Genomic DNA, 95,494 nt, shown 5'->3' with positions numbered 1-95,494 from the left:
ACAGCCCCCGCTGTCACGGGCCCTGGCGGTACAGCGCCCGTCGTCGCGGACGCCGCCGACACAGTCCCCGCCGGCACGGACGCCGCCGGCACAGCCCCCGCCGTCGCGGACGCCGGCGATACGGAGGCCGTGTGATGGCGACGATCAGCGCGGCCTCCGCCCGCCGTCCCGCCCTGCCCGCCGTGCTGAGACATCCCGCCGTCCGCAAGCTGGCGGTGCTCGCGGTCCTCGCCGCCGTGCTCGGCCCCCTCGCCCACGCCCGCTGGGCCGGGGCGGCCTGGCCGCACGCGCTGACGGTCGACCTCACCGGCCCCCTCACCCGCGCCAGCGGGTGGATCATCGACCACCGCGACACCCACCCGCTGTTCCTGTACTTCTTCGGCTACGTCAGCAACGCCGTCGTCCTGTGCGTACGCGCCGTGTACCTGTTCCTGCTGGCCGCCGGCTGGGCCGGGGTCACCGCGCTCGGCACGGCCGTCGCCTGGCGGCTGGCCGGAGTCCGCCTCGCGCTCGGCACGGCGGCGGCGTTCCTCGCGTGCGGCCTGCTCGGCATGTGGGTGCCCACCATGCAGACGCTCGCCCTGATGACGGTCGCGGTGCTCGCCTCGGTCGCCGTCGGCTTCCTGCTGGGCCTGGCCGCGGGCCTGTCCGAACGCACCGACCGCGCCCTGCGCCCGGTGCTGGACACCATGCAGGTGCTCCCGGCCTTCGCCTACCTGCTGCCCGTCGTCCTGGTGTTCGGCATCGGCGTCCCCGCCGCCGTCCTCGCCACGGTCGTCTACGCCGCCCCGCCCATGGCCCGCCTCACCGCGCTCGGCCTGCGCGGCGCCGACGCCGAGGTGCTGGAGGCGGTCGACTCCCTGGGCGCCACCGGCCGCCAGCGCCTGCTGACCGCCCGCCTCCCGCTGGCCCGCAAGGAACTCCTCCTCGGCCTCAACCAGACGATCATGATGGCGCTGTCCATGGCCGTCATCGCCTCGGTCATCGGCGCCGGCGGCCTCGGTGACCGCGTCTACCAGGCGCTCGCCTCCGTCGACGTGGGCGCCGCGCTGGCGGCCGGCATCCCGATCGTGCTGCTGGCCGTCGTCCTGGACCGCGTCACCGGCGCGGCGGGAACCGGCGGCCCGGACCGCGGCCGGGACAGCGGCGAGCCCGGCGCCCGCCCCCGGCTCCGTACCGCCGTGGCCGCCGCGGCCGCCGTGGCCGTCGCCCTGGCCGCCCGCCTGGCCGGCCGGCTCGACTGGCCCGCCGGCTGGAACGTCGCCATCGCCGAACCGGTGGACCGCGCCGTCGACTGGATGACCGCCCACCTGTACACCGGCGTCCCCTACCTGGGCGGCACCGCCGACTGGGCGGCCCACTTCACCACCTGGGTCCTCGACCCCGTGCGCTCCGGGCTGCAAGGGCTGCCCTGGTGGTCGGTGCTGCTGATCGTGGCCGCCCTGGCCTGGCTGATCGGCACCTGGCGCACCGCGCTGACCGCCACCGGCGCCATGGCCGCCATCGGCGTGCTCGGCGTGTGGCAGCCCTCCCTGGACACCCTCTCCCAGGTGCTCGCCGCCCTCGCCGTCACCCTCGTCCTCGGCTTCGCGACCGGCATCGCCGCTGCCCGCAGCGACCGCTTCGAACGGCTGCTGCGCCCGGTCCTGGACGTCTTCCAGACGATGCCGCAGTTCGTGTACCTGATCCCGGTCGTCGCGCTGTTCGGCGTGGGCCGCGCCCCGGCCGCCGCCGCGGCCGTCGTCTACGCCCTGCCCGCCGTCGTCCGGATCACCGCGCAGGGCCTGCGCCAGGTCGACCCGGCCGCCCTGGAGTCGGCCCGCTCGCTCGGCGCGACCAGCGCGCAGCAACTGCGCCAGGTGCAACTGCCGCTGGCCCGCCCGGCGCTGCTGCTCGCGGTCAACCAGGGTGTGGTCCTCGTCCTCGCGGTCGTCATCATCGGCGGCCTGGTCGGCAGCGGCGCCCTCGGCTATCAGGTCGTCTTCGGCCTGGCCCAGGGCGACCTGGCCACCGGCCTGGTCGCGGGCGCCGCCATCGTCTGCCTCGGCCTGATGCTGGACCGGGTGACCCAGCCGACCGGCCGCCGCGCCAAGAAGGGAGCCTGACATGGGCCGCCGTACCACGCTGACGGCCGCCGTGGCCGTCCTCGCGCTGACCTGCGGCTGCGGCGCCGCCGACATGACCCGCCAGGCGTCGCCGTTCGCCAACGCGCACGGTTCCAAGACCCTGACCCTGTCCGTGCAGTCCTGGGTCGGCGCCCAGGCCAACGTGGCCGTGGCGCAGTACCTGCTGGAGCACGAACTCGGCTACCGCGTCGACACCGTGCAGGTCGACGAGGTGCCCGCCTGGGACGCGCTCAGCCAGGGCCGGGTCGACGCCATCCTGGAGGACTGGGGACACCCCGACCAGGAGAAGCGGTACGTCCAGGACAAGCGGACCATCGCGCCCGGCGGCGACCTCGGGGTGACCGGGCACATCGGCTGGTTCGTCCCCACCTACCTGGCCCGCCGGCACCCGGACATCACCGACTGGCACAACCTGAACAAGTACGCCTCCCTCTTCCGCACCGCGGAGAGCGGCGGCAAGGGCCAGCTCCTGGACGGCTCCCCGTCCTACGTCACCAACGACAAGGCCCTGGTCAGCAATCTGAAGCTCGGCTATCAGGTGGTCTTCGCCGGTTCCGAGGCGGCGCAGATCACCCAGATCAAGCAGTTCGCCAAGGAGAAGAAGCCCTTCCTGACGTACTGGTACGCGCCGCAGTGGCTGTTCGAGAAGGTCCCCATGACCGAGGTGAAGCTGCCGCCGTACAAGGACGGCTGCGACGCGGACGCGGCGAAGGTCGCCTGCGCCTATCCGCGCACCCCGCTCAAGAAGTACCTCAACGCGGACTTCGCGAAGTCGGGCGGCAAGGCGGCGGCCTTCCTGAAGAAGTTCCGGTGGACCACCGAGGACCAGAACGAGGTCTCCCTGATGATCGCCGAGCAGAAGCTCAGCCCGCAGGAGGCCGCGAAGAAGTGGGTGGACAGCCACCCCGGCGAGTGGAAGAAGTGGCTGTCCTGAACCCGTTCCTCTTCCTCAGCCGGCGGCCCGCCCGGCACCGGCGAGGCCGTCGGCGATCTCCCGCAGCGCCGCGGCGGCCTTGCGCTGGAGGCCGGGGCCGAACGTGATCCGGGTGGCCCCGAGCGCGCCCCACTCGGCGGGCGAGGGGCCCTCGGCGGGGCCCTCGCCGGCCGGGCGGGCCAGTACGTTCAACGGGCCCTTGATCCCGGCCCGCAGCACCGGCAGCACGTCCGCCGGGGCGCCGATCGGATACACGCAGTCGGCGCCCGCGGCGATGTACAGCGCGGCCCGCTCCACGGCCCGCGCGGGCTCCGCGACCCCCCGGATGAACGTGTCCACGCGGGCGTTGACGAACAGCAGGCCGCCCGCCGCCGCGCACACCTCGGCCAGCCGGTCGGCGTGCCGGTGCGGGTCCTGGAGGACGCCGTCGCCGGAGTCCTCCAGGTTGCAGCCCACGGCGCCGGCCTCCAGGAGCCGTTCCACCAGCTCCGCCGGGGCCAGCCCGTAGCCGTCCTCGACGTCCGCCGACACGGGGACGTCCACCGCCCGGGTCACCCGGGCCACCGCGGCGAACATCTCGTCGGCCGGGACCGCGCCGTCCGCGTACCCGAGCGCGGCGGCGATGCCCGCGCTGGGCGTGGCCAGCGCCGGGAACCCGGCCTCGGCGAACACCCGGGCGCTGGCCGCGTCCCAGGGACCGGGCAGGACCAGGGGATCGCCCGGGGCGCGGTCGTGGTGCAGGGCGCGGAACGCCTCCACCGGGCTGCCCTCGGCGGGCGTTTCCACCGGGCTGCTCGTAGCGGGTGTTTCCACCGGGCTGTTCATGACGGGTGGCCTCCCGGCGGGGTGCGGCGGCTGACCATGAGGCGGTTCCAGCCGTTGATGGCGGTGATCAGGGCGACGAGATGGGCGAGTTGGGACTCGGTGAAGTGCCGGGCGGCCCGCTCGTACACCGCGTCCGGCACGAAACCGCCGGTGAGGACGGTGACCGCCTCGGCCAGGGCGAGCGCGGCCCGTTCGCGCTCGGTGTAGAGGTCCTCGGTCTCCTCCCAGGCGGCCAGGAGCTGGAGGCGGTCCTCGCGCTCGCCGTGCTCGCGGGCCACCCGCAGATGCATGTCCAGGCAGAACGCGCAGTGGTTGAGCTGCGAGGCGCGGATCACGACCAGTTCGGCGAGGAGCGGGTCGCCCAGCCCCTGCTTGGCGGCCGCGCTCAGCGCGGACATCGCCCGGGAGACCCGCGGGTCGAGGAGCTGGGTACGGCTCACTTGTGCTGCCCCGGCTGGTAGTGGCCGGGCGTCATCCGGGTGGTCACGCCGAACCGGTTCCACGCGTTGATCACCGCGATCGCGGCGATCAGCTGGGCGAGTTCGGCCTCCTCGAAGTGCTGGGCGGCCCGCTCGTACACCGCGTCCGGGACGAAGCCGTCGGTCAGCACGGTGACCGCCTCGGTCAGCTCGATCGCGGCGAGTTCCTGCTCCGTGTAGAAGTGCCGCGACTCCTCCCACGCGCTGAGCTGCACGATCCGCTCGACGCTCTCGCCCGCCGCGAGGGCGTCCTTGGTGTGCATGTCCAGGCAGAACGCGCAGTGGTTGAGCTGCGAGGCGCGGATCTTCACCAGCTCGCACAGCCGGGGGTCCAGCCCCTGCCGGGCGGCGGTGTCCAGCCGGATCATCGCCTTGTACACCTCGGGGGCGTGCTGGGCCCAGCGCATCCGGGGCGCGTGCTCGGTGGCGTACTGGTCGTCCTCGTTCCCGTGGTGGTGCTCGTGGCGGTGCTCGTGCTCGGCGGGTCCCTGTTCCGTTTCCGTACTCATGTCCTCGACCCTAGGCGCGAAGCGTCCCAGGGGTATGGTCCATTTCCATGGCGAGAACATGGGCCACTCTGGGCATCGACCTGCATCTGGAACCGGCAGGACCGGGCGTGCGGCGCGGGCTGACCGACGCCCTGCGCGAGGCCGTCCGCACCGGCCGGCTGACCCCTGGCACCCGGCTGCCCTCCTCCCGCAGCCTCGCCGCCGACCTGGGCATCGCCCGCAACACCGTCGCCGACGCCTACGCCGATCTGGTCGCCGAGGGCTGGCTCACCGCCCGCCAGGGCTCGGGCACGCACGTCGCCGACCGCGCGCCTTCGGCCCCGCCCACCGGTCCGGCCCGCCCGCCCCGCGCCCGCGCACGCCCCCTGCACGACCTCCGCCCCGGCGCCCCGGACCTGGCCTCCTTCCCGCGCGCCGCCTGGCTCAAGGCCGCCCGCCGCGCACTGACGGCCGCCCCCAACGACGTACTCGGCTACGGCGATCCGCGCGGCCGCCCCGAACTGCGCGCCGCTCTCGCCGGCTACCTCGCCCGGGTGCGCGGGGTGCGCGCCGACCCCGGGCACATCCTGGTGTGCGCGGGCTTCCCGCACGCCCTGCGCATCCTCGGCGAGGTGCTGCGGGGGCGCGGCGCGCGCACGGTGGCCGTCGAGTCGTACGGCCTCGACGTGCACTGGGACGTACTGGCCCGGGCGGGCCTTGGCACCCGCCCGCTGCCGTTCGACGCACGCGGCACGGTCACCGAGGCGGCGGCGGACGCCGACGCGGTCCTGCTCACCCCCTCGCACCAGTTCCCGATGGGCGTGGCCCTGCCGCCGGACCGGCGGGCCGCCGTCACCGGCCGGGCGCGGCGCACCGGCGGCCTGATCCTGGAGGACGACTACGACGGCGAGTTCCGCTACGACCGCCAGCCGGTCGGCGCCCTCCAGGGCCTGGACCCCGACCACGTCGTCTACCTGGGCACCGCGAGCAAGTCCCTGGCCCCCGGGCTGCGCCTGGCCTGGATGGTCCTGCCGCCGTCCCTGGCCGAGGAGGCCGCCGCCGCCAAGGGCCCCATGGAGACCTGCGGGGTCCTCGACCAGCTGACCCTCGCGGAGTTCATCACCTCCGGCGCCTACGACCGGCACGTGCGCGCCGCCCGGCTGCGCTACCGGCGCCGCCGGGACGCCCTGCTCGCCGCCCTCGCCGCGCACGCCCCCGGCGTCCGCCCCACCGGCATCGCCGCCGGCCTGCACGCGGTCCTGCGGCTGCCGCCGGGCACCGAGGCCACCGTGGTCCAGGCGGCGGCCTGGCAGAACCTCGCCCTCTACGGCCTCGCCCGCTTCCGCCACGACCACTCCACGACCACCCCCCTGGACGCCCTGGTCGTCGGCTACGCCACCCCACCCGACCACGCCTGGCCGTCGGCCCTGGACGCCCTGTGCCGCGTACTGCCGTGAGGACCGCCGGGCGGGGGTACGGCGACGCCTGCACGGGACGCGGTGCGGAGGCGGCCCGTGAGGGCGATCCCGGCACCGCGGCCGCCTCCCGGGGCCGGTCCGCGCGGCGGCACGACCGCGAGGGCGGCGGAACCGCCGTGGCCGAACGGCCGGAAGGAGAGCCGCAGGACCTCATGACCGCCTCCCGGCAGGTCTGTCCGGCGCCGCCATCGCGCTGGCGGCCGGGTGGCGTGACGGCTCGCGCCAGGGGGGGCGGCGGGCTCGCCGGGGCGGCATCGGGCAGTGCGCGTCCGCCGCGTCTCGGTGAGATCCGTGCGGGGCGGCGGCACGACCGCGACGGCGGCGGGACGCGCGACGGCAGGTGCCGTGGTGGCGGCGCCCTCGCCGGGTGGTCCGCGTCCGCGCTCCCGGGAGGCCTGTGCGGCGGTACGCCCCGGGCTCCGGCTGAGCCGCGTGTCGGCAGTACCGCGCTCCCGAGAGGCCCGTGTGGTGGTGCGGGTGGGGTTCCGGCCGGGCCGGGTGTTGGCCAGTACCGTGCTTCCGGGAGATCTGTGTGGTGGTGCGGGTGGGGTTCCGGCCGGGCCGGGTGTCGGCAGTACCGCGCTTCTGGGAGGTCCGTGTGGTGGTGCGGGTGGGGTTCCGGCCGGGCCGGGTGTTGGCCAGTACCGCGCTCCCGGGAGGTCCGTGTGGTGGTGCGGATCGGGTTCCGGCCGGGCCGCGTGTCGGCAGTACCGCGCTCCCGGGAGGCCCGTGCGGCGGTACGACCGGGGCCCCGGCCGAGCCCCGCGCCGACAGCACCGCGAGCCCGGCGAGCCGCGCGGCGCCCCGGGCCGCGACAACACCCGCGGTGCGGTCGTCCGGTGCGGGCCCAGGGCCGACCGCCGGTCGCCGTCCCACACCCGCCCGCGCACTGCGGCGGCGCCCGCAGGGCCCCCGCGCGGTCGCGGGACCGCCATGGCCGAGCGGCCCGCGGCCCGCGGCCCGCAGCCCGAGGCCCGAGGCCCGCAGCCCGCGGCCCGCAGCCCGAGGCCCGAGGCCTGCGGCCCGCAGCCCGAGGGGGGAGCCGCGGGCTCAGGCGTCCGCCGAGGCCGTCTCCTCCGCCGGGGCCTCGCCGAAGCGGGCCAGTGCCAGCGCCGCGGCCACCGCCACCGCGAAGCCCAGCACCGCGAGCCAGCCCAGCCCCTCGCGGGTGCGGTCGCCCAGCCACACCACGCCGATGGCCGCCGGGCCGAGCGTCTCGCCGAGGACCATGCCGGCGGTGGCCGTCGTCACCGAGCCGCGCTGGAGGGCCGAGGTGAGCAGCAGGAAGGCCGCGCCGCCGCCCAGGACCAGGCCGTACGCCGCCGGGTTGGTGAACAGCGACGCCGGGGCGAGCGAGTCGACCAGCCGCACGGTCACCTCCACCACGCCGAAGCCGCACCCCGCGCCCAGCCCGAGCACCAGCGCCCGCCCGCGCTCCGGCAGCCGCCCGGCGACCACGCCGAGCGCGAGCACCGCGAGCCCGGCACCGAGCATCGCCCACTTCAGCGCCGTCGAACCGGCCCGGTCGCCCTCCGCCCCCGACGCCAGGCCCAGCATGGCCAGCCCCGCGCAGACCACGGCCACCGCACCCCACTCCGTGCCGCTCAGCCGCACCCCCAGCAGCCGCGCCGCGGCCACCGCCGTCACGGCGAGACTCGCGGCCAGCGCCGCCCCGACCACGTAGATCGGCAGCGACCGCAGCGCCACGATCTGCAGCACGAAACCGAGCCCGTCCAGCGCCAGGCCCAGCAGATACCGCCACTGCCGCAGCGCCCGCAGCAGCAGCGCCGCCGCCCCGCCCGGACCCGGGCCCCCCTCCGCGTCCGCCGCGGACCGGGCGGCGACCGCCTGGAACACCGTCGCCGTACCGAAACACACCGCCGCGCCGAGCGCGCACACCATTCCCAAGAGCACGCTGTGACTCTAGGCGTTGTCCTGACTTTCCCGTCCCCCCGCCCAACTTTCCCGTCCCCCGCCCACCGCGAGGGCGGCCGGAAGCCGGGGTGCCCTGGAGTCCGTTCTTACCTTTCTCTAGGCTGGCCGTCGAAATCCGGCCGCGCGCACCGGGCCGATGGCCGAAGGCAACGGGGAGAACCAGACATGGCGGACACACGCCGGAGACTTCGCTCGGGCACGGTCGTCCTCGGTGGGGTGGGGCTGCTGGCCGCCGCGCTCACCTCCTGCTCGTCCGCGCCGGACAAGCGGTGCGTCGACCGCGGCAGCTACAACGCCGCCAAGGGCTACAAGGTCGTCGCCGACAAGAACTGCAAGTCCACGAAGACGACCGGCAACGGAGCCTGGTACTACGGCGGCAAGAAGAAGAGCGGCTGGGTCGACGGCGGCTCCTTCACCGCCCCCCGCAAGGGCTCCTCCTCCAGCAGCCACAGCAGCCACCACAGCGGCTCGTACGGCGGCGGCTCCGGCGGAGTCGACCGCGGCGGCTTCGGCGGCGGCCACGGCAGCTCCGGCGGCTGAGCCCGGCATGGAACGCCGTACGATCACCCCCCGCCCCGGCTGGCAGCAGACCGTCGAGGCCCAGGGCCTGATCTACCCGCTCACCCGCCACCCCGACGACTCCCTGCGCCCCTACTGGGACGAGAGCGCCTACTACGCCTTCACCCTGCCCGAGGTGGAGGCGCTGGAGGAGACCGTCGAGGAACTGCACACCATGTGCCTGGCCGCCGCCGGCCACATCGTCACCGCCGGTCGCTTCGCCGACCTCGGCATCACCGACCCGCGGGTCGCCGGGGCCGTCGCCGAGTCCTGGCAGCGGCGCGCCGAACTCCCCTCCGTCTACGGCCGTTTCGACCTCCGCTACGACGGCACCGGCCCGGCCAGGATGCTGGAGTACAACGCCGACACGCCCACCTCCCTGGTCGAGGCCGCCTCACCGCAGTGGTTCTGGATGCAGGACCGTTTCCCCGGCGCTGACCAGTGGAACTCCCTGCACGAACGGCTCGTCGACGCCTGGCGCGCCCAGGCCCGCCTGCTCCCGCCGGGCAGCCCGCTGCACTTCGCGCACTCCGCCGAGGACGAACTCGGCGAGGACCTGATGACGGTCGCCTACCTCAAGGAGACCGCCGAGCAGGCGGGCCTGGCCACCGACTGGATATCCATGGAGGAGATCGGCTGGGACCCGCTGTCGGGCCGGTTCGTCGACAACGGCCTGCGCTTCATCCGCGGCATCTTCAAGCTCTACCCCTGGGAATGGCTCACCACCGACCGCTTCGCCGGGCACGTCCTGGACACCCTCGACAACGGCGGCGGCACCGGCTCCACCCTGTGGATCGAGCCCGCCTGGAAGATGCTGCTCAGCAACAAGGCGCTGCTGGCGATCCTCTGGGAGCTGTACCCGGGCCACCCCAACCTGCTCCCCGCCTATCTGGACGGCCCCCGCGAACTGGCCGCCACCACCGGCTACGTCGCCAAGCCGCTGCTCGGCCGCGAGGGCGCCGGAGTGACCGTGCACGAACCAGGCTCCTTTGCCCCCGCCCCGCGCGACGAGCCCTGCTGCTACCAGGCGCTCGCCCCGCTGCCCGCCTTCGACGGCAACCATGTGGTGCTGGGCGCCTGGGTCGTCGCGGACGAGTCCGCCGGGCTCGGCATCCGCGAGTCGTCCGGCCTGATCACCGACGAGTACGCCCGCTTCCTCCCGCACGTCATCCTCTGAACCCCGTCCGCGTCCTCTGAGCCCTGTCTGCCCTTTTGAGACTTCCGGTGCCTTCTGCGCGGCCGTACCAGCCGGACCGGAACCCCAGGTCTCAACCGGCGGCTCAATGAAACAATGGAGGTCACAGGCCCCGACCCCGCCCGATGGGAGACGACGGACGTGAAGTTCCTGCTGGAGGTCACCGTGGACGACGCGCAGCCGGCCGAGCAGAAGGCCCGCGAGCTGGGCCGCATCCTGCGCTACTGGGGCGGCAACCTGCACCACTACGCCCTGGAACCCGGCGACGGCTCGGCGATCCACGACTCCGCCCACCGGGAGGTCGGCGCCTGGCGGCTGGCCGCGGACGCCTGACGCGCTCCCGGGGCCGCTCGGACTGCTCGGGCCGCGCGGACTGCTCGGCCGCGCGGGCCGCTCGCATGGTGGACGCCGCAGCGTCCACCCACGGCCCGGCCGGTAGGCTGACGCACGGGCCGTGACTGGCGCGCTGGGATGGGACGGACCATCGGGGAGCGGCCCGAGCGGGAAACTGTGCCGTGCGCCTGGGCCGCACCGTGAACGCCGAACGCCCCCGTCCGGAGGTCCCCGAAGATGTCTGCGCCCCTGTCCAACGAGTCCACCGCCTTCCGCGCCGCCCTCGACGTGGTCCGCGCCGTCGAGCCGCGCGTCGCCGACGCCATCGGCCAGGAGGTCGCCGACCAGCGCGAGATGCTCAAGCTGATCGCCTCCGAGAACTACGCCTCCCCGGCCACCCTGCTGGCCATGGGCAACTGGTTCAGCGACAAGTACGCCGAGGGCACCGTCGGCCGCCGCTTCTACGCCGGCTGCCGCAACGTCGACACCGTCGAGTCGCTCGCCGCCGAGCACGCCCGCGAACTCTTCGGCGCCCGCCACGCCTACGTCCAGCCGCACTCCGGCATCGACGCCAACCTCGTCGCCTTCTGGGCGGTCCTCGCCCAGCGCGTCGAGCTGCCCGCCCTGGAGAAGGCGGGCGCCCGCCAGGTCAACGACCTCTCCGCGCAGGACTGGGCCGAACTGCGCCGCGCCTTCGGCAACCAGCGCATGCTCGGCATGTCCCTGGACGCCGGCGGCCACCTCACCCACGGCTTCCGCCCCAACATCTCCGGCAAGATGTTCGACCAGCGCTCCTACGGCACCGACCCGGCCACCGGCCTGATCGACTACGAGGCCCTGCGCGCCTCCGCCCGCGAGTTCAAGCCGCTGATCATCGTCGCCGGCTACTCCGCCTACCCCCGCCTGGTGAACTTCCGGATCATGCGCGAGATCGCCGACGAGGTCGGCGCCACCCTCCTGGTGGACATGGCGCACTTCGCGGGCCTGGTCGCGGGCAAGGTCCTCACCGGCGACTTCGACCCGGTGCCGCACGCGCAGATCGTCACCACCACCACCCACAAGTCGCTGCGCGGCCCGCGCGGCGGCATGGTGCTGTGCGACGACTCCCTCAAGGACCAGGTCGACCGCGGCTGCCCGATGGTCCTGGGCGGTCCGCTGCCGCACGTCATGGCCGCCAAGGCGGTCGCCCTGGCCGAGGCCCGCAGGACCTCCTTCCAGGACTACGCGCAGCGCATCGTGGACAACGCCCGCGCCCTCGCCGAGGGCCTGCTGCGGCGCGGCGCGACCCTGGTGACCGGCGGCACCGACAACCACCTGAACCTGATCGACGTCGCCTCCTCCTACGGCCTCACCGGCCGCCAGGCCGAGGCCGCGCTCCTCGACTCCGGCATCGTCACCAACCGCAACGCGATCCCGGCCGACCCCAACGGCGCCTGGTACACCTCCGGCATCCGCGTCGGCACCCCCGCCCTGACCACCCGCGGCCTGGGCACCGCCGAGATGGACGAGGTGGCCGGCCTGATCGACCGCGTGCTGACCGCCGCCGAGCCCGGCACCACCGGCAAGGGCACCCCCTCCAAGGCGCAGCACGTGCTCGACGCGAAGATCTCCGACGAGATCTCCCGGCGGGCCACGGATCTGGTGGCCGGCTTCCCGCTCTACCCCGAGATCGACCTGGGCTGACGGCTCCGGAACGGGGCGCGGGGAACCGCGCGGGCGGCCACGGCGGCCCGCGCGTCCCCGCGCCCCGCGCCACCCCCGCCGCGCGGCCCGATCCCGCCCCGGCCGATGAGAGAATGGGCCCCATGGCCTCCGTCGACCGCCCCCGCGTACTTTCCGGAATCCAGCCCACCGCAGGCTCGTTCCACCTCGGCAACTACCTCGGCGCCGTCCGCCAGTGGGTGGAGCTGCAGGAGTCCCACGACGCGTTCTACATGGTCGTCGACCTGCACGCGATCACCGTGCCGCAGGACCCGGCCGAACTGCGCGCCAACACCCGGCTGGCCGCCGCCCAGCTGCTGGCCGCCGGTCTCGACGCGGAGCGCTGCACCCTCTTCGTGCAGAGCCATGTGCCCGAGCACGCCCAGCTCGCCTGGGTGATGAACTGCCTCACCGGCTTCGGCGAGGCGTCCCGGATGACCCAGTTCAAGGACAAGTCCGCCCGCCAGGGCGCCGACCGGGCCTCCGTCGGCCTGTTCACGTACCCGGTCCTCCAGGTCGCCGACATCCTGCTCTACCAGGCCCAACAGGTCCCGGTCGGCGAGGACCAGCGCCAGCACGTCGAGCTGACCCGCGACCTCGCCGAGCGGTTCAACGGCCGCTACGGCGAGACCTTCACCGTCCCCTCCGCCTACATCCTCAAGGAGACGGCGAAGATCTACGATCTTCAGGACCCGGCGATCAAGATGAGCAAGTCGGCGTCCACGCCCAAGGGCCTGGTCAACCTGCTGGACGACCCGAAGACCACCGCGAAGAAGGTCAAGAGCGCGGTCACCGACACCGACACGGTGATCCGCTTCGACCGGGCGACCAAGCCCGGCGTGAGCAACCTGCTCTCCATCTACTCGACCCTCACCGGCGCCGCCGTCGACGCACTGGAACAGAAGTACGAGGGCAAGGGGTACGGGGCGCTCAAGACGGACCTCGCCGAGATCGTGGTCGACTTCGTGACGCCGTTCCGCGAGCAGACCCAGCAGTACCTGGACGACCCGGAGACGCTGGACTCCCTGCTGGCCAAGGGCGCGGAGAAGGCCCGCGCGGTCGCCGCGGAGACCCTCTCGCAGGCGTACGAGCGGGTGGGCTTCCTGCCCGCCAAGCACTGACGGCGCACCACGGCTCACCGCCGCCCGGGGCAGAGCGCTGCACATCACTGTGCCCGCGCCTGCCCGCGGGCCGTCCGTGGCCGTACAGTCGATAGCCGGACGGCCGGGACGAAACGGCCGGCGACGCGACAGGAGCCGAAGACGCCCGGCACGACGGCCACGACAGCGCAGACCACCGGCACGACGACAGGAGACGACGTGGGGACCGTAACGATCGGCGTGTCGATCGCGGTCCCGGAGCCTCACGGCAGCCTGCTCCAGCAGCGGCGCGCGGGCTTCGGCGACACCGCGGCGCACGGTATCCCCACGCACGTCACGCTGCTGCCGCCCACCGAGGTGGAGGCCGCCGCGCTGCCGGCCGTGGAGGCCCATCTGTCCGAGGTGGCCGCGGCCGGGCGCCCGTTCCGGATGCGCCTGAACGGCACGGACACCTTCCGGCCGCTGTCGCCGGTGGTGTACGTCCGGGTGGTCCAGGGCGCCGAGGCGTGCGCCCGGCTCCAGGCGCGGGTCCGCGACGCGTCCGGGCCGGTGCCGCGCGAACTCCAGTTCCCGTACCACCCGCATGTCACGGTGGCGCACGGCATCGACGAGGCGGCGATGGACCGCGCCCACGAGGAGCTGGCCGGGTACGCGGCGCAGTGGACCTGCACCGGTTTCGCCCTGCACCAGCAGGACCCCGACGGCACCTGGCACAAACTGCGCGACTTCCCCTTCAGCGGCCCCCCCACCGTGCCCCCCCAGGCAGCCCCCACCCAACACGACACGCTGCCCACCCGCTAGCCCTGGCCGCCCCGCCGGTCCGCCGACCCCCGAGGTCCGGGCCCGCCGCGAGCCGGCCCCGGCCCGCCACCCGCCGACCCTGGCCCGCTGCCCGCTGGCCCTGGCCAGCCGCCAGTCGGCTCCGACCCACTGCCCGCCACCCGCTGCCAGCCGGTCTCGGCCCGTTGGCCCCCGGCCCGCCGCGTGCCGACCCTGGCCTGCCGCCAGCCGGTCCAGGCCCGCCGCCCGCTGACCCTGGCTCACTGTCTGTCGGTCCCGGCCCGCCAACTGCCGCCTACGGCCCGCCGGGCCCGCTGGCTCCGCCCGGCCGGCCCGGTCGACCCGCTGCCCCCGGCCCACCGGTCCGGGCCCGCCCAACACGACACGCTGCCCACCCGCTAGCCCTGGCCGCCCCGCCGGTCCGCCGACCCCGAGGTCCGGGCCCGCCGCGAGCCGGCCCCGGCCCGCCACCCGCCGACCCTGGCCCTGGCCAGCCGCCAGTCGGCTCCGACCTACTGCCCGCCACCCGCTGCCAGCCGGTCTCGGCCCGTTGGCCCTCGGCCCGCCGCCTGCCGACCCTGGCCTGCCGCCAGCCGGTCCAGGCCCGCCGCCTGCCGACCCTGGCTCACTGTCTGTCGGTCCCGGCCCGCCAACCGCCGCCTACGGCCCGCCGGGCCCGCTGGCTCCGCCCGGCCGGCCCGGTCGACCCGCTGCCCCCGGCCCACCGGTCCGGGCCCGCCCCTCCCACCGCCCACGGCCCAGCGGGGCTGCCGGCTCCGCCCGGCCGACCGGCCGGCCTCGACCGGTCGGTGCCCGGCCGACCCGCTGGCCCCGGCCCACCGCCCACCGGTCCGGGCCCACCGCCCACGGCCCAGCGGGCCCGCCAGCTCCGCCCGGCCGGTCCCGGCCCGCCGCCCATCGACCCCGGACCACCGCCCCCAGCCCGGCGGGTCTCCTACAGCGGTAGTCGTCGATACACCGCGCGTGGCAGGTGGCGCAGGGCCGAGGTGACCAGTCGCAGGGCCCCGGGCACCCACACGATCTCCGAGCGCCGGCGCAGGCCCAGTTCGACGGCGGTGGCGATCTCCTCGGGTGTGCTGGTGTACGCGGGGGCCCGGCGGGCGGCCGCCGGGCCGGGGCGGACGGACCCGGGGCGTACGACCATGACGTGCACGCCGGTGCCGTACAGCGCGTCACCCAGGCCCTGCGCGAAGGCGTCCAGGCCGGCCTTGGCGGAGCCGAAGACGAAGTCGGCGCGCCGGGCCCGCTCGCCGGCCGCCGCGGAGAGCACGACCAGCGAGCCGTGCCCCTGGTTCTGCAGCTCCCGCCCGGCCACCAGCGCCGCCGACACCGCCCCGGTGTAGTCGGTCTGCGCGACCCGCACCGCCTCCAGCGGCTCCCGCTCGGCGTACGCCTGGTCGCCCGCCACCCCGAAGGCGAGCAGCACCATGTCGACGCCGCCCTCCGCGAAGACCTTGCCCAGCGCGGTCGCGTGCGACCCGGGATCGAGCGCGTCGAAGTCCACGGTGCGCACCTCGGCGCCGAGCGCGCGCAGGTGCGCCGCGGCCTCCTGGAGCGCGGGCGAGGGGCGGCCGGCCAGCCACACCGTGCGGGTGCGGCGCGCGATGAGCCGCCGTGCGGTGGCCAGCGCGATCCGCGACGTGCCGCCGAGGACGAGCAGGGACCGGGGGAGGTCGGACAGCCGCAGCAGAGCGGTGGGACCGGTGGCTTCCTTCACGGCAGACGACTGTATCGTCCGGTTATGGGCGGTTCGCCGCAGAAACGCGGTGTTGGCGCGCCCCCGGAGCGGGCACAGTCGGATCATGGACTGGCTGAAGAACCTCCCCGTCGTCGGCCCGTGGCTGACCCGGCTGATGCGCACGCACGCGTGGCGGTCGTACGAGCGTCTGGACCGGGTGAAGTGGACCCGGCTGGCCGCGGCGATGACGTTCGTCAGCTTCGTGGCGCTCTTCCCGCTGCTCACGGTGGGCGCGGCCATCGGCGCCGCCACCCTCAGCACCCACCAGCAGCACACGCTCCAGGACAAGATCGCCCAGCAGTTCCCGGGCCTGGGCGGCGAGTTGGACATCAACACCCTGGCGCAGAACGCCGGCGCGGTCGGCGTCATCGCGGGCGCCGCCCTGCTGTTCACCGGCGTCGGCTGGGTCGGCCAGATGCGCGACTGCCTGCGCGCAGTGTGGGAACTGGCCGACCCCGACGAGAACCCGCTGCTGAACAAGGTGAAGGACGCGGGCATCCTGGTCGGCTTCGGCGGCGCGGTGGTCGTCACCCTCGCCGTCTCCACCATCGCCTCGGCCGCCGTCGGCGACCTCGCGCGCCACATCGGCCTGGACGAACACGGCTGGGGCAGCCTGGTGCTGCGCGTCGTGGCGTTCGTGGTCGCCGTGCTCGCCGACTTCCTGGTGCTGCTGTACGTGCTGACCCTGCTGCCCGGCGCCGAGCCGACGCGCCACCGGCTGCTGGTCGCGGCACTGCTCGGCGCGGTCGGCTTCGAGCTGCTGAAGCTGCTGCTCAGCGGCTATATCCAGGGCGTGGCGGCGAAGAGCATGTACGGCGCGTTCGGCGTCCCCGTCGCCCTGCTGCTGTGGATCAACTTCACCTCCAAGCTGGTGCTGTACTGCGCCGCCTGGACGGCGACGCCCAGCAAGGAGGAGGACCCGGGCCCGGCGGACGGCGCCCCGCTCAGGGGCGGGACCGGCGGCGCATCAGGTCCGGCAGCGGCCAGCGCCGGTTGACCAGGAAGGCGGCGGCGGCCAGCACGGCCAGCGCGCCCGCGGCGATGCCCAGCGCGATCCCCATGCCGGTGGAGCCGCCCCCGCCGGTGCTCGCGGCCTGCGCCGCGCCCCCCTTGCCGGCCGGCGCCGTCGCCCCCGGCTCGCCGCCCGCCGGCCCGGCGCCGCGCGGCGCGGCCAGCTCACCCACCGGACGCACCTTGCCGGCCGCCTGGAAGCCCCAGTCGAACAGCCGGGAGGTCTCCTTGTAGACCTCGTCGCGCTCGGTGTTCTGCGGGTTCATCACCGTCACGAGCAGTACCCGGCCGCCGCGTTCGGCGACGCCGGTGAAGGTGTTGCCCGCGTGGGTGGTGTAGCCGTTCTTCACGCCCGCGATGCCCGGGTAGACGGGCAGGCCCGCGTCCCCGCTCAGCAGCCGGTCGGTGTTCTGGATCTCGAAGGAACCCCGGGTGGCCTTCCCCTTCTTGTCCTTCTTGGTCTCGCCGGGGAACTGGGCCCGCACGGTCGAGCAGTACTCGCGGAAGTCCTTCTTCTGCAGCCCCGAGCGCGCGAACAGGGTCAGGTCGTAGGCGGAGGAGACCTGGCCGGGCGCGTCGTAGCCGTCCGGGCTCACCACGTGCGTGTCCAGCGCCTGGAGGTCCTGGGCGTGCGCGTTCATGTCCTTGACGGTCTGGGCGACGCCGCCGTTCATCGCGGACAGGACGTGCACGGCGTCGTTGCCGGAGCGCAGGAAGACACCGAGCCACAGGTCGTGGACCGAGTAGGTCTCGTTCTCCTTGACCCCGACCTGGCTGGAGCCGTCGCCCATGCCGGCCAGGTCGGCGGGTGCGACCTTGTGCGTCCGGGTCTTCGGGAGCTTGGGCAGGACGGTGTCGGCGAACAGCATCTTGAGGGTGCTGGCCGGGGGCAGCTGCCAGTGCGCGTTGTGGGCGGCGAGCACGTCGCCGGACTCGGCGTCGGCCACGATCCAGGAACGCCCGGTCAGCTCCTTGGGCAGCACGGGCGCGCCGCCGGCCAGCTCGACCTGCGTGCCCGGCTGCCCGAGCCGGGCGCCGCCCACGGTGGACATACGGGCCGGGGGAGCGACGGTCGGAGACGTTCTCGGCGTCGGCGCGGCGAGGGCGGCGGGCCCGGTCAGCGCCGCGGACAGCAGGGCGGCGGAGGCGACCAGCAGGGTGCGCCGGGCGGTCCCGGCGGTCCGTGACGTGTCCCCACCCCGGCCACGCAGCCCGGTGCCCGGCAGCGATACTGAGGGTATGAAGCTCAGCCGCCCCGTCTCCTGGTTCCTGCTCGCCTTCGGGGTGTGGAGCTGGATCATCTGGGTCACTTTCGTCAAGAATCTCGTCAAGGACAGCAGTGGGCTCGCCTTCGACGACGGGCACCCCACGGCGTACTTCTGGGTGCACCTCACGCTGGCCGTCGTCTCCTTCGTATGGGGGACGGTCATCGGGGGCCTCGGGTTGCGCGGACTGCGCGCACTGCGCCGGACGTCATAGCCCCAGGCCAGGACGGCGCAACGGAAAAAAACCGACAAAAGGGATATTCAGCGCAATGCTGAGGACCGGCTGAGAATATCCTGTGAAACAAACCGACAACACTTCTTCATAACGTCTTTTCATCCCCTCCCAGATCCTCTTCCCGGGGCTCGGAGACGTGTGATTAGGTGGCGGCGCCACTGAGTGCCGTGGCATATGCACAGCGGCCCGTGAGGGGCCTGGGGAGGGCATCACCGATGCGGTCGGTTCGCATGCGGATTCTGTTGACGCTGCTGGTACTGGCGGTCGTGGGCGTGGGTGGCTGGCAACTGCTGCCGTCGCAGGGTGACAAGAACAAGACGATCAAGGTCGGCACCACCGACGCCGTCACGGCGCTCGACCCGGCCGGCGCCTACGACGCCGGCTCCTGGGCCCTGTACAGCAACGTCTTCCAGTCCCTGCTCTCCTACGCGCCCGACGGCACCTCGCCGGTGCCGGACGCCGCCAAGGAGTGCGGCTTCCTCAAGGGCGGACTGCGCACCTACCGCTGCGAGCTGCGTGACGGACTCACGTTCCCGAGCGGCCGGACCATGACCGCCGAGGACGTGAAGTACTCCTTCGACCGGGTCAAGAAGATCAACTCCAAGGTCGGCCCGGCCTCCCTGTTCTCCACCCTCGGCTCGGTGGACGCGGACGGCATGACCGTCACCTTCCACCTGTCCAGCCCGGACGCCACCTTCCCGTTCAAGGTCGCCACCGGCGCCGGTTCCATCGTCGACCACACCCGCTACGCGCTGGACGCGGTGCGCACCGGCACCGAGGCCGACGGCACCGGCCCGTACCGCCTGAGCGGGTACGCCAAGGACAAGAGCGCCGACCTCAAGCCCAACGGCTCCTACGAGGGCGCCAACAGCGGCTCCGGCCGCCCGGTCCAGATGCTCTACTACACCGAGGGCAGCGCGCTCGACAAGGCGTGGCAGGACAAGCAGGTCGACGTCGCCACCCGCACGCTCCCCCCGAAGGTGCTCGCCGCCCTCAACCCGAGCGACCCCAGGCAGCGCGTCTCCGAGTCCGACAGCTCCGAGACCCGCAACCTGTACTTCAACACCCGCGCCTCCTCGCCGCTGCACGACACCGACGTCCGCCGCGCCATCGCCTGGCTGATCGACCGTCAGGCGCTCGCCTCCACTGTCTACGACGGCACCGTCGACCCGCTGTACTCGCTGGTCCCGGCCGGCATCACCGGCCACACCACGGCGTACTTCGACGCCTACCCGGCGCAGAGCGCCGACCAGGCCCGCAAGCTCCTGAGGGAAGCCGGCGTGTCCACCCCGGTGCGCTTCACCTACGGGTACGGCGCCGGGCGCGGCGCGGGCGCCGAGGAGGCCGCGGAGATCAAGCGGCAGCTGGAGGCGAGCGGCCTGTTCAAGGTCGACGTCAAGCCGTACGAGTGGACGGACTTCCAGAAGCAGTACACGGCCGGGAAGATCGACGCGTGGGCGGTCGGCTGGGTCGCCGACTACCCGGACCCGGACACCTTCGGCAGCCCGCTGGTCGGCACCGGCTCCAGCCTGAACACCGGCTACAGCAACAAGACCGTCGACCACCTCATCGCCGACAGCCAGCAGTACGCCGACCGCAGCCGCGTCTCCGACGACTTCCGCGACCTGCAGGACCAGGTGGCCAAGGACGTCCCGCTGATCCCGCTGTGGCAGCAGAAGGAGTACGTCGTCACCACCGAGGACATCGGCGGCGGCCAGTACCTCTCGGACGCCACCGGCGTGTTCCGCCTGTGGAAGCTCAGCTGGATCTGACGGTCAGCCCGGCCTGGAGGATCCCGGTCACATCGAGGGTGACCTCGGCACCGATGCTCTTGGGCAGGGTGACGGACTCACCCGGCGAGTAGGGGCGGTGGTGGTCGTAGTCCGCCCCCGCCGGGTCCGTCAGGACGTGCAGACGCTGGTGCTCACGGTCCACGATGACGTAGATCGGGACCTTGGCACTGGCGTACGCCCTGACCTTGTCCCGCAGATCCGTCTTCCAGTTGCTGGAGGTGACCTCCAGGACGAGACGGAAGCAGGCGGGATCGTAGCTGTTGCTCTCGACGAGGTGGTCGTCGATGTCGGCGTCCACGACGGCCAGATCGGGAATCGCGAAGTCCTCCTTCCCGGTCGGCAGCCAGAGTCCGACCCCTTCGAAGACCTCGGTCTCCCCGCCGTCCAGTCCGGCGGCAGCGAAGAGGCGCCTCAGCCTGGACAGAGCGCGGGCATGAGGCGCGTTGGGGGGCGGGGACACGAGGATCTGGCCTCCGATGATCTCGACACGATTCCCCGGGTTGTGCTCCATGAGCCGGTTGGCCTCAGCGGTCAGCGGACGGTCTCCGTGCGGCTGCTCGACGGCTGCAGCGGACATCAGGTGCCTCCCGTGGGCTGGTGTCGAGAACATCATGGTAGGCAGCGCAGCCCGCCCGTGTCCCCTTCGCCTCGCGTCACCCGAAAGTGATCACGCGCCCCCGCGCCGCTCGGCCGCCGGATCCGGCAGCGCCTTCGTCATGCCCGGCAGGAAGTCCGTGAACAGCTCGTGCACCTCCAGCACGAGCGGGCGCAGGACCCGGAACCGGGCCAGTGCCACGCCCCGCGCGGTCAGCCGCGCCCCCCGCTCGGCCAGCCGGTAGCTGCGCTCGCGGCCCTCGGTGCGGTCGAACACCCAGTACAGGACCAGACCCATCTGGGCGAGCCACATCAGCTCGGGCAGCGCCTCGCGCAACTCCGCCGGGACCTTGGTCCGCGCCCCGCGCAGCACGTCCTTGTGGACGCTGACCGCCTCCGCGCGGGCGTGCTCGGACTCGGGGGAGAAGGGGCTGAGCGGGCTGTCCGGGTCGGCGGCGTTCTTGAAGAACTGCACGGCGAACTCGTGGTACGGCGTGGCGATGTCCAGCCAGGTCCGCAGCACGCCGGCGAGCCGCGCCTCCAGGCCGGTCTCCCGCGCCAGGACCTCCCGGACCGCCTCCTGGTGCTCGGTGGCGATCCGGTCGTAGAAGCCCTGGATCAGGTGCTCCTTGCCCGCGAAGTAGTAGTAGGCGTTGCCGACGGAGACCCCGGCCTCCTGGGCGATGGCCCGCATGGTCGTCTTGTCGTAGCCGCGTTCCTGGAACAGCCGCATGGCCGTCTCCAGGATGAGGGCGCGGGTCTGCTCGGATTTGCTGGGGTTCTCGGGCACGTCCAGAGCCTAGTCAGTGGCCCCGGGAACCCCACCGGGCGGTGGCTCAGGGGCGGCGGCCCAGCTCCGGGCGCTTGGTGTAGTCGGTGAGGCCGAGGACGTTGCCCCAGGGGTCGGCGATCTCCACGGCCCAGCCGGTCGCCACCGCGGACGGCTCGTCGAGCGGGGTGATCCCGGCCGCCGCCAGCGCCCGGGCCGCCGCGCGGGCGTCGGGGACCTCAAGCCACAGCCGCGGGGTGTGCCACGGCGGCGGACGGTGCCCGAGGGCCTCCTCCTTGCGCAGCAGGATCCCCGGTGTCTCGCCGCCCACCTTCAGCAGCGCGATGCCCGCCTCGTCCAGCCGGAACGCCACCGCGAACCCGGCCCGCTCGTAGAAGCGGACCGCCTCGCCGAGATCGCCCACGGCCAGCAGCACGTTGTCGAACCCGAGCAGCTCGTACGACTCGTCATCTGACATGCGATCAGATTAGGTACGGCCGGGCCGGGCGGCCGGGGCGGGCGGCAGCGACCGACCGTGAGGTCACCTGTCCGGACGCCGCACGCCGCACGCCGGAGGGCCCCGCTCCTCACGGGAGCGGGGCCCTCGGACACGTACCGGCGGACCGGACGGGTCGGATGTCAGAAGCGCCGGGTGATCAGCGCCCGCTTGACCTCCGCGATCGCCTTCGTGACCTCGATGCCGCGCGGGCAGGCGTCGGTGCAGTTGAAGGTGGTGCGGCAGCGCCAGACGCCGTCCTTGTCGTTCAGGATCTCCAGCCGCTGCTCACCGGCCTCGTCACGGCTGTCGAAGATGAAGCGGTGGGCGTTGACGATGGCGGCCGGACCGAAGTACTGGCCGTCGTTCCAGAACACCGGGCAGGAGGAGGTGCAGGCCGCGCACAGGATGCACTTCGTCGTGTCGTCGAAGCGCGCCCGGTCCTCGGCCGACTGCAGCCGCTCACGCGTCGGCTCGTTGGTGTCCTTCGTGATCAGGAAGGGCATCACGTCCCGGTACGCCTGGAAGAACGGCTCCATGTCGACGACCAGGTCCTTGAGGACCGTCAGGCCCTTGATGGGCTCGACCGTGATCGGCTTGTCCGGGTTGATGTCCTTGATCAGCGTCTTGCAGGCCAGCCGGTTCTTGCCGTTGATCCGCATGGCGTCCGAGCCGCAGATGCCGTGCGCGCAGGAACGGCGGAAGGTGAGCGTGCCGTCCAGGTCCCACTTGATCTTGTGCAGACCGTCGAGGACGCGCTCCTTGGGGTCGATCTCCAGCTGGAAGTCTTCCCAGACCGACTCCGCCGAGACCTCCGGGTTGAACCGGCGGACGCGGAACGTGACGGTGACGTAGGGGGAGTCGGCGAAACCCGGCTCGGGCTGCCCGGCCGCTTCCGCCTTGTCCAGAACAGGGGTTGCCATCAGTACTTACGCTCCATCGGCTGGTAGCGGGTCTGGACGACCGGCTTGTAGTCGAGACGGATGGATTCGGACCCGTCGGCGCCGACCTCGCGGTACGCCATGGTGTGGCGCATGAAGTTGACGTCGTCGCGGTTCGGGTAGTCCTCGCGGTAGTGACCGCCGCGGGACTCCTTGCGGGCCAGGGCGGAGACCGCCATGACCTCGGCCAGGTCCAGCAGGTTGCCCAGCTCGACGGCCTCCAGGAGGTCGGTGTTGAACCGCTTGCCCTTGTCCTGGATCGCCACGTTCCGGTAGCGCTCGCGCAGCTCGGCGATCTTCTCGACCGCGGTCTTGATCGTCTGCTCGGTGCGGAACACCATGACGTTGGCGTCCATGGTCTCCTGCAGCTCGCGGCGCAGCTCCGCCACCCGCTCGGTGCCCGTGGCGGACCGCAGGCGCTCGATCTGCCCGACGACGAGCGAGGCCGGGTCCTCCGGCAGCTCGACGAAGTCCGCCGTGTGCGCGTACTCGGCGGCGGCGATGCCGGCCCGCTTGCCGAAGACGTTGATGTCCAGCAGCGAGTTGGTGCCCAGGCGGTTGGCGCCGTGCACGGACACGCAGGCGACCTCGCCGGCCGCGTACAGGCCCGGCACGACGGTGGTGTTGTCCGCCAGGACCTCACCCTCGACGTTGGTCGGGATGCCGCCCATGGCGTAGTGCGCGGTGGGCTGGATCGGGATCGGGTCCGTGTAGGGCTCGATGCCGAGGTAGGTGCGCGCGAACTCGGTGATGTCGGGCAGCTTGGCGTCCAGCTGCTCCGGCGGGAGGTGCGTGAGGTCGAGGTAGACGTGGTCGCCCTCGGGACCGCAGCCGCGGCCCTCGCGGATCTCCGTGTAGATCGAGCGGGACACGACGTCACGGGACGCCAGATCCTTCATGACGGGAGCGTACTTCTCCATGAAGCGCTCGCCGTCCTTGTTGCGCAGGATGCCGCCCTCGCCGCGGGCGCCCTCGGTGAGCAGGATGCCCATGCGCCAGATGCCGGTCGGGTGGAACTGGAAGAACTCCATGTCCTCCAGCGGCAGCCCGCGCCGGTACACGGCCGCCTGGCCGTCGCCGGTCAGCGTGTGCGCGTTGGAGGTCACCTTGAAGAACTTGCCGGTGCCGCCGGAGGCGTAGATCACGGACTTCGCCTGGAAGACGTGGATCTCGCCGGTCGCCAGCTCGTACGCCACGACACCGGCCGAGCACCGGACGCCGTCGACCTCGGTGATCAGCTGGTCCAGGACGTAGAACTCGTTGAAGAACTCCACGCCCTCCTTGACGCAGTTCTGGTACAGCGTCTGGAGGATCATGTGGCCGGTGCGGTCGGCCGCGTAGCAGGACCGGCGGACCGGGGCCTCGCCGTGGTTGCGCGAGTGACCGCCGAAGCGGCGCTGGTCGATCGTGCCGTTCGGGGTCCGGTTGAACGGCAGGCCCATCTTCTCCAGGTCGAGGACCGAGTCGATGGCCTCCTTCGCCAGGATCTCGGCGGCGTCCTGGTCGACCAGGTAGTCACCGCCCTTGACCGTGTCGAAGGTGTGCCACTCCCAGTTGTCCTCCTCCACGTTGGCCAGCGCGGCGGCCATGCCGCCCTGCGCGGCGCCCGTGTGGGAGCGGGTGGGGTAGAGCTTGGTCAGGACCGCGGTGCGGCTGCGCTTGGTCGCCTCGATGGCGGCACGCATACCGGCACCGCCGGCGCCGACGATGACGGTGTCGTACTTGTGGATCTTCATCAGGATTTACCTCGGTCCCGTGGCCTAGCGGATGTTCGGGTCGAAGGTGAAGATCACCAGCGTGCCCAGCAGGATGGTCCACACCGTGGCGGTGTAGAGCAGCGCCTTCAGCCACAGTCGGGTGTTCGCGCGCTCCGCGTAGTCGTTGATGACCGTGCGCAGGCCGTTGCAGCCGTGCAGCATCGCCAGCCACAGCATCAGCAGGTCCCAGACCTGCCACCAGGGCGAGGCCCAGCGGCCCGCGACGAACGCGAAGCCGACCTTGGAGACACCGCCGTCCAGCACGAGCTGGATCAGCAGGTGGCCGATGACCAGGACGACGAGCACGACGCCGGACAGCCGCATGAACAGCCAGCCGTACAGCTCGAAGTTGCCCCGGGTCGAGCGCGGGGTCTTCTTGGTGCGCTTGCGCGGGGCCTCGATGAACGGCGCCGGGTTGTCGACGTTGTAGGAGGCGCCCTCGACCGGGCCGACGCCGGAAGCGGGGGATTCAGTGGTGGACATGCGCGTCAGCTCCCGAAGACGACACGAGCGGCGTGGCCGAGGACGGGGTAGATCGCCCCGAGCATGAGCACGACCCAGACGCCGACGACGGTCCAGAGCATCTGCTTCTGGTAGCGGGCGCCCTTGGCCCAGAAGTCGACGGCGATGACACGCAGGCCGTTGAGCGCGTGGAAGAGGATGGCGGCGACGAGGCCGTACTCCAGGCACGCGACGATCGGGGTCTTGTAGGTGGCTACGACCTTGTCGTAGTCCTCGGGTGACACGCGGACGAGTGCGGTGTCCAGCACGTGAACGAACAGGAAGAAGAAGATGAGGACGCCGGTGACTCGATGAGCCACCCAGGACCACATTCCTTCCCGGCCGCGGTACAGCGTTCCAGCCGGCACGGAAGAACCCTCCGGGAGCGGGGACTAGGGCCGCGCCGGCTTCGGTGTCGGTCGGGCCCGGCCGGGTACGGTCCACCGGCCCCCAGCATCGTAGCGATGCGCTGCCGCGAGCTTCGCAGGGGGCCTGCCGGTGTGATCAAACTGGCACTCAAACGTGCACGGACGGATGAGCGGGGGCGGCCACGTGGAGGGGCCCTTCTGCCGCCGGCCGGGTGCGGGCCGACGGTGGCTGGTCGCGCCCCGCGGCGGAGCCGCCGGTGGACGCGGCCCCGCGCCCCTTGGTGGCTTGCAGGAGCCGTTGCCTCGCCAGGCGCCGCAGCTCTTCGCGGGCCACCACGCGTTCGTCCTCCGGATCGTTCGTCAATCGTGATCGGATGGCGGCCAGCAGGTGGTCGAGGGCCTCGGGGCAGGGGAGGCCGCCGAGGCAGATGACGAACGTGTGTCCGAATCTTGACTCGTAGGCGGCGTACGCGGCGCTCAGGGCGGTGGAGGCGGCGACGTAGGTGCCGGCGGGGAGGGCCGGGAGGGGCTCCCGGGTCAGCGCTTCGGCGAGATCGGCCGGGCCGAGGTCGTAGGCCGCCTCGTCCGCCGCCGCCAGCAGGGCCGGCAGGTCGGGGTAGGGGCGATGGGCGGCGACGCGCCGGGCCCAGCGCGGGCTGCGCAGACAGGCCAGGAGGGTGCGGCGGGCCTCGTCGGGCGGGGCGGTGTTGAAGTGCTCCAGGGTCTGCGCGGGCAGCGTGGGTCCTCGGCGTGGGAGTCGGCAGGGGGAGTCGTGAACTGCGCGGCCACGCTATCGGGAGTGGTCATGACGTGTACGGCCGATGGTCGATTTTCACTCGGACGGGAGAGTTTGAGGACGTCTGGTGGACACCTTCCGCGCCCACAGGTCGTACGTTGGCAGAGTGAGTCAGCACAAGCGGCGCCGGAATCCGGCGCGGAAGCTGCAGCACAGGCCGGTCCTGGCCGGCGGCGCGTTCGCCGTGACGGTCGCCCTCGGCGTCGGCCTCGGTGTGTGGGCCTCCGGCGGCGACAGTTCCCCGGCGGGCTCGGCGCGGCGCGCGCCGGACACCCCCTCCACCACGTCCTCCGCGGCCTCGGCGAGCGCCAGTGCCAGCCCGCGCCCGACCCGGTCCTTTCCGCTGTCCAAGGCGCCGGGCACGATCCCCGCGGTGCGCTCCTTCACCGCCGCCCGCGGGCCCGGCTGGCGCCCGGCCCACGGCGAGCGGGTCGTGGTGGGCGATCCGTCGCTGGCCGACGAGGGCCGGCTGATCGCCGGTGAGCTGGGGCTGGCGTACGCGGGCCAGGCCGGCGACACGCGCCCCGGCGACGTGCGCCTGGCGCTGGGCGGGAACGGCAACCCGGAGTCGTACGCCATGACCGTGCGCGACGGCGGGGTCACCATCAGCGGGCCGGCCGACGCGGGCGTCTTCTACGGCACCCGCACCCTCAAGCAGGAGGTGCGCGGCGGCGGCGCCGCCCCCGAGGGCGTCGTGAACGACACGCCCGCCAAGCCGCGCCGCGGCTTCATGCTGGACATCGCCCGCAAGCCGTTCACGGCCGGCTGGATCGAGGACCGAATACGTGAGCTGGGCGACCTCAAGTACAACGAGCTGGGCCTGCACTTCTCCGACGACCAGTCCTTCCGGCTGGCGTCCGACTCGCACCCGGAGATCGTCTCCAAGGACCACCTGACCAAGGCGCAGATCAAGCAGATCGTCGACCTCGCCACCAGCCGGCACATCACCGTCGTGCCGGAGATCGACTCGCCCGGCCACCTGGGCGCCGTCATCGCCGCCCACCCCGACCTGCAACTGCGCGACGCGCAGGGCACGGCGACCAAGGGCGCGATCGACATCTCCAAGCCGCAGTCCGCGAAGATCGTCGACGACCTCCTCAACGAGTACGCGGGCGTCTTCCCCGGCGGCTTCTGGCATCTGGGCGGTGACGAGTACCAGGCGCTGACCGTGCGCGACCCGCAGAGTTCCTACCCGCAGCTGGCCGCCGCCGCCCGGAAGGCGTACGGCTCCGGCGGCACGGTGGCCGACCTCACCACCGGCTGGCTCAACGCCCGCGCCGCCACCGTCCGCGCCCACGGCCGCGCCCCGCGCGCCTGGAACGACGGCTTCTACGCGGGCACCTCGGTGCAGCCCGCCAAGGACATCGAGGTCGCCTACTGGACCGGCAAGGAACTGGGCGCCCGCCCGCCCGCCGAGTACCTGGCGGCCGGCCGCCAGGTGATCAACTACAACGACGAGTACCTGTACTACGTCCTCGGCCAGCCGCAGACCTTCGTCTACCCGACCGGGCAGCGGATCTACGAGCAGTGGACCCCGCGGGTGCTGCGCGGCACCCAGGCGGTCCCCGCGCGCTACGACTCCCAGATCCTCGGCGGCAGCTTCGCCGTCTGGTGCGACTACGCGCACGCCCAGACCGAGGACCAGGTGGCGGCCGGCATCCGGATGCCGCTGCGGGCGACCGTGCAGAAGCTGTGGGATTCGGGCAAGCCCGCGCTGTCCTGGGCCGGCTTCAAGGCGCTGGCGGGCCGGCTCGGCTGAGCGGACCGCCCGGCGGCCGGACCACTGTCGGCCAGGCCGGGAAATGGCCGAAATCTTTTCTCCGGTCCGCGCTCTCGACTCTGCGTGAGGGCCGTGTGACACTACGGGACGGCCCGCCCGCTCCCGGACAGCGCGTCCTTCGCCGAGGTCGGCGCCGTCCCGAGGAGGCGTGGATGAGCCTGGTGGAACTGATGGCGCAGGCCGACGAGCGCGGGCTGACCGCCAGCGGGCTGGCTTGTTTGGATCGGTGCGTGCCGCTGCTCGGCGGCGACGACGAGGTGCTGCGCCCGCTGTGGGGCGCCCTGGCGGACCCGGCCGGCGGCGACTGGGCCGCCCGGCTCGGACAGGTGCGCGGCACACTCGGCGCGGCCGGTCCCGAGCGGCCCGCCGCCGGGGACGGGGAGGCCGCCGCGCTGGCCCACCGCATGCTCGCCGCCGCCCCGGCCGCCCGGTCGGCCGCCCTGGTACGGGAGTGGGCCGGCGCCTGCTCGGCCGCCTCGCTGCGGATCCACCGCCTCCTCGACCCGTCCGACGCCACTGCCCCCACTGCCGTCACCGCCGTCATCGCCGGGACCGGTGGCGCCGCCGAGGGCATGTCCCCGCTGGTCGCCGCCGAACTGCGCCGCCAGATCACCGTCCTCTCCCTCCTCGCCGGGCACGGCACCGCCGGGCTGCGCCAGGCGCTGGACGTCTCGACGGAGGGGCGGCGCGTGCTGCGGGCGGTGGTGTCGCGCCGGGCGCGCGGCCGGGGGTGAGCGGCCGGACCGGACCGGGGGCGGGGGGCTGTGACACTTCCGCGCGGCCCGGCGCTGTTGACCATGGGCCGTGCGCACGGCCGGTCGGATGACACGGTGCGGGTTCAGCGCAGCCCGCTTCGCACTCGGTACGAACGAGGACAGCGTTGGGCCAGGGAGGGGAACCCCGTCGCACGCAGGCGTCCGACGGGGAGCTGGGCGCGGCCGTCGCGCGGGCCCAGGCGGGGGACGAGGGCGCGTTCGCGGTGGCGTACCGGATGGTGCAGCCGGGGCTGCTCGGCTACCTGCGCGGGATCGTCGGCGAGGAGGCCGAGGACGTGGCGTCCGACGCCTGGCTGGAGATAGCCCGCGATCTGGGCCGGTTCAGGGGGGACGGCGCGGGCTTCCGGGGCTGGACGGCGGTCATCGCCCGGCACCGCGCCCTGGACCACCTGCGGCGCCGGCGGGTACGGCCGCGGGCGGCGGCGCTGGAGCCGCACGTACTCGATCTGCCCGGGCCGCAGGACACGCACGAGCAGGCGCTGGAGTCCCTCTCCACCGCGCGCGCCCTCGACCTGATCCGCGGTCTGCCGCGCGACCAGGCGGAGGCCGTGCTGCTGCGGGTGGTGGTGGGGCTCGACGGGCCCGCCGCGGCCCGCGTCCTCGGCAAGCGGCCCGGCGCCGTGCGCACCGCCGCCCACCGCGGGCTGAGGCGGCTGGCCGCCCGGCTGGACGCGGCGGGTGTGACGAAGGACGGCTCCCGCACGCTGGGGGAGTCGGAGTGAACGGCGACGGCGGCCCGGGCGGACGGGCCGGCCGGCCGGGCGACAGGGACGGACGACGCGGGATGGGTGAACCGGAGGGCGGCCGCCGCGGCGGCGGGCGCGCACACCCGGACGGCGCGGCGGCCTCCACCGGGCGCGGCGGTGTGTCCCCCCGCCTCCTGCTGGCCACCGCGCTCCGCGCGTCCCCCGCGGCCGCGGCCGACGCGGCCGAGCGGCGGGCACTGGAGGCCTTCCGCACCGCCCGCGCGGACGGGACCCACCGGACGGCCCGGACCAGACACCGCGACGACTGGCGCCCACGCGGCCCGCGACGCGCCCGCCGGGTGCTGAAGACCGCGGGGACCCTGCTCGTGGCGGGTCTGGCGCTGGGAAGTACGGCGATGGCGGCGACGGACTCCGCGGGGCCGCCGTCTCGTTCCGGCGGGCACGGGCGCGGGCAGGTGCTGCCGGGCGGCGGTCGGCCGGGCGGGGACGGGATCATGGCTGACCGGGGCGCGGGCGGGCGCTGAGCGCGCGTGGCCGGGACAACGGCCGGAGTCGCCACCCCCCACAGGAGAGACCCCGGCCGTCGCACGGCACGGGCCGCGTGGCGACCCGTGTCTTCTACAGCGCCCGGGGTGCGTTTTCTGTCACACCTCTCTTCCGGAGTGTTTAGTTGCACGTTGTACGGTCATGGACGAGAGACGGTTTCAGGCCGTAACGTGCCGTTCGCGCCGGGGGCGGAGCGCACGTGATGACCGCAGACGATCGACGGCCGCGTTGCCGCAACGATCCTGCTCGACACTGAGGAACCACGGGTGCTGGGGGACGACGCGGAGCTGACCGCCGCGGTGCTTGCCGCACAGGCCGGGGACGAGACCGCGTTCCGGACTGTGTACCGCGCCGTGCACCCACGGCTGCTCGGCTACGTACGGACACTGGTCGGCGATCCGGACGCCGAGGACGTGGCCTCCGAGTCCTGGCTCCAGATCGCCCGTGACCTGGAACGCTTCACCGGGGACGCCGACCGGTTCCGCGGCTGGGCCGCCCGCATAGCCCGCAACCGCGCCCTCGACCACATACGGATGCGCGGCCGTCGCCCGGCCATCGGCGGCGACGAAACGGAACTGACCGGCAAGGCCGCCGAGTCCGACACCGCGGTCGAGGCCATCGAGTCCCTCAGCACCGGCAGCACCCTCTCGCTGATCGCCCAGCTCCCCCAGGACCAGGCCGAGGCCGTGGTGTTGCGCGTGGTCATGGGCCTGGACGCCAAGACCGCCGCCGAGACGCTCGGCAAGCGCCCGGGCGCCGTACGCACCGCCGCGCACCGCGGCCTGAAACGGCTCGCGGAGCTGCTCGGCGCCGATGCGGAATCCGTAGGCGGGCTCGGCGCGCTGCCGCCCCCGCGAGAACCGCGCAGCCGCGCGGTGACGTCCGCCGGTGTGACGCATACGCGCGCCCGGACGCAGAAGGACATGTGATGGCCGACGAGCAGTACCGATGGCTGGACCGCGACACGGCGGAGCGCCTGCTGCGCGGCGAGTCACCGGACACCGTCGACGCTACCGTCCGTGACCAGGCCGAACGCCTCGCCGAGACACTGCGGGCGCTGTCCGCGGAAGCCGCCGCCCCCGCCGGTGCGGACCTGGACCTGCCCGGTGAGGAGGCCGCGCTCGCCGCCTTCCGCAAGGTGCGCGCCGAGCAGGCCGACGCCCGCGCCGGCCTGCTCGCCGGGGAGCCCGGCGGCACGGGCCGCTCCTGGCATCTCCGGCCCAGCTGGGGCCGTCCCGTGCGGCTCGCGGTGAGCGCCGCGCTGGCCGCGGGCGCGCTGGGCGGAGTCGCGGCGGCGGCCACGACCGGGGTGCTGCCGACCCCCTTCGGGGGCCGCGAGCCCGTCCCGGCCTCCTCCGTCCCGGCCCAGGCCACCGCCACGCCCGACCGGCTCGCGTCGCCGCCCGCCCACGGCACCGCGGGCGGCGGACCGGGCGGCGAGCAGGGCGGCGGAACCGGCACGCCGACGCCCGGCGCCTCCTCCGCGGGACCGGACGACAACGATGCCCGCACCCCCGCGCCCGACGGCGACGGCACCTCCGGCACCGACCCCGACACCGGGCAGGACGCCCTCGGCGGTCTGCGGAGCCGGCTGACCCGGGCCTGCCAGGACCTGCGCGGCGGCAAGAGCCTGGACGGCGGCCGCCGGCGCGTACTGGAGGGCGCGGCCGGCGGGTCCGCGCGGGTGCGGGCGTACTGCAAGGACATCCTGGCGGCGGTCGACGGCCAGGGCGGCGGCAACACGGGCGGCGGCTGGAAGGGCAAGGGCGGCCAGGGCGGCAACGGCGGCGGCGACGGAAGCGGGGGTGGCAAGGGTGGCGGCCAGAAGGGGTACGGCGGTGGCGGGAACGGCTCCGGCTCCGGGGGCGGTTCCGGGGGCGGTGACGACGACGGCGGTCATCCGGGCGGCGGCCACCCCGGGGGCGGCCGCTTCGGCGGCGGCCACCGCGGGGCCGGGGGCCCGACGCTGACTCTTCCCTCCCGCCTCCTCCCCGCCCCCGCCCCGCGCGCCTCCGGGGCCCGCTGACCCGGCCCCGCCGTGCGGGCGGCTCTCGCGTCCCGGCAGGTCAGGAGCGCCACCGGAAACCCCTCTGACCTGCGGATCCGAGGTCACCGAAAATTTTTTCCGGGAGGGTGTGACGTTTTCGGCCGCCTGGGCGCAGTAATGAGTGAGCCGACTGGTCATCGGCCCTCGCACAGAGCCGGGGTTCCCCCCGTACCTACGGCTCGTGCACCTGGCGCGGGCGGGACACGTTCCCCCGGTCCCGCCCGCGCCCCCAAGCTCACCCGGCGTTCCCCGTGCCGCGCCTCACCGGTGCACGACGACCTTGTCGCCCTCCTTCACCTGCGCGAACAGCCGCGCGATCGCCGCCTCGTCGCGGACGTTGACGCAGCCGTGCGAGCCACCGGCGTAACCGCGGGCCGCGAAGTCGGACGAGTAGTGGACGGCCTGGCCGCCGCTGAAGAACATCGCGTACGGCATCGGCGTGTGGTAGATCGTCGACACATGGTCGCGTGACTTCCAGTAGACCTGGAACACACCGTCCCGGGTGGGTGTCTCCTCGGTGCCGAAGCGCACCGCCATCGTCGAGACCGTCCGCCCGTCGATCATCCAGCGCAGCGTCCGGGTGGTCTTGTCGATGCACAGCACCCGCCCGGTCAGGCAGCGCGCGTCGGGCGCACCCGCCGGCTGGCCGCCCATCAGGTACAGCTCCCACTGGCCCGGCTCGTGCGTCATGGCGACCAGCCGCTGCCAGGTGACGGTGTCGGTCCGCCCGGTCCGCGGCAGGCCGCGCTTGCCCTGGAAGCCCTGGACGGCCCGCTCGGTGGCGGCGTCGTACGTCCCGGTCGGACCGTTCGACAGCCAGCCGACCTGGCGCAGCCGGGCCTGCACCGCGCGGACGGCGCGGCCGCTGTCGCCGCGTGACCACAGGACGGGCGCGCTCACCGTGCGCGTCGGCTTCGGGGCCGGGGCCGGGGGCTGAGCCGGGGCCGGGGTCCTGGTCGCGGTCCGGCTGGGGCCGCCGCCCGCGCCGGGGGCGCCGGTGCGGCCACCCCCTATCGGGGTGCCGGCGCCCGGCGACCGGGTGCCCGGCACCTCCACGCGCACCGGCGGGCGGGACCGGCCGTCCGTGCCCGCACCGGGGTCCCGCACCGTGCAGCCGTACACCCCGCTCAGCGCCACCGCCGCGGCCACCGCGACGGCCGGTCTCCTCATGCCTGTGTTCCGCATACGGCCCCCCGCCGTCCCACCGGTACCCCTCGCCGCCCACGCGGCCGTACGTCCCATGTCTCCCCACCGGCGGCCGCCGGCGAACCCGGGGCGCGGCGGGAGAGATGACCTCGAACGAGTGATCCGGGCGGGAAGCGTCCGCGCGCGGTTACGCTCGTGGAGAGTGGGCCCCGAAAAGGAGGACGCCATGGCCGTACTGCAGCAGGAGCTGACCCTGGGCGAGGCCGCCGACCAGCTCGCCCGTGCACTGCCTGGCCACCGCGTGGAGATTCTCCAGGGGAGGCTCACCGTGACACCGCCGCCGGATGGCTCGCACGGGCTGTCGCTGACAAAACTGTGCAGGGCGCTCGAACGCGCGGGTATCGACGGAAGCGGCGCCGAATGGGTCCAGGGCGTCGGGCTGTGGTTGCCCACGGCGCGTGAGGACTTCGCGATTCCTGATCTCTCCGTCGTCGACGACGACTTCCGCGACGCTCACGTCACCAAGAACTACTACGCCCCCGATGTCTTCCGCCTGGTGGTGGAAGTGACGTCGTCCAACTGGTCCGACGATCTCGGTCCCAAGGTCGAGTGCTACGCCCAGGCCGGTATCCCGGCCTACCTCATCGCCGACCGCAAACACGACGAGGTCCTGCTCCACACGGAACCGGCCGACGGCAAGTATCCCGACCCCGAGCGCTTCAAGCGCGGTCAGGTGGTGCCCTTGCCCGAGTCCATCGGTTTCCGCCTCGAACTGTCGGTCGACACCCTGCTCGACGGCTGACCGTCTCGCCCCCCGAAATCCCCCCGCACGCCCCCGCACCCCCGTGCGACACTCCCTGCCATGTTCGGCGTCATCGATCTCCCCACCTATCTGGCAGGACTCGCCCTCATCATCCTGCTGCCCGGCCCCAACTCGCTCTACGTGCTGTCCGTGGCGGCCCGGCACGGGATACGCACCGGCTACACCGCGGCGGCCGGCGTCTGGTGCGGGGACACCGTGCTGATGACGCTGTCGGCGGCCGGGGTCGCCTCCCTGCTCAAGGCGAACGCCGTGCTGTTCGGGATCGTGAAGTACGCGGGCGCCGGATACCTGACCTGGCTGGCGATCGGGATGCTGCGGGCCGCCTGGGGCATGTGGCGCACCCGGCGTGAGCGCGCCGCCGAGACGGCCACCGGCTCCGCCCGGACCGCCACCGCCGCGGCCGCCCCCGCCGGGGAGCGGCCCCTGCGCCGGGCGTTCGTCATCAGCCTGTTCAACCCCAAGGCGATCCTGTTCTTCGTCGCCTTCTTCGTGCAGTTCGTCGACCCGGGCTACGCCTATCCGGCGCTCTCCTTCGTCGTCCTCGGCGCCTTCGCCCAGGCGGCCAGCGTCCTCTACCTCAGCGCCCTGATCTTCAGCGGCACCCGGCTCGCCGCCGTCTTCCGCCGCCGCAAGCGCCTGTCGGCGGGGGCGACGTCGGCGGCGGGCGCGCTCTTCCTCGGCTTCGCGGTCAAGCTGTCCCTGGCCGGCTCGTAGCCCCCGGGCACCGCAAAACGGGAGGCTGTTCAGCGTCCCGTGCCGCGCCGCAGCGCGCGGGCCCGCCGGGCCACCCGCCGTACCGTCGCGTTGCGCGGTATGAAGGCCAGCCGCGCCGGGACCCCGCCGGGCAGGGCCAGCGAGGTCAGGCGGCGGCGCTTGAAGTAGCGCCGGGTGCGCGGGTCCGGGTGCGCGGCGAGATAGCGCTCGGCGGCCGGCCGCAGGCCCGGGTGGATCTTCGGCTGCATCGCGAACGCGACGGCCCGGACCAGCTCGCCCAGCGCGTCCACGGCCAGGCCCGGCCGCTGCCCGGCCACCGCCGCCGGATCGTCCAGGTCCGGCAGCAGCGCGTCGGCGATCGTCACCGGGACGCGGTTGCTGTTCTCGTACGGTGTCAGCCGCTCAAGGAGGGTGCCCGTGCCGGTGCGGGCGACCGGCAGCCCGTACAGCGCGGACGCGGTGAGCAGCGCGGTGGAGAAGCAGCCGACGACCAGCGCGGGCCGCGTCCGCTGGAACAGCACCTCCGCCAGGACGGGCTCGTCGAGCACCGTCAGCTCGGCGCCCAGCCGCTCCGCCTCCCGCTCCAGCGCCCGCGACCAGCGGGCCGGCGCCGACGGGTGGGGCTTGAAGACGAGGCGCGGGTGGCCGAGCGCGACCGCGCCCCGCACCATCCGCACATGCAGCGCCTCCTCCTCCTCGGCGGTCAGGATGTCCAGGGCGGACAGGTACTGGCCGAGCAGCAGGGCGGGTTCGTCCGGCAGCGGCGGCAAGGCCCCGCAGGCGGCGGCGAGTTCGCCCAGCACCTTCAGGAAGGTGTCCGTGGGGACGGTCTCCGGTGCCACGCCGAACTCGGTGAGCAGCACCGGCGTCAGGCCCGGCACCAGCTCCAGGTGGAGCAGCCGGTCGATACGGGTGCCGACCAGCGGGTCTATCTTGCTGCGGGTGGGGCCGTAGCTCATCAGCCCGTCGGCGTAGACGGTGACGGGCGCGCCGGTGAAGATCTGGCAGACGCCGAGCGCCGGGTTCACCTGGACCGACTCCACGGCCAGCTCCACGTCGTCCTCGCCCAGCCCCCACAGCAGCCGCAGATGCCGCTCCCACAGCGGTACGTCGTCCGGGCGCGGGGCCCAGCCGCCCGGGTGGAAGGGGGCGATGGCCTCGTTCCACGACACCACGTCGTCGAACCGTTCCCGCAGCCGCTCGAAGCCGGGCTGCCGGTCCAGGGCCGGGGCGGTCTCGGGCGTGGCCGCGTTGTTGCAGACCAGCAGAATCCGGCGGTCGGCGGGGGCGAACCGGCCGGCGTCCAGGGCGGCGGCGAGCGTGGCGGCCCCGTACAGGGTGGACGCCAGGGCGATCTGCGTGGTCATGCGGCGGCCCCGGAGGACTTTGCGGTCGCTGCGGTCACCGAGGACTCCGAGGACTCCGAGAACTCCGAGGTCCGCGCGGTTCCCGTCGCGACCGGGCGGCGGCGCAGGCGGCGCAGCCGGGTGGCGCGCCGGACGTCCATCGAGTCCAGCGCCTCGGCCAGCACGTCCTGCGGCATGCGGCGCAGGGCGCGCGCGGCGAGCGACTTCAGTTTCCGTGCCACCGGCGGTTCGAACCTCTCCAGGGAGCCCAGGTGATGGGAGATGATTGCGCAGTACGTGCGGACCGCCTTGGGCAGCAGCAGCTCCGCCTCCCGGTCCCGTGCCGTCTCCTGGACGACCTGGTCGAACGCGCGGATGAAATCGAGCTGGCGCACGTCCCCGATCTGGGTGAGCGAGGAGGCCACCCCGCGCCGGTAGTGCACGCCGAGCAGGCCCACCACGGCGAAGGACTCCGCCTCCCGGTGCAGCCGCCAGATCCACGGCCGGTCCTCGGCGGTGCGCAGCCCGTCGGTGAAGTGCAGCAGGCCCCGGTCGACGAGCCGGCGGTGGTAGACGCCCGCCCAGGCGTAGGGGTAGTCGACCGAGGTGGAGCGGTCGGCCGGCAGGATCGCCGCCCGCGGGTCGAGGACCACGCCGCGCCGGCCGTGCGGCACCCGGTGCAGGACGCGGGTCCGCCCGGTGCACTGCACATGGTCGGTGCGCACGAAGTCGCAGCCCAGCTCCTCGATCGCGGCGAGCAGCCGCGGATAGTAGCCGGGGGCCAGCCAGTCGTCGCCGTCCAGGAACGTCAGGTACCGGCCGCGGGCCCGGTCGATGCCGGTGTTGCGCGCGGTGGCCAGCCCTCCGTTCCGTTCGTGGCGCACGTACACCGCGCCCGGCAGGTCGCGGGCCGCGCGCGCGAGAATATCCGGGGTCGCATCCCGCGAACAGTCGTCGACGAAAATGAATTCGAAGTCTCCACGCGTGTTGGCGTGCAGACTTCGCAAGGTGTCGGGTGCGTATTGCTGCACGTTGTAGAACGGCACGATGACGGAGAGCTTGACCACGCGGGTGACGTTAGGGTGCGGCCCTCTCCCGTGTCTTTTCCTCTGCTTTGACTCGCGGTGAACGACGCGTGGTGATGCGGTGAACCCGGTTCCCGCACGGGCGGGGCCCGGCTCGATTCGTCATTCGGCGGTGCGCTGTTAACCGGCTGTTGCATTCCGATTGGGCGGGACCTAGAAATACCTTCCTACGGTCATCGGCGTGCCAGTAAGTGCGATGAAGGCCCGACGGGTCGCCGTTCTCGCGGACTCCGACACCCGGTGGAAATGGGGTGCGCTCACCGCGCACCGGCTCGTTTCCGCCGAGGGCGACGGGGATGTCCGGCTCGACGGCTTCCTGCTGCGCGGCCGCGCCACCCCCACCGCCCGCCAGCTCACCGAGGTCGGCGTCCGCGCCGACGCGCTCCACGAGGTGACGGCCGCCGAGTTCCTGCGGTCGATGACCGGGACGCCCGCGTCCGGACGGCCGTACGACGTCGTCGTCCTCGCCCTCGTCGGCGGCGGCGTACAGGCGATGCTGCACGGGCTCGGGCGGGCCTGGCGGGGCCGGGCGGACCGGCCCGTGGTCGTCACCGGGTACGTCGGTGTCGTCTACGAGAAGCTCGCCGACGGACTGCTGCTGCGGCACGGCGCGGACCTCGTGCTCGCCAACTCCCGCCAGGACGCGGACCGCTTCCGCGCGCTGTACGAGGGTGTGGGCGCCGACGCCTGCTCGGTCACCGAGGTGGCGCTGCCGTTCCTCGGCGGCGCGCCCCGCACCGGCGAACACACCCCGTACACCGTGGTGTTCGCCGCGCAGCCCTCCGTTCCGGCGAGCCGCCGCGACCGCGCCTATCTGCTGGACCGGCTCATCCGGCATGCCCGGCTGCACCCCGACCGCGAGGTGCTGCTCAAGCTGCGATCCCGGCCGGGCGAGCACACCACCCACATCGAAGAGGTGCCGTACCAGAAGCTGGCCCGGCGGGCCGGCCTGCCGCCCAACCTGCGCCTGGTCTACGGCCACATGGGCGAGCTGCTCGACCGCACCGACCTGCTGGTGACGGTCAGTTCCACGGCCGCCCTGGAGGCCCTGCACCGGCGCATCCCCACCGCCGTCCTCACCGACCTCGGGGTGCGCGAGGCGCTCGGCAACCACCACTTCGCCGGTTCCGGCTGCCTCGCCTCCTGGGACCGGCTTGACGCCGGGCACTGCCCGGAGCCCGACCCGGAGTGGCTGGCCCGGCAGGGCGTGGCCGCCGGGGAGGGGGCGTACGCCGGCGCCTTCGACGCGGCCCGCGCGCGGATCACCGAGCTGCTCGGCCGCCCCGGCGGGCTGCCGCCCCTGGACCCCTACTACACGGCCGCCACCGCGCCCGGCTACCTGCCCGGCATCCTCGCCCGCCACCACCTCGGCCCGGACGGCACGCCGCTGCCGGGCGCCCCGGCCGCCGACCGGGAGCCCGGAGCGGTCCGGCAGCTCGTGCGCCGGGCGGCGCGCGGCGCCTACCGGCACGGCGTGCAGCGCGTGGCGCCGGTCGTCCGGCGGCTGGGGGAGCTGTGAGCGGCCCGGTCCCACGTCAAGGGTGTCAAGAACGTCAAGGAGCAGATGCCGTGTCCGGTCCCCAAGCGGAGCAGACCTCTTCGGCGCGTCCGGCGCGTCCGGCGCGTCCGACGCATCCGGCGCGTCCAGCGCGTCCGACCCGCCCGGCGCGTCGGGTGCTCGCGGTGATTCCCGCGCGGGGCGGTTCCAAGGGGGTGCCCGCCAAGAATCTCGCGCCCGTGGGCGGTGTGCCGCTGGTCGCGCGGGCGGTGCGCGAGTGCCTGGCGGCGCGGCTGGTGACGGACGTGGTGGTGTCCACCGACGACCGGGCCATCGCGGCGGCGGCCCGCGAGGCGGGCGCCGAAGTGGTGCCCAGGCCCGCCGCCATGGCCGGGGACACGGCCACCTCCGAGGCGGCCGTCCTGCACGCGATGGACGCCCACGAGGCGATGCACGGCGCACAGGTGGACGTCGTGCTGCTGGTGCAGTGCACCAGCCCGTTCCTGGTCCGCGAGGACATCGAGGGGGTCGCCCGCGCGGTCGCCGAGGGCGGCGCGGACAGCGCGGTGACGGTGGCCCCGTTCCACGGCTTCCTCTGGCGGGACGGCGGCGCCGACGGCGACGGTGATCAGCACACCGATGCCGATGCCGATGCCGATGCCGGTGCCGGTGCCGATGCCGGCGGTCACGGTGTCAACCACGACAAGTCCGTCCGCCCGCGCCGCCAGGACCGTCCGCAGGACCTGCTGGAGACCGGTGCCGCCTACGCCATGGACGCGGCCGGCTTCCGCGCCCGCCGGCACCGCTTCTTCGGCCGGACCGAACTGGTCCGCACCGACCCGGCACGGGTGCTGGAGATCGACGACCCGCACGACCTCGCCCGCGCCCAGGCCCTCGCTCCCCTGTTCGACAGCGGCGGCCGGGGCGCCCTGCCCACCGCCGCCGACGTCGACGCGGTCGTCCTCGACTTCGACGGCACCCAGACCGACGACCGGGTGCTCGTCGACTCCGACGGGCGGGAACTCGTCTGCGTGCACCGCGGGGACGGCCTCGGCATCGCGGCCCTGCGCGACAGCGGCCTGCCGATGCTGGTCCTGTCCACCGAGCGCAACCCGGTCGTCGCCGCCCGCGCCCGCAAGCTGCGGCTCCCGGTGCTGCACGGCGTCGACCGCAAGGACCTCGCCCTGAAGCAGTGGTGCGAGGAGCAGGGCATCGCGCCCGAGCGCGTGCTGTACGTCGGCAACGACGTCAACGACCTGCCGTGCTTCGCCCTCGTGGGCTGGCCCGTGGCGGTCGCGAGCGCCCATGACACCGTGCGCGCCGCCGCACGCGCGGTCACCACGGTGCCCGGCGGCAGCGGCGCGATCCGCGAGATCGCCGGCTGGCTCCTCGGCCCCTCCCTGACCCCCCTGACCCGACCGACCCCCTCCGACACGCCCGCCCCCTCCGCCACACCCGCCTCTCCCCGCGTTCCCCTCGCCCCGTCCGACCAGTAAGGACACCCCCGCATGAGCACCGACCCCCGCGTCCGCACCCTCGGTTCCCGCGAGGCCGGCCCCTGCCGTCCCGTCTACGTCACCGGTGAGATCGGCATCAACCACAACGGCGACATCGACAACGCCCTCAAGCTGATCGACGCGGCCGCCGAGGCGGGCTGCGACGCCGTCAAGTTCCAGAAGCGCACCCCGGAGATCTGCACCCCGCGCGACCAGTGGGACATCGAGCGCGACACCCCCTGGGGCCGGATGACCTACATCGACTACCGCCACCGCGTGGAGTTCGGCGAGGACGAGTACCGGCAGATCGACGCGTACTGCAAGGAGAAGGGGATCGACTGGTTCGCCTCCCCGTGGGACACCGAGGCCGTCGCCTTCCTGGAGAAGTTCGACGTGCCCGCGCACAAGGTGGCCTCCGCCTCGCTGACCGACGACGAGCTGCTGCGCGCGCTGCGGGCCACCGGGCGCACGGTCATCCTCTCCACCGGCATGTCGACGCCGAAGCAGATCCGCCACGCGGTGGAGGTGCTGGGCAGCGACAACATCCTGCTCTGCCACGCCACCTCGACCTACCCGGCGAAGGCCGAGGAGCTGAACCTGCGCGTCATCAACACGCTGGAGAAGGAGTACCCGAACGTCCCGATCGGCTACTCCGGCCACGAGACCGGCCTGCAGACCACGCTGGCCGCCGTCGCGCTCGGCGCGGCCTTCGTCGAACGGCACATCACCCTGGACCGCGCCATGTGGGGCTCCGACCAGGCGGCCTCGGTGGAGCCGCAGGGCCTGAGCCGGCTCGTCCGCGACATCCGCGTCATCGAGGCGTCGCTGGGCGACGGCGTGAAGAAGGTCTACGACTCCGAGCTGGCGCCCATGAAGAAGCTGCGCCGCGTCACCGGCGTCGTCGCGGAGGCGGAGATCGCCGCGGCGGCGGGCGAGCCGGTCTCGGTGTGAGACCCGCGCCCGCCCGGCCCTCCCCCCACCGCACCGCGCCCCTGCCGCCCCCACGACGGAACGGTCGTACGCCGATGAGCCTCCACGCCGGCTCCCCCGGCCCCGCCTCCACCCCCGCCCGCGCCACCGCGCCCGCCGCGGCCCGCGCCCCCCGCACGCTCGCCTTCGTGGAGAGCCCCGTCCAGCTCCTGAACGTCCTGGAGTGGGCCCACGCCCAGCGCCGGCCGGGGCAGGGGCGGGAGCCGGGCGGAGGCGGGGGCGGGATCGGGGGCGGCGAGAGCCGTACGGGGCTGGTGCCCGCCCAGACCAGACGCCGGGTGGCACCGCAGCCGGCACCGGAGGAGGCGGAGCCGCCCGGCCCGTGGCTCACCCTCGTCGTGCTCTCGCCGACCGATCCGATGTCCCGGGGACAGCTGCGGCGGATGGCCGGGCTGGCGCGGGAGGAGGGCCACGAGGTGCGGTGGGAGGAGGCACGGGACGGGGGCACCGCGCCGTTCCGGACGATCGGCGGGCTGACACCGGCGCTGCGGCGGGCGGACCGGGTGGTGATGGGGGACCCGTTCTCCCGGTACGTGCAGCTGCTGCTGACGATCACCCGGGCGGCGGACCTCGTGGTGGTGGACGACGGCACGGCGACGATGGAGTTCGTCGCGCAGCTCGCCCGCGGCGAACGGCTGGTGCGCTGGCACCGCAAGGGCGGCCGGCGCGGCCCGCGGGACCTGCTGTTCGCCCCGGTCTCGGCCGCCGCCCGCCGCCGGCTGACCCCGGGCGGGGCCCGGCGCGTGGAGGTCTTCTCCGCCATGCCGGTCGACGAGGTCCCCGAGGGGGTGAGCGTCACCGTGAACCGGTTCGTGTGGGCCCGTGCCCGCTTCGGCCCGCCGCGCATCATCGCGGGCGCCGACCTCGTGGGCACCTCGCTGGTGGAGACGGGCGTGGTGGACGGCGAGCGCTACCTCGAAGCGGTCCGCGCGCTGGCCGAGGCGCACGGGGTCCGCCGCTACTTCGCCCACCGCCGCGAGAGCGCGGACAAACTGCACCGGCTGGCCGCACGGACGGGCCTGGAAGTGGTCCGGCCGGACCTGCCGCTGGAGCTGATCGCCCGACGTGGCCCGATCGGCCGTACGGTCCTCAGCTTTCCCTCCACGGTGGTGCACACCCTGCCGCCCGCCCTGGCCGGCACGGGGGTGCGGGTCACCGTCTGCGACATCGACCCGAGCTGGCTGACGGCGCGCGCCTCGCCGCGGGCCGCCGGGTTCCTCGCCGGAGTGACGGACTCGGCGCGCGGCGTGCACCGGCTCGCGCGCCCGGCGCGGACGTCCGGCAGGTGAATAATTCGGGCGTGGGGCACGCGGGACGTGGTATGCGTGGAGAAACGAACGAACAGAAGCACAGTGGGACGGGCGCCAAGGGCGCGGCCACGGCCGCGGACCTGGGGATCCCGTGATCCACTCGGCCGGGAAGGCGGGCGAGTGTACCCGTCCCGGTCTACGCCTATGCGCCGACGGCCGGTTTTTCTTCCCCTGACGGGTTGAAGTTTTGTTGATCGAGGGGCAGTTGACCGGCCTGGCGTCATACCCTTCAGAGGGTGAACCAGTTGATGTCCCCAGAGTCCGAGGCCGATACCACGACGCAGACCGCTCTTCCCGGCACGCTGCCGGAGGCGCTGTTCGCCGAACTCGTCGCCTTCCGCCGTGACCTGCACATGCACCCGGAACTCGGCAACCAGGAGTTCCGCACCACCGCCGCGATCAAGGCGCGGCTGGAGAAGGCGGGGTTGGCGCCCCGGGTGCTGCCCTCCGGCACCGGGCTCGTCTGTGACATCGGCGGGGACACCGGCGCCGACGAGGTGCTCGGCCGGGAGGGCGACGGCGAGGCGTCCGGCATCCTCGCGCTGCGCGCCGACATCGACGCGCTGCCCATCCCGGACACCAAGAGCGAGTGCCCCTACCGCTCCACCGTGCCCGACCGGGCCCACGCCTGCGGCCACGACATGCACACCACCGTGGTGCTCGGCGCCGGGCTCGTCCTGGCCGGGCTGCACCGGCGGGGCCTGCTGCCCCGGCCGGTGCGGCTGGTCTTCCAGCCCGCCGAGGAGGTGCTGCCCGGCGGCGCGACCGAGGCGATCAAGGCCGGTGTGCTGGCCGGGGTGGGCCGGATCCTCGCCGTGCACTGCGACCCCCGGGTGGACGCGGGCCTGATCGGGCTGCGGCAGGGCGCCATCACCTCCGCCTGCGACCGGCTGGAGGTCTCCCTGGACGGCCCCGGCGGGCACAGCGCCCGCCCGCATCTGACGACCGACCTCGTCACCGCCGCCGCCCGGGTCGTCACCGACGTGCCCGCGCTCGTCGGCCGCCGGATCGACACCCGCGCCGGGCTCGCCGTGACCTGGGGCCGGATCGAGTCCGGCCACGCCCCCAACGTCATCCCGCAGCACGCGGAACTGGCCGGCACCGTGCGCTGCCTCGACATCAACGCCTGGCGGCACGCGCCCGACATCGTGGTCGCCGCGATCGACGAGGTGGCCAACCTGCACAAGGCCAAGTCGGAGATCAACTACGTGCGCGGGGTGCCGCCGGTCGTCAACGAGCCGGAGGCGACCGAGCTGCTGCGCGCGGCCATGACGGCCCGGCGCGGCGCGGACTCCGTGGAGGGCACCGAGCAGAGTCTCGGCGGCGAGGACTTCTCCTGGTACCTGGAGCACGTCCCCGGCGCCATGGCCCGCCTCGGCGTCCGTCCCCCCGGCGAACGCACCCTGCGCGACCTCCACCAGGGCGACTTCGACGCCGACGAGTCCGCGATCAGGGTGGGCGTGGAACTCTTCACGGCCGCGGCCCTGCTGCACCCGACGCACTGACGGCCCCGGGCGAAGGGGTGCCGCACCGGCGCCCCCACCCCGCCGCCGCCCGCCCGCCCCGCCCCCATCCCCGTCACCACGTTTCGGTAACGGCCCCGAGAAACACCGTTCCTCCCTCCTTCTACGCGCGTTACTGTGCGCGCGACTCGCCGCCAGGGCGGCGTATGGGGTCGCGGGCCGGGGACGGCGCCGCGGGCAAGAAGGGGTGCTTGCTGTGCGTACGAACTCCCGAAGGACCAGAATCTCCCGGACCGCGGTGGCGGTCGCGGTCGTCGCGCTGGCGGCCGCCGGCTGCGGCAAGTCCAGCACCGACTCCCACAGCTCCTCCTCCGAGTCCGGCAGGTACGCGGGCAAGGGCATCGGACTGGCGTACGACGTCGGCGGCAAGGGCGACCAGTCCTTCAACGACGCCGCCTTCGCCGGTTTCGAGAAGGCCCAGAAGGAGTTCAAGATCGGCGGCCGGGACATCGAGCCGCAGGACGGCGAGTCGGACGCCGACAAGGTGCAGCGCCTCGAACAGCTCGCCAAGGCCGGCTACAACCCGGTCATCGGCGTCGGTTTCGTGTACGCGCCGGCCGTCAAGGAGGTCGCGGCGAAGTACCCGAAGATCACCTTCGGCATCATCGACGACGACACCGTCAAGGCGCCCAACGTCGCCGACCTCGTCTTCCACGAGGAGCAGTCCTCGTACCTGGCGGGCGTCGCCGCGGCCAAGACGTCCAAGAAGAACCACATCGGGTTCATCGGCGGCGTGGACGTCCCGCTGATCCACAAGTTCGAGGCCGGCTTCGACCAGGGCGCCAAGTCCGTGAACCCGAAGATCAAGATCGAGTCGCAGTACCTGACGCAGACCGCGCAGGAGGGCGGCTTCTCCAGCCCGGACAAGGGCCGGGACGCGGCCAACGGCCAGATCGAGGCGGGCGCGGACGTCGTCTACCACGCGGCCGGCCTCTCCGGGCAGGGCGTCATCCAGTCCGCGGCCGAGCACAAGGTGTGGGCCATCGGGGTGGACTCCGACCAGTACGGGCAGAGCTCGCTGGCCAAGTACAAGGACTGGATCCTCGGCTCTGCGCTGAAGAACGTCGGCGGCGCGGTCTACGACCTGACCAAGTCCGTCGTGGACGGCAAGCCGCTGACCGGCGAGGTGCGCGGCGACCTCAAGTCGGGCGGCGTGGGCTTCGCCGACTCCAACCCGAAGTACCAGGCCATGAAGGACGTCGTCGCCGCCGTCGACCGGGCCAAGCAGGACATCATCAGCGGCAAGGTCACCGTCAGCACCAGCGGCAGATAGCAGCGGCGGCGGCTCCCCCGCCGGGGGCCGTCCGCGTGACAGACCCCGCGCCCCTCGCCTTGAGCGAGGGGCGTACTGCTGTCCGTGAGCGGCCCCGCCGGTGCGGCCACAGCTCGGTAACGGAGGGGACAGAAGGGGTTTTCCGTCTGGTCTACGCGCGTTACGCTGCGGCGGAACCAGCGCCTGGCTTGGGCGCTTGCACAAAGGAGTCACGTTCCATGCGCCGGGTGTCCCGTATCGCGGTTGCAGGCGTTGCAACCGCAGCTCTCGCCGTCACCGTATCCGCCTGTGGCAGCTCGTCCAGCGAGTCGACGGGCGGCGGTGGCAAGAACCTCGGTCTTGCCCTGGCGTACGACGTCGGCGGCAAGGGCGACCAGTCCTTCAACGACGCCGCCTCGGCCGGCCTGGAGCGCGCCGACAAGGAGTTCGGCTACAAGAGCACGTCCGTCGAGCCGCAGGACGGCGAGTCGGACGCGGACAAGGTGCAGCGCCTGGAGACCCTGGCCAAGCAGGGCTACAACCCGGTGATCGGCGTCGGCTTCTCCTACGCGCCGGCCGTCAAGGAGGTCGCGGCGAAGTACCCGAAGGTCACCTTCGGCATCGTCGACGACGACACGATCAAGGCGCCCAACGTCGCCGACCTCGTCTTCCACGAGGAGCAGGCCTCCTACCTCGCCGGTGTGGCCGCCGCCAAGACCACCAAGTCGAACACCGTCGGCTTCGTCGGCGGCGTGGACGTCCCGCTCATCCACAAGTTCGAGGCGGGCTTCAAGCAGGGCGTCGCGGACACCAAGAAGGGCGTCACGGTCAAGTCGCAGTACCTGACCGAGACGGCCGCCGAGGGCGGCTTCTCCAGCCCGGACAAGGGCGAGAACGCGGCCAGCGGCCAGATCGACGCCGGTGCCGACGTCGTCTACGCCGCCGCGGGCCTGTCCGGCCAGGGCGTCATCAAGGCGGCCGCCGCGCACAAGATCTGGGCGATCGGCGTGGACTCGGACCAGTACAAGCAGGACGCGCTGGCCAAGTACAAGGCCTCGATCCTCACCTCCGCCATGAAGGACGTCCAGGGCGCCGTCTTCAACCTGGCCAAGTCGGTCAAGGACGGCAAGCCGCAGACCGGCGAGGTGCGCGCCAGCCTGACCACGGGCGGCGTGAGCCTGTCCGACTCCAACCCGGTCTTCAAGAACAACGCCGACCTCCAGGCCGCCCTGAAGAAGGCCGAGGACGGCATCAAGAACGGCTCCATCAAGGTCAAGACCTCCTGACCCGGAGGTCGTGACCTGCCTGGGACCTCCCGGGCATGGCCTGCGCGGCGCCGTAATGGCAGCGTTACGGCCACGGAACGGGGTGCGGGAAGCAGGACGGATCTCCGCACCCCGTTCGCGCGGCACAATGCTCGGCATGCCCGGTACGGATCGGGAGCAGAAACCCGCTCCGTACCGGGCGATATTTCGAAGTAGGGGCGCTACGCGCGTAGAGCGGCCCCTTTCCTTGAGGAGAGTGCGCCATCGACGCGTCCAGCAGCCCTCCGCTCACCGATCGGTCGACCGTCGCGGTAGAGCTCGCGGGCATCACCAAGCGATTCCCCGGAGTCGTGGCCAACCACGACATCCACCTGACCGTCCGCAAAGGCACCGTGCACGCCCTGGTCGGCGAGAACGGCGCCGGCAAGTCGACCCTGATGAAGATCCTCTACGGCATGCAGAAGCCGGACGAGGGCACCATCGCGATCGACGGCGAGCAGGTCGCCTTCGGCAGCCCCGCCGACGCCATCGCCCGCGGCATCGGCATGGTCCACCAGCACTTCATGCTGGCCGACAACCTGACCGTCCTGGAGAACGTCGTCCTGGGCAGCGAGAAGCTGCACGGCATCGGCGGCGCCGCCCGCAAGCAGATCACCGAGATCTCCGACCGCTACGGCCTCGGGGTGCGCCCCGACGCCCTGGTGGAGAACCTCGGCGTGGCCGACCGTCAGCGCGTGGAGATCCTCAAGGTCCTCTACCGCGGCGCCCGCACCCTCATCCTGGACGAGCCGACCGCCGTGCTCGTCCCGCAGGAGGTCGACGCGCTCTTCGACAACCTGCGCGAACTGAAGTCCGAGGGCCTGTCCGTCATCTTCATCTCGCACAAGCTGGGCGAGGTCCTCTCGGTCGCCGACGACATCACCGTCATCCGGCGCGGCACCACCGTCGGCACCGCGGTGCCCTCCGAGATCACCCCGCGCGAGCTGGCCGAGATGATGGTCGGCAGCGAACTGCCCACCCCGGAGACGGCCGAGTCGACGGTCACCGACCGCCCGGTCCTCACCGTCGACACGCTGCGCCTGGAGGCCGAGGGCGGCCGCGCCGTCCTGGACGACATCACCTTCACCATCCACGCCGGCGAGGTCCTCGGTCTCGCGGGCGTCGAGGGCAACGGCCAGACCGAGCTGATCGAGGCGCTCATCGGCCTCCAGCACGCCGACTCCGGCACCATCACCCTCGGGGACCAGGACATCACCCCCTGGCCCACCCGCAGGCGCCGCGAGTCCGGCGTCGGCTACATCCCCGAGGACCGCCACCGCCACGGCCTCCTGCTGGAAGCCCCGCTGTGGGAGAACCGCATCCTCGGGCACGTCACCGAGCGCCCCAACGCCAAGGGCTTCTGGCTCGACCCCAAGGGCGCCCAGGCCGACACCCGCCGGATCGTCGAGGAGTACGACGTCCGCACCCCCGGCATCGACGTCACCGCGGCCTCCCTGTCCGGCGGCAACCAGCAGAAGCTGATCGTCGGCCGGGAGATGAGCCACAGCCCGAAGTTCCTGATCGCCGCCCACCCCACCCGCGGTGTGGACGTCGGCGCCCAGGCGCAGATCTGGGACCAGATCCGCGAGGCCCGCCGCGAGGGTCTGGCCGTGCTGCTGATCTCCGCCGACCTGGACGAGCTGATCGGCCTGTCCGACACCCTGCGGGTGATCTACAACGGCCGGCTGGTCGCCGACGCCGACCCGGCCGCCATCACCCCGGAGGAGCTGGGCTCGGCCATGACGGGTGCCGCCGCCGGCCACCTGGAACACGCAGAGACCACCGACGACGACGCCGGTCCGGAGGACGAGGCCCGATGAAGAAGTTCGACAAGGAGCGGGTGCTCCTCGCGGTGGCCGGCCCGGTCATCGCGCTCGTCGCGGCGATCGTGCTGACCTCGGTCGTGCTGATCGCCTCGGGCAAGAGCCCGATCGAGCCGTACACGCTGATGCTCCAGCAGGCCGGCTACTCCGACGTCCAGGTGCTCATCCTGAACCAGGCGTCGATGTACTACCTGGCCGCGCTCGCGGTCGCCGTCGGCTTCCGCATGAACCTGTTCAACATCGGCGTCGACGGCCAGTACCGGCTCGCCGCGATGATGACCGCCGTGGTCGGCGCCCACCTCGCCCTGCCGTCCTTCCTGCAGATCCCCGTGCTGCTCATCGTGGGCATGCTCACCGGCGCCTTCTGGGCCGGCATCGCGGGCGTCCTGAAGGTCACCCGGGGCGTGAGCGAGGTCGTCGCGACGATCATGCTCAACTCCATCGCCACCAGCGTCATCGGCTACCTCACCCTGAACAGCGTGTGGGGCGTACAGGTCGGCAACAACTCCACGACCGGCGTCATGAAGGACTCCGGCTGGGTCCCCGGCATCGACCTGGGCTCGGACGTCGGCGAGATCTACGGTCTGGTCTTCCTCGCCGTCGCCATGGGCGTCGTCTACTGGGTCGTCCTCAACCGCACCCGCTTCGGCTTCGACCTGCGCGCCACCGGCGAGTCGGAGTCGGCCGCCGCGGCCTCCGGTGTGAACGCCAAGAAGATGGTCCTCACCGCCATGCTGATCTCCGGCGCGGTCGCGGGCCTGTCCGGCCTGCCGCTGCTGCTCGGCGACTCCCACACCTACAGCCTGAGCTTCCCGACCGGACTCGGCTTCACCGGCATCACCATCGCCCTGCTGGGCCGCAACAACCCGGTCGGCATCGCCTTCGCGGCGCTGCTGATCGCCTTCCTCGACAAGGCGTCCCCCGCTCTCGACTACGCCACCCCGGTGGCGTACGAGAAGGAGATCGCCACGATCATGCAGGGCCTGATCGTCTTCGCGGTCGTCATCTCCTACGAGGCCGTACGCCAGTGGGGCCTGCGCCGCCAGCAGAAGCAGGTCGGTCTGGAACTCGCCGCGGCCGCCGCCCAGAACAACTCCGAGAAGAAGGAGGTGGCGGCCCGATGACCACAGCGACCATCGCCAAGCCGCAGGCGAAGCAGCCCGGCAAGGGCAGCCGCCGGTTCTCCCTGCCGGTACTCCTGCTGATCATCGCGGGCGTGCTGGTGCTGACCTCCGTCGTCCGCCTGATCACCGGCGCCGACGGCATCACCTCCACCGGCCAGATGTCCACCGCGCTGCGGCTGGCCGTGCCGATCGGCCTGGCCGGACTCGGCGGCCTGTGGTCCGAGCGCGCGGGCGTCGTCAACATCGGCCTCGAAGGCATGATGATCCTCGGCACCTGGTTCGGCGCCTGGGCCGGCTACCAGTGGGGCCCGTGGACCGGCGTCCTGTTCGGCGTCGTCGGCGGCTGCCTCGGCGCGATCCTGCACGCCGTCGCCACCGTGACGTTCAACGTCAACCACATCGTCTCCGGTGTGGCCATCAACATCCTGGCCCTCGGCACCACCCGCTACCTGTCGAAGTTCACCTTCGAGGGCGCCCCGCAGGGCTCCTCCAAGCAGTCCCCGCCGATCGACTCGCTGGGCACCTTCGACATCCCCGGCCTGTCCGGCTGGCTGGACACGCTCAACCAGAAGCACTGGTTCCTCGTCTCCGACCTCGGCGGCCTGATCGGCGGCCTGATCACCGACCTGTCGCCGCTCACCGTCGTCGCCGTCGCCCTGGTGCCGCTGTCCTGGTGGGTGCTGTGGCGCACCGCCTTCGGGCTGCGGCTGCGCTCCTGCGGCGAGAACCCGGTGGCCGCCGAGTCGCTCGGCGTCAACGTCTACAAGTACAAGTACCTCGCCGTGATCATCTCCGGCGGCTTCGCCGGGCTTGGCGGCGCGTTCCTGTCCATCGTGGCCTCCAACGTCTACCTGGACGGCCAGACCGCGGGCCGCGGCTACATCGGCCTGGCCGCGATGATCTTCGGCAACTGGATGCCGGGCGGCCTCGCCCTGGGCGCCGGCCTGTTCGGTTACACCGACAGCCTGAACCTGCGCGGCGGCACCACCAACGTGCACGCGCTGATCCTGCTGCTGGCGATCCTGCTGGTGTTCGGGGTGGCGTACCTCGTGTGGAAGAAGAAGCTCGTCCCCGCCGTCATCACCGCCGTGATCTCGGCGCTGATGTTCGCCTGGTACGCCGGCACCGACGACGTGCCCAAGCAGGTCGTCACCGCCACCCCGTACATCGTCACCCTGCTGGTGCTGTCGCTGTCCGCGCAGCACCTGCGGATGCCGAAGGCGGACGGCCTGCCGTACCGGAAGGGACAGGGCAAGTGACCGCGGACGCGACGACGGCCGACTGGGCGGCGCTGCGCGAGGAGGCGCGCGCGGCGATGAGCCGCGCCTACGCCCCCTACTCGGGCTACCCGGTCGGTGTCGCCGCCCTGGTCGACGACGGCCGCACCGTCACCGGCTGCAACGTGGAGAACGCCTCCTACGGCATCGGCCTGTGCGCCGAGTGCGGGCTCGTCTCCCAGCTGCAGAACACCGGCGGCGGCCGGCTGACCCACTTCACCTGCGTGGACGGCCGCGGCGAGATCCTCGTGCCGTGCGGGCGCTGCCGCCAGCTGCTGTACGAGTTCGGCGGCCCCGACCTGCTCCTGGAGACCCCGGAGGGCATCCTGCCGCTGTCCCGGATGCTGCCGCAGGCGTTCGGGCCCGGACACCTCGACAGGTGACACCCGTGCGGCCCCTCCGAGCCCGTCGTGGCCGGAGGGGCCGCACCCTTTTCAGCACCCCCTTCGCACCCCTGGAAGGAAGCGAAACCCATGGCCATGGACGCCATCTCCGTCATCCGCACCAAGCGGGACCGCGGCGCGCTCAGCGACGAGCAGATCGACTGGGTCATCGACGCGTACACCCGCGGGGAGGTCGCCGACGAGCAGATGTCCGCACTCGCGATGGCCATCCTGCTCAACGGCATGGACCGCGGCGAGATCGCCCGCTGGACCGCCGCGATGATCGCCTCCGGCGAGCGCATGGACTTCTCCTCGCTGTCCCGCCCCACCGCCGACAAGCACTCCACCGGCGGCGTCGGCGACAAGATCACGCTGCCGCTCGCCCCGCTGGTCGCCGCGTGCGGCGCGGCCGTGCCGCAGCTGTCCGGCCGGGGCCTGGGCCACACCGGCGGCACCCTGGACAAGCTGGAGTCGATCCCCGGCTGGCGCGCGCTGCTGTCCAACGAGGAGATGCTGCGCGTCCTCGACGAGGTCGGCGCGGTGATCTGCGCGGCCGGTGACGGCCTCGCGCCCGCCGACAAGAAGCTGTACGCCCTGCGGGACGTGACCGGCACGGTCGAGGCGATCCCGCTGATCGCCTCCTCCATCATGTCCAAGAAGATCGCCGAGGGCACCGGCTCGCTGGTCCTGGACGTCAAGGTCGGCTCCGGCGCCTTCATGAAGACCGTCGAGGACGCCCGGGAACTGGCCTCCACCATGGTCGGCCTCGGCACCGACCACGGCGTGCGCACGGTCGCGCTGCTGACCGACATGTCCACCCCGCTCGGCCTGACGGCGGGCAACGCGCTTGAGGTCCGCGAGTCGGTGGAGGTGCTGGCCGGCGGCGGCCCGGCGGACGTGGTCGAACTGACCCTCGCCCTGGCCCGGGAGATGCTCGACGCGGCCGGCCTCAAGGACGCCGACCCGGCCAAGGCGCTGGCCGACGGCTCCGCGATGGACGCCTGGCGCCGCATGATCGCCGCCCAGGGCGGTGACCCGGACGCGGTCCTGCCCACCGCCAGGGAACAGCACGTCGTCAGGGCCACCGCCACCGGCGTGCTGACCCGCCTGGACGCCTACGGCATCGGTGTCGCCGCCTGGCGCCTGGGCGCGGGCCGCGCCCGCAAGGAGGACCCGGTGCAGGCGGGCGCGGGCGTCGAACTGCACGCCAAGCCCGGCGAGGCGGTCACCGCCGGCCAGCCCCTGATGACCCTCCACACCGACACCCCCGACCGCTTCGCCTACGCACTCCAGGCGACGGAGGGCTCGTACGACATCGCCCCGACCGGCACGGACTTCACCGCCTCCCCGGTGGTCCTGGAACGCATCGCCTGACCAGGTTCCCCCTTCGGGTGAACGGGACCGGTGGACTGCCACCGGTCCCGTTCGGCATACGGACCCCCGCACCCCGGCGCGCCGTCACCCCAGCAGCGCCGCCACCCCCACCAGGACCGGGACCGACAGCACCGTCGACAGCAGGATCGACTCGCGGGCCAGGGTCTCGCCGGTCCGGTAGCGGCTGGCGTAGGTGAACAAGTTCTGGGCGGCGGGCAGGGCGGAGGTGACGACCACGTCGAGCAGCGGGGCGCCGCGCAGGCCGAAGACGTGGGCGGCCAGGGCCCAGGCGACCAGGGGCTGGCCCAGCGACTTCAGGGCGACGGAGAGCAGCAGCGGCAGCCGGTCGGGGCCCCGGCCGGGCGCGGCGCCGCCGGTCAGGGCGATGCCGTAGGCCAGCAGGACGGCCGGGACGGACATGTCCGCGATCAGGGTGAGCGGCTCCATGACCGGGCCCGGCACCTGCCGGCCGGCCGCCGAGACCAGGACGCCGGCCAGCGAGCCCACCGCGATCGGATTGCGCAGCGGGGTCAGCAGCCGCCGCCACAGCGGGCCCTTCTCGCCCGCCCCGGACAGGTCCAGGACGGTCAGCGCGACGGGCGTGACCATGATCTGCTGGAACAGCAGCACCGGCGCCACCAGCGAGGCGTCCCCGAGGACGTACGCGGCGATCGGGATGCCGAGGTTGCCGGAGTTGACGTAACTGGAGCACAGCGCGCCGATCGTGGTGCGGCCCACGCCCCAGCCGCGCGCCACGCCGACCGCGACGAAGACGCCCGCCGCCGCTGCCGTGCTCATCGCCGTCACCAGCAGCCGGCTGGAGAAGACCACCGACAGATCGGCCTTGGCGAGCGTGGTGAACAGCAGCGCCGGTGTCGCCACATGGAAGGCCAGCCGGGTCAGCACCTCGCCGCCCTGCTCGCCGAGCGAACCGCGGCGCCCGATCAGCCAGCCGACGCCGATCACCACGGCGATCACCGCGAACCCGGTCAGCACCCCCTGCACAGGGCCTCCTCCGGTATCGCGAGGCCGTCGGACAGTGCGGGCGGTACCGGGCGAGGGGGCATGCGCCAACCCTGCGGCGGGGGAGGGGAGCCGGTCAATGTGATCTCCGCCCGGGCGCCGGAGCGCCGCCGGGCCGCGATGAGTTCGGCCCGCACCTGCGGTCTACCGCAGGTGGATGCCAAGACCCCCGCCGTGCTCGTGCTGGCCGGCCCCGTCAGCCGGGACGCGGTGCCCGGGCTGTGCGCCCAGGTGCGCTCGCTCCTCGGCGCGGCCGGCGGGAAGGTGGTCGTCTGCGATGTCGGCGGGCTGGGGCCGCCGGGGCTCGGGACGGTCGATCTGCTGGCCAGGCTCCAGCTGGCCGCCCGCCGGTCCGGCGGGCGGGTCCGGCTGCGCGATCCCGACCCGGCGCTACCCGCCCTGCTGGCCCTGGCCGGGCTCGCCTTCGAGACGGAGGGGCAGCCCGAACAGCGGGAACCAGCGCTGGGTGTCCAGGAAGCAGTGGAACCCGGTGATCCGGCCGGCTGAGATCTCCAGCACCTGCACGGCCCACGGCGCGTACCCGCCGTGCTCCGGGTCCGGCTTGTACTGGGCGAAGGCGGGCAGCCCGTTGGCCCGCACCGGCACCAGCCGGGAGTTCGCGCAGGCGGCGCCCATCGTCGACATGAAGCCGGTGATGTCCGCCGGGCCGGTCAGCCACAGGTCGAACGGCGGCATCGTCATGATCGCGTCCTCGTGCAGCAACGCGGTCAGCGCCGTCATGTCATACCCCTCGAACGCCTGCACATAGCGTTCGAGCAGCTTCTGCTGCTCCTCGTCCAGGGGGTCGGACACCTCGGCGCGGTCGCCGTCCGCCGCCCGCTCGGCGAGTGTGGCGCGGGCCCGCTGCAGGGCGCTGTTGACCGAGGCGACCGAGGTGCCCAGCAGTTCGGCGACCTCGCTCGCCTTCCAGGCCAGCACCTCGCGCAGGATCAGCACGGCCCGCTGCTTGGGCGGGAGCCGCTGGAGGGCGGCCATGAAGGCGAGCCGCACGGACTCCTTGGCGACCGTCGCCTCGGCCGGGTCCTGGCCGGCCGGCAGCACCCGGCCGTCGGGCATCGGCTCCAGCCAGGTGCTGTCCGGGCGCGGCGCCAGCGCGGCCCGCGCCAGCGGTGTCGACTCGGTCAGGTCCATCGGTCTGGCCCGCTTGGTGCCCGCCGTCAGCATGTCCAGGCAGACGTTGGTCGCGATCCGGTACAGCCAGGAGCGGAGGCTGGACCGGCCCTCGAACTTGTCGTGGCTGCGCCAGGCCCGCACCAGGGTGTCCTGGACCGCGTCCTCCGCCTCGAAGGCCGAACCGAGCATCCGGTAGCAGTAACCGGTCAGCTCGACCCGGTACTTCTCCAACTGCTGGTCCAGCTCCGGCGTCGTCGCCGCACCACTGCCCATCGTCGTCCACCCGCCCCTGTGGCCGTTCCCGTCCGGGACGCTCAGCCGCACCCCGCACCTCGGAAGCTACCGCAGCCCACTGACAACGGCCCCCGGAGTGGGGAAAACAGCAGGCCGGCCGGTGTGCCCGGCCCCGGCCGGACGGCCTCCGCGCGCCACCGCCGGCCCACGGCGAGCGGCCGTCACACCACGACCGGCGCTGGCCGGGCGGTCCTTGCGCCGCGACCGGCCTCGCTGGGCAGTCTTCACGGCTGCCACCGGCTCCAGCCGGGCCGTCGTTACGCCCGCCACTGGCTCTGGTCGGGCGGCCCGTAGGCCGCCTATCGGCCGCAGCCGTGCGGTCCTTACCTCGCCACCGGCCCGGTCGGCCGTACGGCGCTTACCCCGCCGCCGACACCACCGACCGCACGGCCCTTACGCCGTCGTTGGCTCGCCGTCCGGCTTGCTCGGGAGTTCAGCACGGTATCGCCGCCGTCATCGCCCTGTCGCAGGCGACGTCCCAGCGGGAAGGCGAAGTCCCGCGAGCGGTCCCAGAAGAGACAAAGACCCGCCCCCGAAACACCTAGGGAGCGGGCCTTCAGCTTGTCCGGATCAGACGCCCGGAACGAGGCCGGTCTGGCCGTCGGTCACACCACCGATGAACGCCGCGTACTCGGAGTCAGTGAAGGCGAGAACCTTGTCGGGCATGTTCGAGTTGCGGACGAGCCAGCCGCCCTTTTCGGAGACACGGACGACTTCCACGCAGTCGTTGGCTCCGGCCGAGGAACGCGCGGACTTCGTCCACGTGAGGCCGGTGCGGTCGTGCTCCAGGAGCGAGTTCAGGGTGGCCAGCTTGTCCGCACGGCTTGCGTCAGTCACGGGACATCTCTTTCTGAATTGATGTGATTGCCTCAATCGAGTCCTCGGGGCTCAGCGCCAGCTCGCGCAGGTCCGCCAGGAAATCCTTCAAGCCTCGGACCTCTTTGGCTGTCTTCCTGAACATGACGCCAGTTACTGCGTCAAACGCGAAGATGGGGTCTTCGTCATCACCGAACTCGAAGTAGTTGAGTGGGAAAGGAATCGTGGCGTTCGCCGCGAACGGGATGACTCGTAGCGTGATGCCGTATGTTGCGGCGTCGTTGAGCAGCGAACCGAGTTGGGCGGCCATGACGCCGCTTCCGCCGACCTGTTGCTCAAGTGCACCCTGCCCGATGACTGCTTCGATTTCCGGCGGCGACGTCCTCTCCAGCAGCCGGCGTCGGCTGGTGCGCAGTTCGACGGCTCGCTCCAGCCCTCGCTGCGTGACCGCCGAGCGGGTCAGATACCCGGTGAGCGTCCGGGCGTAGTCCGCCGTCTGAAGCAAGCCCGGAATGATGCCGCCGGCGCAGGTGGTGATGCCCGTCGCGCTGTCTTCGAGTGCGAGGAACTCGACGAGTGAAGTGGCGAACTCTCCCTCGAACTCCTTCCACCACGCGTCTCGGGCCAGGGCCTTGCCTTCGCTGACCATGGTCTGGAAGGCGATGCGTCTCTCCAGGCTCACGCCGTAGAGGTCGAGCAGCGTCTCAAGTTCTTTGGGCTGCGGCCACGCTTTGCCCAGCTCCAGACGAGAGACTCGGTCGATCGACTTGCGCCTGAGCGCGCGGGACGCGTCGGCTTGCAGGACGGGCTCGCCGTCCGGCTTGCGCGCAGCCAGCCGTGCCTCTTTGAGTGCTTGGCCGAAGCGGATCCTGGCGGGCAAGCCTGCGGTACTGACCGCCACAGCGGCCCCTCCCTCAACGTGGCATTGCTGACAAGGCGAAGGGTAGCGCGGGGGCGCACCAGAGGGCACGTGCGGGTGTTTTTCGCGCGCAGGGGTTGCGACCGCAGGTGCGATCGCACCACACTCGGAGTCACGCACCGGTGAGCAGGCGTCGCGGTGTGTGACTTATGCGGTCGTCCCCCGGGGCCGCGTACTGGAGGCTGCAATGCAAACGAAGCATGCGCGTTCGGATGTGGTGGCAGAGAAGGTTTTTCCCTGCACCCCTGATCAGGTCGGGCTCGCCCGCAGATGGGCGGCGTCGGTCTATGCCGACGCCGGAGCTGATCCTGACGTGTGCCGTCTGCTCGTGAGCGAATGGCCACCAACTCGGTGGTGCACTCCGGAAGCACAGAGTTCCAGGTGCGTATCCACCGTACGGAGCTGTGGGTCGAGGTGTGCGACCAGTCCTACGACCTGCCCGAACACAAACCCACCGCCGAGAGGCTGGACGACGGCACGGTAGAGCCGCTGGAGCACGGCAGGGGGCTGGAACTGCTCGCCCTGCTCGCACCGGGGTACGAAGTCTGGCTCCGGAACTACGGGAAAGGTGTTCGCTTTCGGCCATTACCGCCGTAAGCGTGAGACGACGCGGTCCAGTCCAACCCTCCGTGACATCAGGGCTGGGCCGCGCTGAGTCGCGCTCCGCCGCTCAGCGGGACGGGGCGGCGACGCACTCGCGATGCCTGGATGCCCGGTCGGCGCGGTACTGAAGATCCCCTGTGCGCCGGCCGGGTCCCCGCCGAGACGTCCGCCGACTCGGAGCCATGGGCGCGGGACGGGACCGGCAGACCGAGCGACCCGGTCTCCTCCCGCGGAGCGGGGCGCCTCCCCCCTTCGACTGAGGAGCTTTCGTGCATGATCGAGCGGCTGTGTGCATTGCCTTCGGCGCGATCGGCTTGACCGCCGTGGCGGCGGCCGTCTTCCTCTTCCTTGCCACGCGCCGGTACTGCATGTGCTGTCTGTCGCGCGTCGAGAAGGACTACCTGGCAGTGGAATAGCCCTTGGTTCACCTGGCGCTTTTTCTGCCCTTCCTGCGAAAGGAGGTGGTTGCGGGTACAGATTGAAACGCGTTTCGTCGACCCCGGCCGGGCTGGTCTTGGAGGCTTCACCCCGTTCTTTTTGACCAGCTCAGTCACATTCATTTCCGGAAGATTGCCTACGCACTTCCGGGATTTCTGCGTGCCCTGTTATAGGGCCGATTTTTGGCATATTCCATTACGGGGAATGACGGCATCCGGTGTTTCCGAAGCGGGTGTTCGTAGGTAGCTTTCTCCACAGCGCAGCGGCCGGGAAACCGGAAACCGCTGGTGCTTCAACTTCCATTCACCGAGACCACGGAGGTATTCCATGAGCAACCCCGGTCCCGACCCGAAGGTGGCGCCGGCCATGTCCGGCGCGGCGCTGACGGAGATCGTCACGGCGGTCCAGTCCGACTCCCCGCAGGTCGCGCCGGCCATCCTCGGCCGCATCACCGCGTCCCGCGAGAGCGGCAGCGTCTGCATGATGGGCGGCTGGACCGCCTGACCGCGCTCCTGACGCGTTGAAGCCGTAAGTGGGCCCGGAGCGAGCCGAACTCTCGCTCCGGGCCCACACTCATCAGACTAGGAGAGAACTCGTGCGGTTCCTGAACAACGGCCACCTGGCCGAGACCGTCGCCCGCTTCGCTCACGCGCTCAACAAGGAGTACCCCACCGGGGTCGACGAGCTGGCGCCGGCCTACCGCAAGGCCATCACCACGCTGCGCCCGTACGCGTCGGCCGAGACTGGGGTGCGTGTCTCCTACGAGGACGGCCCATGGGCCGACCACTGCCGGGAGAACGGCATCTTCGAGCACATCTTCGCCGGCGCCACGGCCACTGGCGACCCCACCCGCGAGGCGTGGGATCTCAAGGTCCACGGGGCATTCGAGCACGTGCGCGACCTCGAACCGGACCTGCACCGCATGGTCGAGTTGCTGGTGACCGACGTCGTGGTCCTCAACAGCGGGGTCGACGGCGGCGGCAGCGTCAACACCGTCCCGGGCCTGGTGGTCATGAGTCCCGCCGAGGGCTGGGAGGTCGAAGACTTCGCCGAGTGCCTGGTTCATGAGGGCCTGCACACGGGCCTGTTCCTCATGGACATGGTCTACGGCATGTTCAACCTCACCTCGGCCGCGATGGAGGCCGACGAGTACCGCGCCCTGTCAGCGGTGAAGATCGGGCAGATGAGGCCGCTGGACAAGGCGTTCCATGCGGCGGCCGTGGCGGTGCCGCTGATGTACATGCAGCACCGCCGTGGAGTGAGCACCCTCGTCGACCTGTACACGAAGTCCCTGCGGGACGCGTGTGAGTCCCTGCTGGAGCAGCGGGAGCACTTCACCGGCTACGGGCGGATGCTGCTGGACGAGATGGTCCGGTGGGCCGACACCGCTCCCGACCCGCTGGACTTCCAGGAGGTCGCCCGTAGCATCTCCGACCCGGCGTACGCCGGTGTCGAGCCGGAGGTGGCTGCCTGACGGGCTACGGCTCGATCAGAATGCCGGCATCCCGTGCGAGGCTCAGGGCCAGCTCCTGCCCCCCTGGGCCTCGCACTATTGCGCCCTTCAGGCCGGCTGTTCCGCCGACATCCAGCATGGTGCAGTTGCTGAACTCGACTCGCGTCATCTTGCAGTGGGCAAACTGGGCGCCGGTCAGGTCGCAGCCCTCGAAGCGTACGTGCGCCAGCTCGGCTCCCTGGAAATCGGCCTGGAGCAGGTTGACGTCTTGGAAGACGACGCGGCGAAGCTGAGAAGCACGGAACTGTGCCAGGTCGGCCCGGCCACCGTCGAGGGTGACGTCAGTGAACTTGCCCGCACGCCAGTGGGAACCGGTGAGCCGGCTCGCGGTCAACCGACAGCGCAGCAGGGACGTGTCGAGTGCGCGGGCGTTTGCGAAGTCAACCGTGTCGAATTCAGAGTCGCTGAAGAGTGACTGGCGCAGCGAGATTCCGTTGAGGCGTGCGTTCGCAACGCGCGAGCGTTCCATTTCGACGATTTCTGCTTCGCGCCCTGAAAGCACCGTGCCGTCGAGCAGAACACCATGGAGAACGGCATCGTCGTCGAATTCGTCGGCCGTGGCCGACCGCGGGTTGGGGTGCACTTTTGGTTTCTGCGGGCTCTGGATCGGGTGCACGTAGACGTCTCGCTGCTGACCGACGGCCGGCGTCATCTGATTCTCCTTCGCATACGCGGCGGGCGACGCAGCGTAGCAGCGTGGTGACAGGTCGATATCCCGTCCTTGAGACCACAGGGACGGCCCCTTCACACATGGGCGTTACCGGGCGGCCCGCAGGCCGCCTGTCGGTCCCAGCCGTGCGGTCCTTACCCAGCGGCCCCGCAGACTGTGCGGTCCTTACGCTGTCAGCGGTCCCACCGGCCAGATGGCCCTTACACCGCCGCCGGCTCTCCCCGGCCCGCCGTCCGGGCCGCCCGGGAGCCCAGGATCGTGAGGGTCACGACGCCCATGATCGCCAGGAGGCCGACGCCGACCGTGCCGGACCAGCCGCGGGCGTGGAAGGCCAGGGCGCCGACCGTGCTGCCGACGCTGGAGCCGATGTAGTACGCGGACTGGTACAGGGCCGACGCCTGGGCGCGGCCGTGCGCGGCGGTCCTGCTCACCGCGGAGGAGGCGACCGCGTGCCCGGCGAAGAAGCCCGCCGTGATCAGCACCAGGCCCAGCAGCACCGGTGCCACCGAGTCCGGCAGGGACAGCAGCAGGCCCGCGGCCGTCGTGCCGCCCGCCAGGTACAGGGCGCCCCGGCGGCCGAGGCGGCCCACCAGCCGGCCCGCCGTCGACGCCGAGACCGTACCCACCAGATACACCAGGAAGATCGAGCCGATGATGCCCTGGGGCAGCGAGAAGGGCGCCTCGGTCAGGCGGTAGCCGATCACCGTGTAGACGCCGCCGAACACCGTCATGAACAGCGCGCCGATCGCGTACAGGCGGCGCAGCAGCGGATTCGACAGGTGGTCGCGGACCGTGCCCGCCAGCACGCGCGGGCGCAGCGAGCCCGGCGTGAAGTGGCGCGGCGCCGGAAGCAGCAGCCGGAAGGCCACCGCGCAGCCCACCGCGATCAGCCCGACGACCCCGACGGCGACCCGCCAGCCCCACTCCTGGGCGACCCAGCCGGTGATGACCCGGCCGCTCATCCCGCCCACGCTGTTGCCCGCCACGAACAGGCCGATGGCCGTGACCAGGGCCTTGGGCCGGACCTCCTCCGCCAGATACGCCTGCGCCGAGGCCGGCAGGCCCGCCAGCGCCGCGCCCTGCAGCGCCCGCAGCACCACCAGCGCGCCCAGCGACGGCGCGAACGGCACCAGCAGGCCGACGGCCACCGCGACCACCAGCGACGCCGTCATCACCGTACGGCGGCCGAAACGTTCCGACAGGGCGCTCATCGGCAGGACGAAGACGGCCAGGCCGCCGGTCGCGGCCGCCACCGTCCAGCTCGCCTCGCTCGCCGCCACATGGAACTCGCCGGAGATCAGCGGCAGCAGCGCCTGCGTGGAGTACAGCAGCGCGAAGGTCGCGACGCCCGCGAGGAAGAGGGCGAGGCTCATCCGGCGGTAGCCGGGGCCGCCCGGGGCCATGCGCGAGTCGGCGGGATCGACGACAGAAGAGGGGGAGGGGGAGGGGGAAAGGGACACGGTGGGGACCGCGGGTGCGGCGTCCACGACGGCGGACGCCCCGGTATCGGCGGGAGACATGCTTCGACGGTAGGAAGCCCGCTCTCATCCGTCCAATGCACGGACTCGCCATAATCGTTCCCATGGTGCATCAGCAGAGGTCACAGGGGCGGCTGTCACCGTCCGGTGACACAGAAGACATCGAAAAGAGCGGTGAGGAGATCGCGCTCCTGCTCGCGCCCCGGCTCGCGTACTTCGCCGGCGTCGCCCGCACCGAGCACGTCACCCGGGCCGCGCACGAGATGCGGGTCCCGCAGTCCACGCTGTCGCGGGCCATGGTCCGCCTCGAACAGGACCTCGGCGTCGACCTCTTCGCCCGCCACGGCCGGACCGTCTCCCTGACCCCCGCAGGGCGCGCCTTCCTCGGTTCCGTCGAACGCGCCCTCGCCGAGGTCCGGCGCGCCGCCGAGGAGGTACGCGCCGACGCCGACCCGGCCACCGGCAAGGTCGCCTTCGGCTTCCTGCACACCATGGGCGCCGAGACCGTGCCCGGCCTCATCCACGCCTTCCGCGCCGACCACCCCCGGGTCCGCTTCAGCCTGGTGCAGAACTACGGCGAGGCCATGCTGGAGCGGCTGCGCGCGGGCGAGCTGGACCTGTGCCTCACCTCGCCGGTGCCGGACGCCCCCGATCTGGTCGCCCGCCGCCTCGACGAGCAGAAGCTGCGCCTGGTCGTCCCCGCCGAGCACCGGCTCGCCGCCCGCCGCCGGGTCCGTCTCGCCGAGGCCGCCGAGGAGACCTTCGTGACCCTGGAGCCCGGCTACGGTCTGCGCCGCATCACCGACGACCTGTGCCGCGAGGCCGGGTTCAAGCCGCGGATCGCCTTCGAGGGGGAGGAGACGGAGACCCTGCGGGGCCTGGTGGCGGCCGGGCTCGGCGTGGCCCTGCTGCCGCCCCCGGCGGTCGCCCGGCCCGGGGTGGCCGAGCTGACGGTCACGGCCCCGCGCGCGGTGCGCGAGATCGGCGTCGCCTGGCTGGAGGGCCACCCGGACACGCCCCCGGTGGCCGCCTTCAAGAAGTTCCTGCTGTCCAGGCGGGGCAGGCTGCTGGCGTGAGGGGCCGGGCCGGGGTGGGGTGGGCCGGGCCGGGGGTGGGATGGACGGGGAGCCGTCGCGGCCGGGCCGCCGGGGAGCCGGTCCTAGCGCCGCCGCAGCGTCTTCCCGAAGCCCGCCGCCAACGGCATCCGCAGGCCCAGCGGCGGGGGCGCGGCCAGCGCGTCCTGCAAGGGACGCGAGAGCACCGTCCCGAACAAGGTGCCCAGCACGAAGTCCGCGGTGAGGGCGCCGACCTCCTCGCGGTACTGGCGTAACCCGTGCCCGTCGGCGTGGACCTCGAAGCGGCACACCTCCCGGTTGGCCTTCTTCGCCCGCTCCGCGTACCGGAAGGACAGCTCCGGGTCGGTCCGCGCGTCGTCGGTGCCGTGCACGATCAGCACCTGGCGGCCGGCGAGCTGCTTCACCGGTTCGGGAGAGGCGGCGACGTCGTCCTCGGGCAGCCAGGGGGCGATCGCCACCACCGAGGTGACGGCCTCGTGGCCGCTCGCGTGCAGCGCCGCCCGGCCGCCCATGCCGAGACCGGCCAGGCACACGGGGACGTCACCGTAGCGGCGTACGGTCTCCTCCACGGCCCAGTCGGCGTCGCGGGCGAGATGGGCCTCGCTGCCGTTCCAGCCGCGGCAGCGGTAGCGCACCACGTGGGCGGCCAGGCCCTCGGCGCGCCCGGCGCGGGCCAGCCGGCGGCCCAGGGCGCGCGGGAAGGAGGTGACCGGCAGCGGCGGGGGCCGCCGGGCGGAGACCTCCCGGCCGGCCGGGAGCAGCAGCACCGCTCCGCTCACCGCCCTCGGCTCCGGGCCGAGCGTCCTCCCCAGCCGGGCCGTGCGAACCGGCGTCGCGTGGTGTGCCATGACAGAACAGTGTCAGAAGCGTCGGTGTACGCGACCCGTCCGTGCGGTCACCGTTGCGTATCGACGGATGGACGCCTGCGGAGCGACAGCCGCGCACCCCGGCGCGCACCACTCGCACACACCACGGCACGCACGACGGCGCTCGCAACTGCGCGCGAACCGGCGTGTGTATCGGCGTACGCATCGATGTGTGTACCGGCTCGTGTCACCCGCTGCACGCCCGGCGCTTTCTACGCGCGTAGGAGTTACAGTGCGCCCATGACGAGCCAGACTGCCCAGACGGGGAACGCACCCAGCTCGGACCAGATCCGCCGGGCGCCGAAAGTCCTGCTCCACGACCACCTCGACGGCGGGCTGCGCCCCGCGACCGTCGTCGAACTCGCCCGCGCGTGCGGGTACGACCGGCTCCCCGACACCGATCCCGAGAAGCTCGGCCTGTGGTTCCGCGAGGCCGCCGACTCCGGGTCCCTGGAACGTTATCTGGAGACCTTCTCCCACACCGTCGCGGTGATGCAGACCCGGGACGCGCTGGTCCGGGTCGCCCGCGAGTGCGCCGAGGACCTGGCCGCGGACGGCGTCGTCTACGCCGAGGTGCGCTACGCCCCCGAGCAGCACCTGGAGGGCGGGCTGAGCCTGCAAGAGGTCGTCGAGGCCGTCAACGAGGGCTTCCGGGAAGGGGAGCGGGCCGCGCTCGACGCCGGCCGGCGCATCCGGATCGGCGCCCTGCTCACCGCCATGCGGCACGCCGCCCGCGCGCTGGAGATCGCCGAACTCACCAACCGCCACCGGGACTCGGGCGTGGTCGGCTTCGACATCGCGGGCGCCGAGGCCGGTTACCCGCCCACCCGGCACCTGGACGCCTTCGAGTACCTCAAGCGGGAGAACAACCACTTCACCATCCACGCCGGCGAGGCGTTCGGGCTGCCCTCCATCTGGCAGGCCCTGCAGTGGTGCGGCGCCGACCGGCTCGGGCACGGGGTGCGCATCATCGACGACATCCACGTCCGCGAGGACGGCACGGTGGAACTCGGGCGGCTGGCCTCCTACGTCCGCGACAAGCGCGTCCCGCTGGAGCTGTGCCCCAGCTCCAACCTCCAGACCGGCGCCGTCGCCTCCTACGCCGAGCACCCGATCGGGCTGCTGCGCCGGCTGCACTTCCGCGCCACCGTCAACACCGACAATCGGCTGATGTCCCACACCAGCATGACCCGGGAATTCGAGCACCTTGTCGAGGCATTCGGTTACACGCTCGACGACATGCAATGGTTCTCCGTCAATGCGATGAAATCAGCATTCATTCCTTTCGATGAACGACTGGCGATGATTAATGACGTGATCAAGCCTGGATACGCGGCGCTGAAATCCGAATGGCTGTTTCAGCAGACGGCTTCGACCAGCGGTTCTTCGCCTTCGCAGGGGTGAAAGGGGGATGCGGGGGCGGGGCCGTACTTCACTCTCCCACCGCATTTCGCCCGCAATTCGATGTTTGCGGTGAGCGGCTCGCCATGTTTACGGTCGTAGGCCTGCTCAGTCCCCCGTCTTCCAGTCAAGGACGCATTTTCATGAAGCAGTCTGCCGTCAAGACCCTCGGTGTCGCCGCCCTCGGTGCCGCTTTCGCCGCCGTCGGCGCGGGCGCCGCGAACGCCGCGCCGGCCGTCCCGGACACCGGCCAGGCGCTGGGCACCGTCAGCAACGCGCTCCCCACCGGAAACCTCGCCAAGTCGCTGCCGGGCGCCGGGAAGGCGCTCAACCAGGCCAAGCCCGCCCTCCAGACCGGCCTGGCCGCCGCGCAGCCGGTCGCCCAGAGCATGCTGGAGCACGGCCCGACCAAGCCGGTCGCCGGCCTGCTCGGCGGCCTGCCGGTGCAGGGCCTGCCCTCCAAGGGCCTGCCGGTGAACGGCCTGCCGCTCGGCTGAGCCCGCTCCGTGGCGCACCCGCCGCCCCGGCCCGCCTCCGCGCCTACCAGGCCGCGGAGGCGGACTTGCGTTCGGCGGGCAGCAGGACCCACAGCGCGATGTAGAGCAGGAACTGCGGGCCCGGGAGCAGGCAGGACAGTACGAAGATCACCCGCATCGTCGTGGCGGAGGTGCCGAAGCGCCGGGCCAGCGCGGCGCACACTCCGCCGATCACGCGGCCGTTGGTGGGGCGGGCAAGGGCGGTCATCTCGTTGCCTCCAGAGGCTGTCGATCACGGGGCCGCTGGGTGAGTACCCCGTCTGACCACCACGCTACGGAGACGAAGGGGGCAAAGCGTCGCTCCACGGAGCGATGCCGACCCTGGGAATCGTCGGGGTCCGCCCCCGAGGGGACTCCTCCTGGCGTACGGCCGTGCCGTCCCGCCGCTCGGTCCTGCGGCGGAGCCGGGCGCGCACCGCGGGGACGACCGCGAGATGGGCGAGCGCCACCCCCGCGGTGTTCAGCACCAGCGTGTCGACGTCGACCACCCGGCCGGGCACCCCGGTCTGCAGCAGCGCGACGCCCAGCGAGACCAGGACGCCGGCGGCGACCGTACGGGTCCAGGACGCCAGCGGGGAGGCGACGGCTCTGCCGTGCACCAGCGGCAGCAGCACGCCCAGCGGGGCCAGCAGCCCCAGCCCCTCCCCGATGCGCCGGACCGCGGCGGTCCCGCCCAGCGCCAGATCGTGGTGGATGGTGGCGAGCGGGCGCAGATTCGCCGGCCTCACCCAGGGGACGTCCAGCGGACGCAGCATCAGCCAGGCGACGAGCGCGAGATGGGCGACGAGGAGGACACCCCCTGTCACGCGGACGCGGTTCGCGGCGCTGCCGCCGCTGGAGCCTTCACGCTGCACGCCCCCCAAGACGCGCCCTCACCCCCGAACGGTTCCGACGCCCTCCCGCACGCCGGTGAGCCCCGCACCACACCGGCACGCGCCCCTGCGCCCTGCCGGCGCGGACCCGCACGCCGGCGTGCGATCCCGTACTTCCACCGGCGCACACGCCACACATCACACGCCAGCGCGCGACCCCACACCTCGCGCCCCCTGCCTCTAGTGGCGCACACACCGCACACCGGCGCGCACGCCCCGCGCACCCGGCGAGCGCCCCAGGCCGCAGGCCGGCCGATCGGCCCGCCCGGCGGCCCGCCCGCCGGCCTCCCAGCCGGCCGGCCGCCCTCAGCCGCCCGTCACCCCGGTCGTCGAGGGTGCCGTCGTGCCCGGGCGGGAGCGGACGTCGCCGGTGCAGGCGTAGCGGTGCGGGTGGGGGTCGGCGGGGCCGCCGATGAGGACCGAGCCGTCGCCCTCGGCGGCGGCCGAGTCGGACAGGGTGCAGACGAGCTGGGCCAGCGCGTACGAGGTGAGCCGGGCCGGGGCGGTGCTCAGCCGGAACGTGTCCTCGGGGTCACCCGGGCGCGGGCCGCCCACGGTCAGGCCGTGCGGCACGTACGTGGTGTACCCGGCCGCCTGTTCACTGGCCGAGGGCGGTGCGGCGAGCTGGCCGAGCAGCCCCTGCGCCACGATCACCCGGCGCTTGGCGTCCGCCGTGCCCTCCGGCACCCGCACCAGGCGGTCGACGGTCACCAGCGACGAACCGCACAGCAGGAACACCTGCACGGGCACCCCGCGGGCGGACTGCGTCGCCAGGTCCGGCTGGGTCAGCGAGCACGGCACCCGGGAGGGCGCGCCGCCGAAGTCCGTGGGCACCTCGGTGGGACGGATGCCGCACCCGGCCAGCAGCAGGGCCAAGGCACCGGCCGCCAGCAGCGGCCGGTACCGGCCGGACCGGCGGCGGCCGCAGATCTCGCCCACCGTCACCGGGCACCCCCCTTCGGGCCCCCGACCGGGCCCCCGTCCCTGTCGCCGTCCTTGCCGCCGCCGCGGCCACCGTCGCCCTTCGCCCCGCTGCCGCTGCCGCCGCCGTCTCCGGCCGGGTCCTCGGTGAGCGCGGAGGCGTCCCGCGGCAGCCGCAGCGTGAAGACCGCGCCGCCCTCGGGCGAGTTGGCCGCGGCGATGTCACCGCCGTGGATGTGCGCGTTGTTCAGGGCGATGGACAGGCCCAGGCCGCTGCCCTCGGACCGCGGCCGGGACGCGCTCGCCTTGTAGAACCGGTCGAAGACGTGCGGCAGGACGTCCTCGGGGATGCCGGGCCCGTGGTCGCGCACCTGGATGACGATCTCCTCGGGCCGCCCGGCCTCCTCGCCCTCGCCCTCGCCTTCGCCGCCCGCGGTGCGCACCGACACCCGCACCGGCGAGCCGCCGTGCTTGAGGGCGTTGCCGATCAGGTTGGCGAGGATGACGTCCAGGCGGCGCGGGTCCAGTTGGGCGTGGATGCCGCGCTCGGCGTCCAGCTCCACCGCGTCCAGCCAGGCACGGGCGTCGATGCAGGCGGTGATCTGGTCGGCCAGGTCCACGTCGTCCAGGACCAGCCGGGCCGTGCCCGCGTCGAAGCGGGTGACCTCCATCAGGTTCTCGACCAGGTCGTTCAGCCGCCGGGTCTCGCTGACCACCAGCCGGACCGCGGGCTCGATCATCGGGTCGATGCCGCCGCCCTCGAACTCCAGCTCCTCCTCGAGGACCTCCGTCACGGCGGTGATGGCGGTCAGCGGCGTCCGCAGCTCATGGCTCATGTCCGCCACGAACCGCCGGGAGGCCTCGTCCCGGGCGGCCATGTCCGCGACCCGCTTCTCCAGCGCCTGCGCCGCGTTGTTGAACGTCCGGGACAGATCGGCGAGTTCGTCGGTGCCGGAGACCCGCAGCCGGGTGTCGAGCCGGCCCTCGCCCAGTCGGCGCGCGGCGACACCGAGCCGGTGCACCGGCTTCAGCACGGTGGTGGCGGCGGCCTGCGCCAGCAGCGCCGCACCGACCAGCGCCAGCGCGGTCGCGATCCCCAGCGACCAGGCCAGCGAGTCGAGGTCCTTGGCCTCCGGCTCCAGCGACTTGAGCATGTAGCCGGTCGGACCGCCCCCGATCACCTTCGTGCCCGCCACCAGATACGGGGTGCCGTGGTCGGTGATCCGCTGCCAGTACAGGTGGTACGACGACTTGTTCGACGAGGACAGCGCCTGCTCCTTGCCCACCGCCGTCCGCAGCGAGGCGGGCACGTCCTCCAGCGCGAAGCCGCTCAGCCCGCCCGAACTGCCGTACACCGTGCGGCCGTCGGCGTCCTGGCCGACCAGCAGCACGGTGAAGCGCTGGCTGCTGCCCGCCATCTGCCCGGCGGTGTGCTGCAACTGGTCCTGCGTGGGGTGCACCGGCAGCGAGCCGGCGCGGTTCTGCATCTCCTGCCGGAAGTCGCGCAGCACCGCGTCCTGCGCGCGGGTCAGCACCGCCTCGCGGTTGAGCCAGTACGCGATCCCGGACGCCGACACCGCGGCGGTCAGCGCGACCAGCGCGAACACCACGACCAGCCGCAGCCGCAGGCTCGTGAACCGCAACCGGGACAGCACTCCCTTGCGCTCCGGGCTCCAGTCCCGCGGTCCGGACCGCTCCTTCGTCACTGAGGCGCGTCCAGGCGGTAGCCGACTCCGCGCACGGTCCGGATCAGCGTCGGGGACGAGGGGACGTCCTCGACCTTGGCGCGCAGCCGCTGCACACAGGCGTCCACCAGCCGCGAGTCACCGAGGTAGTCGTGCTCCCAGACCAGGCGCAGCAACTGCTGGCGGGAGAGCGCCTGACCGGGCCGCCGGCTCAGCTCCAGCAGCAGCCGCAGCTCGGTCGGGGTCAGCTGGAGGTCCTCGCCGTTCTTCGTCACCGTCATCGCCGACCGGTCGATGACCAGGCTGCCGAACGCGGCCGAGTCCGTCGCCTCCCGCTCGCCGCGCCGCAGCACGGCCCGGATCCGGGCGTCCAGGACCCGCCCCTGCACCGGCTTGACCACATAGTCGTCGGCGCCGGACTCCAGCCCCACGACCACGTCGATGTCGTCGCTGCGGGCGGTGAGCAGGATGATCGGCAGCTGGTCGGTGCGCCGGATGCGCCGGCACACCTCGAAGCCGTCGATGCCGGGCAGCATCACATCCAGCACGATCAGGTCCGGCCGCTGCTCGCGCAGCAGCTTCAGACCGTCCTCACCGCTGGCAGCGGTCGCCACGCGGTGTCCCTGGCGCGTCAGTGAGAGCTCCAGGGCCGTCCGGATGGCGTCGTCGTCCTCGATCAGCAACAGGGAAGGCACGCGCCTCATTCTGGCCCATGCGGGGGCGGGGTTTCGACACCTGTGCCGCTCCCTGCCGCGGGTGACGGGCACACAGGGCGCTGTGACAGGTCTGTGACAGTCGGCGGACACGGCCATGAAGTGACCCCGGCAAGCTTTTCGGCACCGGCAAGGAAACGGTCCGAACACGAAGTCCATCGACGGGGGGCGCGAGATGAACACGCTGCACAGCACCAGCACCAGCGCAGTGGTCACGCGTCTGCACGACGTGACCCGGGGTTCGGAGAAGTCCGGCGGCTCGGGAGCACGGGGATGCGTCCGCACCTCCGGGCGCCAGCACACCGTCCGCATGACGGTGGTCGAACCGCGCGCCGGGGAGACACCCGGGGGAAGCGCGTACGGGGAGGTCCCGGGGGAGCGCCGCACCCTGTCGGAGGCGGAGTTCACCGCCTACGTCCAGGAGCGCCGCGCCTCTCTGTACGCCACCGCCTACCACCTCACCGGTGACCGCTTCGAGGCCGAGGACCTGTTGCAGAGCGCGTTGTTCTCGACGTACCGGGCGTGGGACCGGATCAGTGACAAGGCGGCCGTCGGCGGCTACCTCCGGCGCACCATGACCAATCTGCACATCAGCGCCTGGCGGCGGCGCAAGCTCAACGAGTACCCGACCGAGGAACTGCCGGAGACGCCCGGCGACACGGACGCGATGCGCGGCACCGAGCTGCGCGCGGTCCTGTGGCAGGCGCTCGCCCGGCTGCCCGAACTCCAGCGCACCATGCTGGTCCTGCGTTACTACGAGGGCCGCACGGACCCGGAGATCGCCGACATCCTCGGCATCAGCGTCGGCACGGTGAAGTCCAGCATCTGGCGCTCGCTGCGCCGGCTGCGCGAGGACGAGGTCCTCAGCTTCGGCCGTGACCAGGAGGAGTCCTTCGGCGAACTCGTCGCCTAGGCGAGCCGTCCGGAGGCAGGGGGAGACGGGGGAAGCACGGGGGATAGCGGGGGGACGGGGGAAGCTCCACCACGGGGGACGCGGGGGAGCGCCGGGCAGCGGGGCTGGAGGGCCGGGGGGTCCGTCCAGTCCCGCTCCTGTGTGTACCGAGGGGCGTACCGGGGGGTACGGGCGTACGGCGCGTCAGGCGGCCGTGCGGGCCTGCGGGCGGCGGCCCGCCGCGGCCGCTGCCAGCCGGCCCAGCGCCTCGTCCCGGCCGCAGGCGTGGGCGCCCAGGGCGACCTGGCGGGCGATGATCGCCCGCTCCGCGCGCAGCAGCCGCCAGCCGCGGCGCAGCAGGAACGGCACCGACTTGCGGCCCTCCTTGAGGTCCCGCAGGAAACGGCGCCGGAACGTGGTGACCGGGCCCCGGGTCAGGCACAGCGCGTCGGCCAGCAGCCCGCGCTCGCGGCAGCGCTCCACGATCTCCGCGGCGAAGATGCCCTCCGCGATGAACAGCGGCGTACGGCCGATGCTGAGGACGTCCTCGCCGGTGCGGGCGCTGCGCCCGATGTCGTACACCGGTACGCCGGTGCTGCCCGTCGCGCACAGCCGGGCGATCGCCTCGACCGCGACCTCGGCGTCCCAGGACCCCGGATGGTCCCAGTCGATGTCCGCACTGCCCGCCACCAGCGGCAGCGTCGGGTCGTCACCCTCCTTGTAGAAGTCGTCCAGGCGCAGCACGGGCAGGCCACAGCGGGCGGCGACCAGGGACTTGCCCGAGCCCGAGGGGCCGCAGAGCAGCACGACGCGGGCGGAGAAGGGGAGATGAGGGCTCACGGAACACCAGTTTGACGCATGGTGGCCGTCCTGCCGACCCCGCGGGTCGGCTTTGGAACGTGGGTTGCGTCTCAACTACCCTGTGCGCTGTCCTCGTTACTCTGCGCAGCAAAAGGCGGCCCCAGACATGGCTCGACACGCGTCCCCCTCCCGCCCCACCGCCCGGCGCGCCCTGGTCGCCGCCGCCACCGCAGGCGTCGCCCTGGGGGCGGGCGCGGCGACCGCCTCGGCCGCCTCCATCCCGGTGCTCGGCGGTTCGTACCAGGCCGGTTCGCTGGGCAAGGTGGACCCGCGGGCGGGCTTGCAGGCGCTGACCGGCACGGTCGGCTACGTCACCGGACCGGTCGCCGGCCTCAAGCCCAACCCGCTGGCCGGCACCGGCGTCGACCCGCTCGACAACGGGGTGGGCACCCAGCTCGCCGACTTCAAGCCGCTGACCTCGCAGACGCTCACCCACCCGGTGGCCCAGGCCCCGTCGGTGGGCAGCGTCCCGGTGGCGGGGCAGCTGCTCGGAGCGGTGCGGTAGGGCGCGGGTGCCCGGACACACGAGAGAGCCGCGCCGCCCCCGGACGGAGGGGAGGCGCGGCTCTCGTCCGAGAGGCCCCGGGCTCAGTAGGACGAGCCCGAGGCGCCCAGGGAGCCCGTGGGGTGCCAGACCGTCTTGGTCTCCAGGAACGCCGTCATACGGCCGGTGCCCGGGTCCGCGGTCCAGTCGTCCACAGGCTGTGGACGCAGGACGCGCTTGAGGTTGTCCGCCGCGGCGGCCTCCAGCTCCTTCGCCAGCGCCTCGTCGGCGCCCGCCAGGTCGATCGCGTTGACGTCCTGGTGGGCGGCGAGCGGCGCGGCGATCTCCGCCGTACGGCCGGAGAGGACGTTGACGACACCGCCGGGGACGTCGGAGGTGGCCAGCACCTCGGCCAGGGAGAGGGCGGGCAGCGGGGCCTTCTCGGAGGCGATCACGACCGCTGTGCTGCCGGTCGCGATCACCGGGGCGAGCACCGAGACCAGGCCCAGGAAGGACGACTCCTGCGGGGCCAGGACGGCGACCACACCGGTCGGCTCCGGGGAGGACAGGTTGAAGTACGGGCCGGCCACCGGGTTGGCGCCGCCGGTCACCTGGGCGATCTTGTCCGTCCAGCCCGCGTACCAGACCCAGCGGTCGATCGCCGCGTCCACGGTCGCGGCCGCCTTCGCCCGTGCCACGCCCTCGGCCTCGGCGACCTCGCGCGCGAACTGCTCGCGGCGGCCCTCCAGCATCTCGGCGACCCGGTACAGGACCTGGCCCCGGTTGTAGGCGGTCGCGCCCGACCAGCCGCCGAACGCCTTGCGCGCGGCGACCACCGCGTCCCGGGCGTCCTTGCGGGAGGACTGCGGAGCGTTGGCCAGCCAGTTGCCCTTCGCGTCAGTCACCTCGTACACCCGGCCGCTCTCGGAACGCGGGAACTTCCCGCCGACGTACAGCTTGTAGGTCTTGAAGACCGGAAGCCGCGATGGGCTCTTGTCGCTCTTGTCCGTCTTCGCGGTCTTCTCAGACATCGAGGTACGCCTCCAGGCCGTGGCGGCCGCCCTCGCGGCCGAAGCCCGACTCCTTGTAGCCGCCGAACGGCGAGGTCGGGTCGAACTTGTTGAACGTGTTGGACCAGATGACGCCCGCGCGGAGCCTGCTCGCGACGGCGAGGATCCGCGACCCCTTCTCGGTCCAGATGCCGGCGCTCAGCCCGTACTGGGTGTTGTTGGCCTTCGCCACCGCCTCGTCCGGCGTGCGGAAGGTCAGCACCGAGAGCACCGGGCCGAAGATCTCGTCCCGGGCGATGGTGTGCGCCTGGGTGACGCCGGTGAACAGCGTCGGGGCGAACCAGTAGCCGGAGGCGGGCAGTTCGCAGGCCGGGGCCCAGCGCTCGGCGCCCTCCGCCTCGCCCTGGTCGGCCAGCGCGGTGATCCGGGACAGCTGCTCGGCGGAGTTGATCGCGCCGATGTCGGTGTTCTTGTCCAGCGGGTCGCCCAGGCGCAGCGTGGCGAGCCGGCGCTTGAGGGCGTCCAGCACCTCGTCGTGCGCCGACTCCTGCACCAGCAGGCGCGAGCCCGCGCAGCAGACCTGGCCCTGGTTGAAGAAGATGCCGGTGACGATGCCCTCGACGGCCTGGTCGACGGGGGCATCGTCGAAGACGATGTTGGCACCCTTGCCGCCCAGCTCCAGGGTGAGCTTCTTGTCCGTGCCCGCGACCGTGCGCGCGATCTCCTTGCCCACGGCCGTCGAACCGGTGAAGGCCACCTTGTTCACGTCCGGGTGCGCGACCAGCGCGGCGCCCGCGTCGCCGTAGCCCGGCAGGATGTTGACGACGCCCCGGGGCAGGCCCGCCTGGCGGCAGATGTCCGCGAAGAACAGCGCCGACAGGGGAGTGGTCTCGGCGGGCTTGAGGACGACCGTGTTGCCGGCCGCCAGCGCCGGGGCGATCTTCCACGCCAGCATCAGCAGCGGGAAGTTCCAGGGGATGACCTGGCCGGCCACGCCCAGCGGGCGCGGGTGCGCGCCGAAACCGGCGTGGTCGAGCTTGTCGGCCCAGCCCGCGTAGTAGAAGAAGTGCGCGGCGACCAGCGGGAGGTCCGCGTCGCGGGTCTCCTTGATCGGCTTGCCGTTGTCCAGCGTCTCCAGGACAGCCAGCTCACGGCTGCGCTCCTGGATGATCCGGGCGATGCGGAACAGGTACTTGGCGCGCTCGGCGCCGGGCAGTGCCGACCACGTCGCGAACGCCTTGCGGGCGGCCCGCACGGCCCGGTCCACGTCCTCGGCGCCGGCCTGGGCGACCTCGGACAGGACCTCCTCGGTGGACGGCGAGACGGTCTTGAAGACCTTGCCGCCGGCCGCCTCGGTGAACTCGCCGTCGATGAACAGGCCGTAGGAGGGGGCGATGTCGACGACCGAGCGGGACTCGGGCGCGGGTGCGTACTCGAAAGCCATGGGGATCAGTCCACCGTCACGTAGTCGGGGCCGGAGTAGCGGCCGGTGGCCAGCTTCTGGCGCTGCATCAGCAGGTCGTTCAGGAGGGAGGAGGCGCCGAAGCGGAACCAGTGGTTGTCCAGCCAGTCCTCGCCCGCGGTCTCGTTGACCAGGACCAGGAACTTGATCGCGTCCTTGGTGGTGCGGATGCCGCCGGCCGGCTTCACGCCCACCTGCACGCCGGTCTGCGCCCGGAAGTCGCGCACCGCCTCCAGCATGAGGAGGGTGTTGGCGGGGGTCGCGTTCACGGCGACCTTGCCGGTGGAGGTCTTGATGAAGTCCGCCCCGGCGAGCATGCCGAGCCAGCTGGCCCGGCGGATGTTGTCGTACGTCGACAGCTCGCCGGTCTCGAAGATGACCTTCAGCCGCGCGGCCGTGCCGCACGCCTCCTTCACGGCGGTGATCTCGTCGTGGACCTTCAGGTACTCGCCGGCCAGGAACGCGCCGCGGTCGATGACCATGTCGATCTCGTCGGCGCCGGCGGCGATGGCCTCCCGCACGTCGGCCAGCTTGACGTCCAGCGCCGCGCGGCCCGCCGGGAAGGCGGTGGCCACCGAGGCGACCTTCACGCCCGAGCCGGCCACGGCCTCCTTGGCGGCGGCCACCATGTCGGGGTAGACGCAGACCGCGGCCGTGGCGGGCGTCGTACGGTCCGTCGGGTCGGGGTGGACCGCCTTGGCGCCGAGCGCCCGGACCTTGCCCGGGGTGTCCGCGCCTTCCAGCGTCGTCAGGTCGACCATCGAGATGGCGAGATCGATGGCGTACGCCTTCGCGGTGGTCTTGATGGAACGGGTGCCGAGCGAGGCGGCGCGCGCCTCCAGGCCGACCGCGTCGACGCCGGGCAGCCCGTGCAGGAAACGGCGCAGCGTGCTGTCGGACGCGGTGACGCCGGAGAGAAGAGGGGTGCCTCCCACGCGTTCGGCGGTGGGGGACTGCGCTGAGGGTGCAGTGGGCATGGTCACCCGTCGAGCATATCTACGCGCGTAGCGGGTGTACAGCCCTGGAGGGCGGTCTGTGGGGATGTGGGCGGGGAGGGGGCGGTGGGGGTGGCTGTGGTGGTGGGGCGGGGGCGGGTGGGGGAAGGGGGCGGGTGCGGGTGTGGTGGGGGAGGTGGGGGTGTGTTCCGTGGGTCGGGCAGAATCGGGGCCATGACGACGCCCCGCCAGCCGCAGCCGCCGGCCCCCGAGTACCAGGACCGGGTCCACCGGTCGTCCGGCGGTATCGCGGGCGGTGTCCTGTTGCTCGGCCTCATCCTGTGGCTCGGCCTCGACGCCATGGTCAGCGGCGGCGGGCGTACGCCGTGGCTCGCGCTGGCCGCGATGATCCTCCTCGTGCCGCTCGTGGTCGCCTTCACGTTCCGCCCGGCCGTGTACGCCAACGAGGACCGGCTGCGCGTCCGCAACCCCTTCCGCGTGATCGTGCTCCCCTGGGGGCAGGTCGCCGCCGTGCGGTCCGGTTACTCGAACGAGGTGCTGACCAAGTCCGGCGGGAAGTTCCAGCTCTGGGCGGTGCCGGTGTCCCTGCGGGCGCGCAAGCGGGCCTCCCGGCAGGAGTCGCGGGCGCGGGCCGAGGAACAGGGGGTGTGGCCGCCGCGGGGGCGGGGCGGTCTGCTCGGGTTCGGGGGTGGGGCCGGTGCCGCCGGTGCCGGTCTCGGTGTCGGTGCCGGGTCCGGTTCCGGGGGTGCGGCGGGGGAGCCTGTGCGGGCTGCCGCCGATCAGTTCATGGCCGATCTGCGCGAACTCCAGGAGGCCGAGGAGGGGGCCGCTTCCGCGCAGGGCGAGGTGAGCGTGCGCTGGGCGTACGAGATCGTGGGGCCCGCGGTGGCCGGTGCGGTGGTGCTGGTGATCCTGCTGGCGGTGGGCTGAGGTGGTGGGGTGGTTTTGGCTTGTGGTGGGCTGAGGTGGTGGGGTGGCTTCGGCTTGTGGTGGGCTGAGGTGGTGGGGTGGCTTCGGCCCGTGGTGGGCTGAGGCTGTGGGGGTGGCTTCGGCTTGTGCTGGGCTGAGGCTGTGAGGGTGGGTTCGGCCTGTGGTGGCTGAGGTGGTGAGGGGCGGGCCCTGTGGCCCGCCCCTTCGTGTCAGATGCCTGCCGCCGCCGACAGGTCCCGCTTGATCGCCGCCAGGCGGTCCGCCGCCCGGGCGCGTGCCTGCGGGAGGTCCGCGGGCGATGCCACCGGGACCACTGCCTCCAGGTAGCACTTCAGCTTCGGCTCCGTGCCCGACGGGCGGACGATGACCCGGGCGCCGTCCAGCGTGTAGCGCAGGCCGTCCGTCGGGGGCAGCTTCTCCGTGCCCCGCGTCAGGTCCTCGGCGGCGGTGACCGGCAGGCCCGCCAGCTCGGTCGGGGGCTGCTCGCGCAGGCGGCGCATCGCGTCCGCGATCACCGAGAGGTCCTCGACGCGGACCGAGAGCTGGTCGGTGGCGTGCAGGCCGTGCTCGACGGCGAGGTCGTCGAGCAGGTCCAGGAGGGTGCGGCCCTCCTCCTTCAGCTGCGACGCCAGCTCCGTGATCAGCAGGGCCGCGGTGATGCCGTCCTTGTCGCGGACGCCCTCCGGGTCCACGCAGTAGCCGAGGGCCTCCTCGTAGCCGTAGCGCAGGCCCTCCACCCGGGCGATCCACTTGAAGCCGGTGAGGGTCTCCTCGTACGGCAGGCTCGCCTTCCCCGCGATCCGGCCGAGGAGGGAGGAGGAGACGATCGATTCCGCGAACGTGCCCTTCGCGCCGCGGGCGACCAGATGCGCCGCGAGCAGCGCGCCGACCTCGTCGCCGCGGAGCATGCGCCAGTCGGCGCCGTCCTTCACGGCCGCCGCGCAGCGGTCCGCGTCCGGGTCGTTGGCGATGATCAGGTCCGGGTCGCTCGCGCGGGCCGTCGCGAACGCCAGGTCCATCGCGCCCGGCTCCTCCGGATTGGGGAAGGCGACCGTCGGGAAGTCCGGGTCCGGGTCGGCCTGCTCGGTGACCAGGACGGGGGCCGGGAAGCCGGCCCGCGCGAAGGCCGCGAGCAGCGTGTCCTTGCCGACGCCGTGCATCGCCGTGTAGACCGTGCGGGCCGTGCGGGGGGAGTCCTCGGCCAGGACCGCGTCCGTACGGGCCAGGTAGGCGTCCAGGACGTCCTCGCCCAGCGTCTGCCAGCCGGAGTCCGGGCGGGGGACCGTGTCCAGGCCGGCGATCGCGTCGATCTCCGCCGCGATGTCCGCGTCGGCGGGCGGGACGATCTGGGAGCCGTCGCCCAGGTACACCTTGTAGCCGTTGTCGCGGGGCGGGTTGTGGCTGGCGGTGACCTCCACGCCGGCGACCGCGCCGAGGTGGCGGATGGCGAAGGCGAGGACGGGGGTGGGCAGCGGGCGGGGCAGGACGGCGGCGCGCAGGCCGGCGCCGGTGACCACGGCCGCGGTGTCGCGGGCGAAGTCCGCCGACTTGTGGCGGGCGTCGTAGCCGATGACCACCAGGCCGTCGGTGTGGCCCTGCTTCTTCAGATACGCGGCCAGGCCGGCGGCGGCGCGGATGACGACGGCGCGGTTCATGCGCATGGGGCCTGCGCCGAGTTCGCCGCGGAGGCCGGCGGTGCCGAACTGGAGGGTGCCGGCGAAGCGTGCGGTCAGTTCCTCGATGTCGCCCGCGTCGATGAGTTCGGCGAGTTCCGTGCGGGTCTGGGCGTCGGGGTCCTCGGCGAGCCATGCCTTGGCCCGTGCGATGAGGTCGTCGTGCACGATTGCGTCAGCCTCTCGGGTGGTGTGGGTGCGGCGGGTGCTGTCCTGCGGGTGCCGGCTCGCGGGGGCGCTGTCCTGCGGGTGCCTGGGGCAGGTGTCGGGGGTCGGGGCCGTGGGGGTGCGTCCGGCCCGCCGCTCTTGGACGTACGGCCCTGAGTGACGACGGTGAGGTCGGCGAGGGGCGGCGTAAGCGGCGGGCCTTGGACGCACCCCCACGGCCCCTTCCGCCGGATTTCGGCTCTCCGCGGGGTGGGAGCGGGGTGCGCGTCCGCTTTTGGCTTTTGACTTACAGGCGGTTCAGGACCTGGGCCAGGAGGGTGCCCATGCGGGTGGCGCTGTCGCGGCCTGCCTGGAGGACTTCCTCGTGGTTGAGGGGCTCGCCGGTCATGCCGGCGGCCAGGTTGGTCACCAGGGAGATGCCGAGGACCTCGGCGCCGGCCTCGCGGGCGGCGATGGCCTCCAGGACCGTGGACATGCCCACCAGATCCGCGCCGATCGCGCGGGCCATGCGGATCTCGGCCGGCGTCTCGTAGTGCGGGCCGGGGAACTGGGCGTAGACGCCCTCCTCCAGGCTGGGGTCGACCTCCTTGCACAGGGCCCGCAGGCGGGGGCTGTAGAGGTCGGTCAGGTCGACGAAGTTGGCGCCGACGATCGGGGAGGTCGCCGTCAGGTTGAGGTGGTCGCTGATCAGGACCGGCTGGCCCGGACGCATGCCCTCGCGCAGGCCGCCGCAGCCGTTGGTCAGCACGATGGTCTTGCAGCCGGCGGCGACGGCGGTGCGCACGCCGTGCGAGACGGCGGCCACGCCGCGGCCCTCGTAGTAGTGGGTGCGGCCCAGGAAGACCAGGGCCCGCTTGTCGCCCGTGGAGTACGAGCGGATCTTGCCACCGTGGCCCTCCACCGCCGGCGGCGGGAAGCCGGGCAGCTCGGTGACCTGGAACTCGGCGTCGGGGGTGCCCAGGGCATCGACGGCCGGCGCCCAGCCGGAGCCCATCACGAGGGCGACGTCGTGGGTCTCCGCGCCCGTGAGGGCCCGCAGGCGCGCCGCGGCGGCGTCGGCGGCGGCGTAGGGGTCGCTCTGGATGTCGTCCGGAAGAAGAGATGCGTTCACGCGGACGAGGGTAGCGGCATTTCGCCTACGCGCGTAGATGACGGAGGACACGGGATGGCGATCGTTGTCTTGTCGTTTCCGACGAGAGGCGGGGCCGGGGTGCCCGTGGGTCAGCAGGGGCGCTTGCGCAGTTCCATCACATAATCGTGGGGCGCCCCGGCGGACTCGGCCGCGTCCGCGATCTCGCCCAGGTAGCGCGCGGAGGGCAGCCCGCCCTCATAGGCGTCCAGCACGTAGACCCAGGCCGGCTCCTCGCCGTCCAGGGTGTGCGCCCGTACCCGCATGCGCCGGTAGATGTCCAGGCCGACGCCCTCCCAGCGGTCCAGGGACTCCTCGTCCATCGGGGCGAGGTCGTAGAGCGCGACGAAGACCTGTGAGAGCGGGTCCTCGACGAGGGTGGCCAGCGCGCCCTCCCAGCCCATGTGCTCGCCGCCGAAGGTCAGCCGCCAGCCGTTCAGCCAGCCCGTGGCGCGCAGCGGCGAGTGCGGGGCGCGGCGGGTCATCAGCCGCGCGTCGAGATTGCCGGCGTACGCGGCGTAGAGCGACATGGGTCGAAGGGTACGGCAGGGGCGCGCGCGGCTCATCCGTACTGGTGGGTCGGGGCCCGCAGGGCGGCCGGAGCCCCGGGGCGGTGCCCGCTTGAACCGTGCGGGACAATGGAGTACGTGACTCGGATCGTGATCATCGGTGGCGGACCCGGCGGATACGAAGCGGCGCTGGTCGCCGCTCAGCTCGGCGCGGAGGTGACCGTCGTCGACTGCGACGGTCTGGGCGGGGCGTCGGTGCTGACCGACTGCGTGCCGTCGAAGACCCTAATCGCCACGGCCGAGGTGATGACCACCTTCGACTCCTCCTACGAGGAGCTGGGGATCATCGTGGCCGACGACACCCCGCCCCTGGAGCAGGCCGCCCGGGTGGTCGGCGTCGACCTCGGCAAGGTCAACCGGCGGGTGAAGCGGCTCGCGCTCGCCCAGTCGCACGACATCACCGCCTCCGTGACGCGGGCCGGCGCCCGGGTCATGCGCGGGCGCGGCCGGCTGGAGGGCATGCAGTCCCTGGACGGCTCGCGCAAGGTGATCGTGCGCACGGCCGACGGCAGCGAGGAGACGCTCACCGCGGACGCGGTGCTCATCGCGACCGGCGGGCACCCGCGCGAGGTGCCCGACGCGCAGCCCGACGGTGAGCGCATCCTCAACTGGACCCAGGTCTACGACCTCGACGAGCTGCCCGAGGAACTCATCGTGGTCGGCTCCGGTGTGACCGGCGCCGAGTTCGCCGGCGCCTACCAGGCGCTGGGCTCGAAGGTCACCCTGGTGTCCTCCCGGGACCGCGTGCTGCCGGGCGAGGACCCGGACGCCGCCGCCGTCCTCGAGGACGTCTTCCGGCGGCGCGGCATGAACGTCATGGCCCGCTCCCGCGCGGCCGCCGCCAAGCGGGTCGGGGACCGGGTGGAGGTGACGCTGGCCGACGGGCGCGTCATCACCGGCTCGCACTGTCTGATGGCGGTCGGCGCCATCCCCAACAGCGCCGGGCTCGGCCTGGAGGAGGCCGGGGTCCGGCTGCGCGACTCCGGGCACATCTGGACCGACAAGGTCTCCCGGACGACCGCGCCGGGCGTGTACGCGGCCGGTGACGTGACCGGCGTCTTCGCCCTGGCCTCGGTGGCGGCGATGCAGGGGCGGATCGCCATGTACCACTTCCTCGGCGACGCGGTGGCCCCGCTGAACCTGAAGACCGTCTCCTCCAACGTCTTCACCGACCCCGAGATCGCCACCGTCGGCTACAGCCAGGCCGACGTGGACGCCGGGAAGATCGACGCCCGCTGTGTGAAGCTGCCGCTGCTGCGCAACCCGCGCGCGAAGATGCAGGGCATCCGGGACGGCTTCGTCAAGATCTTCTGCCGGCCCGGCACCGGCATCGTGGTCGGCGGTGTGGTCGTGGCGCCGCGCGCCTCGGAACTGATCCACCCCATCTCGATCGCCGTCGACAACAATCTGACGGTCGAACAGATCGCAAAGGCGTTCACCGTGTACCCCTCTTTGTCGGGGTCGATCGCCGAGGTGGCCCGCCAGCTGCACACCCGCAAGGCGGGCGGCGAGGCGTAGGGCCGGGCGGACGGGGTCCAGGGGGCGCGGGGGAGCGGCCCGGGCGGCCGGGGAGGGTGCGGTGCCGGGCCGGTGGGGCCGGTGACCGGGCCGGATCCCGGCCGGGCACGGGGAGTTGCCGACCGTGCGGGCGGCATAGGCGGGGCGAATAGGCCCTATACCACTCCGTGCCCTGCCCTGCGAACAACTTCTGTTATTCGGCGCAAACTGCTGAAAGCAGACGGTCGCTGGGGTTACTGTCAGTTTCGTGTTCGCTGCTGAACGTCGCCAATTGATCCTCGAAATGGTGCGAGCGAACGGTGCCGTGTCGCTCCGTGAACTCGCCCGCGTCGTCCAGACCTCCGAAGTGACCGTACGGCGGGACGTGCGCGCGCTGGAGGCAGAAGGACTCCTCGACCGCCGGCACGGCGGTGCGGTACTGCCGGGCGGGTTCACCCGCGAGTCCGGCTTCCCGCAGAAGTCGCATCTGGCGACCGCGGAGAAGACGGCCATCGCCGACCTCGCCGCGGGCCTCGTCGAAGAGGGCGAGGCCATCGTCGTCGGTGCGGGGACGACCACCCAGGAGCTGGCCCGCCGGCTCGCCCGGATCCCCGGGCTGACGGTCGTCACCAACTCGCTGCTGGTCGCCCAGGCACTCGCCCACGCCAACCGGGTCGAGGTCGTGATGACCGGCGGCACGCTGCGCGGCTCCAACTACGCCCTGGTCGGGTCCGGGGCCGAGCAGTCGCTCCAGGGGCTGCGGGTGTCGCGGGCGTTCCTGTCGGGGAGCGGACTGACCGCCGAGCGCGGGCTGTCCACCTCCAACATGCTGTCGGCCTCCGTCGACCGCGCCCTCGTCCAGGCCGCCGCGGAGGTGGTGGTCCTGGCCGACCACACCAAGCTCGGCGCGGACACCATGTTCCAGACCGTCCCCACCGACCTCATCACCCGCCTGGTCACGGACGAGCCCCCGGCCCACGACAACCGCGCCGCCACCGAGTTGCAGGCGCTGGCCGACCAGGGCGTCCAGATCGCCGTGGCCGGTCCTTCGGGCGGCCTGGCGGGCGAGCAGCCGCCCTCCCGCGGCGAGCGCCGCCGGGACGTCCCCGTGCCCGGGCCGCGCCGCGGCCAGGTCGCCGGGCCGTCCGCCGGGCTGCGGCCGACGGCCCTCGGCGGCGAGCAGTCCGGGGCCGAGCGCGCCGAGCGGGCGGCCCGGGTGGCCGACCTCCGCAGGCGCTGAGGGCGGCCACCGCGGGCGTTGAGGGCGCGCGACACCGGTTTCGGGCGTACGTCGGCTGGTGCGTGTGTCAGCTCGTACGTCCGTCCGTACGCGTATGTACGTGCGGGTGGGTCGGTCGGAGACGGCGAGAGGCGCCCGGCGGGGCCGCTGGTGCGGGCCGCCGGGCGCCTCATGGTGTCGCTGGTGCCGCGAGGTCAGTCGGTGATCTCGCAGATGGGGGCGCCGGAGGTGATGGAGGCGCCGACGGCGGCTTCGAGGCCCTTGACGGTGCCGTCCTTGTGGGCGTTGATCGGCTGTTCCATCTTCATGGCCTCCAGGACGACGATGAGGTCGCCCTCCTTGACCTCCTGGCCGTCCTCCACCGCGATCTTCACGATGGTGCCCTGCATCGGGGAGGCGAGGGTGGCGCCGGAGGCGACCGGGCCGGACTTGCGGGCGGCCCGGCGCTTGGGCTTGGCACCGGCGGCCAGGCCCGTGCGGGCCAGGGACATGCCCAGCGAGGAGGGCAGCGAGACCTCCAGGCGCTTGCCGCCGACCTCGACCACCACGGTCTCCCGGCCGGTGTCCTCGTCCGACTCGGCGTCGGCGGGGGCGGTGAAGGGCTTGATCTCGTTGACGAACTCGGTCTCGATCCAGCGGGTGTGGACCGTGAACGGGTCGGCGGAGCCGGTCAGCTCGGGGGCGAAGGCCGCGTCGCGGACCACCGCGCGGTGGAAGGGGATGGCGGTGGCCATGCCCTCGACCTGGAACTCGTCCAGCGCGCGGGCGGCGCGCTGGAGGGCCTCCGCGCGGGTGCGGCCGGTGACGACGAGCTTGGCGAGCAGGGAGTCCCAGGCGGGGCCGATGACCGAGCCGGCCTCCACGCCCGCGTCCAGGCGGACACCGGGACCGGTGGGCGCGTCGAAGCGGGTGACGGTGCCGGGGGCCGGCAGGAAGTTGCGGCCGGGGTCCTCGCCGTTGATGCGGAACTCGAAGGAGTGGCCGCGCAGGGCGGGGTCGTCGTAGCCGAGTTCCTCGCCGTCGGCGATGCGGAACATCTCGCGCACCAGGTCGATGCCGGCGACCTCCTCGGTGACCGGGTGCTCGACCTGGAGGCGGGTGTTGACCTCCAGGAAGGAGATCGTGCCGTCCTGGCCGACGAGGAACTCGCAGGTGCCGGCGCCCTCGTAGGAGGCCTCCTTGAGGATGGCCTTGGAGGCGCGGTACAGCTCGGCGACCTGCTGGTCCGACAGGAACGGGGCGGGGGCTTCCTCGACCAGCTTCTGGTGGCGGCGCTGAAGCGAGCAGTCACGGGTGGAGACGACGACGACATTGCCGTGCTTGTCGGCCAGGCACTGGGTCTCGACGTGGCGGGGCCGGTCGAGGTAGCGCTCGACGAAGCACTCGCCGCGGCCGAAGGCGGCCACCGCCTCGCGGACCGCCGAGTCGTACAGCTCGGGGACCTCTTCGAGGGTGCGGGCGACCTTGAGGCCGCGGCCGCCGCCGCCGAAGGCGGCCTTGATCGCGATCGGCAGGCCGTGCTCCTCGGCGAACGCGACCACCTCGTCGGCGCCGGACACCGGGTCGGAGGTGCCGGCCACCAGGGGCGCGCCGGCGCGCTGGGCGATGTGACGGGCGGCGACCTTGTCGCCGAGGTCGCGGATGGCCTGCGGCGGCGGGCCGATCCAGATCAGGTCGGCGTCCAGGACGGCCTGGGCGAACTCGGCGTTCTCCGAGAGGAAGCCGTAGCCGGGGTGGACGGCGTCAGCGCCGGATTCCTTCGCCGCCTTGAGGACCTTGTCGATGTCCAGGTAGCTGGTCGCCGGGGTGTCACCGCCCAGGGCGAACGCCTCATCCGCGGCGCGGACATGCAGAGCGTCCCGGTCCGGGTCCGCGTAGACGGCCACGCTCGCGATCCCGGCGTCCCGGCAGGCCCGGGCCACGCGGACAGCGATTTCGCCACGGTTGGCGATGAGCACCTTGCGCACGATTGAGGCTCCCTCCTTGAAACAAGCCGAGTTTAGGGACTGCCGACACGACACTTCGACCCGTCCCCAATGGTGAGCTTGCCCACACGGAGCGTGATCCGAGGCCCGCTCGACCGGCGAAACCCCTTGTCGCACCTCGGTACGCAGGGCTCCTCCGGCAAACCCTAGCCCTCCGATGTGGTCAAGGTCTCTGTGAATGCGTGCTGCGGGCCACTTCGTTTCTTTGTGGAGTCCCTACGAATGGCCCAATGAATCTTTGCCGGGCCCCGGACCCTTGTCCTGTGGTTTACCGGTTAGTAGCGTTCCCGAGAGGTGGACTGTACTGGCGGTAACAGGGCCGGCTCCCCCGTGAGCCGAGGTCGGAAGTGGGTGGGACCGGTGGTGCGCAGACCGGTGGCGTGGATCGTGGCCGTCGTGCTCTTCGCCGAGGCGCTCGGCTTCGCGGCACTGAACTGGATCCTCGGGGTGGTCGTCCACCGGCAGCGGATGTCGCTGGCCGGCCTGGACTCGAACATGATGGCGAACGCCTCGAAGGCCGGCGGCATCCTCGTCGGGCTGTACTTCGCCCTGTGCGCACTGGTCGCCCTGCTGGTCGCGGTGCGGGGCCGCCGCCCGGCCGGGTTCGGCCGCGTCCTGCTGATCAGCGCGGCGGTGGTGCACGGGCTGCTGGCGGCGTTCACCAAGGGGCTGGTGGGCTGGCCGGCGTTCCTCTTCATGATCGTCGTCATGGGGCTCATCGTGCTGCTCCTGATGACGTACGACGCCCAGGAGGAGACGCGCGACGCCGCGCCGGGGGCCGGCGCGGGGCCGGACGGACCGCACGGCGGCGGCACCGGGCCGGTCAAGGGCCCGGGCCCGGGACACGGCGGCGAGGGTGCCCACGGGGGCCCGGCGCCGGTCGTCCCGCCGGCCGAGCCCGGTACGCCCTGACCGGCCGAGCCCGGCCCATCCTGACCGGTCGCCGGTCCGTGTTCAGGCGTTGCCGGCCGGGGCCCACAAGTCGGTGATGGCGACGCCCAGTTCGGCCAGCAGGCGGCGGACCAGGGGCATGCTGATGCCGATCACATTGCCGTGGTCGCCGTCGATGCCGTCGATGAACGGGGCCGAGCGGCCGTCCAGGGTGAAGGCGCCGGCTACGTACAGCGGCTCGCCGGAGGCGACGTAGGCGGCGATCTCCGCGTCCGTGGGCTCGCCGAAGTGGACCACGGTGGAGGCGGTGGCCGCGACATGGCGGCCGCTCGCCGTGTCCCAGACGCAGTGCCCGGTCTGCAGGGTCCCGGCCCGGCCGCGCATCGCCTTCCAGCGGGCGGTGGCCTCCTCGGCGTCGGCGGGCTTGCCCAGCGCCCGGCCGTCGAGGTCGAGCACCGAGTCGCAGCCGATCACCAGGGCGCCCTTGACCTCCGGCCGGGCCGCCACCACGGACGCCTTCGCCTCGGCGAGCGCGAGTGCCAGCTCGGCGGGGGTGGGCGCGGAGACCGCGTCCTCGTCGACCCCGCTGACGATCACCTCGGGATCGAGCCCGGCCTGCCGGAGCAGCCCGAGCCGGGCGGGGGACTGGGAGGCGAGCACGAGACGGCGGCGCGGCTGATCGGTCATGCGGTTCAGCGTATCGGCGCGGGGCCGGCGCGGCTCACCGCAGCCCGATCACGGCCATCGCGACCACCATCGCCAGCGCCATGAAGAGGCCCAGCCGCCGCAACATGTCCTGCATGTCGCGCAGTTCCTTCGGCGGCTCGTTCTCGGGGTCGGACCACAGCATGCCTCGATGGTCCGGCGGCGGGCGGGTCCGGCGCCTGAGTACGCGTACTCAAGTTGCCGGACCCGCCCGCCGGCCCGGTCTGCCCGGCCGGTGCGTACGGCCGGTGTGTACGGCCGGTCAGCCGGGCCAGTACGTGCGGGCCCACGCCGCCGGTCCCGGGCGCGGGACGCGGTGGGCGGCGACGCGGGACGGGTCGGACCACGCGTCGCGCGGGCCGGGCGCGCCGGGCGGCGGGGCGGTCGCCGCCGCGGCGCGGACGCGGACCACCGCCAGGGCGGCGGCCAGCTCCTCCGGGGTGGGATTGCCTCGTACGACCTTGATGTTCATGACCGCTCCAGAGTCAGCGGGGCCGGCGGTGACAGCGGGGCCGCAGGGCCCTACAGGGGGATGTTGCCGTGCTTCTTCGGGGGCAGTGATTCCCGCTTGGAACGCAGTTGACGCAGGCCGCGGACGAGGTGGGCGCGGGTGTCGGACGGCATGATCACGGCGTCGACGTAACCGCGTTCGGCGGCGACGTACGGGTTGAGGAGGGTGTCCTCGTACTCCCGGATGAGGCGGGCGCGGACGGCCTCGGTGTCCTCGCTGCCCGCCTCCGCCTCGGCCAGGGTGCGGCGGTGCAGGATGTTGACCGCGCCCTGGGCGCCCATCACCGCGATCTGGGCCGTCGGCCAGGCGAGGTTGAGGTCGGCGCCGAGGTGCTTGGAGCCCATGACGTCGTAGGCGCCGCCGAAGGCCTTGCGGGTGATGACGGTGATCAGCGGGACGGTGGCCTCGGCGTAGGCGTAGATGAGCTTGGCGCCGCGGCGGATGATGCCGTCGTGCTCCTGGCCGACGCCGGGCAGGAAGCCGGGGACGTCCACGAAGGTGATCACCGGGATGTTGAAGGCGTCGCAGGTGCGCACGAAGCGGGCCGCCTTCTCGCTGGCCGTGATGTCGAGGCAGCCGGCGAACTGGAGGGGATGGTTGGCGACGATGCCGACGGGGCGGCCCTCGATACGGCCGTAGCCGGTGAGGATGTTGGGCGCGAACAGCGCCTGCGTCTCGAAGAACTCCGCGTCGTCGAGGACGTGTTCGATGACGGTGTGCATGTCGTAGGGCTGGTTCGCGGAGTCCGGGACCAGGGTGTCCAGCTCGCGGTCCTCGGCGGTGACGGCGAGGTCGGCCTCTTCGGGATAGGCGGGGGGCTCGCTGAGGTTGTTGGACGGCAGGTACGACAGCAGCTGCTTGACGTAGTCGATGGCGTCCTTCTCGTCGGAGGCCATGTGGTGGGCGACGCCGGAGGCGGTGTTGTGGGTGCGGGCGCCGCCGAGTTCCTCGAAGCCGACGTCCTCGCCGGTGACGGTCTTGATGACGTCCGGGCCGGTGATGAACATGTGGCTGGTCCGGTCGACCATGACGGTGAAGTCCGTGATGGCGGGCGAGTAGACCGCGCCGCCGGCGCACGGGCCGACGACCAGGGAGATCTGCGGGATGACCCCGGAGGCATGGGTGTTGCGGCGGAAGATCTCGCCGTAGGCGCCCAGCGAGGCGACGCCCTCCTGGATGCGGGCGCCGCCGGAGTCGTTGATGCCGATGACGGGGCAGCCGGTCTTCAGGGCGAAGTCCATGACCTTGGCGATCTTCTGGCCGTAGACCTCGCCCAGCGCCCCGCCGAAGACGGTGAAGTCCTGCGAGAAGACGGCGACCGGGCGGCCGTCGACGGTGCCGTAGCCGGTGACGACGCCGTCGCCGTAAGGGCGGTTGGCGTCCAGGCCGAAGTGGGTGGAGCGGTGCCGGGCGAACTCGTCCAGCTCGACGAAGGAGTCGTCGTCCAGGAGGAGTGCGATGCGCTCGCGGGCGGTGAGCTTGCCCTTGGCGTGCTGCTTCTCGACGGCGCGCTCCGAGCCGGCGTGCGTCGCTTCCTCGATACGCCGCCGAAGATCCGCGAGTTTGCCCGCGGTCGTGTGGATGTCGGTCTCGTGGCGCTCTTCCGGCTCGGACATCGGGATCGCGGCTCCCTGCCTGCTCAAAAGGGGGGACGGTTACTCATCCGTAGAGTAGTGGGGGGTCCATCGATCGGCAGTGCGGTGTTTCCCACACCTAGGGTGGGTTGCATGACGCCGCGAGATGCAGCAGACGACAGCTCCGACAACCACGGCACGCCCGCGGCCGGCGGCCGCTGGTCCGACCTCGAACGACCGCCCCTGAACCCCGCCTCGCTGCGGCGCGGCCTGGTCCGTGAGGGGGGCCTGTGGTCCGAGGTCGACGTGGTGCAGCGCACCGGCTCCACCAACGCCGATCTCGTGGCCCGCGCCGAGGCGGGCGAGGCGGCCGAGGGCGCGGTCCTGGTCGCCGAGGAGCAGACCGCCGCGCGCGGCAGGCTGGACCGCCGCTGGACCGCGCCCGCCCGCTCCGGCCTCTTCTTCTCGGTGCTGCTGAGGCCGGCCGCGGTGCCGGTGGCCCGCTGGGGCTGGCTGCCGCTGCTGACCGGGGTCGCCGTCGCCACCGGCCTGTCCCGCGCCGCGGGCGTCGACACCGCCCTCAAGTGGCCGAACGACCTGCTGGTCACCGTGGGCGGCGAGGAGCGCAAGGCCGGCGGCATCCTGGCCGAGCGGGCCGGCGAGGGCGGTGTGGTCATCGGCGTGGGGATCAACGTCTCGCTGCGCGCGGACGAGCTGCCGGTGCCGCAGGCCGGGTCGCTGGCCCTGGCCGACGCGGTGAGCACCGACCGCGATCCGCTGCTGCGGGCCGTGCTGCGCGCGCTGGAGGAGTGGTACGGGCGGTGGCGCGACGCCGGCGGCGACCCGGCCGCCTGCGGGCTGCAGGAGGCGTACGCGGCGGGCTGCGCGACCCTGGGGCGGCGGGTGCGCGCGGAGCTGCCGGGCGACCGCGAGGTGGTCGGCGAGGCGGTCGCGCTGGACGGCGACGGCCGGCTGGTCCTCGCCACGGAGCACGGCGTGCAGGAGCCGGTGGGCGCCGGGGACATCGTCCACCTGCGTCCGGCCCGCGACTGACGGCCCAGCTCAGGCACCCCACCCGGCCGGGCCTCACGGAGTGAGCTGGCGCACATCTGCCGTAGAGTTGAGGCCGGTCGATACCTGACCGTGACAGATCGGAAGGGCAGCAGGCGTGACCGTCGACGACACGGGCTCCGGCGCGGACGACGCGGACGGCCGGGTGGACCCTCCCCCACTGTCGCCCTCGTTCCCGCGGGCGGACGCGGACCCCGAGGCCGCCGACACCGGCGAGGACCCGCTCGCGCTGCGGCTCGAACAGCTCATCCTGGGCGCGGAGCGGCGCTACACGCCCTTCCAGGCGGCCCGCAGCGCCGGTGTCTCCATGGAGCTGGCCTCCCGCTTCTGGCGGGCCATGGGCTTCGCCGACATAGGCCAGGCCAGGGCGCTGACGGAGGCCGACGTGCTGGCCCTGCGCCGGCTCGCCGGCCTGGTCGAGGCGGGGCTGCTCAGCGAGGCCATGGCCGTGCAGGTGGCCCGGTCCACCGGGCAGACCACCGCCCGGCTGGCCGAATGGCAGATCGATTCCTTCCTGGAGGGGCTGACCGAGCCGCCCGAGCCGGGCATGACGCGCACCGAGGTGACGTACCCGATCGTCGAGCTGCTCCTGCCCGAGCTGGAGGAGTTCCTGGTCTACGTCTGGCGGCGGCAGCTCGCCGCCTCGGCCGGGCGGGTCGTGCAGGTCGCCGACGACGAGGAGATGGTCGACCGGCGGCTGGCCGTCGGCTTCGCCGACCTCGTCGGCTTCACCCGGCTGACCCGCCGGATGGAGGAGGAGGAACTGGGCGAGCTGGTCGAGGCGTTCGAGACGACCGCCGCCGATCTGGTGGCCGCGCGCGGCGGCCGGCTGATCAAGACGCTCGGCGACGAGGTGCTGTACGCGGCCGACGACGCGGGCACCGCCGCCGACATCGCGCTGCGGCTGGTCGAGACCATGGAGAACGACGAGACGATGCCCGAGCTGCGGGTCGGGATGGCGTTCGGCACGGTGACCACCCGGATGGGCGATGTCTTCGGCACGACCGTCAACCTGGCCTCCCGGCTCACCTCCATAGCCCCGCGCGACGCGGTGCTCGTCGACAGCGCCTTCGCCGAGGAACTGATCCGCACGGGCGACTCCCCGGCCTCCGAGGCCGCGGCGGCGGAAGCGGCGGCCGCCGCCGAGAAGGAGGGCGAGGAGCCGCCGACGTACCGCTTCGCCCTCCAGCCGACCTGGCAGCGCCCGGTGCGCGGACTGGGCGTGGTCGAGCCCTGGCTGCTCGCCCGGCGCGACGGCGGGGGGCGCTGAGCGGGGGCCGGGCGGTGACCTCGCTGGTGTCTCGGGGCGGTTCGGCCGGTGACCTCGCTGGTGTCTCGGGGCGGTTCGGCCGGTGACCTCGCTGGTGACTCGGGGGGCGGATCGGCTGGTGCCTCGGGGGCCGGTTCGGCTGGTGTCTCGGCCGGTGTCTCGGCCGACTCGGTAGGTGCGGGGTCGGCGGGGGGTCAGCCGAGGCCGACGCAGAGGCCGATGATCGGTAGGCACAGGTCGCCGCCGCCGGAGGAACCCCCTGCCGGGGGTTTCGGCGGGTGCGTGGGTTTCGGTGGTGCCGGGGTGCTCCGGCTCGGAGCCGGGTGCGGGGGCGGGGCGGGGGCTGTGGTGGCGGAGCCGCCGGTGGGCGCCCCGGGCGCCGGGGGCTCCGAGGGTGCGGGGGGCGCCGGGGGCGCGGGGTGAGCCGGTCGGCCCGGTCCGGCCGGCGGGTCGGGGGCTTGGGGGATCGTCGTCGGGACGGCCGCCGGGCCGCTCGTGGAGTCCGGGAGCGCGGCGGGCGGTGAGGCCGCCGCGCCCGAGGGCGCGGGGGCGCCGGGCGCGCCCATCGGAACGGTGGACGACGGGAGGGCGGTCGGGCGGCCGGTGCCGGGGGCGAGGACGCCGCCCGAAGGACTGCCTCCGCCGGCGGAGGCCATGCCCCTGCCCGCGTGGGGCTCCGCCTCCGCCGTGCCCAGGCCGCCGCCCGCGTACTCGGGGGCCAGCCGTACGAGGCTCAGCGCACCGGCGGCCAGCACGAGCCCACCGGCGGCGAGCAGCGCCCTGCGCCGCCGGGGCCGCCGGTGCCGCCCGCGCGGACGCGGACTCCGGGGGGCGGGGGCCTCCTGGGTCGGGGGCTCGTGAGCGTCCCGGCAGTCCTCGGCACCGCCAGGCACGTCGCCCTCGGCGTCGGCTATGCCGTCCCTGTCCCCGTCCCTGTCCCCGTTCCCGTCCCCGTCCTGCCCTGTCGTGGTGGTGGTCGTGTCCGTGGTCATCGCGGTTCCTCCCCATGCGCTCGCGCCCCCGGTGCGCTGTGGCGGAGGCACGTTATGCGGCGGCGCGCGGTGTTCGGGCGGGTCGGACGGAATGTCACTCGAACGGGGTGCCGGGGCTCGACAACGGGAACTCCGGGAACGCCGGGAACTCCTTTCCCGCGTCGACGGGAGCGGCTATCTTGTTAACCCTCGTTAACTGGGAGGGTGTGTCATGACCGAGGAGCGGTTCGGAGAGTTCGTGCTGGTACGGCGGCACGAGTACGTCGCGGAGCTGGTCCTCGACCGCCCCAAGGCCATGAACGCGGTGTCGACGCAGATGGCCCGGTCGATCGCCGGGGCGTGCGCGGTGCTCGCCGCCGACCCGGACGCGCGCGTGGTCGTCCTGACCTCCTCGCACGAGCGGGCGTTCTGCGTCGGGGCGGACCTCAAGGAGCGCAACACCTTCAGCGACGCCGACCTGCTGCGGCAGCGGCCCGTCGCGCGCGGCGCGTACACCGGCGTACTGGAGCTGCCGATGCCGACGATCGCCGCGGTGCACGGTTTCGCGCTCGGCGGCGGCTTCGAGCTGGCCCTGTCCTGCGATGTGATCGTGGCCGACCGTACGGCCGTGGTGGGGCTGCCGGAGGTGTCGGTGGGCGTGATCCCCGGCGGTGGCGGCACACAGCTGCTGCCGCGCCGGGTGGGTGCGGCGAAGGCGGCCGAGCTGATCTTCACCGCGCGGCGCCTGGAGGCGGCCGAGGCGCACGGGCTGGGGCTCGTGGACCGGCTGGCCGAGGAGGGCCAGGACCGTGCGGACGCCCTGGAGCTGGCCGCCCGGATGGCGGCGAACTCACCGGTCGGGCTGCGCGCGGCGAAGCGGGCGCTGCGGCTGGGACACGGCCTGGACCTGCGGGCCGGACTGGAGATCGAGGACGCTGCCTGGCGCTCGGTGGCGTTCTCCGGTGACCGCGCGGAGGGCGTCGCGGCCTTCAACGAGAAGCGCGCGCCGCGCTGGCCGGGGGAGTGAGCGAGGGCGCGGTCTCCACGCGGGGGCGGTGACTCGCCCGTCGCGGTTCCGCACCGCCCCAGCCTGAGCCTGACCGGGGCGCGGGTGTCGGCCTCGTACCCCCGCCACCCCGCCCCCGCCACCCACTCTCAGCCCCTCCGATGTCCCGGTTCCCGTGAAACATCCATAGCCTGGGGTGATGGGTGAGAACAGGCGGCTGGACGCAGTCGTGGCCTTGGCGCAGGGGATGGCCGCGGCGCACACCCCGCGGGAGTCGTGGCGGGCGGCGGCGCTCGGGGCGTGCCGGGCGCTGGAGGGCGGCTTCGCCGCGCTGTCGGTGTGGGAGCGCGAGCGCGGCCGGCTGCGGGTGCTGGCGAACGTGGGGGACCGCGCTCCCGAGGAGGAGGAGTTCCCGGAGGGCGAGACGTACCCGGTGCACCAGTTCCCGGAGATCACCGAGTTCCTGCACGAGCGGTGGGCCTCGGGCGGTGAGCCGGACGCCTGGGTGGAGACGGCCGAGGGGCCGGCCGCGGGTGAGCCGGGCTACTGCCACCAGCGGGTGGCGGCGCTGCGCCGGCGCGGCCGCGGCTGCTGCGTGGTCGCGCCGATCGTGCAGCACGGCCGCGCCTGGGGCGAGCTGTACGTGGCCCGCTCGGCCGAGGACCCGCTCTTCGGCCGCGCCGACGCCGACTTCGCCACCGTCCTGGCCGCCGTGGTGGCCGCCGGGCTCGCGCAGACGGAACGGCTGGAGGAGGCCCGCAGGCTGGCGTTCACCGACGCGCTCACCGGGCTCGCCAACCGCCGGGCCGTCGACGCGCGGCTCGACGAGGCGATCGAGCGGCACCGCGCGGAAGGAGTCGTCGTCAGCCTGGTGGTCTGCGATCTCAACGGGCTCAAACGGGTCAACGACACCCTCGGCCACGCGGTCGGCGACCGTCTGCTGGAACGTTTCGGTTCGGTGCTGTCGCTGTGCGGGGCGATGGTGCCGGGCGCGCTGGTCGCCCGGCTGGGCGGGGACGAGTTCTGCCTGCTGGCGGTGGGTCCGACCGCCGACGACGTGGTCAAGGCGGCCGACGAGCTGTGCCGGCGGGCGGCCGAGCTGGAGCTGGGGGAGGGCGTCGCCTGCGGAGTGGTGTCCACCGAGGACCTGATCGGGCCGGTGCTCTCGGCCCGGCGGCTGTTCCGGCTCGCCGACGCCGCGCAGTACCGTGCGAAGGCGCTGCGCGCGGACCGTCCGGTGGTGGCCGGCCGGGAGGGTGCCCAGGACCCGGTGGTCCGCCTCGCCGACGAGTCCTCGCCCGCGCCCCGGGGCCCGGCCGAGCGGCGCCGCTTCCGGGGACGCCGGCTGTGAGGCGGGCGTCACGCGCCGGGTAAGGGTCACTCCTCGCACCCACTAGTGACATCGCCGCATTCACTGCGTACGCTCCTGAATATGGATATGCACACTGTGGTGGTGGGGACGTCCGGCGTCACCGCGTCCGACGTTCTCGCCGTGGCCCGCGGCGGCGCACGGGTCGAACTCTCCGGCGAGGCGGTGGCGGCCCTCGCGGCGGCCCGGGAGATCGTGGACGCGCTGGCGGCCAAGCCGGAGCCGGTCTACGGCGTCAGCACCGGCTTCGGCGCCCTGGCGACCCGGCACATCAGCCCCGAGCTGCGCGCCCAGCTCCAGCGCAACATCGTCCGCTCGCACGCCGCAGGGCTCGGCCCCCGGGTCGAGCGCGAGGTCGTACGGGCCCTGATGTTCCTGCGGCTGAAGACCGTCTGCTCGGGACACACCGGGGTCCGCCCCGAGGTCGCGCGGACCATGGCCGACGTCCTCAACGCGGGCATCACCCCGGTCGTGCACGAGTACGGCTCCCTGGGCTGCTCCGGCGACCTGGCCCCGCTCTCCCACTGCGCCCTCACCCTCATGGGCGAAGGGGACGCCGAGGGCCCCGACGGGACCGTGCGCCCGGCCGGCGAACTGCTCGCCGAGCACGGCATCCAGCCCGTCGAGCTGCGCGAGAAGGAGGGCCTGGCCCTGCTCAACGGCACCGACGGCATGCTCGGCATGCTGATCATGGCCCTCGCCGACCTCGACACCCTCTACACCTCCGCCGACATCACCGCCGCCCTCTCCCTGGAGGCGCTGCTCGGCACGGACAGGGTCCTCGCCCCCGAGCTGCACGCCATCCGCCCGCACCCGGGCCAGGCCGCGTCCGCCGCCAACATGCTCGCCGTGCTGAAGGGCTCCCAGCTCACCGGGCACCACCAGGACGACGCGCCGCGCGTGCAGGACGCCTACTCGGTGCGCTGCGCCCCGCAGGTGGCCGGCGCGGGCCGTGACACCCTCGCGCACGCCCGGCTGGTCGCCGAGCGCGAGCTGGCCGCCGCCGTCGACAACCCGGTGGTGCTGCCTGGGGGCACCTCCCAGGCTTTCGGCTCTGGGGGAGGCCGGGTGGAGTCCAACGGCAACTTCCACGGCGCCCCGGTCGCCTATGTCCTGGACTTCCTCGCCGTGGCCGCCGCCGACCTCGGCTCCATCGCCGAGCGCCGCACCGACCGGCTGCTCGACAAGAACCGCAGCCACGGCCTGCCGCCGTTCCTCGCCGACGACGCCGGTGTGGACTCCGGTCTGATGATCGCCCAGTACACGCAGGCGGCGCTGGTCAGCGAGCTGAAGCGGCTGGCCGTGCCCGCCTCCGCGGACTCCATCCCGTCCTCCGCGATGCAGGAGGACCATGTCTCCATGGGCTGGTCGGCGGCGCGCAAGCTGCGCACCGCCGTGGACAACCTGGCCCGGGTCATCGCGATCGAGCTGTACGCCGCCGCGCGCGCCGTGGAACTGCGCGAGGGCCTGGCCCCGGCCCCGGCGAGCCGCGCGGTCATCGACGCCGCCCGGGAGGCGGGCGTGGGCGGTCCCGGCCCGGACCGCTTCCTGGCGCCGGACCTCGCCGCCGCCGACACCTTCGTGCGCGGCGGCCGGCTGGTCGCGGCGGCCGAGACGGTCACCGGCCCGCTGCGGTGAGGTGAACCGGAACGCGCAGCGGGGCCCCGCCGTACTCGGGCGGATTCTTGGGGTCCTCGCAACACCTGATGGCTTATGTGGCCGTCAGTAGATCACGCAGGCGCTCGGCTGGTGTTTTCCAGCCGAGCGTTTT

General features: G+C 73.0%; 93 protein-coding genes and 1 riboswitch. Of the genes, 51 read left to right on the top strand and 42 right to left on the bottom strand.

The annotated features are described in order from the left end of the window. Positions 1–134: 134 nt before the first annotated feature. Complete coding sequence (locus ABZ858_RS22105; RefSeq protein WP_361381084.1) at positions 135–2,105, top strand: ABC transporter permease subunit; 1,971 nt, start codon at positions 135–137, stop codon at positions 2,103–2,105. A gap of 1 nt (position 2,106) precedes the next feature. Continuing rightward, positions 2,107–3,060: an ABC transporter substrate-binding protein gene (locus ABZ858_RS22100; RefSeq protein WP_361381081.1), complete on the top strand. Its 954-nt coding sequence runs from the start codon at positions 2,107–2,109 to the stop codon at positions 3,058–3,060. Between the two features lie 15 nt (positions 3,061–3,075). On the opposite strand, the gene ABZ858_RS22095 is transcribed toward ABZ858_RS22100, so the two are convergent. From ABZ858_RS22095 to ABZ858_RS22085, 3 genes are read right to left on the bottom strand one after another with little or no spacing between them, the layout of a single operon-like run. Further along, on the bottom strand, positions 3,076–3,885 hold the full coding sequence (locus ABZ858_RS22095) for an isocitrate lyase/phosphoenolpyruvate mutase family protein (RefSeq protein WP_361381078.1): 810 nt from the start codon (positions 3,883–3,885) through the stop codon (positions 3,076–3,078). Next, positions 3,882–4,325, bottom strand: coding sequence for a carboxymuconolactone decarboxylase family protein (locus ABZ858_RS22090; protein WP_361381075.1), 444 nt, complete (start codon positions 4,323–4,325; stop codon positions 3,882–3,884). Before ABZ858_RS22090 ends, ABZ858_RS22095 begins: the two co-directional genes overlap by 4 nt. Then, the gene (locus ABZ858_RS22085; protein ID WP_361381529.1) at positions 4,322–4,771 is read right to left on the bottom strand and encodes a carboxymuconolactone decarboxylase family protein; all 450 of its coding nucleotides are present in this window, start codon (positions 4,769–4,771) and stop codon (positions 4,322–4,324) included. Before ABZ858_RS22085 ends, ABZ858_RS22090 begins: the two co-directional genes overlap by 4 nt. 149 nt (positions 4,772–4,920) lie before the next feature. Here ABZ858_RS22085 and ABZ858_RS22080 point away from each other — a divergent pair, with 149 nt between their 5' ends. Then, positions 4,921–6,309: a PLP-dependent aminotransferase family protein gene (locus ABZ858_RS22080; protein ID WP_361381071.1), complete on the top strand. Its 1,389-nt coding sequence runs from the start codon at positions 4,921–4,923 to the stop codon at positions 6,307–6,309. 1,071 nt (positions 6,310–7,380) lie between these two features. On the opposite strand, the gene ABZ858_RS22075 is transcribed toward ABZ858_RS22080, so the two are convergent. Then, the gene (locus ABZ858_RS22075) at positions 7,381–8,232 is read right to left on the bottom strand and encodes a hypothetical protein (RefSeq protein ID WP_361381526.1); all 852 of its coding nucleotides are present in this window, start codon (positions 8,230–8,232) and stop codon (positions 7,381–7,383) included. A gap of 198 nt (positions 8,233–8,430) precedes the next feature. On the opposite strand from ABZ858_RS22075, the gene ABZ858_RS22070 reads away from it, so the two are divergent. From ABZ858_RS22070 to ABZ858_RS22045, 6 genes are all read left to right on the top strand, one after another. Then, positions 8,431–8,805, top strand: coding sequence for a hypothetical protein (locus tag ABZ858_RS22070; protein ID WP_361381068.1), 375 nt, complete (start codon positions 8,431–8,433; stop codon positions 8,803–8,805). 7 nt (positions 8,806–8,812) lie between these two features. Next, complete coding sequence (locus ABZ858_RS22065; protein ID WP_361381065.1) at positions 8,813–10,000, top strand: glutathionylspermidine synthase family protein; 1,188 nt, start codon at positions 8,813–8,815, stop codon at positions 9,998–10,000. 159 nt (positions 10,001–10,159) lie between these two features. Beyond that, on the top strand, positions 10,160–10,351 hold the full coding sequence (locus ABZ858_RS22060; protein WP_361381523.1) for a hypothetical protein: 192 nt from the start codon (positions 10,160–10,162) through the stop codon (positions 10,349–10,351). 111 nt (positions 10,352–10,462) lie between these two features. Continuing rightward, positions 10,463–10,552, top strand: a riboswitch (ZMP/ZTP riboswitch). Positions 10,553–10,588: 36 nt separating this feature from the next. Then, on the top strand, positions 10,589–12,034 hold the full coding sequence (locus ABZ858_RS22055; protein WP_361381062.1) for a glycine hydroxymethyltransferase: 1,446 nt from the start codon (positions 10,589–10,591) through the stop codon (positions 12,032–12,034). 122 nt (positions 12,035–12,156) lie between these two features. Next, positions 12,157–13,173 (top strand): tryptophan--tRNA ligase, encoded by a 1,017-nt coding sequence (gene trpS, locus ABZ858_RS22050; protein ID WP_361381059.1) that lies wholly within the window; start codon positions 12,157–12,159, stop codon positions 13,171–13,173. A 198-nt stretch (positions 13,174–13,371) separates the two neighbouring features. Then, on the top strand, positions 13,372–13,953 hold the full coding sequence (locus ABZ858_RS22045; RefSeq protein WP_361381056.1) for a 2'-5' RNA ligase family protein: 582 nt from the start codon (positions 13,372–13,374) through the stop codon (positions 13,951–13,953). A gap of 934 nt (positions 13,954–14,887) precedes the next feature. On the opposite strand, the gene ABZ858_RS22040 is transcribed toward ABZ858_RS22045, so the two are convergent. Next, complete coding sequence (locus tag ABZ858_RS22040) at positions 14,888–15,670, bottom strand: SDR family NAD(P)-dependent oxidoreductase (RefSeq protein ID WP_361381053.1); 783 nt, start codon at positions 15,668–15,670, stop codon at positions 14,888–14,890. Between the two features lie 85 nt (positions 15,671–15,755). Between ABZ858_RS22040 and ABZ858_RS22035 the strand changes: the two genes are divergently transcribed. After that, positions 15,756–16,688, top strand: a complete 933-nt coding sequence (locus tag ABZ858_RS22035; RefSeq protein WP_361381050.1) for a YihY/virulence factor BrkB family protein — start codon at positions 15,756–15,758, stop codon at positions 16,686–16,688. On the opposite strand, the gene ABZ858_RS22030 is transcribed toward ABZ858_RS22035, so the two are convergent. Continuing rightward, entirely contained in the window at positions 16,636–18,003 is a 1,368-nt protein-coding gene (locus tag ABZ858_RS22030; RefSeq protein ID WP_361381047.1) for a D-alanyl-D-alanine carboxypeptidase, read from the bottom strand. The genes ABZ858_RS22035 and ABZ858_RS22030 overlap by 53 nt on opposite strands. On the opposite strand from ABZ858_RS22030, the gene ABZ858_RS22025 reads away from it, so the two are divergent. After that, a complete protein-coding gene (locus ABZ858_RS22025) occupies positions 17,942–18,181 on the top strand; it encodes a hypothetical protein (protein ID WP_361381044.1) in 240 nt (79 codons plus the stop codon). The two genes, ABZ858_RS22030 and ABZ858_RS22025, sit on opposite strands and share 62 nt — an antisense overlap. A 251-nt stretch (positions 18,182–18,432) precedes the next feature. Further along, entirely contained in the window at positions 18,433–19,974 is a 1,542-nt protein-coding gene (locus tag ABZ858_RS22020) for an ABC transporter substrate-binding protein (protein WP_361381041.1), read from the top strand. Here the strand turns inward: ABZ858_RS22020 and ABZ858_RS22015 are convergent. From ABZ858_RS22015 to ABZ858_RS21980, 8 genes are all read right to left on the bottom strand, one after another. Continuing rightward, entirely contained in the window at positions 19,961–20,572 is a 612-nt protein-coding gene (locus ABZ858_RS22015) for a Uma2 family endonuclease (protein WP_361381038.1), read from the bottom strand. The genes ABZ858_RS22020 and ABZ858_RS22015 overlap by 14 nt on opposite strands. A gap of 90 nt (positions 20,573–20,662) precedes the next feature. Beyond that, complete coding sequence (locus ABZ858_RS22010) at positions 20,663–21,379, bottom strand: TetR family transcriptional regulator (protein ID WP_361381035.1); 717 nt, start codon at positions 21,377–21,379, stop codon at positions 20,663–20,665. Between the two features lie 46 nt (positions 21,380–21,425). Continuing rightward, a complete protein-coding gene (locus tag ABZ858_RS22005; RefSeq protein WP_361381032.1) occupies positions 21,426–21,836 on the bottom strand; it encodes a VOC family protein in 411 nt (136 codons plus the stop codon). A gap of 161 nt (positions 21,837–21,997) precedes the next feature. Further along, positions 21,998–22,777 carry a succinate dehydrogenase iron-sulfur subunit gene (locus ABZ858_RS22000; RefSeq protein ID WP_361381029.1) on the bottom strand — a complete coding sequence of 260 codons (780 nt, stop codon included), beginning with the start codon at positions 22,775–22,777 and terminating at the stop codon, positions 21,998–22,000. After that, the gene (sdhA, locus tag ABZ858_RS21995) at positions 22,777–24,531 is read right to left on the bottom strand and encodes a succinate dehydrogenase flavoprotein subunit (protein WP_361381026.1); all 1,755 of its coding nucleotides are present in this window, start codon (positions 24,529–24,531) and stop codon (positions 22,777–22,779) included. Before sdhA ends, ABZ858_RS22000 begins: the two co-directional genes overlap by 1 nt. A gap of 24 nt (positions 24,532–24,555) precedes the next feature. Continuing rightward, a complete protein-coding gene (locus ABZ858_RS21990; protein WP_361381023.1) occupies positions 24,556–25,035 on the bottom strand; it encodes a succinate dehydrogenase hydrophobic membrane anchor subunit in 480 nt (159 codons plus the stop codon). A gap of 5 nt (positions 25,036–25,040) precedes the next feature. After that, on the bottom strand, positions 25,041–25,421 hold the full coding sequence (gene sdhC / locus ABZ858_RS21985; RefSeq protein WP_361381020.1) for a succinate dehydrogenase, cytochrome b556 subunit: 381 nt from the start codon (positions 25,419–25,421) through the stop codon (positions 25,041–25,043). Between the two features lie 148 nt (positions 25,422–25,569). Then, entirely contained in the window at positions 25,570–26,157 is a 588-nt protein-coding gene (locus ABZ858_RS21980; RefSeq protein ID WP_361381520.1) for a 2-oxo-4-hydroxy-4-carboxy-5-ureidoimidazoline decarboxylase, read from the bottom strand. Positions 26,158–26,380: 223 nt separating this feature from the next. Here ABZ858_RS21980 and ABZ858_RS21975 point away from each other — a divergent pair, with 223 nt between their 5' ends. The 6 genes from ABZ858_RS21975 (at position 26,381) to ABZ858_RS21950 (ending at position 32,052) form a co-directional block, all read left to right on the top strand. After that, on the top strand, positions 26,381–27,976 hold the full coding sequence (locus ABZ858_RS21975) for a glycoside hydrolase family 20 protein (protein ID WP_361381517.1): 1,596 nt from the start codon (positions 26,381–26,383) through the stop codon (positions 27,974–27,976). 173 nt (positions 27,977–28,149) lie between these two features. Beyond that, a complete protein-coding gene (locus tag ABZ858_RS21970) occupies positions 28,150–28,731 on the top strand; it encodes a hypothetical protein (protein ID WP_361381017.1) in 582 nt (193 codons plus the stop codon). Between the two features lie 146 nt (positions 28,732–28,877). Beyond that, entirely contained in the window at positions 28,878–29,495 is a 618-nt protein-coding gene (locus ABZ858_RS21965; protein ID WP_361381014.1) for an RNA polymerase sigma factor, read from the top strand. 62 nt (positions 29,496–29,557) lie between these two features. After that, a complete protein-coding gene (locus ABZ858_RS21960) occupies positions 29,558–30,004 on the top strand; it encodes a hypothetical protein (RefSeq protein WP_361381011.1) in 447 nt (148 codons plus the stop codon). Between the two features lie 288 nt (positions 30,005–30,292). Next, on the top strand, positions 30,293–30,955 hold the full coding sequence (locus ABZ858_RS21955; RefSeq protein ID WP_361381008.1) for an RNA polymerase sigma factor: 663 nt from the start codon (positions 30,293–30,295) through the stop codon (positions 30,953–30,955). Continuing rightward, the gene (locus ABZ858_RS21950) at positions 30,955–32,052 is read left to right on the top strand and encodes an extensin (RefSeq protein WP_361381005.1); all 1,098 of its coding nucleotides are present in this window, start codon (positions 30,955–30,957) and stop codon (positions 32,050–32,052) included. The genes ABZ858_RS21955 and ABZ858_RS21950 overlap by 1 nt, the downstream gene beginning before the upstream one ends. A gap of 282 nt (positions 32,053–32,334) precedes the next feature. Here ABZ858_RS21950 and ABZ858_RS21945 read toward each other — a convergent pair whose 3' ends face one another. Further along, positions 32,335–33,243 (bottom strand): L,D-transpeptidase family protein, encoded by a 909-nt coding sequence (locus ABZ858_RS21945; protein WP_361381002.1) that lies wholly within the window; start codon positions 33,241–33,243, stop codon positions 32,335–32,337. Between the two features lie 202 nt (positions 33,244–33,445). Between ABZ858_RS21945 and ABZ858_RS21940 the strand changes: the two genes are divergently transcribed. Next, positions 33,446–34,021 carry a Uma2 family endonuclease gene (locus ABZ858_RS21940; RefSeq protein ID WP_361380999.1) on the top strand — a complete coding sequence of 192 codons (576 nt, stop codon included), beginning with the start codon at positions 33,446–33,448 and terminating at the stop codon, positions 34,019–34,021. A gap of 60 nt (positions 34,022–34,081) precedes the next feature. Then, positions 34,082–34,756, top strand: coding sequence for a leucine efflux protein LeuE (gene leuE / locus ABZ858_RS21935; RefSeq protein ID WP_361380997.1), 675 nt, complete (start codon positions 34,082–34,084; stop codon positions 34,754–34,756). Between the two features lie 29 nt (positions 34,757–34,785). Here leuE and ABZ858_RS21930 read toward each other — a convergent pair whose 3' ends face one another. Beyond that, positions 34,786–36,123, bottom strand: a complete 1,338-nt coding sequence (locus tag ABZ858_RS21930; RefSeq protein ID WP_361380994.1) for a polysialyltransferase family glycosyltransferase — start codon at positions 36,121–36,123, stop codon at positions 34,786–34,788. Next, positions 36,120–37,169 carry a glycosyltransferase family 2 protein gene (locus tag ABZ858_RS21925; protein ID WP_361380991.1) on the bottom strand — a complete coding sequence of 350 codons (1,050 nt, stop codon included), beginning with the start codon at positions 37,167–37,169 and terminating at the stop codon, positions 36,120–36,122. The genes ABZ858_RS21930 and ABZ858_RS21925 overlap by 4 nt, the downstream gene beginning before the upstream one ends. Before the next feature lie 199 nt (positions 37,170–37,368). Between ABZ858_RS21925 and ABZ858_RS21920 the strand changes: the two genes are divergently transcribed. The 12 genes from ABZ858_RS21920 (at position 37,369) to ABZ858_RS21865 (ending at position 52,541) form a co-directional block, all read left to right on the top strand. Next, positions 37,369–38,706, top strand: coding sequence for a DUF6716 putative glycosyltransferase (locus ABZ858_RS21920; protein ID WP_361380988.1), 1,338 nt, complete (start codon positions 37,369–37,371; stop codon positions 38,704–38,706). Positions 38,707–38,861: 155 nt separating this feature from the next. Then, positions 38,862–40,181, top strand: a complete 1,320-nt coding sequence (locus tag ABZ858_RS21915; protein WP_361380985.1) for an acylneuraminate cytidylyltransferase — start codon at positions 38,862–38,864, stop codon at positions 40,179–40,181. Positions 40,182–40,193: 12 nt separating this feature from the next. Next, positions 40,194–41,132, top strand: a complete 939-nt coding sequence (locus ABZ858_RS21910; protein WP_361380982.1) for an N-acetylneuraminate synthase family protein — start codon at positions 40,194–40,196, stop codon at positions 41,130–41,132. 74 nt (positions 41,133–41,206) lie between these two features. Then, complete coding sequence (locus ABZ858_RS21905) at positions 41,207–42,460, top strand: hypothetical protein (RefSeq protein ID WP_361380979.1); 1,254 nt, start codon at positions 41,207–41,209, stop codon at positions 42,458–42,460. Between the two features lie 269 nt (positions 42,461–42,729). After that, positions 42,730–43,986 (top strand): amidohydrolase, encoded by a 1,257-nt coding sequence (locus ABZ858_RS21900; protein WP_361381514.1) that lies wholly within the window; start codon positions 42,730–42,732, stop codon positions 43,984–43,986. Between the two features lie 256 nt (positions 43,987–44,242). Next, positions 44,243–45,277 carry a BMP family ABC transporter substrate-binding protein gene (locus ABZ858_RS21895; RefSeq protein ID WP_361381511.1) on the top strand — a complete coding sequence of 345 codons (1,035 nt, stop codon included), beginning with the start codon at positions 44,243–44,245 and terminating at the stop codon, positions 45,275–45,277. A 218-nt stretch (positions 45,278–45,495) separates the two neighbouring features. Further along, complete coding sequence (locus ABZ858_RS21890; protein ID WP_361380976.1) at positions 45,496–46,542, top strand: BMP family ABC transporter substrate-binding protein; 1,047 nt, start codon at positions 45,496–45,498, stop codon at positions 46,540–46,542. 242 nt (positions 46,543–46,784) lie between these two features. Beyond that, positions 46,785–48,380 carry an ABC transporter ATP-binding protein gene (locus ABZ858_RS21885; RefSeq protein ID WP_361381508.1) on the top strand — a complete coding sequence of 532 codons (1,596 nt, stop codon included), beginning with the start codon at positions 46,785–46,787 and terminating at the stop codon, positions 48,378–48,380. Next, complete coding sequence (locus ABZ858_RS21880) at positions 48,377–49,507, top strand: ABC transporter permease (RefSeq protein WP_361380972.1); 1,131 nt, start codon at positions 48,377–48,379, stop codon at positions 49,505–49,507. The genes ABZ858_RS21885 and ABZ858_RS21880 overlap by 4 nt, the downstream gene beginning before the upstream one ends. Further along, positions 49,504–50,766 (top strand): ABC transporter permease, encoded by a 1,263-nt coding sequence (locus ABZ858_RS21875; RefSeq protein WP_361380969.1) that lies wholly within the window; start codon positions 49,504–49,506, stop codon positions 50,764–50,766. Before ABZ858_RS21880 ends, ABZ858_RS21875 begins: the two co-directional genes overlap by 4 nt. Further along, the gene (locus ABZ858_RS21870; RefSeq protein WP_361380966.1) at positions 50,763–51,167 is read left to right on the top strand and encodes a cytidine deaminase; all 405 of its coding nucleotides are present in this window, start codon (positions 50,763–50,765) and stop codon (positions 51,165–51,167) included. Before ABZ858_RS21875 ends, ABZ858_RS21870 begins: the two co-directional genes overlap by 4 nt. A gap of 90 nt (positions 51,168–51,257) precedes the next feature. Next, positions 51,258–52,541, top strand: coding sequence for a thymidine phosphorylase (locus ABZ858_RS21865; protein WP_361380963.1), 1,284 nt, complete (start codon positions 51,258–51,260; stop codon positions 52,539–52,541). Positions 52,542–52,625: 84 nt separating this feature from the next. Here ABZ858_RS21865 and ABZ858_RS21860 read toward each other — a convergent pair whose 3' ends face one another. Beyond that, positions 52,626–53,546, bottom strand: a complete 921-nt coding sequence (locus tag ABZ858_RS21860; RefSeq protein WP_361380960.1) for an AEC family transporter — start codon at positions 53,544–53,546, stop codon at positions 52,626–52,628. Positions 53,547–53,684: 138 nt separating this feature from the next. On the opposite strand from ABZ858_RS21860, the gene ABZ858_RS21855 reads away from it, so the two are divergent. Then, a complete protein-coding gene (locus ABZ858_RS21855) occupies positions 53,685–54,071 on the top strand; it encodes an STAS domain-containing protein (RefSeq protein WP_361381505.1) in 387 nt (128 codons plus the stop codon). Here the strand turns inward: ABZ858_RS21855 and ABZ858_RS21850 are convergent. The 3 genes from ABZ858_RS21850 to ABZ858_RS21840 form a co-directional block, all read right to left on the bottom strand. After that, positions 53,955–54,971: a sigma-70 family RNA polymerase sigma factor gene (locus ABZ858_RS21850; RefSeq protein WP_361380957.1), complete on the bottom strand. Its 1,017-nt coding sequence runs from the start codon at positions 54,969–54,971 to the stop codon at positions 53,955–53,957. The genes ABZ858_RS21855 and ABZ858_RS21850 overlap by 117 nt on opposite strands. A 591-nt stretch (positions 54,972–55,562) precedes the next feature. Continuing rightward, positions 55,563–55,829 carry a DUF397 domain-containing protein gene (locus ABZ858_RS21845; RefSeq protein ID WP_361380954.1) on the bottom strand — a complete coding sequence of 89 codons (267 nt, stop codon included), beginning with the start codon at positions 55,827–55,829 and terminating at the stop codon, positions 55,563–55,565. Beyond that, the gene (locus tag ABZ858_RS21840) at positions 55,822–56,709 is read right to left on the bottom strand and encodes a DUF5753 domain-containing protein (protein WP_361380951.1); all 888 of its coding nucleotides are present in this window, start codon (positions 56,707–56,709) and stop codon (positions 55,822–55,824) included. The genes ABZ858_RS21845 and ABZ858_RS21840 overlap by 8 nt, the downstream gene beginning before the upstream one ends. A 354-nt stretch (positions 56,710–57,063) precedes the next feature. Here ABZ858_RS21840 and ABZ858_RS21835 point away from each other — a divergent pair, with 354 nt between their 5' ends. The 4 genes from ABZ858_RS21835 (at position 57,064) to ABZ858_RS21820 (ending at position 59,242) form a co-directional block, all read left to right on the top strand. After that, complete coding sequence (locus ABZ858_RS21835; RefSeq protein WP_361380948.1) at positions 57,064–57,324, top strand: hypothetical protein; 261 nt, start codon at positions 57,064–57,066, stop codon at positions 57,322–57,324. Positions 57,325–57,599: 275 nt separating this feature from the next. Beyond that, a complete protein-coding gene (locus ABZ858_RS21830; RefSeq protein ID WP_361380945.1) occupies positions 57,600–57,746 on the top strand; it encodes a hypothetical protein in 147 nt (48 codons plus the stop codon). A gap of 349 nt (positions 57,747–58,095) precedes the next feature. Continuing rightward, the gene (locus ABZ858_RS21825; protein WP_361380942.1) at positions 58,096–58,272 is read left to right on the top strand and encodes a hypothetical protein; all 177 of its coding nucleotides are present in this window, start codon (positions 58,096–58,098) and stop codon (positions 58,270–58,272) included. 91 nt (positions 58,273–58,363) lie between these two features. Then, entirely contained in the window at positions 58,364–59,242 is an 879-nt protein-coding gene (locus tag ABZ858_RS21820) for an HEXXH motif-containing putative peptide modification protein (RefSeq protein WP_361380939.1), read from the top strand. 4 nt (positions 59,243–59,246) lie between these two features. Here ABZ858_RS21820 and ABZ858_RS21815 read toward each other — a convergent pair whose 3' ends face one another. Further along, entirely contained in the window at positions 59,247–59,933 is a 687-nt protein-coding gene (locus ABZ858_RS21815; RefSeq protein WP_361380936.1) for a pentapeptide repeat-containing protein, read from the bottom strand. Positions 59,934–60,151: 218 nt separating this feature from the next. Then, positions 60,152–61,471 (bottom strand): MFS transporter, encoded by a 1,320-nt coding sequence (locus tag ABZ858_RS21810; RefSeq protein ID WP_361380933.1) that lies wholly within the window; start codon positions 61,469–61,471, stop codon positions 60,152–60,154. 62 nt (positions 61,472–61,533) lie between these two features. On the opposite strand from ABZ858_RS21810, the gene ABZ858_RS21805 reads away from it, so the two are divergent. Then, the gene (locus ABZ858_RS21805; protein WP_361380930.1) at positions 61,534–62,505 is read left to right on the top strand and encodes a LysR substrate-binding domain-containing protein; all 972 of its coding nucleotides are present in this window, start codon (positions 61,534–61,536) and stop codon (positions 62,503–62,505) included. A gap of 83 nt (positions 62,506–62,588) precedes the next feature. Here the strand turns inward: ABZ858_RS21805 and ABZ858_RS21800 are convergent, their stop codons facing one another. Then, complete coding sequence (locus ABZ858_RS21800) at positions 62,589–63,353, bottom strand: alpha/beta hydrolase (protein ID WP_361380927.1); 765 nt, start codon at positions 63,351–63,353, stop codon at positions 62,589–62,591. 258 nt (positions 63,354–63,611) lie between these two features. On the opposite strand from ABZ858_RS21800, the gene ABZ858_RS21795 reads away from it, so the two are divergent. Both ABZ858_RS21795 and ABZ858_RS21790 read left to right on the top strand, forming a co-directional pair. Beyond that, positions 63,612–64,775 carry an adenosine deaminase gene (locus tag ABZ858_RS21795; RefSeq protein WP_361380924.1) on the top strand — a complete coding sequence of 388 codons (1,164 nt, stop codon included), beginning with the start codon at positions 63,612–63,614 and terminating at the stop codon, positions 64,773–64,775. 140 nt (positions 64,776–64,915) lie between these two features. After that, positions 64,916–65,269 (top strand): ATP-binding protein, encoded by a 354-nt coding sequence (locus tag ABZ858_RS21790; protein ID WP_361380921.1) that lies wholly within the window; start codon positions 64,916–64,918, stop codon positions 65,267–65,269. Positions 65,270–65,312: 43 nt separating this feature from the next. Here ABZ858_RS21790 and ABZ858_RS21785 read toward each other — a convergent pair whose 3' ends face one another. The 5 genes from ABZ858_RS21785 to afsQ1 form a co-directional block, all read right to left on the bottom strand. Continuing rightward, positions 65,313–65,516 (bottom strand): PspC domain-containing protein, encoded by a 204-nt coding sequence (locus tag ABZ858_RS21785; RefSeq protein WP_361380918.1) that lies wholly within the window; start codon positions 65,514–65,516, stop codon positions 65,313–65,315. Positions 65,517–65,580: 64 nt separating this feature from the next. Then, positions 65,581–66,162, bottom strand: coding sequence for a VanZ family protein (locus ABZ858_RS21780; protein ID WP_361380915.1), 582 nt, complete (start codon positions 66,160–66,162; stop codon positions 65,581–65,583). 324 nt (positions 66,163–66,486) lie between these two features. After that, the gene (locus ABZ858_RS21775; protein WP_361381501.1) at positions 66,487–67,110 is read right to left on the bottom strand and encodes a hypothetical protein; all 624 of its coding nucleotides are present in this window, start codon (positions 67,108–67,110) and stop codon (positions 66,487–66,489) included. An 11-nt stretch (positions 67,111–67,121) separates the two neighbouring features. After that, on the bottom strand, positions 67,122–68,807 hold the full coding sequence (locus ABZ858_RS21770) for a HAMP domain-containing sensor histidine kinase (protein ID WP_361380912.1): 1,686 nt from the start codon (positions 68,805–68,807) through the stop codon (positions 67,122–67,124). Continuing rightward, positions 68,804–69,481, bottom strand: coding sequence for a two-component system response regulator AfsQ1 (afsQ1, locus tag ABZ858_RS21765; RefSeq protein WP_361380909.1), 678 nt, complete (start codon positions 69,479–69,481; stop codon positions 68,804–68,806). Before afsQ1 ends, ABZ858_RS21770 begins: the two co-directional genes overlap by 4 nt. Before the next feature lie 193 nt (positions 69,482–69,674). On the opposite strand from afsQ1, the gene ABZ858_RS21760 reads away from it, so the two are divergent. Further along, positions 69,675–70,412 (top strand): SigE family RNA polymerase sigma factor, encoded by a 738-nt coding sequence (locus ABZ858_RS21760; RefSeq protein WP_361380906.1) that lies wholly within the window; start codon positions 69,675–69,677, stop codon positions 70,410–70,412. Between the two features lie 183 nt (positions 70,413–70,595). Here ABZ858_RS21760 and ABZ858_RS21755 read toward each other — a convergent pair whose 3' ends face one another. Beyond that, positions 70,596–71,198: a uridine kinase gene (locus ABZ858_RS21755; protein ID WP_361381498.1), complete on the bottom strand. Its 603-nt coding sequence runs from the start codon at positions 71,196–71,198 to the stop codon at positions 70,596–70,598. Between the two features lie 160 nt (positions 71,199–71,358). Here ABZ858_RS21755 and ABZ858_RS21750 point away from each other — a divergent pair, with 160 nt between their 5' ends. Next, positions 71,359–71,757 carry a hypothetical protein gene (locus ABZ858_RS21750; RefSeq protein ID WP_361380903.1) on the top strand — a complete coding sequence of 133 codons (399 nt, stop codon included), beginning with the start codon at positions 71,359–71,361 and terminating at the stop codon, positions 71,755–71,757. 83 nt (positions 71,758–71,840) lie between these two features. Here the strand turns inward: ABZ858_RS21750 and ABZ858_RS21745 are convergent, their stop codons facing one another. From ABZ858_RS21745 to deoC, 3 genes are read right to left on the bottom strand one after another with little or no spacing between them, the layout of a single operon-like run. After that, complete coding sequence (locus tag ABZ858_RS21745) at positions 71,841–72,767, bottom strand: aldehyde dehydrogenase family protein (RefSeq protein WP_361380900.1); 927 nt, start codon at positions 72,765–72,767, stop codon at positions 71,841–71,843. Continuing rightward, positions 72,760–74,196, bottom strand: a complete 1,437-nt coding sequence (locus ABZ858_RS21740; RefSeq protein ID WP_361381495.1) for an aldehyde dehydrogenase family protein — start codon at positions 74,194–74,196, stop codon at positions 72,760–72,762. Before ABZ858_RS21740 ends, ABZ858_RS21745 begins: the two co-directional genes overlap by 8 nt. Then, a complete protein-coding gene (gene deoC, locus ABZ858_RS21735; RefSeq protein ID WP_361381493.1) occupies positions 74,196–75,185 on the bottom strand; it encodes a deoxyribose-phosphate aldolase in 990 nt (329 codons plus the stop codon). Before deoC ends, ABZ858_RS21740 begins: the two co-directional genes overlap by 1 nt. Before the next feature lie 192 nt (positions 75,186–75,377). Here deoC and ABZ858_RS21730 point away from each other — a divergent pair, with 192 nt between their 5' ends. Continuing rightward, positions 75,378–76,094, top strand: a complete 717-nt coding sequence (locus ABZ858_RS21730; RefSeq protein WP_361380898.1) for a PH domain-containing protein — start codon at positions 75,378–75,380, stop codon at positions 76,092–76,094. Positions 76,095–76,303: 209 nt separating this feature from the next. Here ABZ858_RS21730 and ABZ858_RS21725 read toward each other — a convergent pair whose 3' ends face one another. The 3 genes from ABZ858_RS21725 to ABZ858_RS21715 all read right to left on the bottom strand — a co-directional run bounded on the left by ABZ858_RS21725 (position 76,304) and on the right by ABZ858_RS21715 (position 79,594). Next, positions 76,304–77,935: a phospho-sugar mutase gene (locus ABZ858_RS21725; protein ID WP_361380895.1), complete on the bottom strand. Its 1,632-nt coding sequence runs from the start codon at positions 77,933–77,935 to the stop codon at positions 76,304–76,306. A gap of 286 nt (positions 77,936–78,221) precedes the next feature. Next, positions 78,222–79,046: a purine-nucleoside phosphorylase gene (locus ABZ858_RS21720; protein WP_361380892.1), complete on the bottom strand. Its 825-nt coding sequence runs from the start codon at positions 79,044–79,046 to the stop codon at positions 78,222–78,224. Between the two features lie 110 nt (positions 79,047–79,156). Next, positions 79,157–79,594 (bottom strand): gamma-glutamylcyclotransferase, encoded by a 438-nt coding sequence (locus tag ABZ858_RS21715; protein WP_361380889.1) that lies wholly within the window; start codon positions 79,592–79,594, stop codon positions 79,157–79,159. A gap of 108 nt (positions 79,595–79,702) precedes the next feature. On the opposite strand from ABZ858_RS21715, the gene ABZ858_RS21710 reads away from it, so the two are divergent. Then, on the top strand, positions 79,703–81,151 hold the full coding sequence (locus tag ABZ858_RS21710; RefSeq protein WP_361380886.1) for an NAD(P)H-quinone dehydrogenase: 1,449 nt from the start codon (positions 79,703–79,705) through the stop codon (positions 81,149–81,151). Between the two features lie 247 nt (positions 81,152–81,398). Then, positions 81,399–82,370: a DeoR/GlpR family DNA-binding transcription regulator gene (locus ABZ858_RS21705; RefSeq protein ID WP_361380883.1), complete on the top strand. Its 972-nt coding sequence runs from the start codon at positions 81,399–81,401 to the stop codon at positions 82,368–82,370. Positions 82,371–82,564: 194 nt separating this feature from the next. On the opposite strand, the gene ABZ858_RS21700 is transcribed toward ABZ858_RS21705, so the two are convergent. After that, complete coding sequence (locus tag ABZ858_RS21700; protein WP_361380880.1) at positions 82,565–84,337, bottom strand: biotin carboxylase N-terminal domain-containing protein; 1,773 nt, start codon at positions 84,335–84,337, stop codon at positions 82,565–82,567. A 378-nt stretch (positions 84,338–84,715) separates the two neighbouring features. On the opposite strand from ABZ858_RS21700, the gene ABZ858_RS21695 reads away from it, so the two are divergent. Further along, complete coding sequence (locus ABZ858_RS21695; protein WP_361380877.1) at positions 84,716–85,267, top strand: hypothetical protein; 552 nt, start codon at positions 84,716–84,718, stop codon at positions 85,265–85,267. Positions 85,268–85,309: 42 nt separating this feature from the next. Here ABZ858_RS21695 and ABZ858_RS21690 read toward each other — a convergent pair whose 3' ends face one another. The 4 genes from ABZ858_RS21690 to ABZ858_RS21675 all read right to left on the bottom strand — a co-directional run bounded on the left by ABZ858_RS21690 (position 85,310) and on the right by ABZ858_RS21675 (position 88,078). Next, complete coding sequence (locus ABZ858_RS21690; RefSeq protein WP_361380874.1) at positions 85,310–85,933, bottom strand: nucleoside triphosphate pyrophosphatase; 624 nt, start codon at positions 85,931–85,933, stop codon at positions 85,310–85,312. A gap of 34 nt (positions 85,934–85,967) precedes the next feature. After that, positions 85,968–86,096 carry a hypothetical protein gene (locus ABZ858_RS21685; protein WP_361380871.1) on the bottom strand — a complete coding sequence of 43 codons (129 nt, stop codon included), beginning with the start codon at positions 86,094–86,096 and terminating at the stop codon, positions 85,968–85,970. Between the two features lie 117 nt (positions 86,097–86,213). After that, positions 86,214–86,423 carry an acyl-CoA carboxylase epsilon subunit gene (locus ABZ858_RS21680; protein ID WP_361380868.1) on the bottom strand — a complete coding sequence of 70 codons (210 nt, stop codon included), beginning with the start codon at positions 86,421–86,423 and terminating at the stop codon, positions 86,214–86,216. A 50-nt stretch (positions 86,424–86,473) separates the two neighbouring features. Continuing rightward, on the bottom strand, positions 86,474–88,078 hold the full coding sequence (locus ABZ858_RS21675; RefSeq protein ID WP_361380865.1) for an acyl-CoA carboxylase subunit beta: 1,605 nt from the start codon (positions 88,076–88,078) through the stop codon (positions 86,474–86,476). A 111-nt stretch (positions 88,079–88,189) separates the two neighbouring features. Between ABZ858_RS21675 and ABZ858_RS21670 the strand changes: the two genes are divergently transcribed. After that, positions 88,190–89,089: a biotin--[acetyl-CoA-carboxylase] ligase gene (locus tag ABZ858_RS21670; protein WP_361380862.1), complete on the top strand. Its 900-nt coding sequence runs from the start codon at positions 88,190–88,192 to the stop codon at positions 89,087–89,089. A gap of 115 nt (positions 89,090–89,204) precedes the next feature. Further along, positions 89,205–90,377: an adenylate/guanylate cyclase domain-containing protein gene (locus tag ABZ858_RS21665; protein ID WP_361380859.1), complete on the top strand. Its 1,173-nt coding sequence runs from the start codon at positions 89,205–89,207 to the stop codon at positions 90,375–90,377. Between the two features lie 194 nt (positions 90,378–90,571). Here the strand turns inward: ABZ858_RS21665 and ABZ858_RS21660 are convergent, their stop codons facing one another. Then, positions 90,572–91,369, bottom strand: coding sequence for a hypothetical protein (locus ABZ858_RS21660; RefSeq protein WP_361380856.1), 798 nt, complete (start codon positions 91,367–91,369; stop codon positions 90,572–90,574). Positions 91,370–91,580: 211 nt separating this feature from the next. Between ABZ858_RS21660 and ABZ858_RS21655 the strand changes: the two genes are divergently transcribed. From ABZ858_RS21655 to hutH, 3 genes are all read left to right on the top strand, one after another. Continuing rightward, positions 91,581–92,375, top strand: coding sequence for an enoyl-CoA hydratase-related protein (locus tag ABZ858_RS21655; protein WP_361380854.1), 795 nt, complete (start codon positions 91,581–91,583; stop codon positions 92,373–92,375). A gap of 178 nt (positions 92,376–92,553) precedes the next feature. Then, complete coding sequence (locus ABZ858_RS21650) at positions 92,554–93,705, top strand: GGDEF domain-containing protein (RefSeq protein WP_361380851.1); 1,152 nt, start codon at positions 92,554–92,556, stop codon at positions 93,703–93,705. 87 nt (positions 93,706–93,792) lie between these two features. Continuing rightward, on the top strand, positions 93,793–95,361 hold the full coding sequence (gene hutH / locus ABZ858_RS21645) for a histidine ammonia-lyase (protein WP_361381491.1): 1,569 nt from the start codon (positions 93,793–93,795) through the stop codon (positions 95,359–95,361). Positions 95,362–95,494: the final 133 nt, after the last annotated feature.

Origin of the sequence: Streptomyces sp. NPDC047017, assembly GCF_040644175.1 — a bacterium.
Lineage (GTDB): Bacteria > Actinomycetota > Actinomycetes > Streptomycetales > Streptomycetaceae > Streptomyces.
This window is presented reverse-complemented; position numbering and strand designations above follow the sequence as displayed.

Excerpts from the sequence above, each read along its gene's own strand:
- ABZ858_RS21865 (WP_361380963.1), top strand. The coding sequence starts at position 51,258 with ATGGCCATGGACGCCATCTCCGTCATCCGCACCAAGCGGGACCGCGGC.
- ABZ858_RS21745 (WP_361380900.1), bottom strand. The coding sequence starts at position 72,767 with ATGTCTGAGAAGACCGCGAAGACGGACAAGAGCGACAAGAGCCCATCG.
- ABZ858_RS21810 (WP_361380933.1), bottom strand. The coding sequence starts at position 61,471 with ATGTCTCCCGCCGATACCGGGGCGTCCGCCGTCGTGGACGCCGCACCC.
- ABZ858_RS21660 (WP_361380856.1), bottom strand. The coding sequence starts at position 91,369 with ATGACCACGGACACGACCACCACCACGACAGGGCAGGACGGGGACGGG.
- ABZ858_RS22075 (WP_361381526.1), bottom strand. The coding sequence starts at position 8,232 with ATGGTGTGCGCGCTCGGCGCGGCGGTGTGTTTCGGTACGGCGACGGTG.
- ABZ858_RS22020 (WP_361381041.1), top strand. The coding sequence starts at position 18,433 with ATGCGGATTCTGTTGACGCTGCTGGTACTGGCGGTCGTGGGCGTGGGT.
- ABZ858_RS22070 (WP_361381068.1), top strand. The coding sequence starts at position 8,431 with ATGGCGGACACACGCCGGAGACTTCGCTCGGGCACGGTCGTCCTCGGT.
- ABZ858_RS21900 (WP_361381514.1), top strand. The coding sequence starts at position 42,730 with ATGTCCCCAGAGTCCGAGGCCGATACCACGACGCAGACCGCTCTTCCC.
- ABZ858_RS21815 (WP_361380936.1), bottom strand. The coding sequence starts at position 59,933 with ATGACGCCGGCCGTCGGTCAGCAGCGAGACGTCTACGTGCACCCGATC.
- ABZ858_RS21990 (WP_361381023.1), bottom strand. The coding sequence starts at position 25,035 with ATGTCCACCACTGAATCCCCCGCTTCCGGCGTCGGCCCGGTCGAGGGC.
- ABZ858_RS22035 (WP_361381050.1), top strand. The coding sequence starts at position 15,756 with ATGGACTGGCTGAAGAACCTCCCCGTCGTCGGCCCGTGGCTGACCCGG.
- ABZ858_RS21855 (WP_361381505.1), top strand. The coding sequence starts at position 53,685 with ATGAGTTCGGCCCGCACCTGCGGTCTACCGCAGGTGGATGCCAAGACC.
- ABZ858_RS21970 (WP_361381017.1), top strand. The coding sequence starts at position 28,150 with ATGAGCCTGGTGGAACTGATGGCGCAGGCCGACGAGCGCGGGCTGACC.
- ABZ858_RS22055 (WP_361381062.1), top strand. The coding sequence starts at position 10,589 with ATGTCTGCGCCCCTGTCCAACGAGTCCACCGCCTTCCGCGCCGCCCTC.
- ABZ858_RS21690 (WP_361380874.1), bottom strand. The coding sequence starts at position 85,933 with ATGACCGATCAGCCGCGCCGCCGTCTCGTGCTCGCCTCCCAGTCCCCC.
- ABZ858_RS22085 (WP_361381529.1), bottom strand. The coding sequence starts at position 4,771 with ATGCGCTGGGCCCAGCACGCCCCCGAGGTGTACAAGGCGATGATCCGG.
- ABZ858_RS21805 (WP_361380930.1), top strand. The coding sequence starts at position 61,534 with ATGGTGCATCAGCAGAGGTCACAGGGGCGGCTGTCACCGTCCGGTGAC.
- ABZ858_RS21825 (WP_361380942.1), top strand. The coding sequence starts at position 58,096 with ATGAGCAACCCCGGTCCCGACCCGAAGGTGGCGCCGGCCATGTCCGGC.
- ABZ858_RS21800 (WP_361380927.1), bottom strand. The coding sequence starts at position 63,353 with ATGGCACACCACGCGACGCCGGTTCGCACGGCCCGGCTGGGGAGGACG.
- ABZ858_RS22015 (WP_361381038.1), bottom strand. The coding sequence starts at position 20,572 with ATGTCCGCTGCAGCCGTCGAGCAGCCGCACGGAGACCGTCCGCTGACC.
- ABZ858_RS22095 (WP_361381078.1), bottom strand. The coding sequence starts at position 3,885 with ATGAACAGCCCGGTGGAAACACCCGCTACGAGCAGCCCGGTGGAAACG.
- ABZ858_RS21910 (WP_361380982.1), top strand. The coding sequence starts at position 40,194 with ATGAGCACCGACCCCCGCGTCCGCACCCTCGGTTCCCGCGAGGCCGGC.
- ABZ858_RS22105 (WP_361381084.1), top strand. The coding sequence starts at position 135 with ATGGCGACGATCAGCGCGGCCTCCGCCCGCCGTCCCGCCCTGCCCGCC.
- ABZ858_RS21710 (WP_361380886.1), top strand. The coding sequence starts at position 79,703 with ATGGAGTACGTGACTCGGATCGTGATCATCGGTGGCGGACCCGGCGGA.
- deoC (WP_361381493.1), bottom strand. The coding sequence starts at position 75,185 with ATGCCCACTGCACCCTCAGCGCAGTCCCCCACCGCCGAACGCGTGGGA.
- ABZ858_RS21940 (WP_361380999.1), top strand. The coding sequence starts at position 33,446 with ATGGCCGTACTGCAGCAGGAGCTGACCCTGGGCGAGGCCGCCGACCAG.
- ABZ858_RS21890 (WP_361380976.1), top strand. The coding sequence starts at position 45,496 with ATGCGCCGGGTGTCCCGTATCGCGGTTGCAGGCGTTGCAACCGCAGCT.
- ABZ858_RS21850 (WP_361380957.1), bottom strand. The coding sequence starts at position 54,971 with ATGGGCAGTGGTGCGGCGACGACGCCGGAGCTGGACCAGCAGTTGGAG.
- ABZ858_RS21950 (WP_361381005.1), top strand. The coding sequence starts at position 30,955 with ATGGCCGACGAGCAGTACCGATGGCTGGACCGCGACACGGCGGAGCGC.
- ABZ858_RS22000 (WP_361381029.1), bottom strand. The coding sequence starts at position 22,777 with ATGGCAACCCCTGTTCTGGACAAGGCGGAAGCGGCCGGGCAGCCCGAG.
- ABZ858_RS21685 (WP_361380871.1), bottom strand. The coding sequence starts at position 86,096 with ATGCTGTGGTCCGACCCCGAGAACGAGCCGCCGAAGGAACTGCGCGAC.
- sdhA (WP_361381026.1), bottom strand. The coding sequence starts at position 24,531 with ATGAAGATCCACAAGTACGACACCGTCATCGTCGGCGCCGGCGGTGCC.
- ABZ858_RS21655 (WP_361380854.1), top strand. The coding sequence starts at position 91,581 with ATGACCGAGGAGCGGTTCGGAGAGTTCGTGCTGGTACGGCGGCACGAG.
- ABZ858_RS21790 (WP_361380921.1), top strand. The coding sequence starts at position 64,916 with ATGAAGCAGTCTGCCGTCAAGACCCTCGGTGTCGCCGCCCTCGGTGCC.
- ABZ858_RS21835 (WP_361380948.1), top strand. The coding sequence starts at position 57,064 with ATGGCCACCAACTCGGTGGTGCACTCCGGAAGCACAGAGTTCCAGGTG.
- ABZ858_RS21730 (WP_361380898.1), top strand. The coding sequence starts at position 75,378 with ATGACGACGCCCCGCCAGCCGCAGCCGCCGGCCCCCGAGTACCAGGAC.
- ABZ858_RS21680 (WP_361380868.1), bottom strand. The coding sequence starts at position 86,423 with ATGAACATCAAGGTCGTACGAGGCAATCCCACCCCGGAGGAGCTGGCC.
- ABZ858_RS21945 (WP_361381002.1), bottom strand. The coding sequence starts at position 33,243 with ATGAGGAGACCGGCCGTCGCGGTGGCCGCGGCGGTGGCGCTGAGCGGG.
- ABZ858_RS21670 (WP_361380862.1), top strand. The coding sequence starts at position 88,190 with ATGACGCCGCGAGATGCAGCAGACGACAGCTCCGACAACCACGGCACG.
- ABZ858_RS21675 (WP_361380865.1), bottom strand. The coding sequence starts at position 88,078 with ATGTCCGAGCCGGAAGAGCGCCACGAGACCGACATCCACACGACCGCG.
- ABZ858_RS21760 (WP_361380906.1), top strand. The coding sequence starts at position 69,675 with ATGAACACGCTGCACAGCACCAGCACCAGCGCAGTGGTCACGCGTCTG.
- ABZ858_RS21960 (WP_361381011.1), top strand. The coding sequence starts at position 29,558 with ATGGGTGAACCGGAGGGCGGCCGCCGCGGCGGCGGGCGCGCACACCCG.
- ABZ858_RS22065 (WP_361381065.1), top strand. The coding sequence starts at position 8,813 with ATGGAACGCCGTACGATCACCCCCCGCCCCGGCTGGCAGCAGACCGTC.
- hutH (WP_361381491.1), top strand. The coding sequence starts at position 93,793 with ATGCACACTGTGGTGGTGGGGACGTCCGGCGTCACCGCGTCCGACGTT.
- ABZ858_RS21930 (WP_361380994.1), bottom strand. The coding sequence starts at position 36,123 with ATGACCACGCAGATCGCCCTGGCGTCCACCCTGTACGGGGCCGCCACG.
- ABZ858_RS21715 (WP_361380889.1), bottom strand. The coding sequence starts at position 79,594 with ATGTCGCTCTACGCCGCGTACGCCGGCAATCTCGACGCGCGGCTGATG.
- ABZ858_RS22025 (WP_361381044.1), top strand. The coding sequence starts at position 17,942 with ATGAAGCTCAGCCGCCCCGTCTCCTGGTTCCTGCTCGCCTTCGGGGTG.
- ABZ858_RS22005 (WP_361381032.1), bottom strand. The coding sequence starts at position 21,836 with ATGTCAGATGACGAGTCGTACGAGCTGCTCGGGTTCGACAACGTGCTG.
- ABZ858_RS21905 (WP_361380979.1), top strand. The coding sequence starts at position 41,207 with ATGAGCCTCCACGCCGGCTCCCCCGGCCCCGCCTCCACCCCCGCCCGC.
- trpS (WP_361381059.1), top strand. The coding sequence starts at position 12,157 with ATGGCCTCCGTCGACCGCCCCCGCGTACTTTCCGGAATCCAGCCCACC.
- ABZ858_RS21880 (WP_361380972.1), top strand. The coding sequence starts at position 48,377 with ATGAAGAAGTTCGACAAGGAGCGGGTGCTCCTCGCGGTGGCCGGCCCG.
- ABZ858_RS22030 (WP_361381047.1), bottom strand. The coding sequence starts at position 18,003 with ATGATCCAGCTCCACACCCCGAAGGCGAGCAGGAACCAGGAGACGGGG.
- ABZ858_RS22080 (WP_361381071.1), top strand. The coding sequence starts at position 4,921 with ATGGCGAGAACATGGGCCACTCTGGGCATCGACCTGCATCTGGAACCG.
- ABZ858_RS22100 (WP_361381081.1), top strand. The coding sequence starts at position 2,107 with ATGGGCCGCCGTACCACGCTGACGGCCGCCGTGGCCGTCCTCGCGCTG.
- ABZ858_RS21650 (WP_361380851.1), top strand. The coding sequence starts at position 92,554 with ATGGGTGAGAACAGGCGGCTGGACGCAGTCGTGGCCTTGGCGCAGGGG.
- ABZ858_RS21795 (WP_361380924.1), top strand. The coding sequence starts at position 63,612 with ATGACGAGCCAGACTGCCCAGACGGGGAACGCACCCAGCTCGGACCAG.
- ABZ858_RS21785 (WP_361380918.1), bottom strand. The coding sequence starts at position 65,516 with ATGACCGCCCTTGCCCGCCCCACCAACGGCCGCGTGATCGGCGGAGTG.
- ABZ858_RS21750 (WP_361380903.1), top strand. The coding sequence starts at position 71,359 with ATGGCTCGACACGCGTCCCCCTCCCGCCCCACCGCCCGGCGCGCCCTG.
- ABZ858_RS21875 (WP_361380969.1), top strand. The coding sequence starts at position 49,504 with ATGACCACAGCGACCATCGCCAAGCCGCAGGCGAAGCAGCCCGGCAAG.
- leuE (WP_361380997.1), top strand. The coding sequence starts at position 34,082 with ATGTTCGGCGTCATCGATCTCCCCACCTATCTGGCAGGACTCGCCCTC.